This is a genomic window from Chitinolyticbacter meiyuanensis, assembly GCF_008033135.1.
In the GTDB taxonomy this organism is placed as follows: Bacteria; Pseudomonadota; Gammaproteobacteria; order Burkholderiales; family Chitinibacteraceae; genus Chitinolyticbacter; species Chitinolyticbacter meiyuanensis.
The window spans coordinates 3,890,266-4,004,433 of record NZ_CP041335.1; the positions used below are offsets into that span (position 1 = coordinate 3,890,266).

Genomic DNA, 114,168 nt, shown 5'->3' on the forward strand with positions numbered 1-114,168 from the left:
GCGTAGCCTGATGCTGTGCGGCAACAATCCGGCGCGCACCCGTACCCGCGCGCTCGCGCTGGTCGGCCTGGCCCATGTATGCAGTGCCTGCAACGACTGCCAGCGCTCGATCCGCTTCCTGCAGGCCGCCGACGCCCTGCTCGCCGACAGCGACGACATCTATTTGATCGCCAAGGTACGCATCACCTTGGGCTGGGATCTGCGCATGGTCGGTCGGCCCGCCGAAGCGATCGCGATGCTGGAAACCGCGCTGCAGCTATGCCGCGAACACGACTTCGGCCACTACCAGGCGGAACTGCTGTTGCGGCTTGCCGAGCTGCGACTGGAGGAAGGTGCGCTCGATACGGCCGAACAGATGCTGGAGGAAGCGCTGGAGCTGCTGGTGTTCACCCCGTCGCACTGGTGCGAGAGCAACGTACTCGCCACGCTATCGCAGGTACGCGAACGCCAGGGTGAGCCGGAACAGGCCGTGCAATTGCTGCAGCGGGCGATCGACATCGCCAACACCGATGGCATGCTGCACGTCGAGGCACGGTTGCGTCGGCAGTTCGCCGTGCTCGCGCTGGCACTGGATCGCCAGCCGCTGGCGGCAGACCAGCAACAGCGCGCCGCCGCACTGCAGGCGCAGATCGACGCGCAGTTGCCGGTCAACGGCGAAACCGACTGGGCGGTGATCGACGACGCGCTGGCCCGCTTCGCCAGCCCTGCCAACGCCGCTGCTGCCGATCAGCCACACGCTCATTGATGCACAAACAAAAAACCCCGCCGCAGCGGGGTTTTTGTCGAGTTGCCGGCTTACCAGACCTGCAGGTATTCCAGGATGCCCTCGGCGGCCTGACGGCCTTCGTACACCGCACGCACCACCAGATCGGCGCCACGCACCTGATCGCCACCGGCAAACACCTTGGGGTTGCTGGTCTGGTGCTTGTACTGCTGCTTGAACGGCGCAACGGTACGGTTCCAGTCGTCGGTCTTGATGTTGGCGGCGTCAAACCACGACAGTCGTTCGGCCTGGAAGCCGAAGGCGACGATCACATGGTCGCAATCGATGCCGCGCTCGGAACCGGCCACCACTTCGGGGCGACGACGACCCTTCTCGTCCGGCGCGCCCAAAGCGGTGGTAACGAGCTTGAGCTTGAGCGAGCCGTCGGCGTTCTGCTCGATGCCAACCGGTTGGCTGTTCCATTGAAACTCGACGCCTTCTTCCTTGGCGTTCTGCACTTCGCGCTTGGAGCCCGGCATGTTTTCTTCGTCGCGGCGATACGCGCAAATCACGCTCTTGGCACCCTGGCGGATCGAGGTGCGGTTGCAGTCCATGGCGGTATCGCCACCACCCAGCACCACCACGCGCTTGCCCTGCATAGCCTGGAACACCTCGCCCTCGGGCAGCGTGTTCATCGAGTTGCGCACGTTGTTGATCAGGAACGGCAGCGCTTCGAGCACGCCCGGCAGGGCCTCGCCCTCGAAGCCGCCCTTCATGTACTTGTATGCGCCCATGCCCATGAACACCGCATCGTATTCAGTGAGCAACTGCTCCAGGCTGATATCGCGGCCGATCTCGGTGTTGAGGCGGAACTCGACGCCCATCTCTTCCATGATCTTGCGGCGGGTTGCGATCACTTCCTTCTCGAGCTTGAACTCGGGAATGCCGAAAGTCAGCAGGCCACCGATCTCTTCATAACGATCGAATACCACGGGCTGCACGCCGTTGCGCACCAGGATGTCGGCACAACCGAGGCCAGCCGGGCCGGCACCGATCACCGCGACCTTCTTGTCGGTCTTCACCACCTGGCTCATGTCCGGACGCCAGCCCTGCTTGAAGGCCTCGTCAGTGATGTACTTTTCGACCGAACCGATCGACACGGCGCCGAAACCGCCCTGGTTCAGCGTGCAGGCGCCTTCGCACAGTCGATCCTGCGGACAGACGCGGCCGCAGATCTCGGGCAGCGAATTGGTCTTGTGCGAGAGTTCTGCCGCCTCGAACAGCTTGCCTTCCTTCACCAGCTGCAACCAGTTCGGGATGTAGTTGTGCACCGGGCACTCCCACTCGCAGTACGGGTTGCCGCAGGCGAGGCAACGGCTGGACTGCTCACCGGCCTCGGTCTTGGCGAGCGGTTCGTAGATCTCGCGGAACACGAACTTGCGCTTCTCCACCGGCACCTTCTCGCCGGGATTGCGCGCAACGTTCATAAACTGGAATACGTCGGACATTGATTTAACCTCAGTGAGGAGCGAGGAAGCGGGCACGCCCGGTTCAACCCTCGGCTCCTGAACACATACGCTGCGGTGCGAGGCGGCGCGGCGATCCGCGTCCTGCCCCGCACTTCACATCATCAATCTTTCAGCAGATCGTCGAGCTTGGCGGCCTTGGGCTTCACCAGCCAGAAGTAGTCGACCGCCTCGTCGAAGTTGGCCAGCAATTCGGCCGCCTTGGACGAGCCCGTCATCTCGAGGTGAGCCTTGAGCTTGTCGCGCAGGAAGGCCCGCACGGCGCCGAAGGCTTCACCGTTGATGGTGTTGATGTCGATCAGCTCGTTGTTGATGCGATAGGCAAACTTTTCCTTCGGGTCGTGCACCAGGGCGAAACCGCCGGTCATGCCCGCACCGAAGTTGTAGCCGGTCTCGCCCAGCACGATCACCGCGCCGCCGGTCATGTATTCGCAGCCATGGTCACCCACGCCTTCGACCACGGTCAGCGCGCCGGAATTGCGCACGGCGAAACGCTCGCCACCGCGGCCCGCGGCATACAGCTCGCCACCGGTTGCGCCGTAGAGGCAGGTGTTGCCGACGATCACGCCATCATCGGACTTGAACTCGCTGGCCTTGGGCGGGTAGATCACCAGGCGGCCTCCGGCCATGCCCTTGCCGACGTAGTCGTTGGCATCGCCTTCCAGCTCCAGCGTCAGGCCGTTGGCGTTCCACACACCGAACGACTGGCCGGCGGAACCGGTGAGCTTGATATGCAGGCAATCGGCCGGCAGGCCCTCGGCGCCATGCGCCTTGGCGATCTCGCCCGACAGGCGCGCGCCGATCGAACGGTTGATGTTGCGCACCTTGTATTCGAACTTCTGCGGCGTCTTGGCCTTGATGCCGGCCAGCGCGTCCTTGACCATGTCCTCGGCCAGCTCGCCCTTGTCGAACGAGGGGTTGGAATCCTCGATACAGAAGCGCGGCACGTCATTCGGAATCTCGCCCTGGCTCAGCAGCACGTCGAGACGCAACTTCTGCTGGCGCTCGGTGGCGCCGGCAGCCAGTGACAGCAGGTCGGTGCGGCCGATCAGGTCCTCGAAGCGGCGGATGCCCAGCTTGGCCATCAGCTCGCGGGTTTCCTGGGCGATGAAGGTGAAGTAGTTCACCACCATGTCCGGCAGGCCAGTGAAGTACTTGGAACGCAGCTTGATTTCCTGCGTCGCCACGCCGGTCGCGCAGTTGTTCAGGTGACAAATCCGCAGGTACTTGCAGCCCAGCGCCACCATCGGGCCGGTACCGAAGCCAAAGCTCTCGGCGCCCATGGCGGCGGCCTTGATCACATCAAGGCCTGTCTTGAGGCCACCGTCCGCCTGCACGCGCACCCGGCCGCGCAAGCCGTTGGCACGCAGCACCTGCTGCGCTTCGGTCAGGCCGAGCTCGAACGGCGAGCCAGCGTACTTGACCGATGCCAAGGGCGACGCACCAGTGCCACCGTCGTAACCCGAGATGGTGATCAGGTCGGCATAGGCCTTGGCGACGCCAGCGGCAATGGTGCCGACGCCCGGCTCGGCCACCAGCTTCACGGAGACCAGCGCCTGCGGGTTGACCTGCTTCAGATCGAAGATCAGCTGGGCCAAGTCTTCGATCGAGTAGATGTCATGGTGCGGCGGCGGCGAAATCAGGCTGATGCCCGGCTTGGAGCAGCGCAGCTTGGCGATCAGCGGTGACACCTTGTCGCCCGGCAGCTGGCCACCTTCGCCCGGCTTGGCGCCCTGCGCCACCTTGATCTGCAGCACTTCGGCGTTCACTAGGTAATGCGGGGTCACGCCGAAACGGCCCGACGCCACCTGCTTGATCTTGGACATCTTGAGCGTGCCGTAGCGCGCTGCATCCTCGCCACCTTCGCCCGAGTTCGAGCGACCACCGAGGCGGTTCATGCCCTCGGCCAGCGCCTCGTGCGCTTCCGGCGACAAAGCGCCCAGCGACATGCCGGCCGAATCGAAACGCTTGAGGATGGATTCGAGCGGCTCGACCTCGTCGATGGCAATCGCCTTGGCCGGATCGAAATCCAGCGTCATCAGGTCACGCAGCATGGCCACCGGGCGGTTGTTCACCAGGTCGGCGTACTTCTGGTATTCCTTGTAGTCGCCACCCTGCACCGCCTTCTGCAGCTGCATCACCACGTCCGGGTTGTAGGCGTGGTATTCCTCGCCGAACACGTACTTGAGCAAGCCGCCCTGTTGCAACGGGCGCATGGTGTTGAACGCAAGGCGGGTCAGCTTCTTCTGGTCTTCCTCGAAATCGGAGAAGGTCGCGCCGCCAATGCGGGACACCGTGCCTTCCAGGCACAGGTCGACCACTTCCTCGCCAATGCCCACGCCCTCGAACAGCTGCGAGCCACGGTAGGACGCAATGGTCGAAATCCCCATCTTGGAGAGGATCTTCATCAGGCCCTTGTTGATGCCCTTGCGGAAGTTGTTCGCCGCCTTCTCCAGCGGCAGCTCCACCTGGCCGAGTTCGATCAGCTCCATGATGGTCTGGTACGCAAGGTACGGGAACACGGCGGTGGCACCATAGCCGATCAGGCAGGCGAAGTGATGCGGATCGCGCGCGGTGGCAGTCTCGATGATGATGTTGGTGGTGCAACGCAGGCCGGCATCGACCAGCGCGTGGTTGACGGCACCGACGGCGAACAGCGCCGGGATCACCAAGAGTTCCTTGGCGATGCGCTTGTCGGACAGCACCACGATGACGGTCTTGTCGTCACGCACCGATGCCAGCACCGCAGCCTGCAGCGCTTCGATCGCAGCCTTCAGGTTGGTCTGCGCCGGATCGTAGGCGAGATCGAACCGGGCGGACTTGTAGTCCGGATCGTTCATGCTGGTCAGCGCATCGAACTTGTCGCTGGACAGCACCGGCGAACGCACTTCTAGGCGACGCGCGTTGATTTCGCTTTCGTTGAACAGGTTGCGCTCGGGGCCGAAGCAGGTGTTCAGCGACATCACGATCGCTTCGCGGATCGGGTCGATCGGCGGATTGGTCACCTGGGCGAACTGCTGGCGCAGGTAATCGAACGGCGAGCGCACCTTTTCCGACAGCACGGCCATCGGGGTGTCGTCACCCATCGAGCCGACCGCTTCCTGGCCGGCTTCGGCCAGCACGCGGATCACTTGGTCGCGCTCTTCGAACGTGAGCTGGAACTGCTTCTGGTAGGTGAGGCGCTCGACCTTGTCCATGGCCGGCAATACGCCCTTGTCCTCGGCGATCTCGAGGTGCTGGGCGTGAGTCTTGACCCACTCGCGGTAGGGCTTGGCCGACTTCAGGCGGTTGTCGATGGTCTCGGTATCGAGGAACTCGCCAGTGGTCAGGTCGACGGCAACGATCTGGCCCGGCTTGACGCGGCCCTTCTTCACCACGTCCTCGGGCTTGTAGTCCCAGGTGCCCACTTCGGAGGCGATGGTGATATGGCGATCCTTGGTGATCACATAACGCGCCGGGCGCAGGCCGTTGCGGTCCAGCGCACAGCCGGCGTAGCGGCCGTTGGTCCAGACGAGGCCGGCCGGGCCGTCCCACGGCTCCATGTGCATGGAGTTGTATTCGTAGAAGGCACGCAGGTCACGGTCGTTGGAATCGACGTTCTGCCAAGCCGGCGGCACCATCATGCGGAAGGCGCGGAAGATGTCGATGCCGCCCATCATCAGGCCTTCGAGCATGTTGTCGAGGCTCATCGAATCGGAGCCGTCGGTCTGCACGATGGGGCGGACGCTGTCCATGTCGAGCAGCGACGAATCCATGATGGCTTCGCGCGCCTTGGCCCACAGGCGGTTGCCGTGCAGCGTGTTGATCTCGCCGTTGTGCGCGACGAAGCGGAACGGCTGTGCCAGCTTCCACTGCGGCCAGGTGTTGGTCGAGAAGCGCTGGTGATACACGGCCAGCGACGACTCGAAACGCTCGTCCTTCAGGTCCAGGTAGAACACCGGCAGGTTGTCCGGCGTGACGAGGCCCTTGTACGACAGCACCTTGGGGTTGAGCGTCGGGATGTAGAACGAGGCGTCGCCCTTGTTGGCCTTCTCGGCCACGCGGCGCGCCTGGTAGAGCTTGCGCTCGAACTCGGCGTCGGACAGGCCGTCGGGCGCGTTGACGAATACCTGGCCGATGGTCGGCAGCGTGCGCAGCGCATATTCGCCACAGGCCTCGATATCGACCGGCACCATGCGCAGGCCGGCGTAGACGAGGCCCTGGCCTTCGACGGCGGCCTTGAGATTGGCGATGGATTCGGCAGCAATGCCCGCGTCGGTGCTATGGAACACCAAGCCCGCAGCGTAGTTGGCAGAGAGGCTGATGCCGGTCTCGGCGGCCACGGTGCGCAGGAAGCCGTCGGGCTTCCTGAACAACAGGCCACAGCCGTCACCCGACTTGCCGTCGGCCGCTACCGCACCACGGTGGGTGAGGCAGGCCAGCGATTTGATGGCAGTGGACACAAGCCAGTGCGAGGGCTTGTCGTCCATTTGCGCGATAAGGCCGAAGCCGCAGCTATCCTGCTCGAACTGCGGGCTGTACAGCGTGCCTTGCAACCAGCTCTGTCGATCCATTCCAAAACCTTTGCGGGTAAAGCCAAAATTTCAGCGAAAAGGTCTTGATTCTAGCGACAAAAACCGGCCCTCGGCAACCGAAAAGCTCGGCCGCCTTCAATCCGGGAAAACCCGAAAGCCTACACTGCGCACTACAGCATGACGTGTCAGTTTTTCACAAAGCCTGCGTCATCAGAGCGCAACATAGAGCGCAGCAGGGATGAACACCAGCGCCGCCAGCGTGCCGGCCACCACGATTGCGGCCACCAGATCGGGATGTTGCCGGTATTGCTCGGCGAACAGGTAGTTGAGCACGGCCGGCGGCAACGCCGCAAATACCAGCAGTACGCCGCGTTGACCGGCGTCGAGCCCGAACAGCAGTGCCAGCGGCCATGCCAGCAATAAACTGACGAGCGGACACAGCAGCGCGCCGACGGCCCCCACCCGCCAGCGCACGCCGGCGAAATCGGCCAGCCGCACACCGAGCGCGAACAGGCTGAGCGGGATCGCTGTCTCACCCAGCATCTTGGCCGGCAAAAGCAGGCTGGCCGGCGGATGCCAGCCCGACAGCTGCACCACCAGCGCCAGCAACAGCGCCCACACCATGGGCACGCGCAGCAGCATGGACAGCGACGCGCCGGGATTCAGTAACCGCACGCCCAGGGTGAAATGCAGCAACGTCACCAGCACGAAGATCGCCACCACGCCGGGGAAGGCCGCGGCACCGAAGGCCAGCAGCATCAGCGGCAAGCCGATGTTGCCGGTATTGGTGAACATCATCGCCGGCACGAAGGCGCGCCACGGATAACCGGCCAGCTGCGCCACGCCCCAGGCGATGGCACCGGTGCCCAGTACCACCAGCGTGGTCGCGGTCAGCAGCGGCGCATACGCAGCCAGCGAGACGTCACGCTCCAACCAGACCGCCAGCACCAGTAATGGCGACAATAACTCCACATTGAGTCGATTCAGATCGGTGAGATCGATCTTGCGATAGCGCCCATAGAGCCAGCCGACCAGCACGATCAGCAGGATGGGCGCGACGATGGAGAGAATGCGCAGGAACATGGATACCGGAATGAGATGACGGAGTAAGCCCAGGCGAGCCCGCAGGTGCAACCTACGAAAACATTCGTATGATAACGGCTTCGCTCCCCGCCTCCGGCACCCTCCGCATGGTTCGTCGCCTCACCATTCTGATTTGCCTATGCATGCTTGCCGGCTGTGCCGCGATTCCGCCGCAAGACACCACGGCGACCGAGCGGTTGCTGAAGACCCAGCTCGCAAGCTTGCCACCGCGAACGCCCCACACCGCCAATACCTACCTGATTGCACTGGCCGGGTTCGACACGCCCGCCGTCTTTGGCAACGAAGCCCGACTCGCCCGCGAGCGGCTGGACCGCACCTTCGCCACCGGAGGCAAGAGCATCCTGCTCAGCAATGCTGATGACGACATCGCGACAACGCCGCAAGCGACGCCCGACAGCTTGAGCGCGGCGATCACTGGGCTTTCCCGGCTCATGAACCACGAAGAAGACCTGCTGGTGCTGTATCTGGTCTCCCATGGCGGCAAGGATGGCAGTCTACAACTGCGTCGCGGTCGCAACCGACCCCTGTCGCTCGCGCCGTCTTGGCTGTCCGCACAACTGAGCACGGCCGGCATACGCTGGCGCGCGGTCTTCGTTTCGGCCTGTTACTCCGGCACTTTTCAGGAGGTGCTCCGCAACAGCAGCAGCCTGATCCTGACAGCAGCCGACGCTCATCACCCCTCTTTCGGCTGCGGCAGCGCTGATCGCTACACCTATTTTGGCGAGGCGCTGTTTGAGCAAGACCTGGACACGCCAGATTGGCGGCAAATCTACGGCAAGCTGGCCGAGGCCATACGCCGGCGAGAGGAAGCCATCGGCATACGCGAGCACTCCAATCCGCAGTTCTGGTTGGGGCCGCAGTTGGCCCGCAAGCTCGATCCGGCCTCCGACGCGCTCGACCATGCAAGCGAAGCGGTACTTGACGACAGCTACTGACCCGCTTGCCCCAGCCAGTCGCGTACCGGCAGGAAATCGCTCAGCAGTTGCGCTTCCGGGCTACCCTCGGGCGGCTGCCACTGGTAGCGCCACTGCGCGAGCGGCGGCATCGAACACAGGATGGACTCGGTTCTGCCGCCCGATTGCAGGCCGAACAGCGTGCCCCTGTCCCACACCAGGTTGAATTCGACGTAGCGGCCGCGGCGATAGCCTTGCCAGTCGCGCTCACGCTCGCCGTAGGCCAACTCGCGGCGGCGCTCGACGATGGGCACAAAGGCCGGCAGGAAGGCATCGCCCACCGCCCGCATCATGGCAAGGCCGCCTTCGAAGCCACCGTCGGTGAAATCGTCAAAGAAGATGCCACCGATGCCGCGCGCCTCGTTGCGATGCTTGAGGAAGAAGTAGCGGTCGCACCAGTCCTTGAAGCGCGGGTAGTACTCCGACCCTTGCGTCGCCAGCGCGTCGCGGCAGGTGGCGTGGAAATGGACCGCATCGTCGGCAAAGCCGTAGTACGGGGTCAGATCCATGCCGCCGCCAAACCAGCAGACGTCCTCCTGCCCCGGCGCGTGGGCACGGAACATGCGCACGTTGAGATGCACCGTCGGTACGTAGGGGTTGCGCGGGTGCAGCACCAGCGATACGCCCATCGCCTCCCAGGCGCGGCCGGCGAGCTCGGGCCGGTGCGCGGTGGCCGAAGCCGGCATCTGGCTGCCGGTCACGTGCGAGAACAGCACGCCACCGCGCTCCAGCAGCGCCGAATCCTCGATCACGCGGCTGATACCGCCGCCGCCTTCGGGCCGTTGCCAACTGTCGACGATGAAGCTACCGCCATCCAGATTCTCCAGCGTGGCGACGATGTTCTGCTGCAGCGTCAGCAGGTAGTCCTTGACCGCGGTGCTGTCCATGGCCTGGCCTAGTTGCCGTGCGCCGGCGCGGCAGCACCGAGCGCTTCGACCTTGACCTTGACCGGGACCTTGCCGGCCTTCTCGAACTGCAGCGTCACCGGGAACTGCTCGCCTTCCTTCAAGGGTGCCTTGAGGCCGAACAGCATGATGTGCAGGCCACCCGGGGCGAGCTTCTGGGTGCCTTTGGCCGGCACGTCGATGGCATCGACCTTGCGCATCTTCATCACGCCGTTGTCCATCTTCATCGTGTGCAGCTCCAGCCGCTCGGCCACGGCGGTCTCGCCACCGACCAGCCGATCCGCATCGCCAGCGCTGTTGTCGAGCGTGACGAACACGCCGGCCACCGGCGCGCCCGGCGCCGTGGCACGCGCCCATGGATGCACGATCAGGAGCTTGCCCGCCTCGAACTCGTGAGCGTGGCTGGTGGCGACTAGCAGGGTCAGGCAGAAGGCAGCGAACAGACGCGTCATGACAAGGTCCCGAGGGGGTGGAGGATGGCTGTCAGCCGGCCACCGACAGCAAAGCGCGATTATAGCCGCCAGCCGCCGCCGATGAGTTTGCTAAAGTAGCCTGACGCCAACCAACCGCCGACCATGCGCCCATTCGCGAAACTGATCGCCATGCTCAGCCTCTCCAGCCTGCTCGCTGCCTGTAGCAGCCTGCCCGCACGCACGCTGGAGGCGCCCGCCCCGGTGATCGATACCCACGACACCATGCTGGCCCGCACCGCGCGCAAGCTGTCGGATGCGCACGCCGAGCTCTCCGGCATCTACCCGCTGGAACACGGCCGCGATGCGCTGATCGCCCGACTGGCGCTGGCGATGACAGCGGAAAAGACGCTCGATCTGCAGTACTACATCTGGCACAACGACGTGACCGGACGCCTCGTTACCGCCAAGGTACTGGAAGCCGCCGACCGCGGCGTGAAGGTGCGGGTGCTGCTCGACGACGTGGGTAGCAAGCCGGACGACGACACGCTGCTGGCGCTGTCCGGCCATCCCAATATCGAGGTGCGGCTGTTCAACCCGGTGAGCCAGCGCTGGCTGCGCACGCTGGGCATGGTGCTGGAGTTCAGCCGGGTGAACCGGCGCATGCACAACAAGAGCTTCACTGCCGACGATCACGTCACCATCGTTGGCGGGCGCAATATCGGCGACGAATACTTCGAGGCCAACCCGGAAATCGATTTCTCCGACCTCGACGTGCTCGCCGTCGGCCCAGTGGTGGCGCAGGTCGAAACATCGTTTGATCTCTACTGGCGCCATCAGCGTGCCATTCCGATCAACGATTTCTATCCGCGCGCCGATACCGGCAGCAAGCTGCTCGACCTGCGCAAGACACTGGCCGCGCAGCAGCAGCTCGACCGCGCCACCGGTTACCTGCAACAGCTGGAAAAGGACGCGCTGGCCCTGCGCCTGCGCGACGCCAGCCTGCCGTTCTACTGGGGCAATGCCCAAGCGCTGTACGATCATCCGGACAAGCTGACCGAGCGGCCGGCGAGCACGCTGGTCGAGCGACTGGCGCCGGTGGCAGCGCAGACCGACCGCTCACTCGACATCGTTTCACCCTACTTCGTACCGGGCAAAGGCGGCACCGCCTGGCTGGTGCAGCGCGCGGCCCAGGGCACGCGGGTGCGGGTGCTGACCAACTCGCTCGCCGCCACCGATGTCGGCATGGTCCACGCCGGCTACGCACCTTATCGCAAGCCACTATTGAAGGGCGGCATCTCGCTCTACGAGCTCAAACCCGATCCGGCCAATCCACGCCCCAAGGGCGGCAGCGGCTGGACCGGCTCTTCCCGCGCCAGCCTGCATGCCAAGTCGTTCATCTTCGATCGTCGCTACGTCTTCATCGGCTCGCTGAACCTCGACCCGCGCTCGATCGAGCTCAATACCGAGATCGGCATCCTGCTCGATAGCCCCGCCCTGGCTGACCACATGGCCGACCAGTTCGACGAGCTGGTCGCCGACAAGGCCTACCGGTTGACGCTCGACGACGGCAACCTGCAATGGCACGAGCCGGACGGCGACGCCGTACACGGCCACGACCCGGAAACCTCGCTGCTGCGCCGCATCGGGGTGGACCTGCTGCGCCTGCTGCCGATCGAATCGCAGCTGTGACGCGCACCAACAAAAACACCGGGCCTGGACCCGGTGTTTTTGTTTCGGCCTGGCGTGCGAATCAATAGAGCTTGTACTGCACGTTGCTGTCGCGATTGAGCCAGATTGGCTGTGTCAGCGTCTTCAGTCCCATGCCGGCCAGCGTGCCCTGCGTGGCGGCATCCACCGCGATGCCCCACTGCGTGAAGAACGGCGTGAGGTTGTAGCCGGCAACACGGCTGGTCTCGATGATGAAGGTCTGTTTTTTCGCCGCGTCGGTGCCCGGCCGCTGCGCGGCTGGCAGGTTGCGGTAGTGGGTACCCAACCTGGCGTAGAAGTCACGACCGAACGCGAGATCCAGCTGCCAGAACAGGGTGGCCCGCACAAAGAGATCAGACTGCGTATCGAAGCTGCGGCTCGCCTGATTCAGGTAGGCGAAGGTCTTGGTCCAGGTACCCTGCGTCTCGTAGCGGCTCGGCTGGCCCAGCGCGCGCTGCACATAGGCCGAAGTCAGGTTGACGGTGACCTCGGTCTGGTCGGCCCAGGTAAAGCTGCTGATCTGGTATTGGTGGCCGAGCTCATGCCACGGGCCCCAGCCGTCGGTGCGCAGCGTGTCGCTGTTCAGCACCGGGCGGATGGCGCCATCGGCCGAGGCGCTGGCCATCCGGTATTGCCACGAGTACATCCAGCCGTCGTACGGCGGCAGCTCCACGTAGTGGAAGCGGTGCGGCGTGGCGGTGTGCGGCGCAGCGAGCCCCGGCTTCATGCCATATTGCTCGTCGGCCAGATCGACGATCTGGTCCCACAGCGTCATCAATTTGACCGGATCGTCGACGTGCAACTTGGCCTTGGCCATGGTCGCGGTCAGCATGATGCGCCGGCCGACCAGCTCGGCATACGGCGCGCCGCCGTAGTTGGCCAGCATTTGCTGCCACTGCGCGGCGGTGTGCTCACCCAGCTTGAAGCGCGGCATCGCGCGGCCGCCGGAGACGATCTCCACCTTCATCTCGCCACCGGTCGGGTCGTTGAACACCGACACGTAGACGGCGCCGGTCTTGGTCGCGGTGATGGTATTGCTGCCCACCACCAGCTTTACCTTCTGATCGCTGTCATAGCCCCAGGTATCGTCGTCGATCGAATGGATCCAGATTTCCGGCAAGCGGTTGGGCATGGCACCGGTGTGGTAATAGCTGACCACCAGCACATCGCCCGACTGCACCCAATAACCGGTGGACTGGAACGGCGTGTGGTTGAAGCTGCGCAGCTGTGCCGCGCGCAGCGTGCCGATATTGCCCGGCTGCTCCAGCATGATCTGGCGGCTCGGCACGATGCTGCCGGATGGCGTCGGCGTGACCACCGGGGTCGGTGCAGGCGTCGGGACTGCAGTCGGCCGCGGCGTAGGTGTTGCCACCGGCGTGGGCACGGCAGTCGGCTTCGGTGTCGGGGTGGCAACTGGGACCGGGGTGGCGGACGGCTTCGGCGTGGGGGTGGCGGTCGGTCTTGGCGTTGGCGTGGCCGGCACAGCGGTCGGCGTCGGCGCGGTCACACTGACCACGCGCCACACGCCCCACTGGCCCGATTGCGCCGGATTGTCGCCACGGGTCCACCACTGGTTCTCGTAGACCTTGCCTTCAAAGCTGACCCGGGTGCCAGCCACGTCGTAGGTCTTGCTCGCATCCCAGGCTGGATAGGCGCCAACCGGAGCCGGCGTGCTGGTCGGAACCGGTATGGCGGTAGGCCTGGGCGTCGGCGTGGCCGCCGGTTGCGGGGTCGGCGTGGTGGCAGGCACCGGTGTTGGCGTCGCGGCCGGTGTAGCGGCGATCTTTTCCCACGGACCCCATTGCTCGGCGCCCGGCGTGTTGCTGCGGTTCCACCACTTGGCGCGCCAGTCCTGGCCCTGATAGCTGGCGGTGTCGCCAGCTACGTAAACACTGTTGTTGTCCCAAGCCGGGGCGAGCGCCCACGCCGGTACGGCGAGCAACATGCTGCTCGCGACCACCCATTGTTTCAGTTTCATGCTTCCCATCCCTGTTCGTGGATCTGGCAATCCACACTCTCCGTGCCCGGCCCGGCCGCTCTGTTTGTGGCGTGCCTCACACTGCACCGTGGCGGCGCCATCGTAGCAGCCTCGGCAAAACAGCCTGTGGCCACCCGTCCCGCATCAGCGGCCACTCATACAGAAAACGCTGTTTTGGTGATGGAGCAGCCGCCAAAGCAAAAAGGCCGCACAGGGCGGCCTTTCGGGAACGGCGGGCGAACAGGTCAGGCGGTCTGGACCGGGATGCCGTTCTTGGTGCTGACGATGCGGTTGGCTTCGTCCACGTACACCAGCGACGGCTGGTGGTTGGCGAGTTCGGCCTCGGTGTAGTCGGCAAAGGTGGCGATGATCAAGAGATCGCCCACCTGCGCGCGGCGTGCGGCGGAACCGTTCACCGAAATGATGCCCGAGCCACGCGCGGCCTTGATGGCGTAGGTGGAGAAACGCTCGCCGTTGTTGATGTTCCAGATATGGATCTGCTCGTATTCGCGGATGTTGGCGGCCTCGAGCAGGTTCTCGTCGATCGCGCACGAGCCCTCGTAGTGCAGCTCGGCGTGGGTCGTCGAGACGCGGTGGATCTTGGATTTGAGCATCGAGCGTTGCATGGCGAGGGTCTCCGCCGGTAAAAAAGCTTGCGATTATAAGACGTTAGTGCAAAAAGCCAAGTGGCAGTTTCGCGAATTGGTGCAGCGCACAGGGCAATGCTGCATTCCGGTGCATCAGCCTTGATCAGGTGGGGATGACGGCGCGCGGAAACAAGCGCTCAGCGCGCGCCGCGATACAGCAGGCAGCCATCGAGCAGGAATTCGTCCTGCGTCGGCTGCGCCCCCGGCGCCACCCGCTCGAAGTCGAGACGCACACCGTCGACCTCCACCCAGGCGGGAATGGGCTTGCCCTGGTACTGGCCAAGCGCCTGATCGGCACGCACCACGTCCTGCTGGCGCGTGGGTGCTGGCACCGGGGCCGACTGCGCTTCGGTCACGGTGAGGTCGGCGTCGCGCAGGTCGTCCATCGCCACCGTGTGCAGCTGGCTCTGCTCGCCCTTCTGCGGCGGCAGGCTGCGCAGGTACCAGCCGAACAACGCGGCCGGCACCAGCACCCGGCGCACGCGTTTCTGCTCGTCCACGAGGCATGCCACACCGAAGCGCTCGCCACATTGCGGGCAGCGGGCGGCGGCGGCGATGGCAAGCTGGTTCTCGTCAACGAGGCGTGCCGCGCCCTGCATGTCGCGGGCGTTCAGCATGTGGCCGCAGCGCACGCAGGGCTTGGAAAACTGGCGGATCTGCTCGCCGTTGCGAAAGCGCACCGGCAGCAGCTGGTTCAGGGGTCTCTTGGGCAACATCGGTTCGGGCTTGCTCAGATCAGATCGTCGCCATCCGGCATTCGAGCGTCAATTCAAGGTAGTCGATCGCCAGCCGCTGCAGCTGGACCGTGGTGCCGGGCGGCAGCTCCGGCAGTCCCGGCACACGCTGCACCAGCGGCGTGCCGTCGATGCGCACCAGGTTCTCCTTGATCACCTGGGCACGCAGCTCGGTCAGGTTTTCCTGCTCCAGATAGCGCAGGCACCAGTAGCGTTCCATCTGGTCCTGGAAATCGTTGTATGCCGTGTAGGCGGTATCAAAGGCACTGATAGCGGCAAAGAGTTCCGCATCGTTGCGGTTGAAGCGCGGTTTCTCGCCGCGCAGCATGGCCAGCAGCTGCAGCTGGTTCACGTAATCGATGCCACGGCGCAGCGGCGAGCTGGCCCAGGCATAGCAATCGACGCCCAAGCTCAGGTGTGGCCCCGGCTGGGTGGTCAGCCGCACCCGGCCCGCGGCCTGCGAGCGGTAGACGGCGGCAATCTCGGCATTGGCCAGATCCTTGCCCCAGGTGCTGTTGACCAGGATGGCGAGCTCGGACACCAGTTTGTCCATCGGCGAGCCACGCTTCCTGGGCACGATGCGCACGCGCTTGGCGCCATCGTCCAGTCGGTCGATGTAGAAGCTGTAGTCGAGCCGCACCGGCGCATTCGGGTCGGCCTTGCCGCGGCGGCCTTCCAGCTCGCCGGCGAAGCGCCACAGGTAGTTGAGCTCGGTCTTGTATGGGTAATCGGGGCCTTCGTCCTCGTGGCCGGCTGTCGCCTCGTTGAAATGCGGCTCGATCGCGTCGTGGCGCAGGTTGGCAACGATGGGCACGAGCTCGATCCGGCTGTGGTGCGAGACGATGTCGAATCCGGGCGAGAGCTCCAGGTACAGGCTCATCGCCGGGCGGGCTCCGCCTTCTTCCAGCGTGTACACCCGAACCACCTCGTCCGGCAGCATGGTGATCTTGTCACCGGGGAAGTACACGGTGGAGAGCCGCTCCAGGATCTGCTTGTCCAGCGGCGAGCCGGCAGCAATGCCGAGCGTGGGCGCAGCGATATGGATGCCAACCTGCGTATTGCCGTTGGCCAGCGGCTTGATGCTGAACGCGTCGTCGATCTCGGTCGTGGTTGCATCATCGATCGAGAATGCGGCGACATCGGCCAGCGGCAGCGCGAGCGCTGCGGCAAATTCGCCCTCGACGCGCGCCTCGCGGCCATGCGGGAAGTATTCGAGCAGGAAGCCGTCGAGCAGATAGTCGGAAACATCGGCAATGGCGCCGACACGCTCCAACAGGCGCAGCGGCGAGGTCTGCGCCGCCTCGGCGGCAGCAGCCAGCGCCTTGTATTCGATGCCGTTCTTGTCCGGGCGATGCAGCAGCTTCTTCAGCTGGGGCAGGAAGGCCTCGGGCAACGTGCCACCGGCGAGCTCGGCCTGCCAGCCTGCCATCTGCTCGGCTTCGCGCTGCTTGCGCGCCATTGCGGCAATGGCGGCCTTCACGTTCTCTTCTGGCGCCGCCTTGTAGCGGCCTCGCCCTTTCTTGTAGAAGTACATCGGCGCCTGGGCGATGCGCAGCAGCACTGCGGCCTGCTGCGCCGAGCTCGGCGCCGCGCCGTAATACTCGGCCGCGATGTCCTCGAAGCCGAACTCCTCGGTGCCGCACACCTCCCACAGGAAGTCGACGTCGATCTCGGCCGCCAGCGCTTCGGCTTCGGCCAGCATGGCAGCGGGATCAGGCCGCTCGAACTTGAGCAGCACGTTGGCGGCCTTGATCTTGCTGCGCTTGCCGCGCACGTCCTCGACCTGCAGGCTGCCGGTCTGGCTTTCCTTGACCGTGGCCACCTTGAAGCCGTCGTCTTCGTACAAAACGTGCATGCCGCGCCCTAGCGAAAAAACGCCGGATTATATACCAGCGCCCGTGACGCCGTCAGGGCAAGTACTTGAAAAACAAGGGCGAGCCGGCAGCCGGGCCGAACGGTGCGCTCACGCGCGTCGCGGATCGACCAGACCGGCCCGCTGGCACAACCATGACCAACCAGCAAGCCACCCTCTACGAGCGCCGGCAGCATGCGACACCGGCGCGCGATGCAGCAGTACGCTGTCGTCAGCTGGCACCAGCGTGATCGTTTCGCCGGCAGTGGCAACGTAGGTTTCGCCCTGGCGCAGTTCGTATCGCATCTGCCACGACTGCCCGGCAAGGAGATCCAACTCGCCCAGCAGCTGCACCGCGCCGCGCTCGACTCGCAGCGTGGCACCGGATGCCAGCCACAACGCTTGCGCCTGACCGGCGCCCAGGGTGATCCGTTGTTCCATGATGCCGCTCCGCTTCGGTGACAACTGCAGCGTACGGCGCGCCCGCAGCTCGCGGCAGGCATAGAAACAAGCGATCTGTTCTGCAACACGGAGCCGTTTCCCACGCTGTTTCGGTTGGCAAAATCGTTGTCTGTATGTGTCGATCGCGACGGCCGTGGCCGACAATGGGGCATGGACGCCCTGCCCCTCTATCGCCAGCTGGCCGAGCACTACGCCCAGGCCATCGCACTCGGCACCCTGCCGGTGGGCGAGCGCATGCCATCGATCCGGGCGTTGATGGCGCGGCACCAGGTCAGCCTGTCGACGGCGCTGCAGCTGTGTCGCCACCTGGAGGAACGTGGGCTGCTGGAAGCCCGGCCGCGATCCGGCTACTTCGTGCTGGCGCGGCGGCGCCTCGCGCCAGTACAGGAACCCACACCGCGCCTGCCGGACCCTGCGCAGTTCGTCGGCATCAACGCGCGCGTCTCTGCCATCCTGGCGCGCGGCCAGCAGGCAGCGGTGAAGGTCAACCTCGCTGGCGCGGTGGGCGCACCCGAGCTCTACCCGAGCGAAGCGCTGCGCCAATCCGCAATGCGCGCGCTACGCGCCCGGCCCGACCTGTTCGGCTGTGCCGTTCCGATGCAGGGCGAGCCCGGCTTTCGCCAGGTGCTGGCACAGCGGGCGCTGGCGAACGGCATGCAGCTTGCCGCCGACGACATCGTGGTCACCCAGGGCTGCACCGAGGCGCTGAATCTGGCGTTGCGCGCCATCGCCCAGCCCGGCGACGTGATCGCCGTCGAATCCCCCACCTTCTATGGGCTGCTGCAGATCCTGGAAAGCTTGGGGCTGCGCGCGCTGGAAATCCCCACCAGTCCGCAGACCGGCATCTCGCTGGAAGCGCTCGAACTCGCGGCCGATACCTACGACAACATCCGCGGCATCGTGGTAGTGCCCAACCTGCAGAACCCGCTCGGCTGCACCATGCCGGACGAGCACAAGGCGCGGCTGGTGGCCTGGTGCGCAGCGCGTGGCATCGCGCTGATCGAGGACGACACCTATGCCGCGCTGTCCAACCGTGATGCGCCACTGTCGACGCTGAAGGGGCTCGACCACAGTGGCAACGTGATCCACTGTGCCTCGCTGCACAAGATGCTGGTGCCCGGCATGCGGCTGGGCTGGATCAGCGCTGGCCGCTGGCAGCAGCGCGTGGCCATGCTGAAGTTCGCCCAATCGCGGCCCAATGAGGCGCTGCCACAACTGGCCGTCGCCGATTTCATGGCCAGCCCCGCGTTCGAGCGCCACCTGCGGCGACTACGCGCCACCTTGCGCAACCAGCGCGAGCGCCTGGCAGAAGCCATCGCCCGCCAGTTCCGAGCCGGCACCTGCCTCACCGTGCCCGACGGCGGCCTTGGCCTGTGGATCGCCCTGCCCGAAGGCGGCGACGGCGAAGCGCTGTTCGACGCCGCACTCCGCGCCGGCATTCGCATCGCACCCGGCGTGATGTTCTCCAACTCGCAGCGCTTCACCGGCCACATCCGCCTCTCCTGCGGCCAGCCGTATACGCGGGAGCTAGATGAGGCGATCCGCTGGCTCGGGGCTTGGGTGGCGCAGCACTAGCTCTATCAGGCAATTGGCTCGCCGACGATTTATGACATCGGTTTTGCAACGCCGACGTCTTAGCCCTACGATCGCTCACTCCCCATCGTCGTTTCGTCGCCCCCCTGCCTGCTTCATGCTCGTTCGCCAAACCGCCGCTTCAGATGGTCCTCTGCTCGGCGCCATAGCCGCGCGCCATGCCACGTCGGACCAAGCGGCGCTGTCGGAGCTGCTGAGCTGCGCGCTGTCCGGGATCGCAACCCTGTTCGGTGTCGTGGCCTATCGCCGGCAACCGTGTCCCGGCTCGCCGCGCCTGCTGGCGGCGCTGGCCGTGTTGAGTGCACCCATCCTGGCGACACTGCTGGTGGCGTTACTGCTGGTTGCTGTCTGATCACGGCACTGTTACGGAAAACGTGCAATCTTTCGCACACATGCCAGAATCATGAAATTCACCCGTCATCGGGAACCTTCATGATGCGCCGTCCGCTTGCCTCCCTTCGCCTCGCCGCTCTGGCGCTCTGGCTGCTGCTGTCCGGCTGCGCCACCCAGTTGGCCCCTGCTTACGATCGCGCGGTGGTCGACGGTCTCAATGCCGCCGCCCTCGAAACAATGACGCTGCTCGCCGCCGTCTCCGCCGGCACCGAGCCGGCCTCGTTTGCCGTGCGCGAGCCGCGCTACAACGCGCTGATCGGCCGGCTGGATGCGTTGGCACTGCTGGCCGGCGCACGGCCGGTGCCGCGCAATGGCCTTACCGATGCCATCAACGCTGCGCTCGCCCAGCGCGGCGGACCGCCATTGGATGACGACAGCAGCACGGCGCCCAGCACGCACGCAATCAGGAAGATCGCCGAAACCGTAACCAAGCTGCGCGATACCGACCGCAAACGGGGCGTGACGGCGTTCGAAGCCATGGCATTCAAAGGCCAGATCGTGATCTACCTCGATCAGGCGATCACCTACGAAAACTATCTGCAACGCTAACGCCGGAGCGCCGCCATGCCCCTCGACATCAGCCAGCTCGTGCTCGACATGCAGGCCGCCGCCACCTCGGTGCTGAAGGCCGACGTCACCACCTTCCGCGGCTTCTCGGATCGCCAGCTCAAGGCCATCGCCCAGCAGGCGGAACTGGTTCGGCTCGGCATCACTTCCGGCCAGATCACCGACGAGACCCGTGAATTCTTCCTCGACGGGCTGGAAGACATGGCACTGAGCTTCGCCCGCACCCTGCGTGGCCTGCTGATCGCCACCGTGGAGAAGGTCTGGAACGCCCTCGTCGGCGTGCTGTGGAAGGCCATTTCGGCAGCCACCGGACTGATCCTGCCATTTCCCGTGCTCGGCGAATTGCAGTAGGCATGCCATGGCGGATTCGATTTCCATCCTGATCGGCATCCAGAAAGACCAGACCGCCTTGATCTACACGCTGTGGAACGTGTTCCAGGGCCTGTGCTTCGTACTGCTGGGCTACGTGTTCAGCCAGGAACACGTGCGCAAGAGCCCGCTGATCCTCACCGGCTTCAGCATCAGCGTGCTGCTGTACGCGATCGGCAATCACAACGCCATCATGCGGGCGCAGAAGCTGGTGATTGCCGCCACCGAAGCCTTGCACCAACACGCAGCCGCCGATGCGTCGCTCCGCGGTGTACTGACGGCATTCGAAGCGCCGACACTGAACCAGCTCGCGCTCGCCCATGGCGTGTTCACGCTGTTCGTAGCGAGCGGCATCTGGCTGCCCTACCTGTGGACGAAGCTGCTGCCACGCATCCAACCCGCGGCGCCCAGCTGACTCAATACCGGCGCGGCCCGCCACAGCACACGTCAATCCGTACACCCCGTCGTTGGAGACTGCAATGCAATACCCTGGACGCATCATCAAGCTGGGCGAGACCGACGCCAAGATCGTCGCCGCGCTGAAAAAACAATTGAACGCCGCGCTGGCCATTGCCAATCAACCGGACCTCAAGCTCGACCCGGCCAACCCCAGCTTCGGCCCCACCACCAAGCAGGCCGTGATGCTGTTCCAGTCCCGGCACGTGGACAACAACGGCAACCCGTTGAAGGCCGACGGCCAGGTCGGGGCGCTCACCTGGGAGGCGCTGTTCGGGCAGGATTCGATCAGCACATCGAACACTGCCGGTGACCACTTTCTCGCCCGCGTGCTGGCCGTGGCCGGCGGCGAAGCGGACAAGAAGGTGCGCGAGCAGCCGGTCAACTCCAACCGCGGCCCCGAAGTGGACGTATATCTCAAGACGGCCGGCGTGCCGACCGGTCTGGCCTGGTGTGTCGCCTTCGTCTACTACTGCTTCAACAAGGCGGCGCAAGATGCCGGCCGGCCCAATCCCATGGTGAAGACTGCCGGTGTGCTCGATCACTGGAACCGCTGCGCCAAGGAAAAAGGCGCAAGGCGGATCACCAAGGCCGAAGCCATGGCCAATCCTGGCCTGGTGCAACCCGGCATGGTGTTCGTGATGGACCACGGCGGCGGGCTCGGCCACTCCGGGCTGGTGGAGCGGGTGGCCGGCGGCATCATCCACACCATCGAGGGCAACACCGATGCCAGCAAGACCCGCGAAGGCGGTGGCGTCTATCGGCTGAGTCGCAAAATCGTCGACATCAACAAGGGCTTCGTCGACTACACCGGCCGCTGACGCAGTTGCGCAGCCGAGTCCCCCGGCTGCGCAGCTTCTCAGAACCCCGCCAGCACGATCTTGCCAATGGCGCGTCCCGCTTCCAGCGTGACATGCGCGCGCCGCAGGTTCGCCGCGTTGATCGCGCCGTAGTGCTCGCCCACCGTGGTGCGCAACGCGCCAGCATCGACCAGCCGTGCCACCTCGGTCAGCAACTGATGCTGCGCGATCATGTCCGGCGTCTGGAACATGGCGCGGGTGAACATGAACTCCTGCAGGAAGCCCGCGCTCTTGGGCTTGAGCGGTTCCAGCCTCAGCGGCTGCGCGTTCTCGACGATGGTGACGATATTGCCCTGCGGCACGATCAGCTCGGCCATCGCCGCCATATGGCCATCGGTATCGTTGAAGCACAGCACGTAATCCACGTACTTGAGCCCCAGCTGGCGCACCGCGGCCACCAGATCGCCACGGTGGTCGATCGCATGATCGGCGCCCAGCTTCAGCACCCAATCCCGGCTTTCTGGGCGCGAGGCGGTGGCGATCACGGTGAGGCCAGCCTGCTTGGCAAGCTGGATCGCGATGGAGCCGACGCCGCCGGCCCCACCGATGATCAACGCCGTCTTGCCCGCATCGGTGCCATGGCGATCCACCCGGAGGCGATCGAACAGCGATTCCCATGCGGTAATCGCCGTCAGCGGCAACGCGGCCGCCTCGGCGTAACCCAGCGTCCGCGGCTTGGCCGCAACGATGCGCTCGTCCACCAACTGGAATTCGGCATTGCTGCCTGGCCGGGTGATATCGCCGGCGTAGTACACGGCATCACCCGGACGGAACAGCGTCACCTCGGGGCCAACGGCCTCGACCACGCCGGCGGCATCCCAGCCCAGCACGCGCGGACTGGGTTCGACCTTGTCCTTGGGCGCGCGCACCTTGTAGTCCACCGGATTGACCGAGATCGCCTCGACGCGGACCAGCAGGTCGCGACCGCTGGCCACGGGCTTGGGCAGGGTCACGTCGAGCAGTGCATCAGGATCGGTGATCGGCAGGTATCGGGTGAGGGCGACGGCTTTCATGCGAGGGCTCCTTGGAAAGTCGGGTAACGGGTGTAGCCGGCGGCCGAGCCGCCGAACAGCGTGGTGGGGTCGAGCTCGGCGAGCGGCCAGTTGCGACGCAAGCGCTCGGGCAAATCCGGATTGGCCACGAAGGGCCGGCCGAAGGCGACGAGATCAGCCCAGCCGCGCGCCAGCACTGCGACGGCACGCTGGCGGTCGTAGCGACCGGCGACGATCAACGCGCCAGCGAAACTCGCGCGCAGCCGGTCGCGGAATGCATCCGGCACCTGGGGTGCGTCGTCCCAGTCAGCCTCGGAAAGATGCAGGTAGGCCACCTTGCCGCTCAGCCAGGCAGCGGCAAGCGCGATGGTGTCGATGATGTCGGGGTCGGCCATGTCCTTGGCGGTGATGTAGGGCGCGAGCCGCACGCCGACGCGTTCGCCGCCGATCTCGGCCGCCACGGCCGCCACCACCTCCTGCAGGAAGCGCAGCCGGTTTTGCGGCGAACCGCCGTATTCGTCGTCGCGCCGATTGCTGGTGCTGCGCAGGAACTGGTCGATCAGGTAGCCGTTGGCCGCGTGCAGCTCCACCCCATCGAACCCGGCATCGATCGCATTGCGCGCCGCCTGGCGGAAGTCGGCGACGATGCCGGCAATCTCCACGCGGGTCAGCGCCCGCGGCAGCGGGCAATCGAGCATGCGGCCCACGCCATCCGCATCGGCCACCCACACCTGCGTGCCACGGGGCTGGATCGCAGACGGTGCCACCGGCTGGCCGCCGGCGTGGAACACCGGATGCGACACCCGGCCCACGTGCCAGATCTGATTGAAGATGCGCCCGCCAGCGTGGTGCACGGCCGCGGTCACACCGCGCCAGCCGGCGATCTGCTCGGCGCTGTAAACCCCGGGGGTGAATGAGTAGCCCTGGGCCGAAGCGCTGATCTGCGTCGCCTCGGTGATGATGAGGCCAGCGCTGACGCGCTGGGCGTAGTACTCGGCCATCAGCGCGGTCGGCACATTGCCCGGCTGGGCGCTGCGGGCACGCGTCATCGGTGCCATCACGATGCGGTTGGGCAGGGTGAGCGGGCCCAGCGGCATGGGGGAAAACAGGTCGGTCGTCATAGCAGCGCACCGCCTTCCAGATCGAGCACCGCACCGGTCATTGCCGGCTGCGTCAGCGCCAGCAGGTAGAGTTCGGCAAGGTCGGCCGGATCGACCACCTGCCCTGCGGGCAGGCCGGCAGCGATCGATGCGAGTTTGTCGTCGCGTGCGACGCCCTGGCCCCAGCTCTCGGTGGCAGTCACGCCGGGCGATACCACGTTGACGCGGCGCGGTGCCAGCTCCTTGGCGAGGTTGCGGCCCAGCGCCTCGGTGGCGGCGTTCAGCGTGGCCTTGGTGATGCCGCCGACGCTGGCCTTGCGCGCCAGCACGCCGGAGGTCAGCACGATGGCGGCATCGGGCGCCAGCTGCGGCAGCAACGCCTGCAGCAGCGCAATGGTGCCAAAGAACTTCACCTCGAAGCCCAGCCGCCATTCGGCGAGGTCCGCCTCGGCAAAGCGCGGCGAGCCGATGCGGGCACCGGCGGTGAACACCACGCCATCCAGCAACGGCAGCGCTGCAAGCTGGGTGGCGAATTGCGCCGGCGCAACCAGGTCAAGCTGCACTGTCTGCGCCCCCGGCACCGTGGCCGCGCCGCGGCCGGCAGTCCAGGCCTCAGCGCCGGCAGCCAGCGCCGCCATGGCCACGGCCCGACCTATGCCCTGGGTGCCGCCGACCACCAGCAGCTTCCTGTTCAACAGACTGTTCATCAGTGCGCACTCCACGTGGGGATGTGCGCATGGTGCGCCTGCCGCTTCAGCGGAAAAAGCACATAATCAACAAAACATTATCAACAGGATTTTATGAATGAAGGCCGAGCTGCCGAACTGGGACTGGTTCCTGCGCATCGTCGAGCGTGGTTCGATTTCCGCCGCCGCGCGCGATCTCAACCAAAGCCCGGCCGCGCTGTCGATCGCGTTGAAGCGCCTGGAAACCCAGCTTGGCGTGCGGCTGTTCCAGCGCAGTACGCGCCAGCTCTCGCTCACCAATGAGGGCGATATCTGGTATCGCAGCGCCCGTGCCGCACAGACTGCGCTCGACCAGGGGCGGGAGGCGCTGCGCGAGGTGAAGGGGGAGCTTGCCGGACCGCTGCGGCTATCCGCGCCGTCCGATTTCGGTCGGCAATACGTGCTCGATTGGGTGGACGAGTTCGTCGCCCGCCATCCGGCGGTGGAGCCGGCGCTGACGCTGTCGGACGCCATCGACAACCTCGTCGCCGACTCGATCGACCTCGCCTTCCGCTACGGCCAGCCGCGCGATGCCGCCGTGGTCGCCACGGCGTTGGTGCCGGACAACCGCCGCATCGTCGTCGCCAGCCCCGGCTATTGGTCGCGCCGGCCACCGCCGCGCCATCCGGCCGAGCTTGCCGAGCACGACTGCCTGGCCTTCAGCATCCGCGATACGCCGCACACCGCCTGGCAGTTCGGCGATGACGACAGCAGGCTCCGGGTGCAGGTGCAGCCGCGCCGCCACAGCAACGATGGCGCGTTGGTCAGCGAATGGGCACGCCGTGGCTGGGGCGTGGCCTACAAGTCGCGACTGGATGTGGCGAGCGATCTCGCCGAGGGGAGGCTGGTCGCAGCACTGGAAGACTGGCAGACCGAGCCGACGCCGCTCTATCTGGTGCGGCATGGCGGCCGGCTGCTGCCAGCGCGACTGCGCGCGTTCTGGGATTTCTGCGTGGACAAGATGGCAGGTGGGCCAGAGCGAGCCTAGCCCACCATCCGCGCACTACCGCAAGATCTCGACGTGATCGATGTCGACGTCGGTGCTGAACAGGCCGCGATCGACCTCGCCGGTCAGCCGCAGCCGGGTGGTCGGGCCGATGTCCTGCGTCGGCAGATCCTTGGCATCGATCTCGACCTGGATGGTGCCGCTGTCGTCGCGGAACTCGTAGTGATCCTTGTCGAGCTTGCGCACCAGATGGCCTTCCAGCCGCACCGGGGTGTCGTCAGGCGCCTGCGCCGCCGCGGCGGCCGTGGTTGGTGCAGCCTCCTTGCCGGGGCCGACCCAGGCGGCAAAGACGGGCGAGGTGCCCAGTGCCACGGTGGCTGCCGCCGCCAACATCACTCGGATCGCAATCATGGTGTGCTCCCAAGAAAAGATGCCCGTTGGAAAACAGCTGCGGCCCGGCAGTTCCGCCGGTGGGAAAACCACCGAAACGACCACGGAAGCGCGTGGCTCCCGTGATGCGGATGCACAAGCGCTCAATACACCTCGAACATGCGCTGGATATCCTTGGTGTCGCGGGTCTTGGTCAGCGCCAGCATCAGCAGGATGCGCGCCTTCTGCGCATTGAGGTTGTCGGCGGCGACGAAATCGAGCTCGTCGTCGTTGGCTTCGCCGTTGCGCGCGGTGATGCCGCTGCCGGTGCGCGAGCTGCGCACGATCACCACGCCCTTGGCGCGTGCCTCCTTCAGCGCCTCCTTCACCGGGGTGGCGAGGCTGCCATTCCCGGTGCCGGCGTGCACCAGGCCCGCATCGCCACCGGCGACAAAGGCGTCGATCGGCGTACGCTTGGCGTTGGCATAGCCGTAGACAATGTCGACTTCGGGCAGCTTGACGAGCTTGCTGACGTCGAACTCGGTATCGACCGTATGCTTGCGCGCGGTGGCACGGTAGAACACCGGCTTGCCGCGCACCACGTAACCGAGGTTGCCCATGTCCGGCGCGCGAAAGGTGTTGGCCAGCATGGTGTTGCTCTTGGTCACTTCGCGCGCGCCCTGGATCTCGTCATTCAGCGCCACCAGCACGCCACGGCCCTGCGCATCCTTGCTGCCGGCAATGCCCACGGCGTTGTAGAGATTGATCGGGCCATCGGCGCTGATCGCGGTAGCCGGGCGCATTGCGCCGACGATCACCACCGGCTTCTTGCTCTTGACCACCAGGTTGAGGAAGTACGCTGTCTCCTCGATGGTGTCGGTCCCGTGGGTGATGACGATGCCGTCCACGTTCGACTGCTTGAGCAGCTCATTCACCCGCTTGGCGAGCTTGAGCCAGTGATCATTGGTCATGTTCTCGCTGGCGATCTGGAACACCTGCTCGCCGCTGACATTGGCGATGGTCTTCATTTCCGGCACGGCCTCGATCAGCTTGTCCACGCCGAGCTTGGCGGCGGTATAGCCGACCGTGGTGGTGCTGGTGGCGCCTGTGCCGGCGATGGTGCCGCCGGTGGCGAGGATGGTCACATTGGGCAGGCTGTCGGCATGGCTGAATGCGGCTGCGCCGAGGAAGGCCACGGCAGCGCCGTAGCGGGCAAGACGAGTTGCATACATGGGGTGTCATCTCCTGTCGGGGGCCGCCGGGCTCGTAGCCAGGCGGTCTGGATGCCGCCCGTGCGGCGGCGGGATGAGCATGCGCGCCGCCGACGCCGTCACGGAATTGCCATAAATCCCGATGGGGAAAGGCCTTACAACACATAAAGGATGCAGAAAGCTTCATCGCAGCACAGCAACGCGACATCGTGGTGCAGCGTAGGCAACGGGTCGACAGGGCTTGAGATTGCCGGCAACGGCCGCAACTAAGCAGGAATCGGGCGCCAAGCGCATGGAGTGAAGATGAACAAGGTCTTGATGTACAGCACTGGCATATGCCCCTACTGCGTGATGGCCGAGCGGCTGTTGACGCAGCGTGGCGTGGACGCCATCGAGAAGATCCGCGTCGATCTGGAACCCAACCGACGCGAAGAGATGATGCAGAAGACCGGCCGGCGCACGGTGCCGCAGATCTATATCGGCGACACCCACGTCGGTGGCTATGACGATCTGGCCGCGCTCGACCGCGCTGGTGGGCTCGTTCCGCTGCTTGAAAACCAGTGATCGGCGCGCGGCTGCGCGCTGGTTACTCGTCACGGAATCATGCGATGATTCCGGCCACGTGAGGGCGGCACCAGACTGCCCACCTCTACACACACACTGAATGAAGGGAATCGCGATGAGCGAACAGGAACAGCAAGAACAATCGCAACAACCGGTCTTTGCCATCCAGAAGCTGTACGTGAAGGACATCTCGCTGGAAGCACCGAACACCCCGCAAGCGTTCATGGAGCAGGAACAGCCGGAATTCAACATCCAGTTCCGCAACAACGCCAAGAGCTTCGACAACGGTTTCTATGAAGCCGCGCTCACCGTGACCGCCACTGCCAAGGCCGAAGACCGTACGCTGTTCCTGGTCGAGATCACCCAGGCTGGCCTCTTCAGCATCGAGAACATTCCGGAAGGCGAACTCGACCCGCTGCTCGGCATCGGTTGCCCCAGCATCCTGTTCCCCTACCTGCGTGAAGCCGTCAGCGATCTGACCACCCGCGCCGGCTTCCCGCCGCTGCTGCTGCAGCCGATCAACTTCGAAGCGATCTACCTGCAACAACGTCAGGCCCAGGCCGCGCAAGAAGCCAATGGCGAAGCGCAGACCACGCACTGAGGTGTGTTTGCTGCTGGCCTGCGCGCTGGTCGCGCAGGCAGCCCACGCCCTCGAATTCCGCAGCGCTGCCCGCCATGGCGTGGTGCTGTACCAGCAACCCGCCGATACCGCCGCCAAGCAGTTCGTGATCAGCCGCGGCTCGCCGCTGGAGATCCTCGCCACGCAGGATGGCTGGCTGCGCGTGCGTGATCGCGCCGGCGCTATCGCCTGGGTGAAAGCCACGGACGTCAGCCCGGTGCAGACGGTGGAAGTGCTCAAGGCCACCACCCTCTACAGCAAGCCCGACACCGCCGCGCCCGCTGCCTTCAAGGCCGCCGCCGGCCTTGTGCTCACCCTCGTCGAGAACAGCCGCAACGGCTGGCTGCGCGTGAAGCACCAGGGCGGCCAGGAAGGCTACGTCCGTATCGAACAAGTGTGGGGCGCATGAAGATCGCCGTACTTGGCGCGGGAGCCTGGGGCACCGCGCTTGCCATCCGCTTTGCCGATCGCCAGCCGGTCACCCTGTGGACCCGTGATGCCGAACAGGCTGCCAGCATGGCCGCCACGCGCGACAACGCGCGCTACCTGCCGGACGCGCCCTTCCCCGCCAACCTCGACGTTACTGCCGATCTGGCCAACGCCATTGCCGACGCCAGGACCATCCTGATCGTCACACCGATGGCTGGACTGCGCGGCACGCTCAAGGCGCTGACCGCACTTGGCAACCATGCCCCGGTGCTGTGGGCCTGCAAGGGGCTGGAAGCGGGCACCATGCTGTTCCCGCATCAGGTCGCCGAGGAAGAACTGCCGGCCGACGTGGCTCGCGGCATGCTGTCCGGCCCCAGTTTTGCGCAGGAAGTGGCAGCCGGCCGGCCGGCCGCCGTGACCATCGCTGCTGAAGACGCCGAATTCGCCCGCGCCACGGTCGAGGCGCTCAACACCCATGTGCTGCGGCTCTACGCCAGCGACGACCTGATCGGCGTAGAGATCGGCGCCGCGGTGAAGAACGTGATGGCGATCGCCGCTGGCGTGTGCGATGGCCTGAACTACGGCCTCAACGCCCGCGCCGCGCTGTTGACGCGTGGCCTCGCCGAGATGGCACGCTTTGGTGCCGCCGTCGGCGCCAAGCCGGAAACCTTCATGGGCCTCGCGGGCATCGGCGACCTGATGCTCACCGCCACCGGTGATCTGTCGCGCAACCGCCGCGTCGGTTTGCTGCTGGCGCAGGGCCTGAGCCTCGCCGACATCCTGAAGAACCTCGGCCATGTCGCCGAAGGCGTGCCGACCGCGCGCGAAGTGCTGCGTCAGGCCGAGGTACTCGGCGTCGACATGCCGCTCACCCGCGCCGTATGCCGGACCTTGTTCGACGAGGTGCCGGTTGCCGACATCGTCGACGAGCTGATGGGGCGAGCGCCAAAGATGGAATGCTGATCGATCAGCCCCCATGAAAAAGCCGGCACAGCGCCGGCTTTTTCATGGGGGCTCACCGGCCATCAGGCCTTGGGTTCGTTCACCTTGGGCTTGGCCAGCGAAACCGTATCGCCTTCCGGGATGCCCTCCTTGGCCCAGCGATCGAACTCCTTCATCACCGCATCGTACGTGTCCTCGCTGATCTGCGGCAGCGAGCCACCCAGCATCTCGCGTGCTTCGTCGAAGCCCTGCTGTACCGCTGCACGGATCTTCTCCATGTTTTCCGGATTGCCACCGATGGCGTACTTGGCAAAGGACAGGATGCGTTCGGCCGTCTTCTTCACCCCCCACTCGCCGTCTTCGGAGATCGCCTGCTTGGCGGCGTCGATCTCCTCGGCCGAAGCGCTGAGCTTCTGCTCGCCACTCGCCACCTTGGACCACTCCAGCCCCTGATCCTTCACCAGGCCGCGCAAATAGGTCATGAACTCGTCGACCTTGCGCTCCGATTCCTCGAGCAGCTTGTTGAGGTCCGGCCGCTCGGCGGCGAGCTGGGCGCGCGGGTTGGCATAGGTCAGCGCTTCGCCGTCACCCTTGCCGATGCTGACGTTTTCCTGCGGTACACCATCCTGACCTTCGTCCACGGTCTTGGTGGCGCGCTCGGTCGTCGGGGCTGCCTTGGTGTGGCCGACTTGCGTCGTCACACTGGAAATGTTGCTGGCCATGGTGCACTCCTGTCGTATCGGTCCACACCGTATCGACCATGCTGCGCCTAACTTGATTCCGTTCAGCGGGCAATTTTTGGCTTGGCTTGCCGTTCAGACGCCGGCGAGGAAGCGCCGCTGGCAGTCGACAAACTCGTCGAGATGGGAAATGAAGGGCGCATGCGCGGCGCCACGATGCACGATAAAAGTGGCGTTCGGTTGCTGTGCCGACAGCCAGATCGCGGCGCCAAGCGGCGTCAGCGTGTCCTTGTCACCGTACTGCAGCAGCATGGGCAGATCGAGCCGGGCGATCTCGCTACGCAGATCGGTGCTGCGCAGCAATTCCAGCGCCGCTGCCAGTGCCTCGGCCTGCGGCTCGCCGTGGGCAAACAGCTCGTCGGTCAGCCCGCGTGCCACCACGCGCGCACTGGCATCACCCATCGCCTGCAGCGAAATGAAGCGCTTGAGCGTGCCGCGCCAGTCGGTCTGCAAGCTGGCGGCGAACTGCGCCAGCGTGGCGAGCGGCATGGCGCTCGGCCAGTCGTCGCGCTGGGCAAAGCATGGCGAGCTCGCCACCAGCGTGAGCGAGCGGATTTTCTCCGGCTGCGCCAGCGTCCAGCGCGTGGCTACCGCGCCGCCGAGCGACCAGCCGACCACCTGCACCGGCAAGGGAAATGCGGCATCGAGCGCAGCCACCATCGCTTCGATGCTGTAGGGCTCGACCATGCCGCTGCCGCCATGGCCGGGCAGATCGACCAGATGGCAGCAGAAATCCTGCGCCAGCCGCTCGGCCACCGGCCGCCACACGGCACCGTTCATGGCCCAGCCATGCAGGAACACCACATCCGGACCGTGCCCTCGGGTTTCGACAAACAGCTCAGGACTCACGCGTGCTCCAGTTCGCGCAGCGCCGCGATCAGCGCGGCGACATCATCATCGGCATGGGCGGCGGAAAGACAAATACGCAGCCGCGGCGTCGGTACCGTCGGCGGGCGGATTGCCGCGACCAACAGCCCGCGCTCGCGCAAGCCGGCGGCCAGCCGCAGCGCGGAGGCGTTGTCGGCAACGACGATGGGCTGGATCGCCGTGGCACTGTCCATCAGCGCATAGCCGGTGCCGGTGAGGCCACTGCGCAGCGCGGCGATATGGCGTTGCAACGTGGCGCGGCGTTCCGACTCGTCGGCGATCAACCGCAACGACGCCTGCAGTGCCTCCATCAGCAGCGGCGGCGCGGCCGTGGTGTAGATGTAAGGCCGGGCCGCGTTGACGAGGTGCTCGATCAGCTCGGATTCCCCGGCTACTGCGGCGCCCGCCGCGCCGGCCGCCTTGCCCAGCGTCGCCATATAGATCAGCCGGGGCGACACAAGCCCGGCCGCACTGCCACGCCCATCGCCGAGCACGCCAAAGCCGTGCGCGTCGTCGACATAGAGCCAGGCGTCAAAGCGCTCGGCCAACGCGACAAGCTCGGAGAGCGGCGCCACGTCGCCATCCATGCTGAACACACCGTCGACCACGATCAATCGGCGCCGGGCCGGCGTGTCCGCCAGTAGCCGCTCCAGCGCGGCGAGATCGTTGTGGGCATAGCGCTTGAAAGCAGCGCGTGACAACAGGCAGGCGTCGTTGAGCGAGGCGTGGTTGAGCTTGTCGCCGAACACCGCGTCCTCGCGCCCCACCAGTGCCGAGACCACCGCGAGGTTGGCCATGTAGCCGGTGGAGAAACTCAGCGCCGCGGGCTTGCCGACGAAGGCAGCGAAGGCGTCTTCAAAAGCCTGGTGCGCGGCACTGTGCCCTGCCACGAGGTGCGAAGCACCGGAACCGACGCCCCAGCGCGCCGCACCCTGCTGCGCCGCCGCGATCAGCGCCGGATGGTTGGCAAGGCCCAGGTAATCGTTGCTGCAGAAGTTGACCAGCGTCCGGCCAGCCACCGTCACCCGAGCGCCTTGTGGGCTGGCTATCACCAGCCGTTCGCGATACAGGTCGCGTGCGCGGCGCTCGGCGAGCTCGGCTTTCAGGGCAGCGAAGGGCATGGGATGGGCTTGGGCGCAAAAGCGCGATTCTACCGCGCACGTAGAACCCGCTCATGGCCTTTTCACGCCAGCGCTGCACCGTAAAATGGTCAGGCACAAGGCGCGTGGCACAGCCAATACGCGGTTATTTGCAAGGCATGCAACGCGTTGAATGACGTTTTACGACTCAGCCCTACGGGTTTGCGATATTGCCGAACGCGCGGCGTTACGAGTCGCTGATGGTACCCGTACCACGGCGCGTCTCGTGCCGTGCTCGCGATCGGCACTACCGCAAACGCTGGCGCGAAAAGGCCATGAGCAGGTTCTTACACCAGCCAGCGCCACGCCCCGTACACCAGCATGCCGCCGGCAATGCCGGCGAGCAGCTTGTTCCAGCGCCAGACGATGACCCCGGTCACCAGCGCCCCGGCCAGCTGCGGATTGTTCCAGCCGGTATTGATCGCGCCTTCCTGCACGAACACCGCCGGTACCACGATGGCGGTCAGTACGGCGATCGGCACGTAGTTGAGCGCGCGGCGCACGCTGTCGGGAAAAGCGTGGCCGCTGCCCAGCCACAACACCACACGCACGCCGTAGGTGACGACGAACATGCCCGCGAGGGTCCAGACCATGTTCATGCGCGCTCCTTTTCCAGCCAGACGCCGACGGCAATACCGGCCACGGCGCCCAGCATCAATCCCAGCTTGTACGGCAGCGCATGCGCCGCCAGCGCCACAATGCCAGCGGCCAGTGCGGCGCCGACCTGGGGCCGGCCCTTGAGCAGCGGCACCACGATGCCGACGAAGGTTGCGGCCATTGCGAATTCCAGCCCCCAGTGCTCGATGCCGGGCACCGCGCGACCGAGCACGATGCCGATCAGGGTGAAGGCGCACCAGTTCACGTACATCGCGAACCCGGCGCCAAAGTAATAGCGTGGCATGTCCACCGGCTCGCCTGAATTGGCCTTGTGGTAGACGATGGCGAAGCACTCGTCGGTCAGCACGAAGGCGCCGAGTGCGCGGCGCCAGCGCGGCCAGTGCATCACCTGCTGCCATAGCGAGGCGGCGTAAAGCGCGTGCCGCAGGTTGACGATGAAGGTGGTGGCAATGATCAGCCATGGCGCGGCGCTGGCAGCGACCAGCGTCACCGCGATGAACTGGCTGGCACCTGCAAACACCACCAGCGACATGGCGATCGCCGCCCAGGCCGGCATGCCGGCGGTGACCGACAGCGTGCCGAAGATCAGGCCAAAGGGCGCGGCACCGATCAGCATCGGCGCCATATCGCGCATGCCGGACCAGAAGCCGGCACGAGGAATGGAGGAAGCAGGCATCGGGCGATGATAGCGGCCACACCGGCCGCCCACCATTGACAGCAAACCCTGATACCGGGGATGCAGTTGGGATTTGCGCCTCGCCGCAGTACGGACAGCCCGGGGTGTATCTCATCGGCGATCGGTTCATAATGCGCGCTTGCCGTTAGCCCACGCCTCCATGCCGCATCAGCACCGCTGGCACCATCCGCTCTGCCTCGCCCCCCGCCCGCTGCGCCCCTGGCTCACCGAATCCGGCTCGCTTACCGCCCGGCTGATTGCCCATCACCCGGCGTTTTCGGTGCGCGTGCTGCGGCAACGCGCCACGACCGCGCACCGCGACGAACTGGCTCCCCTCGGCCAGGCACGGCGCCGGCGCACCCCAATGCGCGAGGTACTGCTGCTCTCCGGCCAGCAGCCGCTGGTGTTTGCCCACAGCGTGACCACGCCGCAGGCGGTGCGGCGCGGCTTTCGCAAGTTCGTCCATGTGGGCGGGCGTTCGCTCGGCTCCATGCTGTTCGCCTCGCCCACCATCGCCCGCAGCCGGCTGGCCTGGTGCCGTGTCGATGCGCGCCATCCGCTGTGGCGCAAGGCCGTGACCGCGGTCGGGCCGCTGCCGCCGCGGCTGTGGGCGCGCCGCTCGCTGTTCTATGCCGGCGGTGACCGCTTGCTGGTCACCGAAGTCTTCCTGCCTCCTGCCTTCGCCACGCCATGACCTTCGCCACCAAACTCGACCAGTACCTGCGCCTGACGCGCCTGAACAAGCCGATCGGCATCCTACTGCTGCTGTGGCCCACGCTGTGGGGATTGTGGTTCGCCGGCCAGGGCCAGCCGCTGTGGAGCGTGGTGGCGATCTTCGTCGCCGGCACGGTGCTGATGCGCTCGGCCGGCTGCGCGATCAACGACTACGCCGATCGTGATTTCGATGGCCAGGTGGCGCGTACCAAGGCGCGGCCGTTGGCGACGCGCGAAGTAAGTACGCGCGAGGCGCTGTGGCTGGCCACCAGCCTCGCGGTGATCGCGTTCCTGCTGATCCTGCCGCTCAATGCGCTGACCAAGTGGCTGTCGGTACCGGCCGTGCTGCTGGCGGCGAGCTATCCATTCACCAAGCGCTTCTTCGCGATTCCGCAGGCCTACCTGGGAATCGCGTTCGGTTTCGGCATCCCCATGGCGTTTGCCGCGCTCACCGGCGATGTGCCTGCTGCAGCGTGGACGATGCTGCTCGCCAATGTGTTCTGGAGCGTGGCCTACGATACCGCCTACGCCATGTGCGACCGCGAGGACGATCTCAAGATCGGCATCAAGACCGCCGCGATCACCTTTGGGCGCTTTGATGTGGCCGCCATCCTGCTGTGCCAGGCGATTTTTCTCGGGCTGATGGCCTGGGTGGGCGTGCAATTTGGCCGTGGCGCCTTCTATTACACCGGGCTCGTCAGCGCGGCGCTGTTGGTGCTGCTCGACCAATATCCACGGATCAGGGATCGCGATCCGCAACGCTGCTTCGCGGCGTTTCTTGCCAACAACCGCATCGGCGGCGTGATCTTCGCCGGGCTGGTGCTCGATTACCTGATCGGTGGCTGATACCGCCGCCCGCTGTATTAGCGCGCGCTATTCGGTAACCGGCGTGACGGTTTCATCGACCGGGCTCGCCACCACCACCTGATTGCGACCACCCTGCTTCGCCGCATAGAGCGCCTGGTCGATACGGGCGAACAGCGCTTCCACGCTCTCCGCACCGTGCCAGTCACCCAGCCCGGCGCTGAAGGTCAGGCGCAGTTGTGTGCCGTTCCAGATCACCGGGCGCTGGGCAATATCGCTGCGCAGCCGCTCCAGCAAGGCCAGCGCCTGATCGGGATCGGTTTCCGGCAGCAGCAGCGCGAACTCCTCGCCGCCTACCCGACCCAGCAGATCGCTGCCACGCACCCGCGCCTGCAGGCTGATCACGAACTGGCGCAGTACCTCGTCGCCCGCCAAGTGGCCGTGCTCGTCGTTGATGCGCTTGAAATGATCGAGATCGATCAGCGCGAGGCACAGCGTGCGCCGGTAGCGGCGGTGCCGCAGCATCTCGGTCTGTAGCACCTGCTCGAACTTGCGTCGCATCGCCGCGCCGGTCAGGAAATCGGTCTCGGCCTGGCGCTGCAGCTCGGCATTGGCATCCATCAGCTGCAGCCGCAGCGAACGGGTGCGGCTGATGAACACCAGCAACGCGGAGATGAAGGCAATCAGCAAGATGCCTGCGGTCTCGATCAGTGCGAACACCAGCCAGCGCCGGCCGTCCAGATGCACATAGCTACGCACCGGCGTGACCGTATGCACGTGCATGCCCTTGATATCGGGGATACCCGTGCTCAACAGAATCACCGGCGCCGGTTCGCCCTCCAACGCGTACAGCCCGCTGAAGAGCTCGGTATCGCGCCGCACGATCGGCATCGGCATGAAATTCTGCTGGCGGTAGCGCTGCACCCGCTCGTTGGCCGACAGCGTGTAGACGGCGGCCGCATCGGTCAGCGTGCGGCCGCGCAATACCGGCCGGTCCGCCAGCACGATGACGCCGTTGTGATCGCTGACGAACAGCCCCGGCGTCATCATCTCGGTAGCCACCCGCTCGACATTGACCTTGACCACCACCACGCCGACCACGCGACCAGCGGCGCGAACCGGGCCGGCGAAGTAGAAGCCCGGCTCGCCGGTACGCACGCCGCGCGCGTACTGCATGGCATTGCGCCCAGCCATCGCCTCGCGGAAGTAGTTGCGGAAATCGTAGCGATCGCCGATCAGGTTGAGCTCGCTGCGGTAGTTGCTGCTGGCAAGCACCCGGCCGGTGGCATCCATCACCCACGCCAAGTCCATCGACAGCTTGCCCGGCAGCTCGGCCAGCCACAGGTTGGCCGCGTCGACGCGTGCGGCATCGTCCGGATGGGCCAGCAGCTCGCGGATCTGCCCCACCTTGCCCAGCCACGCCGGCGCCTGTTGCATGGCATTCAGCGACTGTCCGAGCGCCCCGGCTGCGCCTTGCAGCTCCTGGCTGCGCGATTCCTGCGCCGAATGCACGACGCGGGTGAAGTCGGCGCGCACCAGCGAGGTGGCGGCGAACCAAGCCAGGACCGAACCGAGAATGGCAAAGAAAAGGACGACGAGCGCGACCGTACGGACCGGGTTGGTCAGCGCCTGTTGCTGGAAACGGCGTTTTGGCATGGATAGCCCAAGGAATTCGGGACCAAGGTTAAGCAAACCCTTGGCGACATTGTCAGTTAAATACTTACATATCGGGATTCAACATTCCATACTGTAAAGCCGTAGGCAGACAGCCGGCACCAAGTACCGCCTCAAACGCGAAAACGGGCGACGTTGTCACGCAACGCACGCGCCAATGCATCCAGATCAGTACTGGCATTGCGTATAGCGCTGACCTCGTCCTGGCTTTGCGCCACCAGTGCGGCAATGTCGCGCACGCCTTCTGCCGTGCCGGCGATCACTGCCGATTGCTGTCTTGAAACTGACGAAATTGCAGTGGCCGTATCGAGCACAGCATCGGTGCTGCCGACGATGCGCTGCTGTGCCGCGCCGGCCTCGCCCAGACGAGCGGCACTGCCCTGCACCTCCGCGCTGACGGTACGCATCGCCTTCACGGTATGCTCGGTGCATTGCTGGATCTCGTCGGTGATACGGGCGATCTCGGTGGTCGACTGCGCCGTGCGCTCGGCCAGCTTGCGCACTTCGTCCGCCACCACGGCGAACCCCCGCCCCGCCTCACCCGCGCGCGCCGCCTCGATCGCGGCATTGAGCGCCAGGAGGTTGGTCTGGTCGGCGATCTCGCGGATCACCCGCGCCACCTCCTCGATGCGATCGGCGGAGGACGCCAGCGCATCGATGCGCTCGGTGGACTGCAGCGTGGCGGCCTGCAACCGCTGGTTGCCTTCCACCACGCCGGCGACCGCCTGGGCCGAGCTGCGAGCCAGCGCTGCGGCATCGGAGGCGGCGTGGGCAGTCTCGGCGATACGCTGCACCACTTCGTCGGTGGTTGCGGCAAGGCCAGCCGCATCGTCCGCCAGCGTGCCGGCCCGGCGCCCGACTTCGCTCATCCGCGTCTGCGTCGCCCCGGTCTGGCCCGCCAGCCGCTCTGCAGTGCCGGCCACCTGCTCGGCCGAGCGCTGCACCACGCCGATCAGCCCGGACAGATCCGCCAGCAGCTGGTTGACCGACTGCGCGATATCGCCGACCTCGTCGGTACCGACCTGGCAGCGATTGCCAAGATTGCCGCCCAGCGTGAGCATGAAGTGACGGATGCGCTGCAACGGCTGCAGGATGCTGCGCGTCAGCGCCCAGGCCACGCCGGCGATCAGCAAGGCACCGCTGATCATGGTCGCCCAGGCCCAGGTCAGCGCGCGCCGGCTGGCCGTATCCAGCGTGGCCCTGCCGCCCTGCGCCCGTTGTTCGATCAGCTCCGAGAACTTGCCCATGCTGTCTTCCAGCCGGGAGAAGCTGGCTGCGAACGCGCCGTATGCCTGCGCATCATCCTGGCCACCGCGATAGCGCTGCAGCAGCCCGCGCGCTTGGTTCACGTAGCCAGCGAGATCGGGCTTGAGCGCCGCCAGCGCTGCGCGCTCCTGCGTCGACAGCGGCAGCGCTTCGTTGGCCGCCACCCGCTGCTGCAGCGTGGCAACGTGGTCGGCGAACTCCTTCTCCACCTCGTCAAACGCCGCGGCGTCGGCACCGGCATGCATCTGGTGCGCCATGGCCAGCACGTCGGCGCGGATCGCGTCGTGCATCATGTCGGCCTCGCCCTGGTTGCGTACCGCGCTCATGCTCACCCCGCCGTCAGTGATGCCGGCGGACAGGTTGCGAACGGCCAGCAGCCCGATCAGACCAGCAGCGAAAACCAGGATGGTGGCCAGCAGGCCGAAAGCGATCAGGCGGGAACGGATGGTCAGGGTCATGGCGGGCACCGAGTATGGTTTTCTCCGGTTATAGTCGAGCTCCCGTTTTGCCACCGCTTTGCCATGCCTTTACCGTCCCGCCCGTTCGACGTCGGGGAAACCGCCGCGCTGCAGCGCGTACTGTCCGATCTGGAAGCAGGCACCACGCGCCAGTGGTATTGGCTGGAACTGTCGCAGCAGCATCCGGCTGCACTCAGCCGGCGCGTGCGCACGCTGGCGTGGTTGCTGCGGCGCGGCGGGCCAGCGCTGGCCTGGCCCTGGCTGCGCGGGCGCTTGGCCGGCACTGCGCTCTACGCCACACCGGGCGAAACACTGTGGCGCCGGCTGGCGCAGGTGCGTCAGGACGCCTTGCTGGCCGTGCTGTGCAGCGGCGCCTTGCTGGCCGGCTTCGAGCGGCTGGCAGCAACGCAGGCGTTCGCCGCCTGGTGCATCGCCGGGATCGGCGCGCTGTGGCAGGCCTGGCGCGTGCCTGCCGTACCACCGCCACCCGAATTGGATGACGACAGCGAAATCCTGCCCGGGCCGGAATCCAGCCTGGGCCTGGCCGGCATGTTGATGGGCCGCGGCCTGTCACCCCAGGCTGCAATGACCTTGGTGGCCAGCCTGCGCCAACGGCAGGACGCCGCCGTGCCCGCACTGCTCGCGGCCATGCCCGAACTTGCGCCGCCCCCGCCCACCGCCGCATTGCAACGCTGGCTCCGCGCCGGGCAGTGGCTGTTCGCCACCCTGCCGGTCGCGCTGGTTGCAGGCGTGTTGCCTTCGCCGTGGGGCATGGCGCTCGGCGCCGCCTGGGGAACGCTGCTCGCAGCACGCAACGGGCGCAGCACTGCGCTGCTGGTCGCGCTCGCCGCGCTCATCGCTTATGCACTGGGACGATTGGGCCACGCACTTTGATCTGGCTGCGTGGGCGCCACAGGCGGCTGTGATAAAATCCCGCCCCTCACTTTGTCACCGAATCAGCAGGAAACCATCATGGCCGGCCATAGCAAATGGGCGAACATCCAACACCGTAAGGGCCGTCAGGACGCCAAGCGCGGCCAGATCTTCACGCGCCTGATCAAGGAAATCACCGTCGCGGCCAAGAATGGCGGCGGCGATCCGGGTATGAACCCGCGTCTGCGGCTGGCCATCGACCGCGCCAAGGCCGAATCGATGCCCAAGGACAATATCGAGAACGCCATCAAGCGCGGCACCGGCCAGCTCGAAGGCGTCGATTACGTCGAGACCCGTTACGAAGGCTACGGCATCGGTGGCGCCGCGGTGATGGTCGACTGCCTGACCGACAACAAGACCCGCACCGTGGCCGATGTGCGCCATGCGTTCAGCAAATACGGTGGCAACATGGGTACCGACGGCTGCGTGAGCTTCCAGTTCAAGCACTGCGGCTATCTGGTGTTCGCGCCAGGCACCGACGAGGACGCGCTGATGGAAGCCGCGCTTGAAGCCGGAGCCGAGGACGTGGTCAGCAATGACGACGGCTCGATCGAAGTGATCACGCCGCCCTACGAATTCGTCGGCATCAAGGAAACGCTGGAAAACACCGGCTTCAAGGCCGAGATGGGCGAAGTGACGATGAAGCCGCAGGGCGACACCGAGCTCGCTGGCGACGATGCCCTCAAGATGCAGAAGCTGCTCGATGCGCTCGAATCGCTCGACGACGTGCAAGAGGTGTACACCACCGCGGTGCTGGACGAAGCCTGAGCGTCGTTTTCAGCCGAAAGAACGGGGCGCACGGCGCCCCGTTTGCCGTATGGATGCCCCATCTTGAAGCACCGGGCGAATCGGCGTAGCCTCGGCAAGGCTTATCCGACGCACCCGCGCATGAAAACGGCCGAACTCGCCGAGATCGCCCACCTCGTCAGCGAGAGCGAGCGACTCACCTACCTCGATCCGGACGCTTCGCTGAAACTGGCCGAAGACGCCAGCAGGCTGGCCAGCTCCTGTCCCGATCCCACGCTCGCCCTGCTGGCCTGGAAGCGCTACGGCTGCATGCTGTTCGCCTTCGGCGACATTCCCCAAGGCCAGATCTGCCACCTCAAGGCGCTGACCATCGCCGAGACCGAAGAGCTGCCCGAGCTGCGCGGCGAAATCCTGCAGGAACTCGCCGGGGCCTACTACACGCAGGGCGAATTCGACGAGGCCATCGACTATTGGGGCGACTGCCTGATCGACGAGGGCGCGGGCTTCAGCGACGACACCCGCATCTATGCCCACATCGGCCTGGGCCAGGTCTATTTCGCCCACGAACAGTTCGCGATGGCGCTGCACCAGCACCTGCACGCGCAATCGCTGACCAACGACGCCATGAGCAACGAGTTGCGCGCCCGCGTGTTGATCAACGTGGCCGCCGATCATCTGGCGCTGGAACAGTACGACGAGGCCGAGCGGGTGCTCGACCTCGCCTGGCCCATGGCGCTCACCGACGGCCACAAGGAATACCAGGGCGAAGTCCTCATCTACCAGGCCAATGTGGCGCTCGGTCGTGGCCATACCCGCCTCGCCCGCGATTTCATCGCGCAGGCACAAACGCTGCGCCGCGTCTGGCACTGGGGCGAAACCTCCGAGATGATGCTGATGGGCCGCATCCTGATTGCCGAGAACCGGCTGGACGACGCGCTCGATGCCATCCACCGCGCCTTGCAGCGCGCCGACGAGATCGGCACCGGCCACAAGGTGTTCAAGGCCCATCACCTGCTGGCGCAGGTCTACCGCGCGCTGGGCCGCCAGACCGAATCCGAGCACCACTACCGCCAGTACCAGGAAGCGTACAAGCGCATCGTCGGCACCAGCACCTACGCCAAGCTCAAGGCCCTGGAACAGCGCCTCGACCGCTGAGCCGCCGCCACCCTGCAAAATCCCGCGAGCAACACCATGGACAATTTCAGCTTCCACAACCCCACGCGCCTTCATTTCGGTCGCGGCCAGGCAGCGCAGATCACGCAGGAGATTCCCGTCGGCGCCCGCGTGCTGCTTACCTATGGCGGCGGCAGCATCCGAAAGAACGGTGCCTACGACCAGGTGATGGCCGCACTGACCGGCCGCCACGTGGTCGAGTTCGGCGGCATCGAGCCCAATCCCGAATACGAGACGCTGTTGCGCGCGGTCGCGCTGGGCCGCAGCGAGCAGGTGGACTGGGTGCTGGCCGTGGGTGGCGGCTCGGTGTTCGACGGCAGCAAGTTCATCGCTGCCGCGATCGTTCTCGATCCGGCGATCGATCCGTGGCAGATCATCGGCAACCGCACGCCGCTGGCGTCGGCCTTGCCGCTCGGCGGCGTGCTCACGCTGCCTGCAACCGGATCGGAGAGCAATTTCGCCGCCGTGGTCACCCGGCGTGCCACGCAGGACAAGCTCTCGTTCAAGAATCCGCTGGTGTTCCCGCGCTTTTCGGTGCTTGATCCGGCGATGACGATGACGCTGCCGCCACGCCAGATCGGCAACGGCGTGGTCGACGCCTTCGTCCACACCGTCGAGCAGTACCTCACCGTGCCGAACGAGGCACGGGTACAGGACCGCTTGGCCGAGGGCATCCTGCAGACCCTGCTGGAAATCGGTCCACGCACGCTGGCGCAGCCCGACGACTACGAGGCACGCGCCAACATGATGTGGGCCGCCAACCAGGCGCTATTCGGCCTTGTCGCGCTCGGCCAGGTGCAGGACTGGGCCACCCATGCCATCGGCCACGAGCTCACCGCGCTGTACGGCCTCGACCATGCCCAGACACTGGCAGTGACACTGCCGTGGCTGCTCACCTACCGCAAGACGGACAAACTCGCCAAGCTCGCGCAATATGGCCGCAGGCTGTGGCAACTACCCGGGGATGACGCCGCCGTAGCCGCTGTCGCGATTGATCGCACCATCGCCTTCTTCGAAACAATGGGCGTGCCAACCCGCCTGTCGGCATACGGCATCGACGCATTGGCTGCCGCCGAGGCGGTGGCCGGGCAGCTGCGCCGCCATGGTCGCAACCGGCTGGGCGAAGGCGGCAGGCTCACGCCCGAGGACTGCGCGGCAATCGTCCGCATGGCGCTGTAAGCCTCGGTTTGCATGCGCTTGCACGCGTGCTACGCTGGCGGCCTGCATTTCCACCCTGCCGATGATGACTGAACTCAACCAGTTGCTGGAGCGCGCCCGCAAGATCGTCCGCTCGCAAAGCGCCGAGGCCATGGCGCTGGCCACCCAGGCCGGCGAGCTGGCCCGGGCCGCCAGCGATGCCCAGGGCGAATCGCTGGCGCTCACCATCTATGCACACGGCTACTTCATGTTCGGCCGCTCGCAGGAAGCGAAGGACACGCTGCTGCAGGCGCTGGTCATCGGTGAGGGCCGCGACATCGGCACCGCCCGCGGCGAAGCGCTGCAGCTGATAGCCCGTGTTGCCTACACGCTGGGCGAATACGAGCGCGCCGCCGATTGCTGGTGTGCCTGCACCGAGCTCGATCGCAGCCAGGTCCGTATGGCCGAACGCATCCAGGCCCACATCGGCCTTGGTCAGCTCTGTTATGCACATGATCATTACGAACTCGCCCTCGCCCATCATCGCCGCGCTGCCGAGCTGGCCGAAGCCGACGACGACCCGCACCTGACCAGCACCAGCCTGCTGAACATCGCCGCCGATCTCATCGGCCTGCAGCGTTGCGGCGAGGCAGCCGACGCGCTCAAGCAGGCCCTGCCGCTGGTGCGCGCCGACCAGAACTACCAGTTCGAGGCCGAGATCTTCAGCCTGTTCGGGCAGATCCGCCTTATCGCTGGCGAGATCGAAGCGGCGCGGATGAGCCTGATGGTGGCGCTCAAGATCAACCGGCTGCACATCAACACCTGGGGCGAGAGCTCCGTGCTGCTGCGGCTGGCGCAATGCAGCCTCGCCGCAGAGGAAGTGGAAATGGCCACGGAGCAACTGGCCCGCGCCCGCGCACTGGCCGAAGCCATGGGCTCCACCCCGCTGCTCGCGGACATCCACGCTGCGCTGTCGCGCCTCGCGGAACTGCAGCAGGAACCGGCCGTGGCCAACGAGCACCGCGAACAGGCCGCCGCGCTACGGCAGCAATTGCGTGCCAGCGCCGATTCACCGCGCTACGCCACGCTGGAACTGCGCCTCGCTCCCGACTGAAGGCAAGTCCACCGTTTGCGGGCTTCGGGCTTTTTTCCTATGGTGGGAGATAGCCTGCAGCTGGGACCTGCCATGCCCGATTCCACCACCATCACGCCCGACACCGTCGACGCCTTGAACGTCGAAGCACGCAAGCTGTACCAGGCGCGCAATCACGAGGCGCGAGTGGTCGCGGAACAGGCGTGTAGGCAGGCGGTGACGATCGACTACCCGAACGGCTACGTCCATGGCCTGTTGACCGTGGCCACCAGTATCGCGCTGCAGGGCAGCTACCACGAGGCCATCGCGATGATGCGCCACAGCCTGTTCCTCGGCGAGATCTACGGGCTGAAGCTGCATGTGGCCGAGTGCCTACAGGAAATCGCCCGTGCTTACTACACGCTGGGCGACTACGACCGCGCGCTGCACTACTGGGCGCAATGCCTCGACATCTCGATCTCCTCCGAATCCTCGGCGCAGGAAAGCCACATCCGCGCACTGATCGGCATCGGCCAGATCTACTTCGCCCACGAAGACTTCGACGCCGCACTGCGCCACCACCAAAAGGCACGCGAGTACCTTGCACCGGGCATCGACGACAACCTGCACGCTGCCGTGCCGATCAACATCGGCATGGATCTCTACCAGCTATCGCGCTTCGACGAGGCGCTGTACCACCTGGAAGGCGGACTGGATCGCGCGCTGCACGCACGTAACTGCGAATACGAGGCCGACGCCCACCATGCGATCGGTCTGATCCGGCTGGCGCAACAGCAGTTGGATGTGGCCGAGCGCCATTTCTGCATCGCCATCGATGTCTGCCAGCGCTACGGCAAGCTGTGGGGCGAAGCGAACAGCCGGGTAGCGCTGTCCCGGGTGGAACTCGCGCGCCAGCACCCGGTCGGCGCGATCACCCACCTGCAGACCGCGCAGGAACTGGTCGAACGCATGGGCGCCCAGCACCTGCTGATGCAGATCGAGCATCACTACGCCGAGGCCTGCGAGCAACAAGGCGAGCACGGCCGTGCGCTGCAGCACTTCAAGCGCTATCACACGCGGCTGCTGGAAGTGATGCGCCAGACCTCGCCCTACAAGATGCAGGCGATGGAGATGCGGCTGGAAGTCGAGAAGGCGCGGCTGGAAAACGACGGCCTCAAGCGGCTGCACGCCGACCAGCGTCGCGAACTGCGCCGCGCCGAGCGGCAGGCCAGCCAGGACGCGCTCACCGGCATTCTCAACCGCCGCGGCATCGAGCAACTGGGCCTGGCCGTATTCACCCGCGCTTGCGAGCACAGCGCCCCGCTGTCGCTGCTGCTGCTCGATCTCGACCATTTCAAGCAGATCAACGACCTGCACGGCCACGCGGTTGGCGACAAGGTGCTGCGCCAAGTGGCTGCACTGTTGAAATCCGGCTGCCGCCAGGACGATCTGGTCGCCCGCTACGGCGGTGAGGAATTCGTCGTACTGCTGCCTGGCCGGGATGGCCCCGGCGCGATCGACGTGGCCGAGCGCCTGCGCAAACTGGTGGCGAGCTGGCCGTGGTCGCGCATCGCCGACGACCTGGCGGTGACGCTGTCGATCGGCGTTTCCGGCCGGCAATGCGAGCTGACGCTGGCCGAGCTGATCGAAACCGCCGACCGCCAGCTCTACCAGGCCAAGCACGCCGGCCGCAACCGGGTTTCGGCCTGAACGGGCATTGCAGCACCGGCGGCGCAAAACCCCAATAAAAATGCGCCTTTAGCTCGGGCATTTTCCGATAAAATCGGGGGTCTCCCCGCCATTGCCCCACCGAGCGCTGCCCCCTATGGCCGATCTGACCGCCGCCACCCTTGCGACCACGCAGGACCGTCTTCGCGAAATCCCGTACAACTACACCTCGTTCTCCGACCGCGAGATCGTGATCCGGTTGTTGGGCGACGACGGTTGGCGCGTGCTCGAAGAGCTGCGCCAGGAACGCGTCACCGGCCGCTCGGCCCGCATGCTGTTCGAGGTGCTGGGCGACATCTGGGTGGTGAAGCGCAACCCCTATCTTCAGGACGACCTGCTCGACAACGCCAAGCGGCTCAAGCTGCTGGTCGAGGCGATGAACCACCGTCTGACCGAGATCGAGAAACGGCGCGACGGTAACGACAAGGTCGGCGTGCTGGTCGCGCGCGCGCGCCAGGCGGTCGATGCCTTCGGCCGCGAGTTCCGCGATAGCGCCAGCCTGCGCAAGAAGGTGCTGCGCCGCATGAGCGCGCACACCCGCCGCGACAACATCTGCTTCGACGGCCTCGCCCGCGTCAGCCATGTCACCGACGCCACCGACTGGCGCGTCGAATATCCGTTCGTGGTGCTCTCGCCCGATACCGAGGACGAGATGGCGCCGCTGGTCGCCGCCTGTATCGAGCTGGGCCTCACCGTGATCCCACGTGGTGGCGGCACCGGTTACACCGGCGGTGCCGTGCCGCTGACACCGCTGTCGGCGGTGATCAACACCGAGAAGCTCGATCGCCACAACGGCGTCGAGCGCATGCGCATCCCCGGCGTCGAACACGAGGTCGCCACCATCCAGTGTGGCGCCGGCGTGGTCACGCGCCGCGTGATGGAAGCCGCGGAAAGCGCAGGTTTGGTATTTGCGGTCGATCCCACCTCGGCCGACGCCTCGTGCATCGGCGGCAACGTCGCCATGAATGCCGGCGGCAAGAAGGCCGTGCTGTGGGGCACCGCGCTCGACAACCTAGTGTCGTGGAAGATGGTCGATCCAGACGGCAACTGGAAATTCATCGAGCGGCTCGATCACAACCTCGGCAAGATCCACGACGCCGAGCATGCTACTTTCCGTGTCACCACCTACAAGCCTGATGGCAAGACCCGGCTGGGTGAAGACACGCTGGTCATTCCCGGCCAGCAGTTCCGCAAGGTCGGCCTCGGCAAGGACGTCACCGACAAATTCCTTGCCGGCCTGCCCGGCGTGCAGAAGGAAGGCACCGACGGCCTGATCACCAGCGCCCGCTTCATCCTGCATCGCCTGCCGGCGCACACGCGCACCGTCTGCCTCGAATTCTTCGGCGAAGTCAGCCGCGCCGTGCCGGCCATCGTCGAGATCACCGACCTGTTCAAACCAGGCGGCGCCGGCCTGGCCGCCGGCGTGCAGCTGGCTGGCCTCGAGCACCTCGACTGGCGCTATGTGCGCGCGGTCGGCTACGCCACCAAGGCCAAGAGCCGCGGTCGACCCAAGATGGTGCTGATCGCCGATCTGGTGTCGGACGACGAAACCGCCGTCGGCGAGCTGGCCTCGCAGGTGGTACGCCTTGCGAACGCGCGCGCCGGCGAAGGCTTCATCGCGGTATCCGGCGAGATGCGCAAGAAATTCTGGCTGGATCGCGCCCGTACCGCGGCCATCGCCAAGCACACCAATGCCTTCAAGATCAACGAGGACGTGGTCATCCCGCTGCCGCGCCTGGGCGAGTATTCGGACGAGATCGAGCGCATCAACATCGAGTTGTCGATCGACAACAAGATCGAGCTGCTCGACACGCTGTCCGCCTACTTCGCCGAAGCCCAACTGCCGGTGGACCTCGCCGACGCACCGGTCAGCCGCGAGGCGCTGATCGGTGAGCGCCGCGAGGCAGCATTGACGCTGATCGCGCCGGTCCGCGAGCGCTGGCAATGGCTGCGTGACAACCTGGACGGCGCATTCGAGAGCTATACCGCCGCCTGGCCGGATGCCCCGCTCGAGGCAGAGATCGGTGCCGACAATGCGCCACAGTCGGTGTACCACGCGTTGCGCGATTTCCTGCTGCGCGTTTCGTTCAAGCGCGAGGTGCTGGCGCTCCTGGAAGCGCAGTTCGCCGATCGCGCCAGCAAACCGCTGCTCGATGCCATCCACGCGCTGCATCAGAAAGTACTCAAGGGCCGGACCTGGGTGGCGCTGCATATGCACGCTGGCGACGGCAACGTACACACCAACCTGCCGGTGAACTCGGACGACTACGAGATGCTGCAGCGCGCCCACCATGCGGTCGCGCGCATCATGGAGGTGGCACGCCGCCTGAACGGGGTGATCTCGGGCGAGCACGGCATCGGCATCACCAAGTACGAGTTCCTCACCGCCGAGGAGCTCGCGCCGTTCCAGTCCTACAAGCAGCGCGTCGATCCCAACGGCCACTTCAACAAGGGCAAGCTGCTGCCGGGCGCCGACCTCACCAATGCCTACACGCCGTCGTTCTCGCTCTTGGGCGCCGAATCGCTGATCCTCGAGCAATCGGATATCGGCGGCATCTCTGACATGGTCAAGGACTGCCTGCGCTGCGGCAAGTGCAAGCCGGTGTGCACCACGCACGTACCGCGCGCCAACCTGCTCTACTCGCCGCGCAACAAGATCCTGGCGACAGGCCTGTTGACCGAAGCCTTCCTCTACGAGGAACAGACTCGCCGTGGCGTATCGTTCCGTCATTTCGAGGAACTGGCCGACGTGGCCGACCACTGCACGGTCTGCCACCGTTGCGTGAATCCCTGTCCGGTGAAGATCGATTTCGGCGATGTCTCGGTCGCCATGCGCAACTTCCTGCGAAAGGAAGGCAAGAAGCCGTTCAACCCCGGCACCGCGCTCGGCATGGCTTTCCTGACAATGAAGGACCCGGCGACCATCAAGTTGCTGCGCACCGGCATGATCGAAATCGGCTACAAGGCGCAGCGGCTCGGCCATACGCTGGCCAAGCGCTTCGGCCTGACCAAGCCTTTGACCAAGCAGCCGCCGGCCACGCTCGGCAAGGCGCCGATCAAGGCCCAGGTGATCCACTTCATCAACAAGCCGCTGCCCGCCAAGGTGCCGGCCAAGACCGCGCGCGGCCTGCTCGATGTCGAAGACAGCAGCATCGTGCCGGTGATCCGCAATCCGGGCGTGCCGCAGGATGAATCGGAAGCAGTGTTCTACTTCCCCGGCTGCGGCTCGGAGCGGCTGTTCAGCCAGGTCGGCCTCGCCACGCAAGCCATGCTGTGGCACGTCGGCGCCACCACCGTGCTGCCGCCAGGCTACCTGTGCTGCGGCTATCCGCAGACCTCCAGCGGCTTTGCGGACAAGGGCGAGAAGATCACCACCGAGAACCGCGTGCTGTTCCACCGGCTCGCGACCACGCTCAACTATCTCGATATCAAGACGGTGATCGTGTCGTGCGGCACCTGCATGGATCAGCTGCAGAAGTACCAGTTCGAGCAGATCTTCCCCGGCTGCCGCCTGTTGGACATCCACGAATACCTGCTGGAAAAGGGTGTGAAGCTGGAGGGCGTGACTGGCACGCAGTACATGTACCATGAGCCATGCCACACCCCGATGAAGCAATACAAGGGCATCGACGTGGCCAACCAGCTGATGGGCACGCGCGTGGACCTGAACGACCGCTGCTGCGGCGAATCGGGCACCTTCGCCGTGGCGCGGCCGGACATCGCCACCCAGGTGCGCTTCCGCAAGCAGGAAGAGATGCAGAAGGGCGCCGACACGCTGCGCAGCGATGCCGGCGACGCCAATGCACCGGTGAAGATCCTCACCTCGTGCCCGTCGTGCCTGCAGGGCTTGTCGCGCTACAACGACGATGCCATCACCCAGGCCGACTACATCGTGGTCGAGATCGCCAAGCATGTGCTCGGCGGCGAATGGCAGAAGCAATACGTGGAAAAAGCACGCAACGGCGGCATCGAACGCGTACTGCTTTAGCACAACGGCGGCCAAACCGCGCTGACGTCAACCAAGGGGTGAAACGTTAGTCGTAGACAATCGGGGCAGGCGATCATGGCCTGCCCTGATTGTTTCTGCGTCTTGCTTGTTTATAATCCCTGAAAAATCAGGAAAGGATGATGCAACTCGTCTGCGAGCTATGTACCTCTCTGGGCGGGGAACTGGTGTGGCAGGATGAAACCTGTCGCGTGGTCCTCGTAGACGAAGCAGCCTACCCCGGTTTTTGCCGGGTGATCCTCAGGGACCATGTCGCCGAAATGAGCGATCTGGACCGGGACACCCGTCAGCACCTGATGAATGTGGTCCATGCCGTGGAGTGCGCAGTGCGTGAAGCCTTGCAACCCGACAAGATCAACCTTGCCAGTCTGGGCAACGTCGTGCCGCATCTGCACTGGCACGTGATCCCCCGTTGGCGAGAGGACCGACATTTCCCCAGCCCGATCTGGGCAGAACCCCGCCGCCCGCACGCAGTGCCCGCCATCCCACCGGATGCGCTGGCCAGACTGCGCCAGCGGCTTAGCCAGCTCGAGCCATAATGGATCTGGAACGCCTGCCTTCCCATCGCGGCCACGCCGCCCCGCCCTTCACCGATGCCCGCTCCGCCAAGAGCTGGCTGCAGCTGCTGCCCCTGATCAACGCGCCGGTCGCACACGGCGAACTGACCGAGGCGCTCACGCTGCTCAACAACAGCGCCGTACCGCCATACGAATCGCTGAAGATCCTCGAACTGTTCCGCGAGCCGGTGCACATGGTGCAGACCGCGCTGACCGAGCGCTTCCTCGGCCGTGCCGTTCCCTTCGGCACCGACGAGCAGACCGCCTGGCAGCAGGTGCTGGGCCTGTGGCGCATCGTGCGCGATGCCTATGCGCGCATCTGGCGCGCCGCGCTCGAAGGCGAGGCCGAGGTCGCCGACCACAACGCGCTCGCCGCCGAACGCACACTGCGCTACCAATGCCTGGTGCTGCGCGAGCACCTGCTGGCCTACCGGCCGATCCCCGCCGAAACCTGGCAGGCGCTCTACGGCTACTACACGCTGGCCGATGAAGCCGGCGTCGCCGAGAAGCCGGCCAAGGACAGCCTGCTCAAGGTTGCCGGCGTCGCCTCGGCCGAGAATATCTTCGTACACACGCTGCTACTCGCCGGCGCCAGCCCCTATCACTTCACCGCGCGCCAGATCCTGTGGCTGGACGAGCGCCTGCCGGCGTTTGCCCAGCGCGCACCGATCGGCCGCGAGGCACGCGCGCTGCCGGGGCGGGGCAGCCTGCAGGTGGATTTCGCCAATCCCTCCGCGCCACGCCGCACCGAGCCACGGCTGGAGGGCGACACCGTGCGTGAGATCGACACCTACCAGCTGGCGCAAGCGCTGTCGCGCCGCATCAAGCTGCTGCGCAACGGCGAAGCACCGGAAAAGCTGGGCTTGGGCGAGCAGTTCCCAGCCAGTGCCATCGAAACGCTGCTCACCGAGCTCTATCGCACCTGGTGCGAACAACCGACCGAGCGTATCCACAGCCGTGCCGATGGCAACCGCGAAATCGACGTGATCTTCGGTTTGCAGAAGCAGCACGTCGCCATCAGCGCCGGCCGCTTCGCGCTGCCGACCGATGGCCCGGGCGAGCTCGCCGGTGACGACCTGGTGCGCATGCAGCTGTTCGGCCGCACCCAGACGCTACAGGCGGCGCCGTCCGCCGAACTCGCTCCATCCGAGACCTGGTGGCTGCGCAACGAAAGCCCGCAAGGCATGCAGTTGTCGCGCCTGGCTGAAGGCGGTCACCGCGTGGCGCTGCAGCAGTTGCTGTCGGTGCAGATCGGCGGTCGCTACTACAGCGGCTCGGTACGCTGGCTGCAGCAGGATGGCGACCAGATCGTGATCGGCGTGCGGCTGTTGCCTGGCCAGCCGTTCTCGGCCGCGGTGCGCCCGGTCGACCTGGTGCATGCCGGCCGTCGCGGCTGGACCGAGGGCCTCGCGCTGCCGGCCACGCCGACCTTGCGCTCGCCTGCCTCGCTGATCCTGCCGGTAGGCTGGTTCCGCCCGGGGCGGCTGGTCGAATGGTGGGATGGCGAGAGCACCCGCAAGCTGCGGCTGGAATCGGCGCTGGAACGCGGCGTCGACTACGAGCGCGTGCACTACGTGCTCGCCGGCCAGAACCGTTAACCCATCCTCGCTTCGGCATCCACGAGCCGGCCCTGGGCCGGCTTGTGCATTTTCAGGCCTCAGCCGTGGCCGCGCGCGATGGCGACCAGTGCCTCGACATCGACCGCGTCGATCTGCTCGGCCGGCAGGAACTGCGTCGCGTATTCGGCCCACACCCGCTCGCGCACGAACACCTCGAACAAGTCGACATCGACATGCTGATCGCGGGCCATGCGCGCGAGGATGCCGAGTGACTGCGACAGCTTCATCCCCGGCTTGTACGGCCGATCGCGCGCCGTCAGCGCCTCGAACACGTCGGCGATGCCCATCACCCGCGCCTGCACGCTCATCTGCTCGCGGGTCAGGCCACGCGGGTAACCGCGGCCATCCATGCGCTCGTGGTGGCCACCGGCGTACTCCGGCACATTGCGCAGATGCTTGGGCCATGGCAGCGCCTCCAGCATCTGGATCGTCACTTCGATGTGGTGATTGATGATCTGGCGCTCGGCAGCGGTCAGCGTGCCGCGGCGCACGGTAAGGTTCTCCACCTCATCGTCCGACAGCAGCGGCGCCAGCCCGCGTGGTCCCTGCCATGCGGCACTGGCGATCCGCCACACCCGCTCGACGTCGGCATCGTGCATCGCCTCGCCCCCCAGGTTCACCGCGCGCAGGAAGGCGAGGTCATCGGCCTGCGCCGCCAGCCGCGCAGTGGCTTCGGCGTCGCCGATCTCGCCGCGCAGCCTTGCAATCTCGATATCGCGCCGCAGCACCTCATAGCGGGTCTCGATCAGCGCGATACGATCGAAGATGGTCTGCAGCTTGGTCGCCTTGTCGACCACGTGCACCGGCGTGGTCACCTTGCCGCAATCGTGCAGCAGACCGGCGATCTTGAGCTCGTACCGATCCTTGTCACTCATCCCGAACTCGGCGAGTGGCCCGGTGCGGGTACGGCTTGCCGCCTCGGCCAGCATCATCGTCAGCTCGGGCACGCGCTGGCAGTGGCCGCTGGTGTAGGGGGACTTGTCGTCGATAGCGAGGTTGATCAGGCCGATGAAGGATTCGAACAGCTCTTCCAGCGAGGCGATCAGTTGGCGATTGGTCAACGCAATCGCCGCCTGCGAGGCCAGCGATTCGACCAGCTTGCGATCGTCGTCGTCGAAGGCGCGCACCGCGCCGTCGTCATCCAGCGCATTGATCAGCTGCAGCGCGCCGATCAGCTCGCCTTCGTGGTTGCGCATCGGCACACACAGGAAGGAGGTCGAGCGGTAGCCGTTGGCCGCGTCGAAGCGGCGCGTGCCGGAGAAATCGTAGCCCAGCGCGGTATAGGCATCGTCGATGACAATGGTGCCACCCTGGTTCACCGCGCAGGCGATTACGTTGTGCAGGTTGGGCGCACCATCGGCGCCGCGCAGTGGCACCGGCGGCAGCGAGATGTCGCGGCCGCTGCTGCCGCCCATGGCAAGGCCCAGGCTGTCGGTCAGGACGATCTCGAAGTGCAGCGCGCCATCGCGGATCCGGTACAGCGTGCCGGCATCGGCACGCACCAGGTGCTTGGCGGCCAGCAGGATGCTTTCGGTCAGGCGCGCGGTGTCGGTCTCGCCCGAGAGGGCAATGCCGATCGCATTCAGTCGTTCCAGCCTTTCGCGCAGCGCCATCTGGCTGAGCATGCCTCTCTCCTGCCGGCGTTGTCCGGGCGTATCCGCCCTTGATGAGCGCACCAAATCGCCGGATGACCGGCGCGCATGGCTGCCATGATGCCATCATTGCCGAGCATAGACCGCATCGCCGGGCACGGTGCTGTGGCATGGCCGCTGCAATGGTCGGGCGGTTAAGATCGGGTTTTTCCCATCCGTCATTGCGCCATGCACCTGATCTGCCTCGTTGGCCACGTTTCGTCCGACCTTGTCTCGCCGTTGTTCGACCGCGGCTTCGGCGTCACCCATGTCACGCTGCTCTACGATTCGGCGCTGTCCGAGGCGATCCAGCATGTCGCCGCCGTCTGCCGCCAAGCCGGTGTGGCCACCACTGCACTGCCGCTGCGTCCCCGCTACGACCCGGCCACCATCCGCGAGCGGCTGGAGGCGGTGATCGTCGGCAGCCGGCAGCCCTGCCTGCTCAACCTGGCGGGTGCCACTGCGGTGCAGGCCGCCATCGGCATGCAGGTGGCCGAAGCGCAACGGTTGCCGGCCTTCGCCATCGAGCCCGAGGCCGATACGCTGGTGTGGCTGTCGCGGCCGGAAGGCGCGCCACTGGCCAACGGCTACAACATCGCCGACACGATGCGACTGGAAGACTATTTCCGCCTGTATGGCGCAGCCGTGGTCTCGAGCGAGAGCCGGCTCGACAAGCGCAACCCGGCGCTGGAAGCATGGGCCGGCGAAATGGCACGGCTCGCCGTACGCCAGCCGCGCACCATCCTCGCGCTCAATGCGCTGGCCTCCGAAGTCGATGCGCAACGCGTCACGCTGGGCCGGCTGCACCAGCGCCAGCCGCAGCTGGAGGCGCTGCTCGCCGACAGCGGCCTCGCACGGGTATTGCCAGACCGACGCATCGCCTTTGCCGACGTTTCAGCCCACCGCTTCCTGCACGGCGCCTGGCTGGAACGCTGGATCTTCGCCCAGGCCTCGGCGCTGATGGGCGAGCTGCCGATCCAGGATCTGGCGAGCGGCATCCGCATCCGCGTCGACGGCCTCGTCGACAACGAGTACGACGTTGCCATCCTGTGCAACAACCAGCTCTACCTGATCGAGTGCAAGACGGTGTTCGGCCGTGGCGTGGACCGCGATACGCTGTTCAAGCTCGACAGCGTCACCCATATCGCCGGGCTGTCGGCCGAGGCCATGCTGGCCAGCCTGTCGCTACCGACCGAGCACGAGATCGATCGCGCCGGCGCGCACGATATCGCGCTGTTGTCCGGCAGTGCGCTGCTGCAGGCCACCACGGTGCTGCGGCGCTGGCTCAGCGGCCAGCCGGCCGAGGCCAGCCGCAGCAGCGCCTAATCGAGCGGCGCGTCCGAGAGCGCCTGCAACAGTGCAGCGGTATCGGCGAGCCGGGCCCCGCGCGCGGCCACCAGCGCCTGCCGCGCGGCGCGATCACTGCGCTCGGCATCGAGCAGCGCCAGCGCGCTGACACCACCAGCGCCGTAGCGCGCGGCAGTGATCTCGCGCCTTGCCGCACTGTCGGTGGCAACACCGGCTCGGGCATCGACCGCAGCCGCATCGTGCTCGAGGGCCCGCAGCGCGTCCGCCACCTGGCGGATCGCTTCCAGCACCGTCTGCCGATACGCGGCCTCGGCCGCCCGCCACGCCGCCTCGGCCCCACGCCGTTGCGCGCGCAGTGCGCCACCGTGGAACAGCGGCTGGGCCAGACCCGCGCCGAGCTGCCAGACATTGAAGGTTTCCAGCAACCGGCTGCCCGAGAGCTGGTCCGAGCCGATGGAACCCGTCAACGTCAGCTTGGGGTAGAGCGCCGCCGTGGCCACGCCGACATCGGCGCTGGCCGCCGCCAGCGTCGCCTCCGCCATGCGCACGTCCGGCCGCACCCGCACCAGTTCGGCGGGCGGGCGCAGCGGCAATTCAACCGGCAAGGTCAGCGCTGTGAGCGGCGGCAGCGCCAGCTCGGCCTCAACCGGCGTGGTGCCGAGATAGACGGCCAGCTGGTGGACCAACGCATCGCGCTGCTGCGCCAGCGGCGGCAGCTGTGCCGCTGTTTCGCCGACCAGCGCCCGCTGGGCCAGTACGTCCGCCCGGGCGATGCCGCCGGCGGCCAGCCGTTGTTCGGCGATGGCGAGCTGGCGTTGCTGCACCGCCAGCAGTTGCTGCAATTCATCACGCTGTGCCTGCAGAGCCGCAGCCCGGATCGCGGTGGTGACCACGTTGCCCGCCAGCATGGCGCGTGCCGCCGCCAAGCTGTGGCCGCGTGCATCCGCCCGCGCCGCCAGTGCTTCGAGCGCACGGGTGTTGCCGCCGAACAGGTCGAGGCTGTAGCTGATGTCGATGCTGGCGTGATACAGCGTGAACGGCCCGAAATCCTGCAGTGGCGGGTCGCCCGGCGCCGGCGTGGCGATCTTCTCGCGCCGCGCCGACACATTGGCGTCAAGCTGCGGCCAGCGGGTCTCGCCCACCCGCGCGGCATAGGCCTCGCGCGCCTGATCGAGCCGGGCAGTGGCTTCATCCAGCGTCGGCGACGATGCCAGCGCACGCGCCACCAGCGCATCGAGCTCGGCCGAGCCGAAGCGCCGCCACCAGTCCGGCTCGACCGCACCCGCGATGCGGCGTTGTGTCACGCCATCGGCGGTTACTTCAGCCGGTGGATCGATCACGTACCCGGTCGCCGTCGGCGGCGCGGGGCGCTGGAAATCGGGGCCGACGGCGCAGCCGGCCAGCGCCAGCGCACTTGAGATGAGCAAAATCCGTGTCTGCATGCCAGCCTCGTCAATCCAGCGTGCGGCGGTAGAACTTCACTGCGATCGCCATCACCACAGCGGTGAACAACAGCAGCGGCCAGATGCTGGGCCACAGATCCCACCAGCCGTTGCCCTTGAGCAGGATGCCGCGGATCAGCCGGTTGAAATGGGTCAGCGGCAGCACATTGCCGATGTATTGCGCCCATTGCGGCATGCCGCGGAACGGGAACATGAAGCCCGACAGCAGGATGTTGGGCAGGAAATAGAACATGGTCAGCTGCATGGCCTGCAGCTGGTTCTGCGCCAGTGACGACAAGGTGATGCCGACGGTGAGCGTGGCGGCGATGAACAGCAGCGCGGCGCAGTAGACGGCGATAAGGCTGCCGGCGAACGGCACGTGGAATACCCAGCGCGCGGCCAGGAGGATGATGGTGGCCTGAATCAAGCCGATGGCGATGTAGGGCACGATCTTGCCAGTCATCACCTCGATTGGCCGCACGGGGGTCGCCAGCAGGTTTTCCATGGTGCCGCGCTCGCGTTCGCGCGTCATCGCCAGGCCCGTCATCATCACCATGGTCATGGTCAGGATCACCCCCATCAGGCCGGGCACGGTGTTGTACTGCGAGTTGCCCTCGGGGTTGTAGAGCCGGTGCACCCGCACCTCGAACGGAGCCGGCTGGCCGGCGAGCCGGGCATCGGGGCCTCGAATGTCGTGCCGCACCACGCTCTGCGCGATCTCGCCTACCGCAGCCAGCGCCATGCCAGTGGCGGCAGGATCGGTGGCGTCGGCCTCGATCAACAGCGCAGGGCGCTCGCCGCGCAGCAGATCGCGGGTGAACCCCGCCGGCACCGTCAGCACGAACTGCACCTCTGCTTGCGCCAGCGCCGCGCGGGCAGCCTCCTCGCTAGTCAGCGTGCCAGCGATGTCGAAATAATCCGAATGCCGCATCGCGGTGACGAAGCTGCGGGTGAATTCACTGTGATCGTGCAGCACCACGGCGGTTGGCATATGGCGCGGGTCGGCATTGATGGCGAAGCCGAACAGCGCCAGCTGCACGATGGGCAGGCCGATGATCATGCCGAAGGTGATTCGGTCGCGCCGCAGCTGCAGGAACTCCTTGAGCACGATGCCCCACCAGCGCGCCAGCGAGAACAGCTTCATGGCCGCACTCCAGGGCCGAAGTTGTCGGCCGAGCGGTTCATCATGTAGATGAACACATCCTCCAGTCCGGTCTGGGCCGGCTCCAACCGGCGCTGTTGCTGCCGCGCCAGCTCGCGCAGCGTGGCTTCGAGCGCAGCGGCATCACGGCCGCTCACGTGCAGTGCGTTGCCGAAGGCCACTGTCTGCTCCACGCCCGGCGCATCGCGCAGCGTTTGCGCGAGATCGACCAGGCCTTCGCCGTACAGCGTCCAGGTCGCGAGACCCTGCCCGGCGATGATCTCGTCGGCCGTGCCCTGAGCCAGCAGCCGGCCGTAGGCGATGTACGCCAGCTTGTGGCAGCGCTCGGCTTCGTCCATGTAGTGGGTGGACACCAGCACCGAGATGCCGCGCGCCGCCAGCCGGTGCAGCTCCTCCCAGAAATCACGCCGCGCCGTGGGATCGACCCCGGCGGTCGGCTCGTCAAGCAGCAACAGCTGCGGCTCGTGCAGCAGACAGGCCGCCAGCGCCAGCCGCTGTTTCCAGCCACCGGACAGCGAGCCGGTCAACTGATCGGCGCGGCCGGTCAGGCCCAGTTCATCCAGCGTGCGTTCGACGCGTGCGCGCCGGTCCGGCATCTGGTAGATGCGGGCAACGAAATCCAGGTTCTCGCGCAGCGTCAGGTCCTCCCAGTAGGAGAACTTCTGCGTCATGTAGCCAACGCGCCGCTTGATCTCGTCAGCCTGGCTGCGGATGTCGTAACCCAGGCACTGGCCACTGCCGGCATCGGGCGTCAACAGCCCGCACATCATGCGGATCGACGTGGTCTTGCCACTGCCGTTGGGGCCGAGGAAGCCGAAGATCTCGCCACGCCGCACCTGCAGCGACACGCCGTCCACCACCCGCTTGTCGCCGAACTGCTTCGACAACCCCTGCACGTCGATCGCGTAGTCGCTCATCGCGCGTTCACCGTCACCGGCAGGCCCGGCTGCAGCGTCGCCGCGGCGGCGGCGTCCGGCCGCGCCTCGACCATGAACACCAGCTTGTCGCGGGTATCGTTGCTGTAGATCACCGGTGGCGTGTACTCGGCCTGCGGCGCCACGTAGTCGATGCGGGCAGCAAGTCCTTCGCCGCAAGCAGCGCACGCCAGCGTGACGCTGCTGCCCGGCTGCAGCTGGCCCAGCGCCGCCTGCGGCACGAAGAAGCGCACCTTCACGTTGCCCGGTGGCAGCAGGCGCAGCACAGGGCTGCCGGCCGGCACCCACTCGCCAACGCGATACAGCGTATCGGCAACCAGGGCCGCCTTTGGCGCGCGCTGTGCCTTCTGGCCCAGCGCCCAGTCCGCCTGCGCCAGTGCACCACGCGCGGCGTCGATCTGCGCCTTGAGCGCTGCCGATTGCGCCTCGCGCCCCGGCAATTGCGCCACGGTGAGCTCGGCGCGCAGCCGCTGCAGTTCGGCCGTGGCGGCCAGTGCCGTGGTCCGGCTCTGTTCCAGCTGAGCCTCGGCGATGCCACCGGCCCGCAGTTGCGCTTCGTCGCGCACCCGTTGCTGCTCGGCGCGCCGCGCCTCGGCCTCGGCGGAGGCCAGCTGCGCCCTGAGCACCGCCAGCTCCTGCGGGCGCTTGCCGCTTTGCAGATCGCGCCATTGCGCCTCGCTGGTCGCCAGTTGTGCCGCGCGTTGCGCACGCAATGCCGTTTCGTAATCGGCTTCCAGCGCGAACAGCGGCGCACCCTGCACCACCTGCTGGCCACGCACGGCATTCAGCGTGGAGAGCCTTCCGGCCTCCCCTGCCGCGACCGCGACATACTCGCCCTCGACATAACCCTGGTAGCCGGACGGTGCCTCGCTGGAACAGGCCGCGAGCAAGGCCGCAGCAACCAGCGATGGAAACAGCAGGATGCGCATCAGGAATCCTCCCTGGGCGTGGAAAGGCCATGCAGCAGCAGCGCAGTGGCATGACGGGCGATGAGATCGGGATCGGGCGTGGGAAAGCCGGGCACTGTCGCCAGCAGCCGCAGCACAACAAAGGGCAGCATCACCAGGCCCAGCACCGATACCGGCATCAATCGTGGCGCGATGTCCGGGTGCAGCTCACCACGCACCTGCGCCGCGGTGAGCGCGGCAGCGAGCTTCTGTAGCTGCGAGAGCGGCAGCCGCGCCAGCATCCGTTCGCGCAGTAGGCCGCTGTCGTTGAGCACCTCGCCGATCCACAGCGTGGGCAACCACGGCAGCTCGGCCACGCGCGCAGTGAGGCGGGCAATCACCTCGCGCAACTGCGCACGCGCATCGTCGGGGGCATCGTCGATCGCCGCCCATACCTGGGCGATGTTTGGGGCCAGGCGCTCGTCGACCAGCGCATCGAGCAGCCGGTCGCGATTGCTGAAGTAGTAGTGAACCATTGCCGGGGTGACGCCGGCCGCCTTGGCCACCTGCGCCATGCTGGTGGCGGCAATGCCTTGGCGGGCATAGAGGGCGATAGCAGCATCGAGCAGGCCGGCGCGCACGTCCTGCTCGGCATTGGCAGTGGGGCGGCCGCGACTGCGGCTGGGTGGTGGGCTGGTCATGCAGCCACCATAATTAAATACACATTTAATTTCAACCCAGCTCGGGCCGGCCCGATGATCGGTTGGCTGGCTCGATCCCGCTCAGCGCAGCCGCGCGCTCAGCCGATAGCCCACCTTCATGGGTACGCCGGCCTGCAGCGCCAAGCCGTGCCGCCCCGCCAGCGGATGCTGCTGCGGCGGCGTGGCAACGCGCGCCAGATCGAACACGCTGTTCGCCGGCTCGATGCCCAGCGCGAAATGGCGTCCGTGCCATGGCGCGTGACGACGGCCACCGTTGCTGAACCACAGCAGCGCATCCGGCAACTGGCTGGCATCCCAATCGAGCGCCACATCGGCCTGCGGATAGCGCAACACGAAAGGTGGCCGGCAATCGGCCAGTTGCACCAGCTCCTCGGTGGGATACGGCAGCGGCAGGCGGCGATGATCGACCGGGCCTTCCGCCGTCGGCAGAGCCGCCAGCGATGCCGTGGTGCAGTCCGCCGTGATGCGCGAGATGCCGGGCTCTTGCGGCACCGGGTAGGTATGCACCGCTGCGTAACCACCGCCGACCAGCTCCAGCCCGTCAGCCGGCACCGTGAAGGTGGGATGCAGCGCGAACGGCAGCATGGCATCGCGTCGTGCATGAATGGTCAGCGTCACCGTCAGTGCCGGGGCATCCGGATCGGCCCGCACCGTGCGTTCCAGCCGTGCCACCGGGCTGGCTGCCGGATAGTCGATGGCAATGGTCAGCGCATCCGCTTCAACGGTGTCGACCCGCTGCCACTCGTGGTTGGCGCAGTAGCCGTGATCCCAGCCATCGTCAGCCTCCCGCAGTTGCCAGCCCGCCGGCAGATCGGTGCGGGACTGGCTCATGCCGAAGGGCAGGCAAGGCCATTCGCCACGCAGCCCGCGCAGCACGCCGGGCAGCGCCGGATCAGGCTGCCAAGGCGCCACCTGCAGGGGAGAAATCTCGGCGCCATTCGCCAGCCAGAAGCGCACCGGCGCCAGCATGCCGCCGAGCGCCTGCACGGTGAATTCGCCGTGCGCCCAGCCCAGGGTCCAGTGCGTGCTCATTGCGCGCGCTTGCCGCCGAAGAACTTGTCGACGGTGACGGCAACGATGATCAGCGCCCCCATCACGATCTGCTGGTAGTACGACTGCACGTTCATGATGTTGAGGATGTTGTTGATCACGCCGATGATCAGCCCGCCCACCACCACGCCGGGGATGCGGCCACGGCCGCCGAAGAAGCTGGTGCCGCCGATGATGGCCGATGCGATGGCGAAGGTCTCGAAACCGACACCGGCATTGGGCTCCGCCGCGGCGGTACGCGCCACGGTGATCACCCCGGCGATGCCGGCGCACAGGCCGGAGATCATGAACACCACCAGCGTGTGGCGCTTGATATCGATGCCAGAGAACCATGCAGCCTGCGCATTGCCGCCCAACGCATAGATGTTGCGGCCGAGCTTGGTGTGCTTGGTGATGAACCACAGCACCGCCGCCACCACCAGCGCAATCAGCACCGGCACCGGAAGGCCCAGCAGCCGGCCGGCGATCACGTCGGAGAAGCCCGGATCGAAGCCGAATACCGAGCGCGCATCCGAGATGATCAGCGTGAGCCCGCGATAGATCGCCACCGTGCCCAGCGTGATGATGAAGGGGTGCAACCCGGTGAGGTTGACCAACAGGCCGTTCACCGCGCCAAGCAGCGCGCCCAGCAGCACGCCGCCGAGCAGGATGGCGAGCGGGTACGGCACGCCGGCCATCATCAGCTGGGCCGTCACCATGCCGGTCAGTGCCAGCATGGAGCCGACCGACAGGTCGATGCCGGCGATCAGGATGGTGAAGAACACGCCGCAGGCGAGCAGCACCATCACCGAGCTTTGCAGCAGCACCTGCAGCAGGTTGTCGCTGGTGAGGAAGTATTGCGGCGACAGCGCGCCGGAAATGGCGAACAGGATGACCAGCACGCCGAAGGTGCCGTACTCCTGCCACAGCGTGGCGAAATCGCGGGATTTGGGCTGGCTCATGGCGGGGGCCGTCGAAGTGGGGTTCATGATGGATTCCTTGCCCGCAACCGGGCCGTCGGGATGCGGGTCAGGCCGTGGCCACCTGCATGATGTTTTCCTCGGTCGCCTCGGCATTGTCGTACACCGTGGCGATCTGGCCGTGGCGGTAGACCGCGATGCGGTCGCACACCGCCAGCAGCTCGGGCAGCTCGGACGAGACCACGATGATGCCGCGCCCGGCGTCGGCCAGTTCGCGCAGGATCTGGTAGATCTCGGCCTTGGCCCCGACATCGATGCCGCGGGTGGGCTCGTCGAAGATGAAGAGATCGCTGCCGGCCGCCAGCCACTTGGCGATGATGGCCTTCTGCTGGTTGCCGCCGGAAAGCTCGGTGATGTTCTGCTCGGGCGAGGCGCAGCGGATGCGCAGCCGCTCGCGGTATTGCCGCCCCAGCTGGGCCTCGCGGGCGAAATCGAGTCGGGACAGCGACAGCGCGCGCGGCGCCTCCTTCACGAACGGCAGGATGGAGATGTTCTGCGCGATGCTGAAGTTATGGAAGAAGCCGGTGCGACGCCTGTCCTCGGTCACCAGCGCCAGGCCCGCGCGGATCGCCTCGGCAGGGCTGTCCGGGTTGATGGTGCGCCCGTTCAGGACCACGTCGCCCGACAACCGTGCCCGTGCGCCGAAGATGGTTTCCATCAGCTCGCTGCGGCCCGAGCCGATCAGGCCGGCAAAGCCGAGGATCTCGCCGCGGTGCAATTCGAACGACACGCCGTTCACCGTGTGGTCGTGCGAGGCGAGCTTCTTCACCGCGAACACGGTCTGCGCGCGGTCGATGGCGTGGCCTTCCGGCCGCGCATGGGTGAGTTCGCGCCCGACCATGCAGGCCACCAGCTTGTCGGTGGACGTGGTCTTGGCATCGAAGGTGCCGACGTAGCGACCATCCTTCAGCACCGAGACCCGGTCGCCGACGATAGGGATTTCCTTGAGCTTGTGCGAGATGTAGACAATGCCGAGCCCCTCGGCGCGCAGCTCGGCGATCACGCGGAACAGGTGCGCCACCTCCTCGTCGGTCAGCGACGAGGTCGGCTCGTCCATGATGATCACCCGTGCCTCGCTTACCAGCGCCTTGGCGATCTCGACCTGCTGCTTTTCCGAGATCGACAACTCGCCCACCAGCGTGGCCGGATGATGGCGCAGGCCCACCCGCGCCATCGCGGCACCGGCCTTCGCGCGCATCAGCGCCCGGTCCACCACCGGCAGGCCCCAGCGCTTGCGGGTGGGGATGCTGCCGACGAACAGGTTCTCCTCGATCGACAGGTAGTCGATCACCGAGAGCTCCTGATAGATCAGCCGGATGCCGTAGTCCTTGGACTGCGCCGGCGTCAGCGCTTCGTAGCGCGCCTCGCCGAGCTGGATCTCGCCCGAGGTCGGCGCGTAGATGCCGGAGAGGATCTTCATCAGCGTCGACTTGCCGGCGCCGTTCTCGCCCAGCAGCACGTGGACTTCGCCGGCGCGGATGTCGAGATTGACGTCCTGCAGCGCCACCGTGCCCGGGAACTGCTTGACGATGTTGCGTACCGCAACCAGTGTCGTCATGGTGCACACCTCACTGCGTGGCCGGCAGCCGCGAGCGGCCGCCGGCGCCGGGATCAGTCGACGCGGCCGCGCTTGGCCATGATGTAGGCATCGACCGGCACGAACTTCGGTTCGGTCGTGGCGCTCATCGCTGGCTTCTTGGCCACGGCATCGAGCAGCATGTCGAGGCAGGCCGCGCCGATTGCACCCGGGTTCTGCGCCACGGTGGCGGACAACTCGCCGCGCTTCACCGAATCGAGCGCCTCGGGCACGCCGTCGGTGCCGACCACGATCACCTTGCCCAGCTTGCCGGCGTTCTTCACCGCCTGCACCGCGCCCAGCGCCATGGTGTCGTTGGCGGCGTAGATGGCCTTGAGGTCCGGATTGCGCTGCAGGATGTTGGTCACCACGTCGAGCGCGCGGGAGCGATCCCAGTCGGCCGGCTGGCTGGCGACGATGGGCACGCCCTTGGCCGCCTTGAATGCCTTGGTCACGCCGTTCTTGCGCGCCTCGCCCGACACATTGCCGGCCTTGCCTTCGATCACGGCGACCTTGCCGCCGGCCGGGCCCATCAACTTGGCGATGTAACGGCCGGCCTTCTCGCCCAGCGCCACGTTGTCGGTACTGGCAAAGCCAACCACGCTGCCCCCGGCGGCGCGCAGCTGGTTCACGTCGACCTTCTCGTCGATGTTCACCACGTACACGCCCTTCTTGTTGGCCTTGGCAATGGCCTGCACCAGGTTCACCGGCGAGATCGGCGCCACGCCGATGCCCTTGTAGTTCTTGTTCACCACGTCCTCGACCAGCCGCTGCTGGCCCTGCAGGTCGTCCTCGCTGGCCGGGGCCAGGATGTCGACCTTCACGCCGCGCTGCTTGGCGCGTGCCTCGATGCCTTCCTTCATCGCCACCCAGTAAGGGCCGGACAGCGTCTTCAGCACCATGGCCACATCGGCCGCCTGCGCGGCACCGGCGAACATCGTCATCGCGGCCACGGCCGCTGTCATCATCTTCCAGTTCATGGTCTTGCTCCTCGTTCCTGTAGGGGGTCGTCGCGTCCGGCCTCAGTCGGGCCAGCGGAAAACCAGATCGGCGCGCGGGCGGGTGGTGGCGATCAGCTGGGCATTGGGCTCATCGGTATGCGCCACCCAGTCGATCGCCGCCGCCTCGCTGCGGCCGTAATGCATGTGCCTTGCCACCAGCCGGCGGCGGCGCAGTTCGTCGTCCACATCCACGTACCAGGCCGCATCCAGCAGCGGCCGCACCCGGGCCCAGTGCCCACGTTCCAGGAACAGGTAGTTGCCTTCGGTGATCACCAGCTGCGTCTGCGGCAGCACCGGAATGGCACCGGCGATCGGCTCCTCGATCTCGCGGCGGAAAGCGGGGGCGTAGACGATCTCGTCGGCCGGCTGCTCGCGCAATCGCGCCAGCAGTGCCACATAGCCGGCGGCATCGAAGGTGTCTTCCGCGCCCTTGCGCTCGCCGCGCCCCAGCCGCGCCAGCTCCACGTTGGCGAAGTGGTAGCCATCCATCGGCACCACCACCGCCCGCTCACCCAGATGGGCCAGTAGCGCCTCGGCCAGCGTGGACTTGCCCGAGCCAGGCGCGCCGGCCAAGCCGAGCAGCTTGCGGCGGCCATCGGCCAGCAGGGCGTCGACGCGTTCGAGGCAGGAAGGGGGCAAGACGTGGGTCATGGTCGATCCATTGATGTGGGTTCAGCGCGCGCCGAGGCCGGCGCCCTTGGCCTGGGCCAGCATGAAGCTGCGCGCATGGGTGGCAAGGTCCATGCCGTCGTCCCACAGGTTGCGCCAGACCGCGAGGTCGTTGGACAGCCCCTGCGCCACCACCGCCGACGAGAAGCTCTCGAAGGTGATGGGGCCGGCGTAGCGGATCATCGCCAGCGCGTGGAAGAAGGCAGTGAAATCGATGGTGCCCGAACCGAGGTAGCCGCGGTGGCTTTCGCCGATGTGCACGTAGCCCAGGCGCTCCCCGCACTCGAGCACCGGCTGCACGAAGTCCGCCTCCTCGATATTCATGTGATAGGTGTCCAGGTGCACCACGAGGTTGGGCGCGCCCACCTCGTCGATCAACGCCAGCGCCTGGCGGGCAGTGTTGATCACATTGCTCTCGTAGCGGTTCACCACCTCGATGCCGATGGTCACGCCACGGTTGCCGGCGAAATCGGCCAAGCGCTTCAGCGATTGCACCACATTGCGCCGCCCGGCCGCGCTAACGGGATGCCCGTACTTGCCGAGCGCGCTGTAGGGCACGCCACCGAAATAGCTGCCGCCCAGGTCGTGCGTGAGCTGCACCGCCTGTTCCAGCAGCGCCACGCCACGCGCCACCACGGCCGCATCCTCGCTCGAGACATCGGCATCGAACGCCAGACCGCGCGAGCAGGCCACCTTGAGATCGTGTTGGCGCAACAGATCGCGGATCAGGCCCACGTCCATGCTGGCCGGCTCGTGCAGCGACAATTCCACCACATCGTAACCGGCCGCCTTGCTCTGGCCGATCACCTTGCGCGCCGCTTCCGGAGCGAGATTGCCCGCCCACACCAGCGCATGTATGCCCAAAGGATTCATTGCGTTCTCCGTCCGCACCACACTAAATCGTGCACAGCTCGCACCAAGATGGCCACATATGCACAAACCTTGAACAAATAATGCTTAGTCATTACGCAAAAGTCAACAAGTCACAACGCAAATCATCCTGGATTCGTTACAATCGCTGCATCGAAGCAAACCGAACGCGCAACGTCATGAGCGCCAACAACGAAACGAAATCCCTGCCCGGCATGGGCGCCGGCGCCGTACTGGCGCTGATCCGCAGCGGCGCAGCCACCACCCGCACACAGATCATGCAGGTCAGCGGGCTCTCCCGATCGACGGTGGCGCAGCGTCTGGAAGGCCTTATCGCCGCCGACTACATCGCCCCCGCCGCCTTCGAGCATTCCACCGGCGGCCGCCCGCCCGGCTCGTTCCAGCTCAAGCGCGATGCCGGCACCATGCTGCTCGCCGCCATCGGCGCCGGCGCCATGCAGGTGGCGGTGGCCGATCTGCAGCGCGACATCCTCGCGCGCGAATCATTGCCGATCCAGATCGCCGACGGCCCCGATGCGGTGCTGGGCCTCGTCGCCAAGCGCTTTGCCGCCCTGCTCGCGCAAACCGGCGAAACCGCGGCGCGGGTGCGCGGCATCGGCATTGGCGTGCCGGGCCCGGTGGAGTTCGCCCAAGGCCGCGTGGTGCGCCCGCCAATCATGACCGGCTGGGATGGCTACCGGGTGCCGGATTTCTTCGCCGACCGCTATGCCTGCCCGGTGATCGTCGACAAGGACGTCAACCTGATGTCGCTCGGCGAGCATCGCGAGGTGCTGCCGTCCGAGCAGCACCTGCTGTTCGTCAAGCTCAGCACCGGCATCGGCGCCAGCCTGATCATGGACGGCATGCTGCAGCGCGGTGCCCAGGGCGGCGCCGGTGATCTTGGCCACCTTTACGTCGGCAACCTGCAGCCGGGCGAGGCGCTACTGTGCCGCTGCGGCAACCAGGGTTGCCTCGAAGCCTATGCCGCCGGCTGGGCGATCTGCCGCACATTGAGCGCCGCCGGTTTTCCAGCACAGAACGTGCGCGACATCACCCGGCTGGCGCAGCAGAACGAACCGCAGGCTGTCCAGGCGCTACAGCACGCCGGCCGGCTGATCGGCGAAACCATCGCCATGGCGGTGAGCCTGACCAACCCATCGCGCGTGGTGCTCGGCGGCGAGCTCGCGCTGCAGCAGGGCTATCTGCTCGCCGCGGTGCGCGAGACGGTTTACAAGCGCTCGCTGCCGCTGGCCACGCGCAACCTGCAGATCGTGCACAGCCAGCTTGGGGCCGACGCGGGCCTGTTGGGCGCCGCCCATCTGGTCAGCGACGCGCTGTTCGCACCCGCCGTGGTCGATGCCGCCGTCGAGGCGGCCACGGCCGCTCTTGAATGATGACGGCATCGACCCCATCTACTCAGCCCGACTTCCAATCCCATCCCGGTGCCCCGTGTGGCACCTGTCAGACCGCAGAGGAAACCATGAGCCGCATCGCCGCCATCAAACCCCTGGGCCAACGCATTTGGCTCGACAACCTGTCCCGTGGCCTCATCCAGGCCGGCACCCTGCAACAACTCCTGACCGACGACGCCATCGCCGGCGTCACCTCCAATCCCGCCATCTTCTACAAGGCCATCTCGTCCGATCCGCTCTACGCCGATGACCTCGCCAAGCTCAAGGCCGATGCCAGCCTCACCGCCGAGCAACGCTACGAAGCCCTGGTGGTGCCGGATGTGCAGGCCACTTGCGACCTGAACCTGCCGCAGTACCAATCCAGCGAAGGCCTCGATGGCTATGTGTCGCTGGAAGTGTCGCCGTTCCTGGCCAACGACTACGCCGGCACTGTGGCTGCTGCGCATCGCCTGTGGGCTGCGGTGAACCGCCCGAACGCGATGATCAAGGTGCCCGCTACGCAAGCCGGTATCCTGGCGTTCGAACAGCTGATCGCCGATGGCATCAACGTGAACATCACGCTGATGTTCAGCCTGAAGCACACCGATGATGTGCTGACCGCCTACATCCGCGGCCTGGAAGCGCGCAAGGCTGCTGGCCTGCCGCTGGATCATGTCCGCGCCGTGGCGTCGGTATTCCTGTCGCGCGTCGATGTGCTGCTGGACAAGAAGCTGGAAGAGATCGGTTCGCCGGAAGCGCTGGCACTGCGTGGCAAGAGCGCGATCGCCTTCGTCAAGGTGGCCTACGAGCACTACAAGAAGCTGTTCTACGGCACCCGTTTCGCCGAGCTGAAGGCGGCTGGCGCCCATCCGCAGCGCCTGCTGTGGGCCTCGACCGGCACCAAGAACCCGGCCTACCGCGACACCATGTACGTGGAAGAGCTGATCGGTGCCGACACCGTGAACACCGTGCCCGATGCCACCCTCGATGCATTCCGTGACCATGGCGAGGCTGCTGCCCGCCTGGAAACCGGTACTGCCGATGCCGTCGCCACCCTGGTGACGCTGCGCAAGCTGGGCTTCGACTTCAACATCGTTGGCGAGCAGCTGCAGAGCGAAGGCCTCAAGCTGTTCGATGAGGCGTTCGAGAAGCTGCTGCAGCTGACGGCCTAAGCGGGTTGCAGGCCGGCACGCCGGCCATGCGAAACGGCGCCCATCCAGGCGCCGTTTTGTTTGGGTGAATGCAGCTCAGGCCGCTGCTGCGAAAAGCTTGCAGACCGGCGCCTGGGGCGCCGATCACCGCGCCGCACACCGCCGTCATGCTATAACGGCGGCTATCCCGACCCGGCCCACGCCCATGTCCACCCGCCGTCGCTACCTTGCCCTGCTGCTCGTCCTGTTCGTCCTGATCGTGATCGATTACGGCTGGCTCAATGTCACCCGGCCACTGGACGATCGCGGCGGCGATCTGCTGCTGCGCCAGCATGCGGCCTCACGTCCGGCCAGCAGCGACATCGTCATCGTCGACATCGACCAGAAAAGCCTGGAAGCGATGAACGAGGTGGCCGGCAGCTGGCCTTGGCCACGCGCCGTGCACGCCGAACTCGTCGACATCATCGCCGCACAGCGGCCGCGCGCCATCGTGTTCGACATCCTGTTCAACGAAGCCGATACCTTCCGTCCGGACAGCGACGCACTGCTGCGCGACACCGCGCTGCAGCACCGCAACCTGTATTTCCCCTATGTACTGCTTGCCGATGGTGTCGGCAGCCCGCTGGCATCGCTGCCGGCCGCGCTCGGCATCCGTGGCAACAGCACGGCCGACCCGGCCGCCAATCCACCGCTGCTGCTGCCCACCGTGCTGCCACCCGAGGCCTGGCGTGGCGGGCTGATCAATTTCGATGCCGATGCAGACGGCATTGGCCGCCACTACCTGACCACGCGCCGCATCGATGGCTGGTCCATCCCATCGATGCCCGCCCGCGTCGCGCGCGATGCCGGCTGGGTGGTGCCCGCCGGCGAGCGCGCGCGGATCAACTGGACGCAGCGCCACGCCCATGTGTCGTTCTCCGATGTCTACCTCGATGCCAACAGCGTGGCGCCCAAGCGATCACAGCGCGAGTTTGCCGGCAAGGTGGTGGTGATCGGCACCGCCGCCCCCGGCCTGCAGGATCTGCGCCCCACCCCACTGTCGCAGACCTTCCCCGGCGTGGAGATCCTCGCCACCGCCATCGACAACCTGCAACGTGGCGACTGGCTGAGCGGCCCGCCCCGCGCCGCCTTCGCCCTGCTGGCCGTGCTGCTGGCCGCGTCGCTATGGCTGGGCTTTGCCCGCGGTCTGAACACGCTGTGGCTGGGCCTCGCACTCGCCGCCGCCAGCGCTGTGGCGCTTGCCGCGATGTGGCTGGGCCTGAAGGGGCATCACTACTGGCCGCTGATCGGCGCGCTGGCCTGGGGCTGGATCTACTTCTGGCTGGCCGCCCTGATCGCCTATCTGGCCGAAAAGGCGCGGCGGGAACAGACCGTGCAGTTGTTCGGTCGATTCCTTGATCACCGCGTGGTGCAGGATCTGGTCGAACAGGGTGCACTCGATGCCGAGCGCAGCGCCGAGAGCCGGCAGGTGACAGTGTTGTTCTCCGATATCCGCGGCTTTACCACGCTGTCGGAGACCCGGCCGCCCGAGGAGATCGTGGCGCTGTTGAACCGTTATTTTTCACGACAGGTCGCCGTGATCTTCCGTCACGGCGGCACGCTGGATAAATTCATCGGCGATGCCATCATGGCATTCTGGGGTGCGCCGGTGAACGACGCGAAACACGCCGAGCATGCCGTGGCCGCCGCACTGGACATGGCGCGGGAGCTCGAAGCGTTCAAGCAGGAACTCGCCGAGCTGGGCACCAGCTTCGACATCGGCATCGGCATCCACACCGGGCCGGCAGTGGTCGGTTTCATCGGCTCGGATGCACGGCTCGACTACACGGCGATCGGCGATACGGTGAACCTCGCCAGCCGGATCGAGGGTGAAACCAAGGGCGTGGCCCGGGTGCTGGTGTCGCAGGCCACACGCGAGGCCTGCGGCGAGGCGTTCGAATTCATCGACCGTGGCCTGCATCACGTCAAGGGACGCGGGCAGCCGGTACAGTTGCTGGAACCGCGCGAGCGCGGGCAAGAGGACACATCACAATGAAACACTGGACAACATGGGCACTGGCCGGGCTGATCGTCGCCGGCGCCAGCTGGGCCGACAGCGGCACGCTGATCCGCGCCACGCCGCTCAAGCAAAAGCCGTTTCTCGACGCCACCACGGTGAGCGAGCTGCCGGCCAACAGCCGGCTCGACATCGTCACGCGCAAGGGCGCTTGGATGCAGGTGAAGACCGCCAGCGGCCAGAGTGGCTGGGTGAAGCTGTTGAACGTGCGCACCGGCAGCGGCAGCAGCAGTGGCGGCGGGGGGCTTGGCACGCTGGGCAAGGTGATTACCACCGGTTCTTCCGGCACCACGGTGACCACCGGGGTGAAGGGGCTGTCGGCCGAACAGATCGAGAACGCCAAACCCAACTTCGCCGAGCTCGACAAGCTCAAGCAGTACCAGGTGAGCAGTGGCAGCGCCAGCAGCAGCGCCCGCCAGGCCGGGCTCGATGCGCAGAGCGTGCCCTATGTCGCCTACAGCCGTGGCGCCAGCAGCAACAGCGCCACCGATGCGACCTCGCCCCTGAACCGCCGCCCGTGAGGCCCGCCATGAAACATCACCTGATCTCCCTCGCCGTGGCGGCCGTCCTGGTCACGCCACTGGTCCACGCGTTCGACCTTGGCAAGCTGGTGGACAAGCTCAACGAGAATCCGGACCTGCTCAACGCCGTATCCGGCGCGGTGCAGAACACCATCGACGCCAACCGCACCATCGGCCCCAAGGAAGAAGCAGCCATCGGCGACGGCCTGGCCGCCAACCTGCTGGGCGCCGCGCCGCTGGTGAACGATGCCGCGCTGCAGCGCTACGTGAACCAGGTCGGCGAATGGGTCGCCAGCCGCTCCGAGGAGCCCAATCTCAACTGGCGCTTCGGCGTGATCGACAGCCCCAACGTCAACGGTTTCGCTACGCCGGGTGGCACCATCCTGATCACCCGCGGCCTCTACCAGAAACTGAACGGCGAGGCCGAGCTCGCCGGCGTGCTGGCCCACGAAATCAGCCACGTGCTGCTGCACCACCATATCCGTGCCATCCAGGCCGGCAAGGGCCGCGAGGCCATGGGCAATGCGCTGCAGGGCTTTGCCAGCTACAAGCAGGGCGACACCGCGCGCCAGATCGGCGCCAATGCGCTGTCGGGCATGTCCGAGGTGTTCGTGCGCGGCCTCGACAAGGACGACGAATACGAGGCCGACATCCGCGGCATGGTGCTGGCCGCCCGCGCCGGCTACAACCCGTATGCACTGGTCTCGGTGCTGCAGACGCTGTCCGCGATCAACCCGGCCGACAGCACGGTGCAGCTGATGTTCAGCACCCACCCGGCGCCGAATGATCGCCTGAACAAGATCGATCAGGTGGTGGGTGACAAATTGGAGCGCTACGCGAACGGGGCCGAGGAAACACAGCGCTTCCATCGCCTGCGCTGATCGCCAACCTTACGGCTGCCGCCGAGGCCAGGGCCTGTTCTCGGTTGTTTCGCGGCGGTGCAAGGCCGAGAAATGACTAGACAAGGCGCGCGGCACAGGGAATAGCCGGGCTATTCCCAAGGTGCGCAACGCAGTGGATAGCCATTTCCCGGCCTTGCCCTCCGGGTTCGGGGTCGTTTGGACTCCACGTATCGTTGCTGGCAGCCGCATGATTCATGCCGGGTAGTCTCTCCCTGCGTTGGAGCTGCTTTCCAAACGGCCTCGAACACCGTCGTGAAACAGCTGAGAACAGGCCCGAGGCAGCCGTATAATCAGGGCAGACCACCCTGGAAAGCCCGCATGCCTGCCGCATCGCCGATCGCCCCGTTCCAATCCCGCCGCGCCCGCCTCGCCAGCGAACTCGCCCCCGGCATCGTCATCGTGCCGACCGCACCCGAGCTCGCGCGCAACGCCGACACCCAGTTCCCCTACCGTTTCGACTCCAGCTTCTACTACCTGACCGGCTTCACCGAGCCGGAAGCCGTGCTGGTGCTGCTGGTGAAGGCCGGTGGCGAGTTCGAATCGGTGCTGTTCTGCCGCAGCAAGAATCTGGAACGCGAGATCTGGGACGGCTATCGCCACGGCCCCGAGGCCGCGCGCGAGGCGTTCGGCTTCGATCGTGCCTACAGCTGGGACGAGCTCGATACCGAGCTGGTGCAGTTGATCGCCGACCAGCCACGCATCCATACACCGTTCGGCGTCGACGCCGCTTGGGATGCGCGTGTTGCCGGCTGGCTGAACGCGGTGCGCGCCCAGGCCCGTGCCGGCGTGGCCGCGCCGCGCGAGATCGTCGACGTGCGCGACGCCATCTTCGAGCTGCGCCTGATCAAGGATGCCAGCGAGCTCGACGTGATGCGCCGCGCAGGCAGCATCAACGCCGCCGCCCACGTGCGCGCGATGCGCGCAACACGCCCGGGAATGATGGAATACGCGGTCGAGGCCGAGCTCTTGCACGACTACTATCGCCAGGGCAGCCGCTTCCCGGCCTACACCAGCATCGTCGCCTCCGGGCCCAATGCCTGCGTGCTGCACTACGTGGAAAACAACCGGCAGATGCAGGATGGCGATCTGCTTTTGATCGACGCCGGTTGCGAACTCGACGGCTACGCCAGCGACATCACCCGCACCTTTCCGGTGAACGGCCGCTTCTCCGGTGCGCAGAAGGCGGTGTACGAGCTGGTGCTGGCTGCGCACAGCGCGGCCATGCAGCACGCCTTGCCCGGCCAGCCGTGGAACGCGATGCACGATGCGGCCGTCAAGGTGCTGGCCCAGGGCCTGATCGATTTGAAGCTCTTGACCGGTTCGCTCGATGAAGTGCTGGAAAGCGAAAGCTATCGCCAGTTCTACATGCACCGCACCGGCCACTGGCTGGGGCTGGACGTGCACGATGCCGGCGCCTACAAGCAGAACGGCGAGTGGCGTGCGCTGGAGCCCGGCATGGTGTTCACCGTCGAGCCCGGCCTCTATATCCGCCCGGCCGACAACGTACCGGCCGAGTTCGAGCATATCGGCGTGCGCATCGAGGACGACGTCGTCATTACCAGCAGCGGCAACGAGGTGCTCACCGACGGCTGCCCGCGTGATGTCGCCGGGATCGAAGCGCTGATGCAGGACCACCGCGCATGACGCTGCCCGCCCATGTCGACATCGCCATCGTCGGCGGTGGCCCGGTCGGCGCGCTGGTTGCGCTGCGACTGGCCGAGGCCGGTCATGACGTGCTGGTACTGGAGGCGCGACGCGACGTCGGCCACGACGCGCGCGCGCTGGCGCTGTCGCACGCCAGCCGCGAGGCACTCAGCCGCGTCGGGCTATGGAACGAGGCCCGGCTGGCACCCACCGCCATCGAAAAGGTCCATGTCTCGCAGGCCGGCACGCTGGGCCGTGCCGAGCTGTCAGCCGCCGAGATCGGCCTGCCGGCGCTCGGCTACGTAATCGGCTACGCGGCGCTCGCGGGATTGGCACTGGAACGGCTGCAGGCCGGATCGGCAAGCGTGTCGCTCGGCACCCCGGTCACCGGCATCCGCCAGCTGGCCCGCTATACCGAGCTGAATGTGGACACCGAGGCCGGGCCGCGGCAGCTGACCTGCCGCCTCGCCATCCTCGCCGACGGCGGCAAGCTGGTCGATACGCTGCCCGGCATCACGCAGACGGTCAAACCCTACGACCAGCACGCCATCATCGCGACGCTGACCCCGGCCGCACCGCATCGCCAGATCGCCTACGAGCGCTTCGCCGACGACGGCCCGCTGGCCTTGTTGCCGCGTGGCGACAATTTCACGCTGGTGTGGACGCAAAGCCCGGCCGATGCCGCGGCACGGCTGGCGCTGTCCGGTCACGACTTCATCGCCGAGGTCGGCCAGCGCTTCGCCGGCCGCGTGGCGGGATTCACTCAGGTCGGGCCGCGCGTCAGCTTTCCCTTGGCGCTGAAGACGGTGAATAGTGTGGCCGACCGCCGCGTGGTGCTGATCGGCAACGCCGCGCAGACGCTGCACCCTGTCGCCGGGCAAGGCCTCAACCTGGGCCTGCGCGATGCCACGGTGCTCGCCGATGTGCTCGCCGGCACGCCGCGGCACGAGATAGGCGAAGCGGCCACGCTGGCGCGCTACGGCCGGCTACGCCGCCGTGACGCTGGTCTCGTCACCGCCTTTACCGACAGCTTGATCACGCTGTTCGAGAAGCCCGGCCCGCTGTTCAAGCACGGCCGCAGCCTGGGACTGCTGACGCTGGATCAGGCGGCGCCGCTGCGCCGCGGCTTCGCCGAGCACATGGTCTACGGCGCGCGTTGAGCGATTCGCCTGCCGGCAACGCCAGCCAGGATGGAGAGCATGCTCAAAGCATTGATCACCCTGATGCTGCTGCCGCTCCTCGCTCGCGCCGAGCCGCTGCTCGTCACCTACCCGGACAAACCGCCCTACTACCATGACGGCGGCGCACACCAGGGCACCGGTTTCCTGGTCGATTACACGCGGCAGGTCATGGCCAAGGCTGGCATCGCCGCGCGCTTCGAGTTCCGGCCGGCCAAACGCGCGTTGATGGAAATCGAGGCCAACCGGCAGCCCGTCTGCTCGATTGGCTGGTTCCATACGCCGCAGCGCGCGGCGTATGGCCACTACAGCAAGGACATCTATCGCGACCTGCCGCTGGTGGTGGTCACCCGCACGGCGCTGGCGCCGCAGCTGCGCCGCCACCACACAGCGGCGGTACTGCTCAGGCAATCCGAGCTGGTGCCGGGACTGATCGCCGGTTTCTCCTATGGCGACGCGGTGGACCAGCTGCTGGCTGCCCGCCGCTCCGCAACCGATCGCAGCGCCCAAAGCCCGGAGCAGAACCTTGCCATGGTGCTGCGCGGCCACGTGAGCTACACACTGCTGAACCCGGTGGAATTCCAGTACTGGCAGCAAGCCCGCGGCTTCAGTGCCGCCGGCCTCGTCACCATCGCCTACCCGGATCTCCCGGCCGGCAGCACCCGCTACCTGCTATGCAGCCATCGGGTCGACGATGCGCTGCTGGCGCGCATCAACCGGGCCATCGACGCACTGCCGAGGCCTTCCTACCTTCCCTGATCCGCCGGCGTCGGCATCGCCTCCAGCTCCTGCGCCACCAGCCGGGCCAGGTCGGTCAGCATGTCGATCTCGGCACGGGTCACCTGTCGTGGTGCCCGATCGATCACGCACAGCGTGCCCACTTGCTGGCCGTTGGCCATGCGCAGCGGCGCGCCCGCGTAGAAGCGGATGTGCGGATCGTCGATCACCAGCGGATTGTCGGCAAACCGTGTGTCGTCCAGCGCGTCCTCGACCACCAGCACGTCCTCGCGCAGGATGGCATGCGCGCAGAACGACACATCGCGCGATGTTTCCCGCGCTGCGAGGCCGAAGCTCGACTTGAACCATTGCCGCTCCACATCGACCAGGCTCACCAGCGCCACCGGCACCCGGAAGAAACTTGCAGCAACACGGGTCAGGTTGTCGAAACGTGCCTCGGGCAGCGTATCGAGGATCAATAGCTGACGCAGCGTAGCGATACGCTCGGCTTCGTCCGTGGGAAATGAGGCTGGCTGCATCGGCACGCTCCGGTCAAGACTTCACTGTAGCGCCCTCGCCACGGACGCGAAATCCGTCGCCGCGAGGGCAATTTCCACATCACACAGTCAGATTGGCGCTTTATCATTCGCGGTAATCATCGCTTCGTGCCGCATCATGCTCAAATACAGCTTCAGATCGATCCTCACCACCTGGCTTGCCGGCCTGATCGCGCTCCTGCCGCTCGCCCTCACCGTCACATTGATCGGCTGGGTGATCAGCCTGCTCAACCAGTTCATCGGGCCAGGCAGCCTGGTGGGCAAGCTGTTCGGCTTTCTCGGTACCCCGTTCGCCAGCAATCCCTATCTCGCCTATTTCTTCGGCACGCTGCTGCTGATCGCCGCGATCTACCCACTGGGCCTTGCCGTGCAATCGGGCCTGAAGAAACCGCTGGCCCGGCTGGTGGACAAGACGCTGCGCCGCATCCCGCTGATCGGCAACCTCTACAACCTGGCCGACCGGTTCGTCGCGCTGCTCGACCAGAAACAGGAAGCCGACATCGGCGCCATGGCACCAGTCTGGTGCTTTTTTGGCGGCGACGGCGTGGCGGTATTGGCCCTGATGCCCAACCCGGAACCAGTGGACCTCGATGGCCGCCTGTACCAGGCCGTACTGGTGCCCACCGCGCCGGTGCCGATCGGCGGCGGCCTGCTCTACGTGCCGTGCGACTGGATCCGCCCAGCACAGATCGGCGTGGACAAGCTGACCAGCATTTATGTCTCGATGGGCATCACGCCACCGCCCGCGCTCAAGAGCGGCAAGGCGCCATTGCCGCAAGGCCCCGCAGCCATCCTGCATTGAGGATGGTGCAGGCACGGCTCCTTGCACGGACCCGAAACGAACAAGGGAGGCGCATTGCCCCCTTGATTGCATCAATGTCGCTTGGCGTTACGACGGCGTGCCACCAGCGCCAGCAAGCCGATCCCCATCAGCGCATAGGTTTCCGGTTCCGGCACAGGAGGAGCAACGTAGGGGGCATAAAAAGAAACATTCAACGACCCGGGGGATACCTCCCAGCCGCTATCGTCGAGTATCAATTGCTGGGTAAAGTCAAAAGTGAGCTCCCGGAAGCTTCCGGCATGCCGGTTCGAGACGTAATATTCCACATCCCCTAATTGGTAAGTGCGCAAGCCCTGCCAGTCATATCGATACCCCTGCGAGCCACTCAACTGCAACGTGCGTACCCGCTCCGCAAAAGACACGGTGGCCTCTCCACTCACCGTGGAATCTCCGTCGTACGGGCGCCCGGCCGGAATGGATGCCTTAGACGCACCGAATGAGACATGACTCAAAAATGAATCGCTGGTCAACCGCAGGTCTAAGGCTGCTTGATAGCTCAGCGTCTGCCAACCACCGCTATTGCCTACATTAACCGGCGTCAGTTGAAGGCTTGCCGAATAAATCTGATAGTGCGTGACCTTTCCGTTTACACCTTCCCAAACATCGCCTCCGGCAACAAAATTAAACGGCTGCCCACCAGATACATTAAGGCTTTCAATGTGATCCATAGCATCAGCATGGGCGAGTACTGCACTGGAAAGCATCACAGTAATCACAAGGACTTTCACTGCAGTTCCCCCTTACCTTGCGATATGTTTTGTGAGCGACGCCTTCTGGCACGACGCGCCAGCCCGCCCGCCAATAGCCCCATACCAAGCAATGCATACGTCTCGGGTTCCGGAACCGGCTGCACAAATGCTGGGTCTACCACGAACGAGAGCTGCAATTGCGGCATACTGTATTCCAAATTTGTATAGCTATCGGGCTGAAAGGTATACACCGAAGAATACACCCAGTACATTTCCCTGGGAAATTGCCCTTCAAATGTATTATTCAACTGCATAGGATAAAATTCAACAAACCTTTCTAAATATCCCTCCTGCACCCACCCCTCAGTTAGGCTAGGCTGCTCTGTATATATCGTGTGATACGAAGGATCCAAATGTTGGACCTGAGAATTCATTCTAAGATAGGCAGGACCGAAGGTGGCATTTGCATCGATTTTGGATACAACATTGAATGCGCTCAGGTGCAAATCAGTCAGAAAGGTGTGCTCACGAAGAGCGGCGTAAAGAGTGAATCCCACAAAAGGATCACCCGACCAGGTGGCAGGCGTGATTGTGAGATCAAACCGTTCAAAACGCTGTCCATCCAGCACGAAAAACTGGCTACTCCCCGTCACCCCGGACTGTCCGACGTTGACCCACTGCCGGTAATCGGCGAATGCTGCATGTGCATTTCCCGCTGCAATGAGCAGAAAAAGCGACAGAAACAACCTACGCATATCAACCCCCTTCAGCATGCAGCACCCTTGCTGCATTCCCGTTCTGGCATAAATTGATGAGCGGTTCAATGAATGAAATAAATAATATTAAAGTATACGAATATCAATTATTCCCAAATTGCGTTAAATACACCTAGATGGCATTTCAGAAGTGCATACAGGAATCGCATTGACCGGGTCTGCACCGGCTTCTATCGCGGGGATGCCCTCTTTATCGGCGCAAGCGAATAGCGGGGGCGATAGCGCCCCCGCCTCACACCTAGCGTTGCTTGGCGTTACGACGGCGTGCCACCAGCGCCAGCAAGCCGGCGCCCATCAGCGCATAGGTTTCCGGCTCCGGCACCGGGGTCACCGGCGCGAGGAAACTGAGCGTGGCATAACCTTGGTGCCACTCCCAGCCGGCCTGATCCAGCTGCAGTTGTTGCTGGTAGTCGAGTGTGTAAGGTTGCCACGGCGCCTGGGTATCGTAGGACTGCTCAAGCCGATAGGCTTCGCCACCCATCGAGTACGTCGTCCACTGCTGCCCATCCTTCCAAATTCCTACATCACTAACATTCGCATTGGACAAATTTACAGTTCGTTTCCGGGTTCCACGTTCCGACACGATTTTGCCGTCGCCATGTGCAGCACCAAGGTAGGTCCAGGCTATGTCATCGTCGTAGGGCGTGTACACCGAGGCCACAGCACTGCCGACATGGACGTGCTGCAGGAAGGCCTGATCCGAAAGCTTCAGGTTCAGGCCAAACGTCAGCTGTCGCCCGATGTCGTTTTGCTCGTCCACCAATGGCGCCACGGAAAACACCAGACTAAAGCGCTCGAAATCCTGCGTGCCGAGCTGCACCCGCTGGCTGCTGCCGCTGACCGACGCGCCAGCCGAGACAGTCAGGAAGCGCTGGTAATCGGAGAACTGCGCATGCGCTTGGGCAGCGACCAGCAGGCCCAATGCCGCGATCATCGATTTCATCATGCTTGCACCTCATTACGTGGAGACTGCCCGCACAGTTTGCGCCGGCGCACCAGCCAGCCAGCCAGCAAACCGGTCCCCATCAGCGCATAGGTTTCTGGCTCCGGCACTGGGTTCACCACAAAGGAAAGCTGGATTTTCGGTACGGTGTACGAGTTGCAGCAGCCCATCTCCAGCAGGCTGCTACGGAAGGAATGCTCCGGTCCACCGAAGCTGCCCTCGAAGGTCTGCGCGTACAGGTAGGGCCGCGTTTCGGTCGTGGATTCTAAGCTGGATTGGTAGTAGATCGTTTCCACCGATGTCCCAGGCTGGTACTTCTGGCTACCCACCTGGTGAAAATAATCGAAAGACATATAGGAATCATCGTACCGACCGCGCGACACATAGGTCGTCAGCTCACCCAAACGCAGCTGAGTCAAAAATGCCTGGTTCGACAGGCTGCCATCGAGGAAAAAGCCGCCCCCCCATTCCGATGGCTCGGTCGGCACGATGGTGAGATCGAAACGCTCGTACTGGCGACCATTCAAAGTGAACAGCTCGCTGGTACCCGTTACATTGCTTTGTTCGACTTCCCACGACTCAGTCAAGGTCAGCCAACGACTGTAATCACTGAACGCCGCATGCGCCGAGCTCGTGACCGCGAGCAGCGCTACGGCAGACCAGATTTGCTTCATTGCCATGCTCCTCAAATGCAGCCCCCTGTGGCTGCTGAAGCATTGTTGCATGGCAATATTGTCTTGTTAAGAAAGAAACAAGACAGAAAATGAGCGAATTATGATGTGCTGTATCGTTTTTACCCCGGCTTGTGTGCGTAGCCGCGCCGGAATCGATCAATTTTGTGCCACCAGGCTGTAAGGCCACGATGGAAAACTACTGATCGCCGTACTTCGTCGCCTCTGCCACGGGCAGCGCCAGAAACGCCGCCAGCGCTGCCTGCCGCGACGGGTAGAAATGGACGCCAGTGCTGGCCGGCGCGATGTGGCTGCTGGCCAGCCATTCCATCAATTGGGCGGTGCGGCCGGCGATCACGAGCTCAATGCCGGCCTCGCTGAACTGGCGCTGCAAGGTACGGATCGCCAGTGCGCCAGTGAGGTCGACTTCGGCGATCGATACCGCGTCGATGATCACCCAGCGCGGCGACTGCTCGGCGACCAGCGCGGTGAGTCGCTGACGGAAGTAGTCGGCGTTGAAGAAGGTGAGCGGCGATTCGAAGCGATAGATCAGCACGCCGGGCACCGAATGGGCATCCGGATAGTGGGCAAGCTCGAACAGGCCGGGATGGCTGTCGATCACGCCGAAGAGCTGCTCCGACGGCCGCGCCATCTGCATCAGGAAACGCAGCAAGGCGAGGGTGACCGCCAGCAGGATGCCGGACATCACGCCGAACAGCACCACGCCGATCACGGTGGCAACCGCAATCTTGAACTCGGCCCGGCTGTAGCGGCGCAGGCCCAAGAGGCCATCCATGTCGATCAGGCTGGTCGAGAGTGCGATCAGGATGGCACCGAGCGCGGCGCTGGGCAGGGCCGCCAGCACGTCGGTCAACAGCAGCAGTGCCGCCAGCAGCGCCGCAGCGGCCACCAGCGGCACCATGCGGGTCTGGCCGCCGGTCATGTCCGCCACCAATGTGCGCGAGCTCGATCCGGCGACGGCGAAGCCCTGGCTCAGCGTGCTGGCGATATCGGCAGCGCCCAGCGCCATGAACTCGCGATCACCATCGATCTCATAGCCGTTCTTGGCGGCAAAGCTGCGCGCGGTAAGCATGCCGCTGCTGAACGACACCAGTGCCAGCGCCGCAGCCGAAGGAACCAGCGTGCCCAGCAGATCGTGCGGCAGGCTGGGCCATACCCACGACGGCAGGCCGGATGGCAACTGACCGAGCACGGCAACGCCGAAGCGCTGCAAATCAAAGGCGAGGCTGGCCGCCATCACCGCAGCCAAGGCCACCAGCGCCGCTGGGCCACGCGGCCAGCGCCACTTGATCGGCATGTAGATCGCCAGCGTGGCCAGTGCCACGGCGGCAGTCGGCCAGTGGATGCTGGCGAGCTGCTGCGCCAGCGAAACCAGCTTGCTGATCACGTCCTCGCCCGCCAGCGACAGCCCGGTCACCTTGCCCAGCTGGCCGATCACGATGGTGATCGCCACGCCGTTGAGCAGACCCGCCAGGATGGGCCGGGACAGGAAATCAGCGAGAAAACCGAGGCGGAAGCGGCTGGCCAGCAGGCAGAAGCCCGCGCACAGCAGCGATAGCGAGATCGCCAGTGACTCGTATTCGGCCGTGCCCGGCGCGGCCAAGGGCGCCATGGTGGCGGCGATCATCGCGCAAGTGGCCGCATCAGGGCCCACGATCAGTTGGCGCGACGACCCCAGCAGCGCATACACCACCATGGGGATGATGGTGCTGTAGAGCCCGGCGATCGGGCTCAGCCCAGCAAGCTGCGCATAGGCAATCCCCACCGGCAGCGCCACCGCCGCCACCGAGATGCCCGATTGCAGATCAGCGCGCCAGTGCTGGCGCGGGTAATGAACCAGCTCGGCGAGGCCGGGCATCCAGCGGGTAAGGAGTGCGGGGAGCATGACGAGCCACGAGATCAAAACCCGCCAACCATAACCGAACTCGCCAGCACAGTCTCGCGCGGCTCAGGCGATCAGGTATGGCGCCATCACCTCGGCGAGCCAGGCCATGAACGCCTGCACCCGCCGCGGCAGATGGCGGCGATTGGCGTAGAGCAGCGATACCGGCATCGGCTCGGCCCGCCAGTCCGGCAACAGCGCCACCAACTCGCCGCTGGTCAGCCCATCCGCCACGCCCACCCGCGGCACCTGGATGATGCCAAGGCCTGCGCGGCAAGCCGCCTGGTAGGCATCGGAATTGTTCACCGTGATCACCCCGGCCATCGGCAGGAAGACGACGCCATCGGCAGTCAGGTACTCGAAGCCAGCCGCCCTGGCCCCCAGCGTGGCGGTGTAATGCACCAGCCGATGCCGGCCCAGATCGGCCAGCGTAGCGGGCAGGCCGTGGCGCGCCACGTAATCGCGACTCGCGCAGTTCACCATCTCGAAACGCCCAAGCCGCCGCGCGATCAGGCTGGAATCACCGAGCACCCCGACTCGCATCACGCAATCGAAGCCCTCGCGCACCAGATCCACCCGGCGGTCGGTGCTGGAGAGTTCCAGCTCGATGCGCGGATGGGCCGCCAGGAATTCCGGCAAACGTGGCAACACGTACATGCGCGCGCTGGAGGCCGGCAGGTCCACCCGCAGCCGGCCGGTCAACTCGCCCTCGCCCGCCTGGAACATGGCCTGCAGCTCGTCCATGTCCGACAAGAGATCGCGGCAGCGTTCGTAGTAAGCCTGGCCATCCTGCGTCATCTGCACCCGGCGCGTGGTCCGGTGCAAGAGCCGCGTGCCCAGCTGGTTTTCCAGCTGCTGCACCGCCGCCGAGATGCTGGCCTTGGGCAAGCCCAGCCGCTCGGCAGCCTGGGTAAAGCTGGCGAGCTCCGCCACCCGCAGGTAGACACGCATCGCGGCCAATTGCTCCATATCCGCCTCATTGTTCGTTCAGCACGAACAGTTTAGCCAGATCGGTGCAATTTATCGCCAACCGTCACAACAATACACTGCATCGCAAGCCGGACCTCCGGCGCTACTGGCACAGGAGCTCACCATGACCAAGATCGCCCTCATCACCGGCGGCAGCCGCGGCCTCGGCCGCAATGCCGCGCTCAAGCTCGCCGCACGCGGCACCGACATCATCCTCACCTACCGCAGCCAGGCCGATGAAGCGGCACAGGTGGTCGCCGAGATCGAGGCCTTGGGCCGCCGCGCCGTAGCGCTGCAGCTCGATGTGGCTAACAGCGGCAGCTTCACTGCCTTCGCCGCAGCCGTGGGCGAACAGCTGCAAACCCGCTGGGGCAGTGCCCGCTTCGACTACCTGCTGAACAACGCCGGCATCGGCATCCACGCGGCCTTCGCCGACACCACCGAGGACCAGTTCGATACGCTGATGAAGATCCACCTGAAGGCGCCGTTCTTCCTCACCCAGGCACTGCTGCCGCTGCTGAACGACGGCGGCCGCATCCTCAATGTGTCCACCGGCCTCGCCCGCTTCGCCCTGCCCGGCTACGCCGCCTACGCAACGATGAAGGGCGGCATCGAGGTGCTGACGCGCTATCTCGCCAAGGAGCTGGGCGGTCGCGGCATCGCCGTCAACGTAATTGCCCCCGGCGCCATCGAGACTGATTTCGGCGGCGGCGTGGTGCGCGACAACAGCGAGGTGAACGCCCAGATCGCCGCGCAGACCGCCCTGGGCCGCGTCGGCCTGCCGGATGACATCGGCAACGCCATCGCGCTGCTGCTGTCCCATGAGGCCAGCTGGATCAACGCCCAGCGGGTTGAAGCCTCGGGCGGCATGTTTCTCTGAGGCCACAAAGAAAAGAGGCGCCAAGGCGCCTCTTTTCCATTGCTTCGCACGATCATGCCGCGCCAACGTCGGCATCCATGCGATGCTGCTGCAAGCGGGTGCGGAAAGTATCCCGTGCGCGCTTGCGCTCGGCATCGCTGAGCACGCCGTTGTGATCGCGATCCGCATGGTCGAACACCTTGCCGGCCAGGGTATCCGCCTTGGTGAAGTACTCCTCACGGCTGATATCGCCGTGCAGGCGCGGCGGATTCATCTCGCTATCCTTCACCACTTGCTTGCGCTTGGCATCGCGCTCCGCCTGGGTCAGCACGCCGTCCTTGTTGGCATCGAGCTTGTCGAACAGCGTCGCGGCATGTTCATGCGCTTCCTTCAAGAACTCGTCACGACTGACATCCGCAGCGTTGCTGAAGCTGGCAAACAAGCCCAGGCCCGCTGCGATCCACCATAAACGTAAGTTCATTGTCGACTCCTGTGAAACCGGTTCAGCACCGGTCCCACTACCTTAGGCGACGCAACGAACCGTGCGGGCATTAATCCCATTCCGGCGCGAAATCCGGATTGGCGAGGCGCTCGCCGCGATCCAGCGCGGCGATTTCCGACGTCTCCTCGGCCGATAGATGCAGCCGTTGCGCGGCGAGATTGCTTTCCAGGTTGGCTCGCTTGGTCGACGACGGAATCACCGCATGCCCCTGTTGCAGCAACCAGGCCAGCGCCACTTGGGCGGGCGTTGCACCATGATTGGCGGCGATGCGCTGCAGCAGCGTGTCTTCCATCACCTTGCCGTAGGCGAGCGGCATGTAGGCGGTGAGATGGATACCATGCTCGTGTGCGAACTGCGCGAGCTTGCGGTTCTGTAGGAAGGGGTGGACTTCCACCTGGTTGGTCGCGATCTCGGCGGCGCCGACTGCAGCGATTGCCTGCTGCAGATGGGCAATGGTGAAGTTGGAAACCCCGATCTGCCGCGTCAGCCCCTGGCGCTTGGCCTCGAGCAGCAGCGGCAGGTAGTCGGCCACGGCAATTTGGTCATTCGGTGATGGCCAGTGGATCAGCGTGAGATCAACCGCGTCGGTACGCAGCTTGGCAAGGCTCTCCTTCAGGCTGGGCAGCAGCGTGTCCGGCGTGAGGTTGCTGGTCCAGATCTTGGTGGTGATGAAAAGCTCGCTGCGTGGCACGCCGGATTCGGCGATGGCCTGGCCGACCTCGGCCTCGTTGCCGTAGATCTGGGCGGTATCGATATGGCGGTAACCGGCGGCGAGGCCGTGCTTCACCGAATCGATCACTTGCTGGTCCTTGAGGCGGAAAGTGCCGAGACCAAAAGCGGGAATGGACATGCTGTACTCCTTGGGAAACATCGATTGAATTCAGTGCCCGGCAGCAAACGCCGGCTTGCCGGGGCAAAAAGCCGGGTTGGCCTGGTCCAGCCGGCCGCTCCAGGCAGTGAGCAACCAGGCGCCGACCACGATCAGTGCGCCGATCCACGGCGTATGCAGCAGGCCCAGGTGCTGTACGACCAGCCCGCCGCCCCAGGCCCCGCCGGCGATGCCCAGGTTGAAGGCGGCAATGTTCAGGCCCGATGCCACGTCGACCGCATGCGGCGCATGGTGTTCCGCCTGCTGCACCACATACACCTGCAGGCCCGGCACATTGCCGAAGGCGAACGCTCCCCACGCCAGCACGGTGGCCAATGCCAGCCACGGATGGGGCGCGGTGAAGGTCAGCACCAGCAGCACCACGGCCAGTCCGGCAAAGATCAGCTTGAGCGCGCCGATGGCGCCGCGCCGGTCGGCCAGACGGCCGCCCCAGAGATTCCCCACCGCTACCGATACACCGTAGACCAGCAACACCAGGCTCACCGCCCCCGCGCTGAAGCCCGACACCTGCTGCAGGATGGGTGCGAGGAAGTTGAAGGCGACGAAGGTGCCGCCGTAGCCCACCGCCGTCATCGCGTACACCAGCAACAGACGCGGCTGTTGCAGCACCTTGAGCTGTTGCATCACCGGACTCGGCCGGCTGCCCGCGATATGCCGCGGCACGAACACGGCGCTGGCGACGAACGCGATCACGCCCAGCAGCGATACGGCAAGGAAGGTTTCGCGCCAGCCGAAATGCTGGCCGATGAAGGTGCCGAGCGGCACGCCAGTGACCAGCGCCACGGTAAGGCCGGAGAACATGGTCGCGATCGCGCTGGCCGCCTTCTCGCGCGGCACGAGGCCAGTGGCGATGGTGGAGCCGATCGAAAAGAACACGCCGTGCGCCAAGCCGGTGAGCACACGCGCCACCACCAATGCCCCGTAACCCGGTGCCTGCCAGGCCACCAGGTTGCCAACGGTGAACAGCGCCATCAGCGCCAGCAGCAAAGCCTTGCGCGGCACCCGCCCGGTCAGGGCGGTCAGCAGCGGTGCACCGATGGCCACGCCCAGCGCATACAGGCTGACCAGCAGCCCGGCCGAAGGCACGGAAACGCCGAGATCGGCGGCAACGGTAGGGATCAGGCCAACGATGACGAACTCCGTCGTCCCGATGGCGAAGGCGCTGATGGTCAGCGCCAACAAGGCAAGTGGCATGGCAAGGCTCCAGTGAACGAAGCCCGCAGTGTCCACGCTTGATCCTTACCCAAAAAGCCGTTAAACCTCAAAACATCTTCAATAAAAAATCAACAATGAAAACCACGCTGGACGAACTCGCCACCCTGATCGCCGTGGTGGACGGTGGCAGCATCACCGCCGCCGCCGAGCGGCTCGATCAGACCGTCTCCGCCGTGAGCCGCACGCTGGCGCGGCTGGAGGCCAAGCTCGGCACCACGCTGCTCCAGCGCACCACCCGCCGGCTGGAACTCACCGAGGAAGGCCGGCTGTTCCTGGAGCAGGCACGGCGCATCGTCGCCAGCGTAGAGGACGCCGAGGAATTGATGGCGCTGCGCCAGGGCCAGCCCGCTGGCCGGCTGCGCGTGAACGCGGCCTCGCCGTTCATGCTGCATGTGCTCGCCCCGCTGGTGCCCGGCTTCTGCGCCGCCTACCCGCAGATCGAGCTGGAGCTCAATACCAGCGACCGCATCATCGATCTGATCGAGGAGCGCACCGACATCGCCATCCGCATCGGCACGCTGGCCGATTCCACGCTGCATGCCCGCTCGCTCGGCCACAACCGCCTGCGCGTACTGGCCAGCCCCGCCTATCTGGCCGAGTACGGCACACCGCAGCAGGTAGCGGACCTCACCCGGCATCGACTGCTGGGCTTCACCCAGCCGGACAGCCTCAACGCCTGGCCCTTGCGCCATACGCTGGGCGAGCACTACGCCATCCAGCCAGCGCTACGTGCCTCCAGCGGAGAAACGCTGCGCCAGCTCGCCCTCTCCGGCGCCGGCCTCGTCTGCCTGGCCGACTTCATGACCCGTTCCGACCGCGCCAGCGGCACGCTGATCCAGGTGCTGGTGGAGCACACGGCGGACGTGCGCCAGCCGGTGCACGCGGTGTACTACCGCAACACGGCCTTAGCACCACGGATTGCGTGTTTTCTGGACTACGTGGCGAAGCGGATGAATGGTGAATGAAGGAGCGGCGCGTTACCCTGAGCAACAGCGCGTGCAGGCTGACCATGGCCTTCGCGCCTGCATCAGCGCGATAAGCCGTTCCACCCAATCCCAACTGCCGAGAAGATATGCCTGCGATCCGGTTCGAAAAAATCGCCCCCATTTTCACCGTCGACAACGTCGCGCAGGCGATCGATTTCTATCGAAAAGCGCTGGAATTCGACTTGGCGTGGTCCTGGGGCACGCCGCCCGAGGTCGCTGCGATATGCCGTGATGAGGTGGAAATCACGCTGACCCAGCGGGCAGATGCCAAACCCGCAGGGGCATCGCATATCTACCTCACGGTTTCCGGCATCGACGCACTTTATGCGCGGCTGGCGCAATCGGGCATTTGCATCGTTGTTCCCCTTGCGGATCGCGATTACGGCATGCGGGATTTCCGGATCGCCGATGCAAGCGGCAATGAAATCAGTATTGGACAAGCCATCGACCAGGCTTGACGCGCCACTCACCGGCAGCTTCAAGCACCATAACAGCTCATATCCCGGCATGCTCGGCGCCTGTTTGCGCCGTTGCGACGTGATTTGGTGTGCCCCAGCAATGGATGGCCCCAGAACCTCAGGACGAAATGAATGAAACGCATAACACTTCTGTTGTCGCTGGTACTGCTCCAGCCCGCAGCATATGCCGCTGTCTACAAATGCACAGTCGATGGAAAAGTGGCATTCCAGGCCACGCCCTGCACCAGCGGCCAAGGCAGCGCATTGGATATCAAGCCAATGTCTTCGAGCAACGCCGCCACGCGACAATGCCAGGGCAAGGAAATCCGCATCCACTTTTCCGATATGCCGCTGCAAACCACGTTGAAGGTACTTGCCGACTATTCCGGCAATCGCCTTGAACTGGCCCCCACCATCGGCGGCAACGGTGCGTTCCATTACGATTGCGTGCCGTGGGATACGGTATTGAAGGACATTGCGGACAAGTACCGGCTGCAGGTCACCGTGGGGAATGGCACCATCCGCGCCATGCCCCGTTGAAGATGACACGGCACAACGTCATCACGCCAGGCGGTGCCGCAGACGCAGATCCAAACGATTGATCTTGAACACCTGTGTAGGCCCTCGCGGTGCACGACAGCACCTCCATTCAGGAAAACCCCATGCCCCACCCGCTCATCCTGCCGATGGCAGCCCATGTGGCACTGGCCGCAACGCTGTATGTGTTGCTCACCGTGGCAAGGGCGCCCGCGATCTGGGGCATCGGTCGCCGCGCCGATGGCAGCAACCCCTGGGCCAAGGTGGAGCCGCGCATCAGCGCGAATCTCTCGAACCAGTTCGAATGGCCACTGCTGTTTTACGTGGCTTGTCTGCTGCAGCCCAATCCTGGTTCTGCCGCATTCGCCTTGGCGTGGATCTTCGTGCTCGGCCGTCTTGCACACAGCGCGGTGCAGATTTTGACCACCAATGTCCGGCTTCGCGGCGCCGTGTTCACGGTCAATTTCCTCGCCGTACTGGGGTTGTGGGTGATCACCCTCTGGCCGATGTGCCAGCGATAGACATCTCGATTTCCACTCAGCACCAACTCTGCCACTCGCACCGATGAAAAATTTCGCTATTTCCTCGCTGCTGCTTGTTTGCAGCACCGCAGCCATTGCCGCCGATGACCCCTCGACCTTGCTTGCGAAGGCTGGCGTGTCTGGCAGGATCGAAACCCGTTGCAGCGCCCGGTTCTTTGCCGCTGAAGCCAGCGCGACTGCCATGGCTGTGCGAAGCTCGGATGGAAAGAAGGCCTACTATGTACTCGCCAACGGCAAGGCCACGTTGCTCGGGGCGTATGCCGCCGAGGCGGAGCTACAGTGCCTGTCACCCAAGCAAGCAACTGCGCGCAACCGCGACATCGCCCAGAGCGAGGGCATCGAGGGGCAGATCGTGCCGAATGGCCAGCTGGATGTGGTCTGCGGCTTCATCGACGACACCGAGGCCACCTGTTGGGGCTTCGATCCCAAGCGCAAAGCCGTGGTGCGGCGAGGCGGTTGGGCCACTTGAGGCCCATGTGACCGCCTTTCAGCCGAACACACCCGTGATGCACCCGTGGTCGGCGGCACAAGCACCCGCCTTCCACCAAACGACGACGCCCCTCCTCCGAGGGGCATCGTGATTGGTTTACGGAGCAGCGCTTACCAGCCGCTGTTCCCCGAGACGCGGTTGAAGAAGCTGGCCGGCACACCCTCCGCGGCGAGCGGCGCGATGGCGGGGCTATCGACCACCACGCTCTCGAAGTTCACCGTGCCACGTCCGCCACCATCCAGCACCTGGATGCCATAGGTACCGGGACGGGTGATGGTGACATTGCGCAGCGTCACGTTGCGGAACTGCGCGTTGTCGGCCGCCTGCAGGATTTCCGGCGAGAAGCGCTCGCCCGGCGGGGCGTACGCGGTGCCGAAGCCGCGGAACTCGATACCGGCGTAGGTCGGCTCGATGATGTCCACGTTCTCCACCAGGATGTCGTTCACGTCGCCCTCACGGCTGTAGAACTTCAGCGCGCCATGCTTCCACGGGTTGGCGGTGCCTTCCATGAACATCGGGCCACCGGCGCGGATCAGCGAGATGTTGCGGAAGGTGGTGAGCCCCGGGCCGAACGGATAGGACGAGAACTCGTTGTCCACCAGAATGCCGGGGTAGGTCAGCACATCCTCGCACACGCTGTCTTCCCACACGTTGTCATACCCGCCGTAGCTGGCAAAGCAGTTGGCACGCCATGGCATCTGCACCGTGATCTTGCGGAAGCGGTTGCCATGCCCCACGCCCTGGTCGGGCGCATTGCGCGCCTCGGGGTTGATGAAGTTGGGGCCCAGTGCGTAGGTCTTGTCGCGCACCCAGTGGGTCCAGCGGATCGACCAGACCACGGCCGCGTCGTCGCCGGTATTGCGGATATGGCAGTTCTCCACCAGTGAATTGGACGTGCCGTTGTCGAAGTTGATGCCGTCGGCGTAGGTATTGCGAATGCGGCAGTTGCGGATGGTGAGGTTGTCGGTCGGCTGGGTCTGGTAAGGCGGATCGTTGCCCACCCAGATCGCGCCCACCACGTGCTCGATCCACACGTTCTCGATCACCGAATCCTTGCCCATCGGCCCGGCGAAGGCCTTCTGCACGCCCTGCGTTTCCTCGGCCCGCGCATACGATTCGCCGTAGATCGAGAAATCACGGAACACGCACTTCGCGGTGGCGCCGTAGCAGAAGAACATCGCCTTGGGGCCGCGCAACGTGGTGTGCCACATGCCGGCACCACGGATCTCGACCCCTGGGTTGTCGAGGCCGACATTGCCGCCGCTGATCTTCTGCAGCAGGTATTCGCCCGGCGGGAACCACAGCTTCTGGGTGGAGCGCATCGCGCGCAGCACGTCATCCGCGTGATCCTTGCCGTCGTTCGGCTGAATGCCGAACTCGGTCACCGAGGTGAAGCCGGGCGGCATGGTCAAGGGCGGCGCCACATCCTCGAAATCGATCAGGTCGATCACGTAGAAGGCCGCGCTGTCCTGCGCATCCCGCTGCAGCTTCACTTCCGCGCCGACCGGTATCGGCTGATCCAGCAGTACGCGCACTTCGTCGAAGAAGGTATGCGGCTGCTCGGCTGGCTTGTCGACGATGGCATCGCCGATCAGCCCACCCTTGTACGACCAGGCGTAGCGCGACGTCAGCGGCAGCGATTTCACCCGCTGGCCGTTCACGTAGAGCCCCAGCGTGGCATCGATGCCGCCGCCGGCCGGTGCATCCGGAATGGCATAGCGGACCACCACGGAGTTGGCTGCCGCCGTGGTGTTCCACGACACGTAGTCGCCGCTACGGTCGAGCTGTACCGCGCTGCGGCCGATCGCCTCGGCCTGGATATAGGCGGCATCCCATTTGTTGCGGCTGGGCGCGAGGATGCGACCATTGGTACGGCCGTGCTCGGCCTGCAGTTCCACCCACGGGGCTTCCACGCCACGACCGGTGCTCGGCGTCGGGGTCACCGGCGTGGGGGACACGGGTGTCGGCGTGACGGGGGTCGGCACGACCGGCGTCGGCGTCGCGGTCAGCGGGGTCGGGGTGGGTTGCGCCGTCGGGGTCGGAGTAGGCGGCCGGGGCGTGGGCGTGACCGGCGTGGCGGTCGGCACGGGGGTGGCGACGGGCGTGGGCGTCGGCACGCTGCCCACTGGCTCCAGCTTCCATTGCGCGCTTTGCCATACCGGGTAGATCCCGCCGCTCTGCGCCTGGCCGAGCTGGTTTTCGATATGGATGTATTCCCAAGTGTGCCAACGGTTGCGAATGCGCACAAAGCCATCGCCGGTCGGCTCCAGTGCCCACTGCGCGCTTTCCCAGGCAGGCTCGCGCGGGCCGGCCTGTACCAGACCGTTGCTGCTCTCGATATGCAGGTATTCGCCGGTACCCAGGTTGCGGATCGCGACAAAACCGTTGCCGAGTTCTTCCACCACCCACTGATAGCCAGCGCCATCACCGGTGCCGTAGCCCGCATTCACGCCACCATCAACGAGGCCACTGCCCTGCCAGCGATTGACGATGCGATAGCCCGGCGTTGCAGCCACCACTGGCGCCGTGCAGCTCCCGGCATCGGCCCAGACGCCCCATTGGCCGGACTGCTGCGGGTTGTCGCCCTGCGTCCACCACTTGGCGCGATAATTGTGGCCGCCTTGCGATACCGTCTCGCCCCCCACGTAGGCCCGGGCGGATTGCCAGGCGTCGGCGCAGGCATCCGCCAGCGCCAGCGGCACGCATGCAGCACACATCAAGGCTGCGCCCATGCGCAGCCGTACAGACTGATCCAATTTCACGTTCACCTCTCCATAGCGTATGTGATTCGGCGATTTGCCATGCGACCGATGTGCACAGGACTGCGCCGGTGCCTCGGTTCGTTATGTACTCGGTACCACTACATACGGCCGGGGCAGGATATAAGCCTGGAGAAAGCAGATGGATAAATGGATTTACCTATTATCTTCAAATACTTATATTTAAAATCGCTGATGATTTTCCGCCGTATTTACTTTCTCCATGGTTTCTTTTTGGTTACGAAAAAACACCACCACACGATGACCGATATTTGAACGAACGCGTGCTGTATCCATTCAGCACGCATCGCCCGCCTGCGCAGAAGCCTGAGGCGGTCATACCAGTTCCGGCTGCAATTGGTCCGCCGCCGGGACGACAGGCCCTCCAGCCAAGTCGAGCCAGGGTTGAGACCGGCAGTGGCACTCGGACTGGCGGCTGCATTTTCAGTATGAGTGGCCGGGTGCTGCAACACGCTGGCAGATCCCGCCACCGGGCCGACCGCTGCCGATGAAACGCCTTGCCCTGTAAAATGCGCCGTTTGTCCCTAGCGGGCAGGAGTCAGCGTGCAGATCCCCATCCAGACCGTCGCCCCGGCGTTGATCAGCGAGGCCGAAGCCCTCGCCATCCGTGGCGTGCGCGTGCTGTCGCTGATCCCGCCGATGACGCAGCTCAATACGCCCTACCCATCCACCGCCTACCTCACCGGCTTTCTGCGCAAGCAGGGCGTGCCCGCCTTCCAGGCGGACCTGGCGTTGGAACTGGTGCTGGCGCTGTTGTCACGCACTGGCCTTGCCCGATTGCTCGACCAGTGCGCCGGACTGCCGAAGCGCCAGCGCTCGCCGGCGGTGAAGGCCTTTCTCGCCCAGTACGAGCGCTATGCGGCAACCATCACGCCCACCATCGCCTTCCTGCAGGGGCGTGATCCGACCATGGCGCATCGCATCGCATCGCGCAGCTTCCTGCCCGAGGGGCCGCGCTTTGCCTCGCTCGATGCCTATGTCGATCCGGACGATCCGTATGGCGGCGATCCTTTGGCCTGGGCCTTTGGCGCACTGGGGCTGCAGGACCGCGCCCGGCATCTCGCCACGCTGTACTTGAACGACCTGGCCGACGTGCTGCGCGATGCGGTCGACCCGCGCTTTGAATTCGTGCGCTACGCTGAATCGCTGGCGCAGAGCCAGCCCACCTTCGAGCCGCTGGCCGAAGCGCTGGCCGCGCCGGCCAACCTGGTCGACACCACCCTGGCCGAGCTGGCGCTCACCGCCGTCGCCACCCACCAGCCAGACCTGGTGCTGCTGTCCGCACCGTTCCCCGGCAATGTCTACGCGGCATTCCGCATCGCCCAGACCATCAAGGCCGCGCAGCCGCAGATCCGCATTGCGCTGGGCGGCGGCTTCGTCAATACCGAGCTGCGCGAGCTCAAAGAGCCGCGCGTGTTCGATTACTTCGACTTCGTCACGCTCGATTCGGGCGAGCGCCCCTTGCTGGCGCTGCTGGCCAATCTGGCCGGGTCACGGCCGGTGGACCAACTGGTGCGCTGCTACATGCGCAGCGACGATGGCGCGGTGCGCTACCTCAACCACCCCGAGCCCGATGTGCCGTTCGAGGATTGGGGGGCGCCCACCTGGGATGGCCTGCCGCAGGATCGCTACCTGTCGCTGCTCGACATGCTCAACCCGATGCACCGGCTATGGAGCGACGGCCGCTGGAACAAGCTGACCATCGCCCACGGCTGCTACTGGAAGAAATGCAGCTTCTGCGATGTGAGCCTCGACTACATCGCGCGCTACGAAACCGCCTCGGCCAAGGTGCTGGTCGACCGCATCGAAGCGGTCATCGCTGAAACCGGCCAGACCGGCTTTCACTTCGTCGACGAGGCTGCGCCGCCGAAGATGCTGCGTGCGCTGGCCGAGGAATTGCTAGCGCGCGGCGTGGCGATCTCGTGGTGGGGCAATATCCGCTTCGAGAAATCGTTCACGCCCGAGCTGTGCCAGCTCTTGGCCGACAGTGGCTGCATCGCCGTCTCCGGCGGGCTGGAGGTTGCCTCGGACCGGCTGCTCAAGCTGATGAAAAAGGGCGTGTCGGTCGATCAGGTGGCGCGGGTAACGCACGGCTTCACCCAGGCCGGCATCCTGGTCCATGCCTATTTGATGTATGGCTTCCCGACCCAGACGGTGCAGGACACGGTGGATGCGCTCGAATACGTGCGCCAGCTGTTCGCTGCCGGCTGCATCCAATCCGGCTTCTTCCATCGCTTCGCCTGTACCGTGCACTCGCCGGTCGGCCTCAACCCCGAGGAATACGGCGTGACACTGGAACCGCTGCCAGCAATCAGCTTCGCCACCAATGATGTCGGCTTTCACGACCCGACCGACGCCGACCACGACGCGCTGGGCCGGGCGCTGAACAAGGCGCTGTACAACTACATGCACGGCATTGCGCTGGACGACGACGTGCGTGGCTGGTTCGAAGGCCGTGTGCCACGCAGCACGGTACGGGCCGATTTCATCGACAACGCCCTCTCCGGGCAGTGAGGTCAAGCCGATGCAGACGCCTGATTCGATCAACCGTTATGTCTGGATTGCCGCCGCCGGCTATTTCGTGATCTCCATTGCGCTGAGCGGGGCGCTCACGCTGCTGGGCCTGCGCAGCAATGTGAGCCTGCACGCCGCGACCAGCCTTGCCGCCAGCATGCTGGCGGCCTGGCGCTTTGTGGTGGAGCGACAGCGCCTGCCGGAAAAGCCGGAAAAGCACCAGTTTGCGCTGCGCACCGCCACATTGATCGCTGTGGTTTCGCTGATCCTCATCGCCGTCATTGCCCTGGCTTTCGATATCCCGGGCCTTACCGATACCGGCATGTTCCTGATCATCATGCTGGGCGTCGTCGCCGTGCTGAGCTTCATCACCTACTGGATCCTGCGTTGGTCATTCGGCTGGTTTGCCAGCCAGCAGCGCAACGCGCGTCGACGCTGACGCCAGCCAAGCGCGCAGATCAGGCAGCACGACGTCGCCACTATTCACCAGCGCCCGACGCTGGCGGTGGCCATTTGCGAACAACAAAACAACGCCTCGCTACGCCCTCACGCCGCAACCGGCTAGCGCCATCCATCCGATCAGCCCACTCTGGAATGCGGTTTTTCGTGCCGGGCTGATCTGGATCAAGCGCATTTTCGCGCTACCGCCCCCAAGCAAAATATTTGCCCAAATTAAATGAGCGTTTTCGCGGCATTCCGGCGAAATCGCTTTCAGATCACGCTATGCGACTTGGGTAAATTTTCCGGCTTTTTATCGCCGCAGACCCGGTCGTAGGCTGTGTTCATTCGCCCATTCCCATCCCAGGAGCCCGCAATGAACACCCGCCTCCCCTCCACCCGGCCCATCGTGCTGGCCTTTGCCCTGTCGCTCTTCGGGCTGGCGCCATTGCAGGCGGTGGCCTCCACCGCCAGCGACCTGCGCTACCTCGTCAACCGCCCCAGCGCCGACGCGGCACGCGAGCTGCAGCAGCGCGGCTATCAAGATGTCTATGTCGAACAAAGCAGCGAGCGGAACTGGCACAACTGGTGGAACGCCGATGCGCAGGATTGCCTGGTTGCCTCGGAACAGAACGGCCGCTATGTGGCGTTCCAGCCCACGCTGGCAGGCGATTGCACCAGCCACCTGGAGAGCGCCAGCAGCAGCAAGGCTGGCCTGGTGGTCGCGGCCGGTGCAGCGGCCTTGATCGGCGCCATCGCGATCGCCAACCACAACAAACACAAGCAGCAAAAGGAGGAGCACCAGCGCGACGAGCAATACCAGCGCGGTTACGACGATGGGCTGGCTGGTCGCTACGGTCACAACGACGATCACACGGACGAATACCGTAACGGTTTCAACGACGGCCTGCGCGAACGCAACGACAGCGGCTATGCACGCCGCGATGGTCATGGCAGCCACCGGGGCCATTTCGTCGATGTGTCCGACCTTGCGGGCGCCCGCGCCGCTTCGGGCGAATCGGCGCTGCAGGATCGCGGCTTCTACAACATCGATGGCCAGAAGGGCTGGCATCGCAGCTACACCAGCTGGTGGAATCCATCGGCACGGGAGTGCGTGCAGGTGGTCACCCGCAACGGCCGCTACGACCAGGTGAACGTGGTCTCGCCAGGCGCCTGCGGCTGAGCCGCGCCCAATCCACCAGGAGCAGATCATCATGAAACAGCCCGTTGTTCTCGTCGGCATCGTCTTGCTGGCAAGCAGCCTGAACAGCTTTGCCCTTTCCGGCAGCTTGCCTGCAGAGCGCAGCACGACCGAGCCTGTCCATTTCGCGAAGGGCGCGACCTCCACAGTGCTGAAAGGCAAGATCACCGGCTCGGCGATCCAGGATTACCGGGTCGGCGCCCGTGCCGGACAACAGCTCACCGTGGCACTCTCGGCCAACGCCTCGGTCAATTTCAACATCCTGCCTCCCGGCAGCGACGGCTCCGCGCTCTACAACAGCGCGCTAAGCGGCGAATCGCGCCACACGCTGGTCCTGCCGCAAGACGGCGACTACCTCATCCGGGTCTACCAGCTCGGCAATCGCAAGCACAGCGGCCAGATCAGCCCGTTCCGGCTCACGCTCGCCCTTCCCGCCCAGCAGGCTGGCGACGCGCCACTACCCAGCCGCTACAGCGCGTCCGGCCGGCTCGAATGCGCGGTCCGGCCCACACCGCTCGATGAGCGCTGCGATTTCCGGGTCGTGCGCGGTGAACGGCAAGCCGAGCTGTGGGTGGCAAAACCCGGTGGGGTCGACCCGGCGCGCTACCGGGAACTGACCTTTGCCCGCGACCGTGTCACCACGCCGGATGGCAGCGCGGTCCAGGCCCAGCGCATCAGCGACAACTGGAAGGTCAGCGTGGGCGAGCGCGAACACTACTTCATCCCCGACGCCACGCTGTTCGGTGGCTGAGCATGGTGCTCCGGCCACGGCAGCGGCTTCGTGCCATGCCAGCGCCGTGCAGTGCCGAGCCGGTATAGTGGCTTTACCACGCCCGCCTCGACCGTTTCGCCATGTCCACCGCCCGCCAGCCCCAGCTCGATCTGATCCGCGCCCTCGCCACCTTCGCCGTGATCTGGCTGCATGTGTCCGCCAATGTGGTGATCTACCGGCCAGATGCCGCCAGCAGCGCGTGGTGGACCGCCAATGCGGCCGATGCACTGGTGCGCTGGTGCGTGCCACTGTTCGTGATGCTGAGCGGTGCGCTACTCCTGCCCGGCGCCGCGCAGATGATGGCCGCCGACTTCTACCGCAAGCGCCTGCCGCGGCTGCTGTGGCCGTTGCTGGGCTGGACGGCGTTCTACCTGGCGTTGCGCGCCGGCACCGAGCCGCGCTTCACTTGGGCTCAGGGCTGGCGCGACGTGGTCAAGGGCATGCCCTATTACCACCTGTGGTACCTCTACATGACGCTGGGGCTGTACCTCGCGGCACCGTTCATTGCGCGGGTGACGGCACCGGCCGAGCTGCGCCTCTTGATGGTATTGGGGCTCGCGATTGCAGCGATCGAATCGCTGATCGGTAGCGGCCAAGCCAGTGTCCTGACCCGCTTCGTGCCCTATATCGGCTACTTCGTCGCCGGCCACTATCTGGCGACATGCACCTGGCGGCCAGCATCTGGCCGGCTGCTGTTGCTGGCACTGGCGTGCGGTGCGCTGATCGCGCTGACCACCGGCCTGCTGCTGCCCACGCTGGGGCCGCGTGCCTGGCAACTGATGTATGCGTACCCGGGCCCGCTGGTCATCGCGATGTCGCTGGCGCTGTGGCTGGCACTGCTGCAATGCAGCCCCGATGGCTGGGCCGCCAGCCGCCCGGTCCAGGCCATTGCGCGCTGGTCGCTCGGCATCTATGCGATCCACCCGTTGTGGCTGCTGATCCTGGGCCGGTTCGGCCTGCATGGCTTGAGCTACCACCCGGCCCTGGCAATTACGCTGACCACTGTCGCGGCCTTCGCCCTCTCCGCCGCTTCGGCCGCGCTGCTGGCACGGTTGCCGCTGCTGCGGCGGCTGGTGGCGTAGCGCTCCCATGCTGGCGCGAGCGCTGTTCGCCTTTCTCGCCCTGCCCGGCATGGTGGCCTTTGCCGTGCCGCTGTTCTGGCTAGCGCGGGGCGGCCATACCGTACTGCTTCATCCGCTCGGACTCATGCCGCTGCTCGTTGGTAGCATCGGGTTGCTGTGGTGCGTGCGCGATTTCTACGTTGCCGGGCGTGGCACGCTGGCGCCCTGGTCGCCCCCACGGCAGCTGGTAGTGATCGGCCTCTATCGCTACAGCCGCAACCCCATGTACCTGTCGGTACTGCTGATCGTGCTGGGCTGGAGTGCCTTGAGCGGCGTAGCCGCACTTGCACTCTATGCCGCGGCACTGGCGGTGTCCTTCCAATTGCGGGTGGTTTACGGCGAGGAACCATGGCTGGCACGCGCACACGGCCAAGCCTGGCGGGACTACAGCAGTCGGGTACGGCGTTGGCGCTAGGCAATTTCACACTCCCGCCAACGACGCGGAATTTCAGAAAATAATTTTCTTGATCGCCGTTACCCGGTCGGCCTATCATCGTTTTCTTACAGAAACGACGTGCAGCACAGTCCTGATGGAAAACCATTTTCAGCAACATCGCATCGATGCCAACGGCAAGGGACTGGGCCGATTCCCGGCGGACGCGACGCTAGGCGAGGTAGCCAGCCTGCGCTGGAACGTGCTGGCCGAGGAGGTGAGCCTGCCGACGGCGGTGCTGCGTGAAAGCCGCATCGAGCACAACCTGCGCTGGATGCGCGATTTCATCACCCGCTACGGCGTGAAGCTGGCGCCGCACGGCAAGACGACGATGAGCCCGGCGCTGTTCCATCGCCAGCTGGAACACGGCGCCTGGGGCATCACGCTGGCAACGGCACCGCAAGTGCAGGCCGCATACCGCCACGGCATCCGCCGGGTGCTGCTGGCCAACCAGCTGGTGGGCCGCGCCAATATGACCATCATCGACACGCTGCAGCGCGATCCCGGTTTCGCGTTCTGGTGCTGCGTCGATTCGGTCGCCAATATCGCCGCGCTCGGTGCGCATTTCGCCGCAGCCGGGCAACGGCTCAACGTGCTGCTGGAGCTGGGCGTGGCCGGTGGCCGCACCGGTGCCCGCGACGAGGCGGCCGAAGCGGCGCTGATCGCCGAGATCGCCCGCTGGCCAGCGCTACGGCTCTGCGGCATCGAGCTCTACGAAGGCGTGCTGAAGGACGAGGCCGCGATCCGCGCACTGCTGCGCCGCGCCGCCACCCGACTGCAGGCGTTGAGCGCCGCCGGTGCGCTGCAGACGGAACGCGTGGTGCTCACCGGCGCCGGCTCCGCCTGGTTCGACGTGGTCGCCGAGGAATGGAGCGGCCTCACGCTGGCACAACCGCTCGACATCGTGCTGCGCCCTGGTTGCTACCTGACCCACGACGTCGGCATCTACCAAGCGGCGCAACAACGCATCGAGGCCAACAACCCGGTGGCACAGGCAATGAACGCCAGCCTGCTGCCGGCGCTGCAGCTGTGGGCCTACGTGCAATCGCTGCCGGAGCCGGGCGTGGCCATCATCGGCCTCGGCAAGCGCGATGCGGCGTTCGATGCCGGGCTACCGCAGCCGGCGCTGCACCATCGCCCGGGCGAATCCGCACCGCGCGCCGCGCCGGCCGGCTGGGCGCTGACCCGCATGATGGACCAGCACGCCTTCATGCAGGTGGCGCCGAACAGCGATGTGGCAGTCGGCGATCTCGTCGCCTTCGAGATCTCCCACCCCTGCCTCACCTTCGACAAATGGCGACAGCTGGCCCTCGTCGATGAGCACTACACGGTGACCGGCCTCGTCGAAACCTTTTTCTGACCGCGTGATGCGCCCATGAGCACCGACATCGTCTATCACATCCGCGCCAGCCGCGAACGCCTGTCCGTCACCGAGCAGAAGGTGGCCGACGCGGTCCTGGCCGACATCGATTTCGCCGCGCAGGCCAATATCAACGAGCTGGCCGAGCGCGCCGGCGTCAGCATCGCCACCATCTCGCGCTTCGCCCGCTCGGTCGATTGCAGCGACATCCGCGAGCTCAAGCACAAGCTCACCCGTGCCTGCGCCGTCGGCGAGCGCTTCCTTGCACCGCGGCTCGAGGAGAGCGCGTTCTACGGCCGCATCGTCGCCGATGTCGAGGCCACGCTGCACGACCATCTCAGCCGCTTTGCCGAAGCCGATTTCCAGGCCGCCGCCGCGATGATCGCCAGTGCGCGCATGGTCTACGTGCTCGGTATGGGCGGCGCCTCGACCATGCTGGCAGACGAGTTGCAGTTCCGCCTTGCCCGACTCGGCCAACCGGTGGCGAGCTATCACGACGCCGTGTTCGGCCGGATGGTTGCTGCCACGCTGACCCCGGAACACACGCTGATGATGCTCTCCACCACCGGCGTCACCCCCGAGCTCTTGGCCGCAGCCGAGATCGCGCAAGGCTACGGCGCGCGCATCGTCGCACTGACCCGCGCCGAATCGCCGCTGGCACGGCTCGCCAGCGTGGTGATCCCGCTGTCGCTGGAGGAGACCGATTTCATCTTCAAGCCGTCCGCCTCGCGCTACGCCATGCTGCTGGCGATCGACATCCTCGCCACCGAGCTCGCGCTGGCGCGCAAGCCGGAAAGCCAGGAGCTGCTGCGCCGGGTGAAGCTGGCACTCGATCACTATCGCGGTGGCGACCGGCTGCCGCTGGGCGATTGAGCATGGCACCGCATTACGATTGGCTGATCCGCCACGCCACGCTGCACGACGGCAGCGGCGCGGCGCCGGTGATCGCAACGCTGGCCGTCGCCGACGGCCACATCGCCGCCATCGCTCGCGACGACGAGCTCGATGCCGCCACCGTAGTTCATGAGATCGATGCCACCGGCCTGGTGCTCGCGCCCGGCTTCATCGACGTGCACACGCACGACGACACCAACGTGATCCGCCAGCCGGAGATGCTGCCCAAGCTATCGCAGGGCATCACCACCGTCATCGTCGGCAACTGCGGCATCAGCGCAAGCCCGGTGCGGCTCAAGGGCGAGCCGCCCGATCCGATGAATTTGCTCGGCAATGCCGGGCATTTCATCTACCCGCGCTTTGCCGACTACCGTGCCGCCGTCGATGCCGCACAGCCCGCCGTCAACGTGGCGGCGCTGGTGGGCCACACCGCGCTGCGGCAAAACCAGATGGACAGGCTGGATCGGGTCGCCACTGCCAGCGAGATCGCTGCGATGCGCGCCGAGCTTGCCGATGCACTCGAACATGGCGCGCTGGGGCTGTCGACCGGCCTTGCCTATGCCTCGGCGATCGGCGCCAGTACCGAAGAAGTGAAGCAGCTCGCTGCCGAGCTCGATGCCCACGGCGCGCTCTACACCACCCACCTGCGCACCGAGTTCGACGGCATCGTCGATGCGATCACCGAGGCAATCGACATCGGCACCCATGCGCGCGCGCCGGTCATCGTGTCGCACCTGAAATGTGCCGGCGCCGGCAACTGGGGCCGCAGCACCGAGGTACTAGGCACGCTGGACGCCGCCGCCGCGCATCATCCGGTGGGCTGCGATTGCTACCCCTATGCCGCCAGCTCGTCGACGCTGGATCTCAAGCAGGTCACCGCCGATTTTGCGATCACCATCACCTGGAGCACGCCGCATCCGGAGATGGCCGGACGCGATCTGGCCGACATCGCCGCCGACTGGGGCATGCCGCTGCCAGAGACGGCGGCGCGGCTGCAGCCGGCCGGCGCGGTCTATCACGGCATGGATGAAACCGATGTGCGCCGCATCCTGGCACACCCGCTGACCATGGTCGGCTCCGATGGACTGCCCAACGATCCATTGCCGCATCCACGACTGTGGGGCGCCTTCCCCCGCGTGCTCGGCCACTACAGCCGCGATGCCGGGCTGCTTCCGCTCGCCACTGCCATCCACAAGATGACCGGGCTGTCGGCACGGCGCTTCGGCCTCGCCGGCCGCGGGCTGCTGCGGGTCGGCCATTGGGCCGACCTCACGCTGTTCGATCCGGCCACCGTGCGTGACAACGCCAGTTTTACCGCCCCCGTCGCTGCAGCGTCGGGCATCCTCGGCGTGTGGGTGAACGGTGCACTCGCCTACCATCAAGGTAAGCCGACCGACACACGCAGCGGCCGCTTCCTGCCGCGCGAAACCGACCTGCGCGCCACGTTCAACCTTCAACCCCAGGAAGACCATCATGAGTGACATCACCCGCATCGGCGTCGAGGGGGGCAAAGGCACCGGCGGCCAGCACCTGCCATTCGCCCGTGCTGCCGGCGCTGCCGGCTGGCTGTTCGTTTCCGGCCAGGTGCCGATGGTGAACGGCGAGGTGATCGAGGGCGGCATCGTTGCCCAGACGCATCAGGCCATCCAGAACCTGCTCGCCATCCTCGCCGAGGCCGGTTACGGCCCGGAGCATGTGGTGCGCTGCGGGGTGTGGCTGGACGACCCGCGCGATTTCATGTCGTTCAACAAGGTGTTCATGCACTATTTCGGCGAGCACCCGCCGGCCCGCGCCTGCGTCGTCTCCAGCATGGTGGTCGACTGCAAGGTCGAGATCGACTGCGTCGCTTACAAACAGCCCTGAGCGGACACCCACGATGAACATCGCAGCCCTGGGCGAAGGCATGATCGAACTCTCCGGCATGCCGCTCGCGCGGCGCTGGGGGGGCGATACGCTGAATACCGCCGTCTATCTGGCGCGCCAGCTGGCGGGCGGCCACCGCGTGCGCTACCTGAGCGCCCTTGGCGACGACAGCCTCTCAAACGAGCTGATCACCGCCTGGCGCGACGAGAAACTGCTGACCGATCGCATTGCCCGCCTGCCCGGCCGCAACCCGGGGCTCTACCTGGTCGAGACCGACACGGTGGGCGAGCGGCGCTTCCACTACTGGCGCAGCGATAGCGCGGCGCGCCACTGGTTCGCCAGCAGCCTCGATTTTGCCAAGCTGTTCGACGGGCTGGATGCGCTCTACCTCTCCGGCATCACGCTGGCGCTGTTCCCTCCCAAGGAACGCGCGCGGCTGATCGCGGCACTGATCGAGTTCAAGGCGCATGGCGGCCATGTCTGGTTCGACAACAACTATCGGCTGCCGCTGTGGAGCCGCGAGGAAGCGCGCGAGGCCTATACCCAGCTCTACGCCATTGCCGATATCGCCCTCGTCACCGAGGACGACGAAACGCTGGTGTTCGGCGACGGCGGCAACGTACTGGTCGAGCGCATCCGTGCCGCCGGTTGTGCCGAACTCGTCGTCAAGCGCGGCGCCGCGCCGTGCCTGGTCGTGGCCGGCAAGTTGCGCTGCGAGGTAGCGCCAAGCCCGGTGAGCCACGTCGTCGATACCTGTGCCGCCGGCGACGCGTTTGCCGCCGGCTATCTCGCGGCCCGGCTGGCCGAGGCCAATCCGGTCGCCGCCGCACATGCCGGCCACGCGCTCGCTGGCGTGGTGATCCAGCACCCTGGCGCCATCATTCCCGCAGCGGCCATGCCGCACGCCCCTGCCCCCTCTTCCGCCTTCAGGAGGTCCGCATGACCACCCGCTCGCTCTACACCTATTCCTGGGATGTGGCCGGCCGCAAGATGTCCGGCTTCGTCGACGAAGTGCTCGCGCTCGGTGTCAACGGTGTCAAGCTCGCCGCCAGCTACCACGCCGGCAAGTTCATCCGCCCACCGCGAGCGGGCCAAGTCGGCGGCCGCGTGGTATTCCCCGAGGACGGGGCGCTCTACTACGAGCCGAGCCGCAGCCACTACGGTAGCCTGCCGGCCCACCCGCACTCCGATCCGGCACAGCGCCGCGTCGCCTACGATCTGGCCGAAGACGGTCGATTGGCACTGTCGGCCTGGACCATCCTGTTCCACAACTCGCGCCTGGGTGCCGAGCATCCCGAGCTCGTCACCCGCAACGCCTGGGGCGATGGTTATCTCTACGCGCTGTGCCCGATGCAGCAACACGTGTTCGACTATGGCGTGGCATTGGCGATCGATGTGGCCCAGGCGTTGCCGTGGCAAAGCCTGACGCTGGAATCACCGGGCTGGGCGCCTTACGACCATGGCTACCACCACGAATTCGCCCAGGTACGCCGTAATGTCTGGCTCGAAACCATGCTGGGCCTGTGCTTCTGCGATGCCTGTCGCGTTGCGGCCCGGGCCCGCGGCATTGATGCCGACGCACTGGCCGCACGCGTGCGCAACCGGGTCGATGGCTATCTCGCCGCCCATGTCGACGCCGCGCCAGACCAGGCCGGCGCCTGGCTCGCCGCCGACCTGTTCGAGGACCTGGAGCTCGCAGCGCTGGTCCGGCTGCGCCAGGAACGGGTGACCGAACTGGTCCACACCATCCGCCAGGCCATCCCGGCCGAGGTGGCGCTCTACGTGATCCCGACGGTACAGCGCCCCACGGCACAGACCTGGCTCGAAGGCAGCGATCTTGCCGCACTCGCCAAGGTGTGCGACGGCGTCGAGGTGCCGTTCTACGAGCCAAGCGCCGAGCGGGTGATTGCCGATGGCGTCGACACCGTACGCCGCATCGGCGACGCCACCAAGGTGCGCGCCATCCTGCGTCCAGGCGTACCGGACCTCGGCGACGGCGCCCAGCTGCAACCGGCCTACGAGGGCCTGAAGGCACTCGGCATCAAGGCCTTCTCCTTCTACAACTACGGCATGTTGCGCCCGACAGCGCTGGCGGTGCTGCGCGGTCTCAACTGAAGTCATGGTCGACCACTCTGGTCGGCCATGACTTACAGCAGAAAGCGCTTTCTCCACAATTGAAAGCGCAATCATTACAACCATTCAGCCTATCGTTTCCTTCCGCTCATCGCCTGATGCCTTGTGTGCGATGCCTCTTGCATGCGATGTATCGACCCACAAAGCCACCGGCCACGACGCCGGGGCAACGTCGTCGGAGAGTTGGAAATGGATAGTGTGACCGGGCCCGCCAGGGCACGGCGCAAACCCGTTCTCGTCTCCGGCGTTCCACACAGAAGAAGGAAGGCCTGCGGGCCCGCGGAGAGAGAAGAAATGAAACCGTCCAAGCTGGCGTTGTGGCTGGTTGCCACTGCCGTTTCCACCTTTGCCCTTCATGCCAACGCCGCCTGCCGCGGCGCCTGGGCCGAAGGCAACACCTACCAGAGCGGCGATACCGTCACCTACAGCGGCGCCACCTATACCGCCCTGGTCACCCATACCGCCTACGTCGGCACCAACTGGAACCCGGCTGCCACCGCCACGCTGTGGCAATCGGGCGGCAGCTGCGGCACTGCGCCGACGCCGGCCCCGACGCCCTCCCCGCAAGCCACACCAACGCCGCGCCCCACCACTGCGCCGCAGCCAACCCCAACGCCTTCCACCCCGTCCACCTGCACCTCGGCACCGGCCTGGACCGCCAGCGGCGTCTACAACGGCGGCGCACGGGTAAGCCACCAAGGCACCGTGTACGAAGCCAAGTGGTGGACCCAGGGTGACAATCCGGCCCAATCGGGTGAATGGGGCGTGTGGAAGGTGGTCGGCACCTGCTCCGGCAGCTCGCCCACGCCGACCAAGGCACCGGTTCCGACTCCGACCAAGGCCCCGACACCGCAACCAACCGCGGCACCGACCCCGAACCCGGGCGTACCGGTTCCGTCGGGCTGGCGCTTGGTATGGAACGACGAATTCAACGGCAGCAGCATCGACGGCAGCAAGTGGGGCTTCGAAGTGAACGCCCAGGGCGGCGGCAACAACGAGCTGCAGTACTACACCAGCCGTGCCGAAAACGCGCGCATCGAGAACGGCAAGCTGGTGATCGAAGCACGCCGCGAGAACTACACCGGCAGTGAAGGCACGCGCCAGTACACGTCCGCCCGCCTGCGCACGCTGGGCAAGGGTGACTGGACCTACGGCCGCTTCGAGGCACGGATGAAGCTGCCGTATGGTCAGGGCCTGTGGCCCGCATTCTGGATGCTGCCGACCGACTGGGTCTACGGCGGCTGGGCCGCCAGCGGCGAGATCGACATCATGGAAGCCGTCAACCTCAAGGCAGCCGGTGGCAATAACGTCTACGGCACCATCCACTACGGTGGCGCCTGGCCGGCCAACACCTACAAGACCATCAGCACGGTGCCGAACAGCAGCGCGGCCGACAACTTCCACGACTACGCGGTCGAGTGGGAGCCGGGCGTGATCCGCTGGTACGTGGATGGCCAGTTCTACGGCCAGCAGACCGACTGGTACAGCACGGCAGGCGCCTACCCTGCCCCGTTCAACCAGCGCTTCCACCTGATCCTGAACGTGGCCGTCGGCGGCAACTGGCCGGGCAACCCGGACGCGTCGTCGCCGCTGCCGCAGAAGATGGAAGTGGACTGGGTCCGCGTGTTCCAGCGCTAAGCATCAGCCCCCAACAAAACAGCCCCGCGATGCGGGGCTGTTTTGTTTCACACGGTGCGGATCGCCCGCCCGGTCAGTCGCCGAGCTGGGCCAGCAGTTCGGCCTGGTGCTCGTTAATCAGCGACTGAGTCAGTTCCTCCAGATCGCCGTCCATGATCGCATCGAGCTTGTACAGCGTGAGGTTGATGCGGTGGTCGGTCATCCGCCCCTGCGGGAAGTTGTAGGTGCGGATGCGCTCGGAGCGATCGCCCGAGCCGATCAGGCTCTTGCGGGTGGCCGCTTCCTTGGCCTGCTGCTCGGCAAGCTGCTTGTCGTTGATGCGCGCGGCCAGCACCTGCATGGCACGGGCCTTGTTCTGGTGCTGGCTGCGGCCATCCTGGCACTCGACGACGATGCCGGTCGGAAAGTGGGTAATGCGCACCGCCGAATCGGTCTTGTTGATGTGCTGGCCGCCGGCGCCGCTGGCCCGGAAGGTATCGATGCGGATGTCGGCCGGATTGATGTTCACTTCCTCAAGCTCGTCGGCTTCCGGCATCACCGCCACCGTGCAGGCACTGGTGTGGATGCGGCCCTGGGTCTCGGTGGCCGGCACGCGCTGCACGCGGTGGCCTCCCGATTCGAACTTGAGCCTGGAATACGCGCCGAAGCCGGCGATGCGGGCAATCACTTCCTTGTAGCCACCCAGGTCCGATTCGTTGGCCGAGACGATCTCCACCTGCCAGCGATTGCGCTCGGCAAAGCGCGTGTACATGCGGAACAGGTCGGCGGCGAACAGCGCCGATTCGTCGCCGCCAGTACCGGCACGGATTTCCAGGAAGATGTTGCGCTCGTCGTTCGGATCCTTGGGCAGCAATGCTTTCTGCAGCTCGACACCCAGCGATTCGATCGCCGCATCGGCATTGCGGATTTCCTCTTCGGCCATCTCGCGCATGTCCGGGTCGGCCAGCAACTCCTCGGCGGTGGCGCGATCAGCCTCGGTCTGCCCGAAGCGCTGATACAGCTCGACCACCGGCGTGAGCTCGGCGTGCTCACGGGTCAGCTTGCGGTATTGGTCCATGTCGCGCGTGGCTTCCTCGGAGGCGAGCAGCGCGTTCACTTCCTCGAGCCGGTCGGCAAGCTGGGCGAGTTTCTGGACGATCGATGGTTTCATGCGTATGGGTTCCACTTCCCGCGTTGGGAAGGAAGGCTAGTCGTGGAGCCGGAAGATCCGCCGGGTGGCGGCAACCAGCTGTTCCTGTTCTTCGGGCTGGGCCGCATTCAGCGACGCCAGCGGTGCGTGCAGGAGTTTGGCCGAGACGGCGGCGGCCAGCTGCTCCAGCACTTCGTCGGCATCGTCGCCAGCGGCGATGCGCTTCCTGGCGCGCGCCAGTTCATTGCGGGCGATACGGTCGGCGTGGTCCTTCAATTCGCGGATGGTGGGCACCAGCGCGCGTGCCGCCAGCCACTGGCGGAATTCCAGCACGCCGCCTTCGACGATACCCTCGGCCGCCTGCGCTTCGCCTTGACGCAGCGCTACGCCCTCCTTCACCACCTCGGCCAGATCGTCGACGGTGTAGAGATAGGCATCGGGCAGCTCACCCACCTCGGGCTCGACATCGCGCGGCACCGCCAGGTCGACGATGAACATGGGCTTATGCTTGCGGCGCTTGAGCGCCCGCTCGACCATGCCCTTGCCGATGATGGCGAGCGGTGCGGCGGTACAGGACACGACGATGTCGAATTCGGCCAGGCGCTCCCCCAGATCGGTCAGCAGCATGGCGCTGCCGCCGTACTGCTCGGACAGTTTCTGGCCGCGCTCCAGCGTGCGGTTGGCCACCACCACGGCGCGCGGTATGCGGGCACAGAAATGCGCGGCACACAGCTCGATCATCTCGCCAGCGCCAACGAACAGTACCTTGCATTCGGCCACGCTGGGATAGAGCCGCTCAGCGAGCTTCACCGCCGCTGCAGCCATCGATACGGAGGCTGCGCCGATGCGCGTTTCGCTGCGCACTTCCTTGGCCACCTGGAACGCGCGCTGGAACAGGCCGTTCAGCAATACGCCCAGGCTACCCGCATCACGGGCGACACGTTCGGCCTCGCGCATCTGGCCGAGGATCTGCGTTTCACCCAGCACCATGGAATCGAGCCCGGCCGCGACGCGGAATGCATGGCGCGACGCGTCGTCATCCGCCAGGCAATACAGGTGCGGCGCCAGCTCGTCGACCTGCCGACCGCGGCTGGCAGCGAACCAGGCCAGCACCTCGTCCGGCCCTCTGGCGTTCACGTAGAGCTCGGTGCGATTGCAGGTGGAGACGATAGCCGCCTCCTGCACCCCACCCGCGGTCGTCAACGCCGACAGCGCAGCTGCAAGCTCGGTCGGCGCGAACGCAAGGCGCTCGCGCACCGCCAGCGGTGCAGTCTGGTGATTGACGCCGAGGACGAGCAGGCTCATCGCGATCAGGGAAACGAAAACCTGCGATTGTACCGCGAAATGGCCAGCCCCTTGCCGTTTTGCCCGGCAGATCAGGGACCTGCGGTCCAGCCGGCATGAAAAAACCCCTCCCGATGGGAGGGGTTGCGGCATGGTCCGTTAGTGTAGAGAGAGGGGACCTTCGAGCCCGCCGGCGGTGCCGGCAGGCTCGGGAACGGGGAACGAACCCCGCCCCCTGCCTGGGCACAAGCGCCTCAGGGCTTAGCGGCCGTTGCCCAGCACCTTGGCAAGTTCGCCGTTGGAGTCGCCATCGAGCGACCAGCTGAACACGCCACCCAGGCCTTGCGACTTCACGTAGTCGATCTTGGTTTGGATCACGGCCGGCGTATCGTACGACCACCAGTTGGTGCCATCGTACTTGTACGACTGCTTGGTCACCGGGTGGACATACACGGTACCGGCGGCGTTCTTCAGTACCTTGTAGTCCTCGATGCCGGCTTCGTACGTGCCACGGGCCGGGCCAGTCGCAGCCTGGTACAGACCGTTATTGCCACCTGCGGCGACACCGGTCCAGCCACGGCCGTAGAACGGCACGCCCACCACCAGCTTCTTGGCCGGTGTACCGGCGGCGATCATGTTCTTGATCGCATCGTCGACGTTGTAGGTCCGCGCGGTGCCTTGCGACGGATCGGCCGGATCCGGGTACAGGTGCGACTGGAAGTTGGTCGGACCAGTCGCTTCCCAACCACCGTGGAAGTCGTAGGTCATCACGTTGATCCAGTCGAGGTACTGGCTGTACTTGGCCGGCTCGGTCTGGTCGATCTTGTCCTTGCCCGAGCCGATGGCCACGGTCAGGAGCTTGTGGCCGTCGTTCAGCGCGTCGAGCTGGCGGCGGAACTCGGCCAGCAGCAGCGTGAAGTTCTGCTTGTCGGCAGCGTCGATGGTGTTGTACGGCTGGCCGATCACGCCCGGGTATTCCCAGTCGATGTCGATGCCGTCGAACACGCCCTTGGCCGAACCAGGACCACCGCGACCGCTGTAGCTCGGCAGGTTGCCCTTGATGAACACGTCCACGCACGAGCTCACCAACTGCTTCCTCAGTGCGTCGGTCTTGCTGGCTGCCGAGAACCACTTCGACCAAGTCCAGCCGCCCAGCGAGATCAGCACCTTGAGCTGAGGATACTTGGCCTTCAGGTTCTTCAGCTCGCCGAAGTTACCGGCCAGCGGCGATTCCCAGGTGTAGGGCTTGCTCGGATCGACCAGGCGGCCCGGTGTGCGGCCGTAGTCGGCCCAGGCGTCACCACCGGTGCCGGCGGACGGATCGCTCGGGTTGGTCGCGCCCGATTCCAGCTTGTCGATGCCGGCCGCGCACTCGTAGCCGCCATTCTTCTGGTAGATATTGCCGAAGGCGTAGTTGATGAAGGTGAGCTGCGACGCGCTGCCGCTGCTGACCACATCGGCCACTTCGTAGCCACGGCCGTACACGCCCCACTGGGTGAAGTAGGAGCCGACGACGCGATCACCGGCCGGGACCGGGGTGACCGGAGCGGGCGTCACGGGAGCCGGGGTGACCGGAACCGGGGTGACAGGGGCCGGAGTGACCGGCGCAGGCGTTACGGGAGCGGGTGTCACCGGCGCCGGGGTGACCGGGCTCGGCGAGCCGCTGCAGGCGCCAATGTCCTTCCACAGCGTCGGGCTCGCGGCAGGGTTCCAGCCAGTACCGGCGTAGGCGGTGTGCGCCACCAGCGCCTGGTAATTGCGGTTGTTGTAGGTGACCTGGGTGCCGGCGGCGTAGGTCTTGCCTTCAGCCCAGGCCGCATAGCAGCCGGACGGCGCCGGGGTGACCGGAACGGGCGTCACAGGGGCCGGAGTCACCGGGGCCGGAGTCACCGGGGCAGGTGTGACCGGAGCCGGGGTGACCGGAGCGGGTGTCACGGGAGCCGGGGTCACCGGGGACGGCGCGCCGCCAACCTTCTTCCATACGCCCCATTCGCCGGATTGGCCCGGGTTGTCGCCCTGGGTCCACCACTTGGCTTCGTACACGGCACCTTGATAGGTCACGCGCTGGCCACCGGTGTAGACGCCGCTCGCGCTCCATTCCGGATACTGGCCGGCCACCGGGGTCGGCGTCACAGGCGCTGGGGTCACCGGTACCGGGGTGACCGGGGTAGGGGTCACCGGCGACGGCGTCGGCGAGCTGCCCGGCGTGCCGGCAGCCTTGAAGATGTTGTAGAAGTCGAAGTTGGCCTTATTGACTTGGCTGTATTCGCCGTAGCTGCCCGTACCAGTGCGGTCGCGCTGGAACGACCACCAGGCGATCAGGCCAAGGCCCTTCTGCTTGGCGAAGTCGGTCAGCGTCTGCGCATCGGCCAGGGTGAAGACTTCACCCTGCACGTCGTTCTGGCCAATCATCGGCGTCACGCCGACCATGGACCACAATTCGGCATCGGTCTTGGTCGGGAAGATCGGCTTGATCTGGTTGAACAGCGATTGCGCGGCCTGGACAGCGAGGTCGCCCATCTTCTTGCCGCTGGAGATGCTGGAGCCGTAATCCATCGCCATCACGTTGACGAGGTCAACGCGCACGCCAGCTTGCGCAGCGGAACGCACCACGGCCACGCCCGGGCTGGTCAGGCCGCTCGGCAGCACCGGCAGCGTGAACGACACATACAGATCCGGATACTTGGCCTGCAGTGCCTTCAGTGCGGCATTGCGGGTGTTGTTGAGCTGGGTGTTGGAAAGCTGGCCGCCCTCGACGTCGAAGTCCAGCGCGCGGATGCCGTGGTTGAGGATCATGCCCTCGATCAGGCTGACCATCTGGTCGACCGAACACACCGCCTCGATATAGGTACCAGCGGCGCCGCCGAACGACATGATCACGCGACCACCGGCTTGGCGGAAGCTGGCGATATCGCCCTTCATCGCGCCATTCAGCAGATCGTTGCCACCGCCGTCATTGGAGATCTTGCACTGGCCATTGCTGGCGATGGTGAACGCCAGTGTCACGCTCTTGAGGCCGAGCTGCTGCTGGGCCGAAGCGAGGGTGGGGGCGGGATAGCCGCTCGCGCCGCCGTACCACATCTCGAAGTACGGGGCGATCTCGGTGGCGCTGGCAACGCTCGATGCCAGCAGCAGGGCCGCGCTCAGCGTTTTCAGCGCAAAAGCCGGCTTGGCGCCGTAAGGCGCCCGGGTTTGCTTCAACATGGTCTTCCATCCTGTGACTATGGTGTTGTTTGGTATGCGTACAGCCCGGAGAACCCGTACGTTGCGGCACGGCGCGGCCTTTAGGCGGGACTTCATGGCATGCGGCGAGACATGCCGGCCCGCGGCCTTTGCGCGTGTACCGGAACGAGGCGGAGCCTCCTTCCATCGCACCCGCCCCCACGCCTGACAGGCTGGGGGCCGCAGCGATTACAACAATCGCGCACCCGCCCGTAAAATAAGCAAACCCACTCGATCGATAACGAAACGGAATGGAAATCCGCCTACTGCGCAGCTTTACCGTGCTGGCCCGCTACCTCAGCTACCGCGAGGCAGCCGAGGCGCTGGGCCTGTCGCAACCCGCATTGAGCAAGCACATCCAGGCGCTGGAAGCGGACCTGGGCGGCCCGCTGTTCCACCGCGGGCGGCACGGCGCCGAGCTCACCCCGCTGGGACGCTTCCTGCATGCCCAGGCCCAGCAACTGGTGGCCGACGCCGACCAACTGCAGGAGAGCGGCAGACGGATGGCGGCAGGGCGCATCGGCCGGTTGGCGCTGGGTTTCGGCCTGTCGACACAGGAGGTCGCCCCCAGGCTGCTATCGCTGTTCCGCGAGCGCTATCCGGACGTGGAACTCACGCTGGAGGACATGCCGACCTCGGTGCAGCTCAACCTGCTGCGCAGTGGCGAGCTCGACATCGGTTTCGTGCGGCTGCCGGTGGGCCACGAGTTCGAACACCTGGAGGTGATCGACGACCAATTGGCACTGGCGCTACCGGTGGACGCCAGCTGGGCACGCGGCAAGGCAGGGCTCACCGCGTTGCACGATGCCCCCTTTGTCCAGCTGGCCCATCATCGCGGTGCCGGCCTTGTCGACCAGATCACCCGCTATTGCACGGCACGCGAGTTCACGCCGCAGATCATCCAGCGCGCCGGCGACATCCAGACCGTGCTGTCGCTGGTCGCCGCCGGCATCGGTGCCGCCATCGTGCCCGCCACCGCTCACCGCATCGCCGGCCCGGGCGTGCGGCTGATTCCGCTCTCCGGCCGCAGCGCCCACTGGCAAGTCGGCGCCGCGTGGCTCGCCGGGAACGACAGCCCGCTGGTGCGCAATTTCGTGGCACTGGCCCAGGCATTCACTGCTCCCGCAACCGAATCAACGCTGTGATCAACCCACCCGCTCGCCATCGCGCCACACGGCACGCACCAGCGGGGTGTGGGCGGTCGGGCGCACCCGCACCAGGTCGGCCTTGAGGCCGACAGCGATCTCGCCGCGGTCGGTGAGCCCGGCCATCTGGGCCGGGTTGCGGCTGACCGTGGCAATGGCACGCGGCAGGGACCAGCCAGCATCATCGACCAGCAAAAAGGCCGCGTGCAGCAGGCTGGCCGGTACGTAATCGGACGAGAACACGTCGAGCAGCTCGGCACGCGCGAGATCCAGCGCGGCGACGTTGCCGGAGTGCGAGCCCCCACGCACGGCATTGGGCGCGCCCATCACGATACCCTGCCCCGCCGCGCGCGCGGCGCGGGCGGCGGCGAGCGTGGTCGGGAATTCGGAGATGGTCACACCATCCGCCTGTGCCTCGGCCACGTGCTCCACCGTGGTGTCGTCATGGCTGGCGAGCGCCAGACCGCGTTCACGGGCGAGGTTCACCACGGCATGGCGATTGCGCGCCGAGTGGGCCTGTTGCAGCGCGCTGCGCTTGGTCACTTCGTCGGCGAGGCGAGTTTCGTCCCAATGATCGTGCTTCTGCGCGTAGACGCGATACTTTTCCAGGTCCGACCACTGGCGCTGACCCGGGGTGTGGTCCATCACCGACAGCAGTTTCAGCAGTGGTTCGTCCAGGTATTCGGTGAGCAGGTCGAGCACATCGGTGCTCGCCACCTCGCAGCGTAGGTGCAGCCAGTGTTCGGCACGGGTGGAGCCGGCAGCTACCGCCTCGCGTAGCGCGGCGATCGACGGCCTGAGCGTGCGCGCCCGAAAACCGGTGGGGTCGAGATCGCCGATGCACAGCGCATCGAACACCGTGGTGATGCCAGCGGCGGCAATCTGCGCATCGTGGATGGCCAGCGCCGAATGCACCGGCCATTCCACGCCGGGCCGTGGCCCCAGGTGCTTTTCCAGATTGTCGGTATGCAACTCGACCAGGCCAGGCAGCAGGTAGTCGCCGCCGCAATCCTCCGCCGGCGTGACGGTGCCCCCGCGCGCCACATCCGCAATGCGGCCAGCCTCGATGCGCACAGTGCCG

104 protein-coding genes (2 of these 104 cut by a window edge) are annotated in these 114,168 nt (G+C 65.8%); 55 read left to right on the forward strand and 49 right to left on the reverse strand.

All coding sequences use genetic code 11. From position 1 onward, the window contains the following. Positions 1-745, forward strand: the 3' portion of a protein-coding gene (locus tag FLM21_RS18515) for a tetratricopeptide repeat protein (protein WP_187359989.1). It extends 332 nt beyond the left edge of the window; the window shows 745 of its 1,077 coding nt (coding positions 333-1,077); the start codon falls outside the window, past its left edge; the stop codon is at positions 743-745. A 50-nt stretch (positions 746-795) separates the two neighbouring features. On the opposite strand, the gene FLM21_RS18520 is transcribed toward FLM21_RS18515, so the two are convergent. The 3 genes from FLM21_RS18520 to FLM21_RS18530 form a co-directional block, all read right to left on the reverse strand. Then, positions 796-2,211 (reverse strand): glutamate synthase small subunit GltD family protein, encoded by a 1,416-nt coding sequence (locus FLM21_RS18520; protein ID WP_148716987.1) that lies wholly within the window; start codon positions 2,209-2,211, stop codon positions 796-798. Between the two features lie 122 nt (positions 2,212-2,333). Further along, complete coding sequence (gene gltB, locus FLM21_RS18525; RefSeq protein ID WP_148716988.1) at positions 2,334-6,782, reverse strand: glutamate synthase large subunit; 4,449 nt, start codon at positions 6,780-6,782, stop codon at positions 2,334-2,336. A 171-nt stretch (positions 6,783-6,953) separates the two neighbouring features. After that, positions 6,954-7,826, reverse strand: a complete 873-nt coding sequence (locus tag FLM21_RS18530) for an AEC family transporter (protein WP_148716989.1) — start codon at positions 7,824-7,826, stop codon at positions 6,954-6,956. 107 nt (positions 7,827-7,933) lie between these two features. Between FLM21_RS18530 and FLM21_RS18535 the strand changes: the two genes are divergently transcribed. Then, positions 7,934-8,782: a C13 family peptidase gene (locus FLM21_RS18535; protein WP_187359990.1), complete on the forward strand. Its 849-nt coding sequence runs from the start codon at positions 7,934-7,936 to the stop codon at positions 8,780-8,782. Here the strand turns inward: FLM21_RS18535 and hemF are convergent. Together hemF and FLM21_RS18545 are read right to left on the reverse strand one after the other, a co-directional pair. Continuing rightward, the gene (gene hemF, locus FLM21_RS18540) at positions 8,776-9,687 is read right to left on the reverse strand and encodes an oxygen-dependent coproporphyrinogen oxidase (protein WP_148716991.1); all 912 of its coding nucleotides are present in this window, start codon (positions 9,685-9,687) and stop codon (positions 8,776-8,778) included. The two genes, FLM21_RS18535 and hemF, sit on opposite strands and share 7 nt — an antisense overlap. An 8-nt stretch (positions 9,688-9,695) precedes the next feature. Further along, on the reverse strand, positions 9,696-10,157 hold the full coding sequence (locus tag FLM21_RS18545) for a copper chaperone PCu(A)C (RefSeq protein WP_148716992.1): 462 nt from the start codon (positions 10,155-10,157) through the stop codon (positions 9,696-9,698). Between the two features lie 123 nt (positions 10,158-10,280). Between FLM21_RS18545 and FLM21_RS18550 the strand changes: the two genes are divergently transcribed. Continuing rightward, a complete protein-coding gene (locus FLM21_RS18550; RefSeq protein ID WP_148716993.1) occupies positions 10,281-11,807 on the forward strand; it encodes a phospholipase D family protein in 1,527 nt (508 codons plus the stop codon). A gap of 61 nt (positions 11,808-11,868) precedes the next feature. Here FLM21_RS18550 and FLM21_RS18555 read toward each other — a convergent pair whose 3' ends face one another. The 5 genes from FLM21_RS18555 to FLM21_RS18575 form a co-directional block, all read right to left on the reverse strand. Beyond that, on the reverse strand, positions 11,869-13,803 hold the full coding sequence (locus FLM21_RS18555) for a M60 family metallopeptidase (RefSeq protein ID WP_187359991.1): 1,935 nt from the start codon (positions 13,801-13,803) through the stop codon (positions 11,869-11,871). 245 nt (positions 13,804-14,048) lie between these two features. Beyond that, the gene (panD, locus tag FLM21_RS18560; RefSeq protein ID WP_148716995.1) at positions 14,049-14,429 is read right to left on the reverse strand and encodes an aspartate 1-decarboxylase; all 381 of its coding nucleotides are present in this window, start codon (positions 14,427-14,429) and stop codon (positions 14,049-14,051) included. 158 nt (positions 14,430-14,587) lie between these two features. After that, positions 14,588-15,166, reverse strand: a complete 579-nt coding sequence (locus tag FLM21_RS18565) for a hypothetical protein (RefSeq protein ID WP_148716996.1) — start codon at positions 15,164-15,166, stop codon at positions 14,588-14,590. A 19-nt stretch (positions 15,167-15,185) separates the two neighbouring features. After that, positions 15,186-17,039, reverse strand: coding sequence for a ribonuclease catalytic domain-containing protein (locus FLM21_RS18570; RefSeq protein WP_148716997.1), 1,854 nt, complete (start codon positions 17,037-17,039; stop codon positions 15,186-15,188). 108 nt (positions 17,040-17,147) lie between these two features. Further along, a complete protein-coding gene (locus FLM21_RS18575; protein ID WP_148716998.1) occupies positions 17,148-17,477 on the reverse strand; it encodes a hypothetical protein in 330 nt (109 codons plus the stop codon). A 171-nt stretch (positions 17,478-17,648) separates the two neighbouring features. Here FLM21_RS18575 and FLM21_RS18580 point away from each other — a divergent pair, with 171 nt between their 5' ends. The 6 genes from FLM21_RS18580 to FLM21_RS18605 all read left to right on the forward strand — a co-directional run bounded on the left by FLM21_RS18580 (position 17,649) and on the right by FLM21_RS18605 (position 21,697). Next, entirely contained in the window at positions 17,649-19,073 is a 1,425-nt protein-coding gene (locus FLM21_RS18580; protein WP_148716999.1) for an aminotransferase-like domain-containing protein, read from the forward strand. Positions 19,074-19,188: 115 nt separating this feature from the next. Beyond that, a complete protein-coding gene (locus FLM21_RS18585) occupies positions 19,189-19,443 on the forward strand; it encodes a hypothetical protein (RefSeq protein WP_148717000.1) in 255 nt (84 codons plus the stop codon). A gap of 80 nt (positions 19,444-19,523) precedes the next feature. Further along, positions 19,524-20,033 (forward strand): hypothetical protein, encoded by a 510-nt coding sequence (locus tag FLM21_RS18590; RefSeq protein ID WP_148717001.1) that lies wholly within the window; start codon positions 19,524-19,526, stop codon positions 20,031-20,033. Between the two features lie 15 nt (positions 20,034-20,048). After that, complete coding sequence (locus FLM21_RS18595) at positions 20,049-20,402, forward strand: hypothetical protein (protein ID WP_148717002.1); 354 nt, start codon at positions 20,049-20,051, stop codon at positions 20,400-20,402. 7 nt (positions 20,403-20,409) lie between these two features. Then, positions 20,410-20,835: a hypothetical protein gene (locus FLM21_RS18600; protein ID WP_148717003.1), complete on the forward strand. Its 426-nt coding sequence runs from the start codon at positions 20,410-20,412 to the stop codon at positions 20,833-20,835. 64 nt (positions 20,836-20,899) lie between these two features. After that, complete coding sequence (locus tag FLM21_RS18605) at positions 20,900-21,697, forward strand: peptidoglycan-binding domain-containing protein (protein WP_148717004.1); 798 nt, start codon at positions 20,900-20,902, stop codon at positions 21,695-21,697. Positions 21,698-21,735: 38 nt separating this feature from the next. Here FLM21_RS18605 and FLM21_RS18610 read toward each other — a convergent pair whose 3' ends face one another. From FLM21_RS18610 to FLM21_RS18620, 3 genes are read right to left on the reverse strand one after another with little or no spacing between them, the layout of a single operon-like run. Further along, positions 21,736-22,749: a zinc-binding alcohol dehydrogenase family protein gene (locus tag FLM21_RS18610; protein WP_148717005.1), complete on the reverse strand. Its 1,014-nt coding sequence runs from the start codon at positions 22,747-22,749 to the stop codon at positions 21,736-21,738. Next, positions 22,746-23,849, reverse strand: coding sequence for an alkene reductase (locus FLM21_RS18615; RefSeq protein ID WP_148717006.1), 1,104 nt, complete (start codon positions 23,847-23,849; stop codon positions 22,746-22,748). The genes FLM21_RS18610 and FLM21_RS18615 overlap by 4 nt, the downstream gene beginning before the upstream one ends. Next, the gene (locus tag FLM21_RS18620) at positions 23,846-24,535 is read right to left on the reverse strand and encodes an SDR family oxidoreductase (protein WP_148717007.1); all 690 of its coding nucleotides are present in this window, start codon (positions 24,533-24,535) and stop codon (positions 23,846-23,848) included. The genes FLM21_RS18615 and FLM21_RS18620 overlap by 4 nt, the downstream gene beginning before the upstream one ends. A 97-nt stretch (positions 24,536-24,632) precedes the next feature. Between FLM21_RS18620 and FLM21_RS18625 the strand changes: the two genes are divergently transcribed. After that, the gene (locus tag FLM21_RS18625; RefSeq protein ID WP_148717008.1) at positions 24,633-25,541 is read left to right on the forward strand and encodes a LysR family transcriptional regulator; all 909 of its coding nucleotides are present in this window, start codon (positions 24,633-24,635) and stop codon (positions 25,539-25,541) included. Positions 25,542-25,556: 15 nt separating this feature from the next. Here FLM21_RS18625 and FLM21_RS18630 read toward each other — a convergent pair whose 3' ends face one another. Beyond that, positions 25,557-25,910, reverse strand: coding sequence for a NirD/YgiW/YdeI family stress tolerance protein (locus FLM21_RS18630; RefSeq protein ID WP_246120757.1), 354 nt, complete (start codon positions 25,908-25,910; stop codon positions 25,557-25,559). Between the two features lie 122 nt (positions 25,911-26,032). Further along, a complete protein-coding gene (locus FLM21_RS18635) occupies positions 26,033-27,100 on the reverse strand; it encodes a type II asparaginase (RefSeq protein WP_148717009.1) in 1,068 nt (355 codons plus the stop codon). Between the two features lie 282 nt (positions 27,101-27,382). Here FLM21_RS18635 and grxC point away from each other — a divergent pair, with 282 nt between their 5' ends. The 4 genes from grxC (at position 27,383) to FLM21_RS18655 (ending at position 29,654) form a co-directional block, all read left to right on the forward strand. After that, positions 27,383-27,643, forward strand: a complete 261-nt coding sequence (grxC, locus tag FLM21_RS18640) for a glutaredoxin 3 (RefSeq protein ID WP_148717010.1) — start codon at positions 27,383-27,385, stop codon at positions 27,641-27,643. A 115-nt stretch (positions 27,644-27,758) separates the two neighbouring features. Next, positions 27,759-28,244 carry a protein-export chaperone SecB gene (gene secB / locus FLM21_RS18645; RefSeq protein ID WP_148717011.1) on the forward strand — a complete coding sequence of 162 codons (486 nt, stop codon included), beginning with the start codon at positions 27,759-27,761 and terminating at the stop codon, positions 28,242-28,244. A 1-nt stretch (position 28,245) separates the two neighbouring features. Further along, positions 28,246-28,671 (forward strand): SH3 domain-containing protein, encoded by a 426-nt coding sequence (locus FLM21_RS18650; protein WP_187359992.1) that lies wholly within the window; start codon positions 28,246-28,248, stop codon positions 28,669-28,671. After that, positions 28,668-29,654: an NAD(P)H-dependent glycerol-3-phosphate dehydrogenase gene (locus FLM21_RS18655; RefSeq protein ID WP_148717013.1), complete on the forward strand. Its 987-nt coding sequence runs from the start codon at positions 28,668-28,670 to the stop codon at positions 29,652-29,654. Before FLM21_RS18650 ends, FLM21_RS18655 begins: the two co-directional genes overlap by 4 nt. Before the next feature lie 62 nt (positions 29,655-29,716). On the opposite strand, the gene FLM21_RS18660 is transcribed toward FLM21_RS18655, so the two are convergent. From FLM21_RS18660 to FLM21_RS18680, 5 genes are all read right to left on the reverse strand, one after another. Continuing rightward, on the reverse strand, positions 29,717-30,355 hold the full coding sequence (locus tag FLM21_RS18660; protein WP_148717014.1) for a DUF5610 domain-containing protein: 639 nt from the start codon (positions 30,353-30,355) through the stop codon (positions 29,717-29,719). A gap of 93 nt (positions 30,356-30,448) precedes the next feature. Further along, positions 30,449-31,222 carry a pimeloyl-ACP methyl ester esterase BioH gene (bioH, locus tag FLM21_RS18665; RefSeq protein WP_148717015.1) on the reverse strand — a complete coding sequence of 258 codons (774 nt, stop codon included), beginning with the start codon at positions 31,220-31,222 and terminating at the stop codon, positions 30,449-30,451. Beyond that, positions 31,219-32,361, reverse strand: coding sequence for an 8-amino-7-oxononanoate synthase (gene bioF / locus FLM21_RS18670; protein ID WP_148717016.1), 1,143 nt, complete (start codon positions 32,359-32,361; stop codon positions 31,219-31,221). Before bioF ends, bioH begins: the two co-directional genes overlap by 4 nt. A gap of 305 nt (positions 32,362-32,666) precedes the next feature. Continuing rightward, positions 32,667-32,978, reverse strand: a complete 312-nt coding sequence (locus tag FLM21_RS18675) for an AzlD domain-containing protein (RefSeq protein WP_148717017.1) — start codon at positions 32,976-32,978, stop codon at positions 32,667-32,669. Continuing rightward, entirely contained in the window at positions 32,975-33,673 is a 699-nt protein-coding gene (locus FLM21_RS18680) for an AzlC family ABC transporter permease (protein ID WP_246120758.1), read from the reverse strand. The genes FLM21_RS18675 and FLM21_RS18680 overlap by 4 nt, the downstream gene beginning before the upstream one ends. A 160-nt stretch (positions 33,674-33,833) precedes the next feature. Between FLM21_RS18680 and FLM21_RS18685 the strand changes: the two genes are divergently transcribed. Both FLM21_RS18685 and ubiA read left to right on the forward strand, forming a co-directional pair. Then, positions 33,834-34,367: a chorismate--pyruvate lyase family protein gene (locus FLM21_RS18685; protein WP_148717018.1), complete on the forward strand. Its 534-nt coding sequence runs from the start codon at positions 33,834-33,836 to the stop codon at positions 34,365-34,367. Then, a complete protein-coding gene (ubiA, locus tag FLM21_RS18690; protein WP_148717019.1) occupies positions 34,364-35,233 on the forward strand; it encodes a 4-hydroxybenzoate octaprenyltransferase in 870 nt (289 codons plus the stop codon). The genes FLM21_RS18685 and ubiA overlap by 4 nt, the downstream gene beginning before the upstream one ends. 27 nt (positions 35,234-35,260) lie before the next feature. On the opposite strand, the gene FLM21_RS18695 is transcribed toward ubiA, so the two are convergent. Both FLM21_RS18695 and FLM21_RS18700 read right to left on the reverse strand, forming a co-directional pair. Beyond that, the gene (locus FLM21_RS18695; RefSeq protein WP_148717020.1) at positions 35,261-36,847 is read right to left on the reverse strand and encodes a sensor domain-containing diguanylate cyclase; all 1,587 of its coding nucleotides are present in this window, start codon (positions 36,845-36,847) and stop codon (positions 35,261-35,263) included. Between the two features lie 131 nt (positions 36,848-36,978). Further along, positions 36,979-38,589 carry a methyl-accepting chemotaxis protein gene (locus tag FLM21_RS18700; protein ID WP_148717021.1) on the reverse strand — a complete coding sequence of 537 codons (1,611 nt, stop codon included), beginning with the start codon at positions 38,587-38,589 and terminating at the stop codon, positions 36,979-36,981. Between the two features lie 63 nt (positions 38,590-38,652). Between FLM21_RS18700 and FLM21_RS18705 the strand changes: the two genes are divergently transcribed. The 9 genes from FLM21_RS18705 (at position 38,653) to FLM21_RS18745 (ending at position 51,540) form a co-directional block, all read left to right on the forward strand. Beyond that, positions 38,653-39,483 carry a hypothetical protein gene (locus FLM21_RS18705; RefSeq protein WP_148717022.1) on the forward strand — a complete coding sequence of 277 codons (831 nt, stop codon included), beginning with the start codon at positions 38,653-38,655 and terminating at the stop codon, positions 39,481-39,483. 78 nt (positions 39,484-39,561) lie between these two features. Further along, positions 39,562-40,290, forward strand: coding sequence for a YebC/PmpR family DNA-binding transcriptional regulator (locus FLM21_RS18710; protein ID WP_148717023.1), 729 nt, complete (start codon positions 39,562-39,564; stop codon positions 40,288-40,290). Between the two features lie 120 nt (positions 40,291-40,410). Then, positions 40,411-41,424, forward strand: a complete 1,014-nt coding sequence (locus FLM21_RS18715; protein WP_148717024.1) for a tetratricopeptide repeat protein — start codon at positions 40,411-40,413, stop codon at positions 41,422-41,424. Positions 41,425-41,460: 36 nt separating this feature from the next. Beyond that, the gene (locus tag FLM21_RS18720) at positions 41,461-42,621 is read left to right on the forward strand and encodes an iron-containing alcohol dehydrogenase (protein ID WP_148717025.1); all 1,161 of its coding nucleotides are present in this window, start codon (positions 41,461-41,463) and stop codon (positions 42,619-42,621) included. A 61-nt stretch (positions 42,622-42,682) separates the two neighbouring features. Beyond that, positions 42,683-43,693, forward strand: coding sequence for a tetratricopeptide repeat protein (locus tag FLM21_RS18725; protein ID WP_148717026.1), 1,011 nt, complete (start codon positions 42,683-42,685; stop codon positions 43,691-43,693). Positions 43,694-43,765: 72 nt separating this feature from the next. Next, entirely contained in the window at positions 43,766-45,361 is a 1,596-nt protein-coding gene (locus tag FLM21_RS18730; protein ID WP_187359993.1) for a diguanylate cyclase, read from the forward strand. Positions 45,362-45,476: 115 nt separating this feature from the next. Continuing rightward, positions 45,477-49,367: a DUF3683 domain-containing protein gene (locus FLM21_RS18735; protein ID WP_148717028.1), complete on the forward strand. Its 3,891-nt coding sequence runs from the start codon at positions 45,477-45,479 to the stop codon at positions 49,365-49,367. A gap of 137 nt (positions 49,368-49,504) precedes the next feature. Beyond that, positions 49,505-49,924: an HIT family protein gene (locus FLM21_RS18740; protein WP_222846723.1), complete on the forward strand. Its 420-nt coding sequence runs from the start codon at positions 49,505-49,507 to the stop codon at positions 49,922-49,924. After that, a complete protein-coding gene (locus FLM21_RS18745; RefSeq protein ID WP_148717029.1) occupies positions 49,924-51,540 on the forward strand; it encodes a cyclic-di-GMP receptor FimW-related protein in 1,617 nt (538 codons plus the stop codon). The genes FLM21_RS18740 and FLM21_RS18745 overlap by 1 nt, the downstream gene beginning before the upstream one ends. A gap of 59 nt (positions 51,541-51,599) precedes the next feature. Here FLM21_RS18745 and FLM21_RS18750 read toward each other — a convergent pair whose 3' ends face one another. Beyond that, positions 51,600-53,186: an HD family phosphohydrolase gene (locus FLM21_RS18750; protein WP_148717030.1), complete on the reverse strand. Its 1,587-nt coding sequence runs from the start codon at positions 53,184-53,186 to the stop codon at positions 51,600-51,602. Between the two features lie 195 nt (positions 53,187-53,381). Here FLM21_RS18750 and FLM21_RS18755 point away from each other — a divergent pair, with 195 nt between their 5' ends. Further along, a complete protein-coding gene (locus tag FLM21_RS18755; protein WP_148717031.1) occupies positions 53,382-54,518 on the forward strand; it encodes a Card1-like endonuclease domain-containing protein in 1,137 nt (378 codons plus the stop codon). Here the strand turns inward: FLM21_RS18755 and FLM21_RS18760 are convergent. The 11 genes from FLM21_RS18760 to FLM21_RS18810 all read right to left on the reverse strand — a co-directional run bounded on the left by FLM21_RS18760 (position 54,515) and on the right by FLM21_RS18810 (position 65,776). Next, a complete protein-coding gene (locus FLM21_RS18760) occupies positions 54,515-55,942 on the reverse strand; it encodes an efflux transporter outer membrane subunit (protein WP_148717032.1) in 1,428 nt (475 codons plus the stop codon). The genes FLM21_RS18755 and FLM21_RS18760 overlap by 4 nt on opposite strands. A 10-nt stretch (positions 55,943-55,952) precedes the next feature. Beyond that, positions 55,953-57,086, reverse strand: a complete 1,134-nt coding sequence (locus FLM21_RS18765) for an ABC transporter permease (protein WP_148717033.1) — start codon at positions 57,084-57,086, stop codon at positions 55,953-55,955. Then, positions 57,083-58,021, reverse strand: a complete 939-nt coding sequence (locus FLM21_RS18770) for an ABC transporter ATP-binding protein (protein WP_148717034.1) — start codon at positions 58,019-58,021, stop codon at positions 57,083-57,085. Before FLM21_RS18770 ends, FLM21_RS18765 begins: the two co-directional genes overlap by 4 nt. Next, positions 58,018-58,968, reverse strand: a complete 951-nt coding sequence (locus FLM21_RS18775) for an HlyD family secretion protein (protein WP_148717035.1) — start codon at positions 58,966-58,968, stop codon at positions 58,018-58,020. Before FLM21_RS18775 ends, FLM21_RS18770 begins: the two co-directional genes overlap by 4 nt. After that, positions 58,968-59,627, reverse strand: a complete 660-nt coding sequence (locus FLM21_RS18780) for a TetR/AcrR family transcriptional regulator (RefSeq protein ID WP_148717036.1) — start codon at positions 59,625-59,627, stop codon at positions 58,968-58,970. Before FLM21_RS18780 ends, FLM21_RS18775 begins: the two co-directional genes overlap by 1 nt. Positions 59,628-59,708: 81 nt before the next feature. Next, on the reverse strand, positions 59,709-60,680 hold the full coding sequence (locus FLM21_RS18785) for an aldose epimerase family protein (protein ID WP_148717037.1): 972 nt from the start codon (positions 60,678-60,680) through the stop codon (positions 59,709-59,711). Next, positions 60,677-61,666 (reverse strand): D-allose ABC transporter permease, encoded by a 990-nt coding sequence (gene alsC, locus FLM21_RS18790; RefSeq protein WP_148717038.1) that lies wholly within the window; start codon positions 61,664-61,666, stop codon positions 60,677-60,679. The genes FLM21_RS18785 and alsC overlap by 4 nt, the downstream gene beginning before the upstream one ends. 40 nt (positions 61,667-61,706) lie before the next feature. After that, positions 61,707-63,215 (reverse strand): sugar ABC transporter ATP-binding protein, encoded by a 1,509-nt coding sequence (locus tag FLM21_RS18795; RefSeq protein ID WP_148717039.1) that lies wholly within the window; start codon positions 63,213-63,215, stop codon positions 61,707-61,709. A gap of 53 nt (positions 63,216-63,268) precedes the next feature. Then, positions 63,269-64,213, reverse strand: coding sequence for a D-allose transporter substrate-binding protein (gene alsB / locus FLM21_RS18800; RefSeq protein ID WP_148717040.1), 945 nt, complete (start codon positions 64,211-64,213; stop codon positions 63,269-63,271). Between the two features lie 42 nt (positions 64,214-64,255). Further along, positions 64,256-64,885: a nucleoside/nucleotide kinase family protein gene (locus tag FLM21_RS18805; RefSeq protein ID WP_148717041.1), complete on the reverse strand. Its 630-nt coding sequence runs from the start codon at positions 64,883-64,885 to the stop codon at positions 64,256-64,258. Between the two features lie 21 nt (positions 64,886-64,906). Beyond that, positions 64,907-65,776, reverse strand: coding sequence for a sugar phosphate isomerase/epimerase family protein (locus tag FLM21_RS18810; protein WP_148717042.1), 870 nt, complete (start codon positions 65,774-65,776; stop codon positions 64,907-64,909). 176 nt (positions 65,777-65,952) lie between these two features. Here FLM21_RS18810 and FLM21_RS18815 point away from each other — a divergent pair, with 176 nt between their 5' ends. From FLM21_RS18815 to FLM21_RS18845, 8 genes are all read left to right on the forward strand, one after another. Further along, positions 65,953-67,167: an ROK family transcriptional regulator gene (locus tag FLM21_RS18815; protein WP_187359994.1), complete on the forward strand. Its 1,215-nt coding sequence runs from the start codon at positions 65,953-65,955 to the stop codon at positions 67,165-67,167. Positions 67,168-67,253: 86 nt separating this feature from the next. Further along, positions 67,254-68,336 (forward strand): transaldolase, encoded by a 1,083-nt coding sequence (gene tal, locus FLM21_RS18820; protein ID WP_148716971.1) that lies wholly within the window; start codon positions 67,254-67,256, stop codon positions 68,334-68,336. 184 nt (positions 68,337-68,520) lie between these two features. Then, a complete protein-coding gene (locus tag FLM21_RS18825; protein ID WP_148717044.1) occupies positions 68,521-70,350 on the forward strand; it encodes an adenylate/guanylate cyclase domain-containing protein in 1,830 nt (609 codons plus the stop codon). Beyond that, a complete protein-coding gene (locus tag FLM21_RS20980) occupies positions 70,347-70,892 on the forward strand; it encodes an SH3 domain-containing protein (protein WP_187359995.1) in 546 nt (181 codons plus the stop codon). The genes FLM21_RS18825 and FLM21_RS20980 overlap by 4 nt, the downstream gene beginning before the upstream one ends. An 8-nt stretch (positions 70,893-70,900) precedes the next feature. Next, complete coding sequence (locus FLM21_RS20985) at positions 70,901-71,773, forward strand: M48 family metalloprotease (protein WP_187359996.1); 873 nt, start codon at positions 70,901-70,903, stop codon at positions 71,771-71,773. A gap of 339 nt (positions 71,774-72,112) precedes the next feature. After that, positions 72,113-73,438: a Xaa-Pro aminopeptidase gene (gene pepP / locus FLM21_RS18835; RefSeq protein WP_148717046.1), complete on the forward strand. Its 1,326-nt coding sequence runs from the start codon at positions 72,113-72,115 to the stop codon at positions 73,436-73,438. Beyond that, complete coding sequence (locus FLM21_RS18840; RefSeq protein WP_148717047.1) at positions 73,435-74,598, forward strand: FAD-dependent oxidoreductase; 1,164 nt, start codon at positions 73,435-73,437, stop codon at positions 74,596-74,598. Before pepP ends, FLM21_RS18840 begins: the two co-directional genes overlap by 4 nt. A 39-nt stretch (positions 74,599-74,637) precedes the next feature. Continuing rightward, on the forward strand, positions 74,638-75,375 hold the full coding sequence (locus FLM21_RS18845; protein ID WP_187359997.1) for a transporter substrate-binding domain-containing protein: 738 nt from the start codon (positions 74,638-74,640) through the stop codon (positions 75,373-75,375). Here FLM21_RS18845 and FLM21_RS18850 read toward each other — a convergent pair. Beyond that, positions 75,363-75,872, reverse strand: a complete 510-nt coding sequence (locus tag FLM21_RS18850) for a GAF domain-containing protein (RefSeq protein WP_148717049.1) — start codon at positions 75,870-75,872, stop codon at positions 75,363-75,365. The two genes, FLM21_RS18845 and FLM21_RS18850, sit on opposite strands and share 13 nt — an antisense overlap. A 136-nt stretch (positions 75,873-76,008) precedes the next feature. On the opposite strand from FLM21_RS18850, the gene FLM21_RS18855 reads away from it, so the two are divergent. Beyond that, positions 76,009-76,692 carry a DUF502 domain-containing protein gene (locus tag FLM21_RS18855; protein WP_148717050.1) on the forward strand — a complete coding sequence of 228 codons (684 nt, stop codon included), beginning with the start codon at positions 76,009-76,011 and terminating at the stop codon, positions 76,690-76,692. A 71-nt stretch (positions 76,693-76,763) separates the two neighbouring features. Here the strand turns inward: FLM21_RS18855 and FLM21_RS18860 are convergent, their stop codons facing one another. The 6 genes from FLM21_RS18860 to FLM21_RS18885 all read right to left on the reverse strand — a co-directional run bounded on the left by FLM21_RS18860 (position 76,764) and on the right by FLM21_RS18885 (position 82,682). After that, on the reverse strand, positions 76,764-77,459 hold the full coding sequence (locus FLM21_RS18860; protein WP_222846724.1) for a PEP-CTERM sorting domain-containing protein: 696 nt from the start codon (positions 77,457-77,459) through the stop codon (positions 76,764-76,766). Beyond that, the gene (locus FLM21_RS18865) at positions 77,456-78,193 is read right to left on the reverse strand and encodes a PEP-CTERM sorting domain-containing protein (protein ID WP_148717051.1); all 738 of its coding nucleotides are present in this window, start codon (positions 78,191-78,193) and stop codon (positions 77,456-77,458) included. The genes FLM21_RS18860 and FLM21_RS18865 overlap by 4 nt, the downstream gene beginning before the upstream one ends. Positions 78,194-78,434: 241 nt before the next feature. Next, on the reverse strand, positions 78,435-79,142 hold the full coding sequence (locus FLM21_RS21145; protein ID WP_222846725.1) for a PEP-CTERM sorting domain-containing protein: 708 nt from the start codon (positions 79,140-79,142) through the stop codon (positions 78,435-78,437). Beyond that, a complete protein-coding gene (locus tag FLM21_RS18875; protein ID WP_187359998.1) occupies positions 79,139-79,813 on the reverse strand; it encodes a PEP-CTERM sorting domain-containing protein in 675 nt (224 codons plus the stop codon). Before FLM21_RS18875 ends, FLM21_RS21145 begins: the two co-directional genes overlap by 4 nt. A 196-nt stretch (positions 79,814-80,009) precedes the next feature. Further along, positions 80,010-81,716: a SulP family inorganic anion transporter gene (locus FLM21_RS18880; RefSeq protein WP_148717053.1), complete on the reverse strand. Its 1,707-nt coding sequence runs from the start codon at positions 81,714-81,716 to the stop codon at positions 80,010-80,012. 63 nt (positions 81,717-81,779) lie between these two features. Continuing rightward, entirely contained in the window at positions 81,780-82,682 is a 903-nt protein-coding gene (locus tag FLM21_RS18885) for a LysR family transcriptional regulator (protein WP_148717054.1), read from the reverse strand. A gap of 124 nt (positions 82,683-82,806) precedes the next feature. Here FLM21_RS18885 and FLM21_RS18890 point away from each other — a divergent pair, with 124 nt between their 5' ends. Further along, positions 82,807-83,562 carry an SDR family NAD(P)-dependent oxidoreductase gene (locus FLM21_RS18890; RefSeq protein ID WP_148717055.1) on the forward strand — a complete coding sequence of 252 codons (756 nt, stop codon included), beginning with the start codon at positions 82,807-82,809 and terminating at the stop codon, positions 83,560-83,562. Positions 83,563-83,614: 52 nt separating this feature from the next. Here the strand turns inward: FLM21_RS18890 and FLM21_RS18895 are convergent, their stop codons facing one another. From FLM21_RS18895 to FLM21_RS18905, 3 genes are all read right to left on the reverse strand, one after another. Then, positions 83,615-84,022: an EF-hand domain-containing protein gene (locus tag FLM21_RS18895; RefSeq protein ID WP_148717056.1), complete on the reverse strand. Its 408-nt coding sequence runs from the start codon at positions 84,020-84,022 to the stop codon at positions 83,615-83,617. A gap of 70 nt (positions 84,023-84,092) precedes the next feature. Further along, positions 84,093-84,893, reverse strand: coding sequence for a 2,5-didehydrogluconate reductase DkgB (gene dkgB, locus FLM21_RS18900; protein ID WP_148717057.1), 801 nt, complete (start codon positions 84,891-84,893; stop codon positions 84,093-84,095). 30 nt (positions 84,894-84,923) lie between these two features. Continuing rightward, positions 84,924-86,126: an MFS transporter gene (locus FLM21_RS18905; RefSeq protein WP_148717058.1), complete on the reverse strand. Its 1,203-nt coding sequence runs from the start codon at positions 86,124-86,126 to the stop codon at positions 84,924-84,926. 95 nt (positions 86,127-86,221) lie between these two features. Here FLM21_RS18905 and FLM21_RS18910 point away from each other — a divergent pair, with 95 nt between their 5' ends. From FLM21_RS18910 to FLM21_RS18930, 5 genes are all read left to right on the forward strand, one after another. Continuing rightward, positions 86,222-87,112, forward strand: coding sequence for a LysR family transcriptional regulator (locus FLM21_RS18910; RefSeq protein ID WP_148717059.1), 891 nt, complete (start codon positions 86,222-86,224; stop codon positions 87,110-87,112). Positions 87,113-87,219: 107 nt separating this feature from the next. Next, complete coding sequence (locus tag FLM21_RS18915) at positions 87,220-87,591, forward strand: VOC family protein (protein ID WP_148717060.1); 372 nt, start codon at positions 87,220-87,222, stop codon at positions 87,589-87,591. Positions 87,592-87,723: 132 nt separating this feature from the next. Further along, positions 87,724-88,131 (forward strand): DUF4124 domain-containing protein, encoded by a 408-nt coding sequence (locus FLM21_RS18920; RefSeq protein WP_148717061.1) that lies wholly within the window; start codon positions 87,724-87,726, stop codon positions 88,129-88,131. A 122-nt stretch (positions 88,132-88,253) separates the two neighbouring features. After that, positions 88,254-88,649 carry an MAPEG family protein gene (locus tag FLM21_RS18925; protein WP_148717062.1) on the forward strand — a complete coding sequence of 132 codons (396 nt, stop codon included), beginning with the start codon at positions 88,254-88,256 and terminating at the stop codon, positions 88,647-88,649. 202 nt (positions 88,650-88,851) lie between these two features. Next, complete coding sequence (locus tag FLM21_RS18930) at positions 88,852-89,139, forward strand: hypothetical protein (protein ID WP_148717063.1); 288 nt, start codon at positions 88,852-88,854, stop codon at positions 89,137-89,139. A 131-nt stretch (positions 89,140-89,270) separates the two neighbouring features. Here FLM21_RS18930 and FLM21_RS21575 read toward each other — a convergent pair whose 3' ends face one another. Then, positions 89,271-91,922 carry a right-handed parallel beta-helix repeat-containing protein gene (locus FLM21_RS21575; RefSeq protein WP_148717064.1) on the reverse strand — a complete coding sequence of 884 codons (2,652 nt, stop codon included), beginning with the start codon at positions 91,920-91,922 and terminating at the stop codon, positions 89,271-89,273. Positions 91,923-92,483: 561 nt separating this feature from the next. Between FLM21_RS21575 and FLM21_RS18940 the strand changes: the two genes are divergently transcribed. From FLM21_RS18940 to FLM21_RS19000, 13 genes are all read left to right on the forward strand, one after another. Beyond that, entirely contained in the window at positions 92,484-94,454 is a 1,971-nt protein-coding gene (locus FLM21_RS18940) for a B12-binding domain-containing radical SAM protein (protein ID WP_246120759.1), read from the forward strand. A gap of 10 nt (positions 94,455-94,464) precedes the next feature. Further along, on the forward strand, positions 94,465-94,893 hold the full coding sequence (locus FLM21_RS18945; RefSeq protein WP_148717065.1) for an ABZJ_00895 family protein: 429 nt from the start codon (positions 94,465-94,467) through the stop codon (positions 94,891-94,893). 375 nt (positions 94,894-95,268) lie between these two features. Then, a complete protein-coding gene (locus tag FLM21_RS18950; protein WP_148717066.1) occupies positions 95,269-96,075 on the forward strand; it encodes a hypothetical protein in 807 nt (268 codons plus the stop codon). 31 nt (positions 96,076-96,106) lie between these two features. Further along, positions 96,107-96,844 carry a hypothetical protein gene (locus FLM21_RS18955; RefSeq protein WP_148717067.1) on the forward strand — a complete coding sequence of 246 codons (738 nt, stop codon included), beginning with the start codon at positions 96,107-96,109 and terminating at the stop codon, positions 96,842-96,844. Positions 96,845-96,945: 101 nt separating this feature from the next. Further along, positions 96,946-97,947 (forward strand): acyltransferase, encoded by a 1,002-nt coding sequence (locus FLM21_RS18960; protein WP_148717068.1) that lies wholly within the window; start codon positions 96,946-96,948, stop codon positions 97,945-97,947. A 7-nt stretch (positions 97,948-97,954) separates the two neighbouring features. Beyond that, positions 97,955-98,401, forward strand: a complete 447-nt coding sequence (locus tag FLM21_RS18965) for a methyltransferase family protein (protein ID WP_148717069.1) — start codon at positions 97,955-97,957, stop codon at positions 98,399-98,401. Positions 98,402-98,516: 115 nt separating this feature from the next. Beyond that, a complete protein-coding gene (locus FLM21_RS18970; RefSeq protein ID WP_148717070.1) occupies positions 98,517-99,779 on the forward strand; it encodes an amino acid deaminase in 1,263 nt (420 codons plus the stop codon). Between the two features lie 15 nt (positions 99,780-99,794). Beyond that, positions 99,795-100,652, forward strand: coding sequence for a MurR/RpiR family transcriptional regulator (locus tag FLM21_RS18975; RefSeq protein ID WP_148717071.1), 858 nt, complete (start codon positions 99,795-99,797; stop codon positions 100,650-100,652). Positions 100,653-100,654: 2 nt separating this feature from the next. Further along, the gene (locus FLM21_RS18980; RefSeq protein WP_148717072.1) at positions 100,655-102,154 is read left to right on the forward strand and encodes an N-acyl-D-amino-acid deacylase family protein; all 1,500 of its coding nucleotides are present in this window, start codon (positions 100,655-100,657) and stop codon (positions 102,152-102,154) included. Then, positions 102,147-102,536, forward strand: a complete 390-nt coding sequence (locus FLM21_RS18985) for a RidA family protein (RefSeq protein WP_148717073.1) — start codon at positions 102,147-102,149, stop codon at positions 102,534-102,536. The genes FLM21_RS18980 and FLM21_RS18985 overlap by 8 nt, the downstream gene beginning before the upstream one ends. Positions 102,537-102,549: 13 nt before the next feature. Then, positions 102,550-103,479, forward strand: coding sequence for a sugar kinase (locus FLM21_RS18990; RefSeq protein ID WP_148717074.1), 930 nt, complete (start codon positions 102,550-102,552; stop codon positions 103,477-103,479). Then, on the forward strand, positions 103,476-104,651 hold the full coding sequence (locus FLM21_RS18995) for a hypothetical protein (RefSeq protein WP_148717075.1): 1,176 nt from the start codon (positions 103,476-103,478) through the stop codon (positions 104,649-104,651). Before FLM21_RS18990 ends, FLM21_RS18995 begins: the two co-directional genes overlap by 4 nt. A gap of 312 nt (positions 104,652-104,963) precedes the next feature. Then, positions 104,964-106,307, forward strand: coding sequence for a carbohydrate-binding protein (locus tag FLM21_RS19000; RefSeq protein WP_148717076.1), 1,344 nt, complete (start codon positions 104,964-104,966; stop codon positions 106,305-106,307). 73 nt (positions 106,308-106,380) lie between these two features. Here the strand turns inward: FLM21_RS19000 and prfA are convergent, their stop codons facing one another. From prfA to FLM21_RS19015, 3 genes are all read right to left on the reverse strand, one after another. Beyond that, the gene (prfA, locus tag FLM21_RS19005; protein ID WP_148717077.1) at positions 106,381-107,457 is read right to left on the reverse strand and encodes a peptide chain release factor 1; all 1,077 of its coding nucleotides are present in this window, start codon (positions 107,455-107,457) and stop codon (positions 106,381-106,383) included. Positions 107,458-107,493: 36 nt separating this feature from the next. Further along, positions 107,494-108,741, reverse strand: coding sequence for a glutamyl-tRNA reductase (gene hemA, locus FLM21_RS19010; protein ID WP_148717078.1), 1,248 nt, complete (start codon positions 108,739-108,741; stop codon positions 107,494-107,496). Between the two features lie 240 nt (positions 108,742-108,981). Further along, a complete protein-coding gene (locus tag FLM21_RS19015) occupies positions 108,982-111,924 on the reverse strand; it encodes a glycosyl hydrolase family 18 protein (RefSeq protein ID WP_187359999.1) in 2,943 nt (980 codons plus the stop codon). 269 nt (positions 111,925-112,193) lie between these two features. Between FLM21_RS19015 and FLM21_RS19020 the strand changes: the two genes are divergently transcribed. Continuing rightward, a complete protein-coding gene (locus FLM21_RS19020) occupies positions 112,194-113,087 on the forward strand; it encodes a LysR family transcriptional regulator (RefSeq protein ID WP_148717080.1) in 894 nt (297 codons plus the stop codon). Here the strand turns inward: FLM21_RS19020 and FLM21_RS19025 are convergent, their stop codons facing one another. Continuing rightward, positions 113,088-114,168 carry the 3' portion of an alpha-D-ribose 1-methylphosphonate 5-triphosphate diphosphatase gene (locus FLM21_RS19025; protein WP_187360000.1) on the reverse strand. It continues 56 nt past the right edge of the window, so only the last 1,081 of its 1,137 coding nucleotides appear in the window; its start codon lies beyond the right edge, outside the window — the gene reads right to left on this strand; it ends in the stop codon at positions 113,088-113,090. It lies immediately after the preceding gene.

Bases quoted from the DNA above. Each gene is read 5' to 3' on its own strand.
- FLM21_RS18520 (WP_148716987.1), bottom strand. From the start codon at position 2,211: ATGTCCGACGTATTCCAGTTTATGAACGTTGCGCGCAATCCCGGCGAG.
- gltB (WP_148716988.1), bottom strand. From the start codon at position 6,782: ATGGATCGACAGAGCTGGTTGCAAGGCACGCTGTACAGCCCGCAGTTC.
- FLM21_RS18530 (WP_148716989.1), bottom strand. From the start codon at position 7,826: ATGTTCCTGCGCATTCTCTCCATCGTCGCGCCCATCCTGCTGATCGTG.
- FLM21_RS18535 (WP_187359990.1), top strand. From the start codon at position 7,934: ATGGTTCGTCGCCTCACCATTCTGATTTGCCTATGCATGCTTGCCGGC.
- hemF (WP_148716991.1), bottom strand. From the start codon at position 9,687: ATGGACAGCACCGCGGTCAAGGACTACCTGCTGACGCTGCAGCAGAAC.
- FLM21_RS18545 (WP_148716992.1), bottom strand. From the start codon at position 10,157: ATGACGCGTCTGTTCGCTGCCTTCTGCCTGACCCTGCTAGTCGCCACC.
- FLM21_RS18550 (WP_148716993.1), top strand. From the start codon at position 10,281: ATGCGCCCATTCGCGAAACTGATCGCCATGCTCAGCCTCTCCAGCCTG.
- FLM21_RS18555 (WP_187359991.1), bottom strand. From the start codon at position 13,803: ATGAAACTGAAACAATGGGTGGTCGCGAGCAGCATGTTGCTCGCCGTA.
- panD (WP_148716995.1), bottom strand. From the start codon at position 14,429: ATGCAACGCTCGATGCTCAAATCCAAGATCCACCGCGTCTCGACGACC.
- FLM21_RS18565 (WP_148716996.1), bottom strand. From the start codon at position 15,166: ATGTTGCCCAAGAGACCCCTGAACCAGCTGCTGCCGGTGCGCTTTCGC.
- FLM21_RS18570 (WP_148716997.1), bottom strand. From the start codon at position 17,039: ATGCACGTTTTGTACGAAGACGACGGCTTCAAGGTGGCCACGGTCAAG.
- FLM21_RS18575 (WP_148716998.1), bottom strand. From the start codon at position 17,477: ATGGAACAACGGATCACCCTGGGCGCCGGTCAGGCGCAAGCGTTGTGG.
- FLM21_RS18580 (WP_148716999.1), top strand. From the start codon at position 17,649: ATGGACGCCCTGCCCCTCTATCGCCAGCTGGCCGAGCACTACGCCCAG.
- FLM21_RS18585 (WP_148717000.1), top strand. From the start codon at position 19,189: ATGCTCGTTCGCCAAACCGCCGCTTCAGATGGTCCTCTGCTCGGCGCC.
- FLM21_RS18590 (WP_148717001.1), top strand. From the start codon at position 19,524: ATGATGCGCCGTCCGCTTGCCTCCCTTCGCCTCGCCGCTCTGGCGCTC.
- FLM21_RS18595 (WP_148717002.1), top strand. From the start codon at position 20,049: ATGCCCCTCGACATCAGCCAGCTCGTGCTCGACATGCAGGCCGCCGCC.
- FLM21_RS18600 (WP_148717003.1), top strand. From the start codon at position 20,410: ATGGCGGATTCGATTTCCATCCTGATCGGCATCCAGAAAGACCAGACC.
- FLM21_RS18605 (WP_148717004.1), top strand. From the start codon at position 20,900: ATGCAATACCCTGGACGCATCATCAAGCTGGGCGAGACCGACGCCAAG.
- FLM21_RS18610 (WP_148717005.1), bottom strand. From the start codon at position 22,749: ATGAAAGCCGTCGCCCTCACCCGATACCTGCCGATCACCGATCCTGAT.
- FLM21_RS18615 (WP_148717006.1), bottom strand. From the start codon at position 23,849: ATGACGACCGACCTGTTTTCCCCCATGCCGCTGGGCCCGCTCACCCTG.
- FLM21_RS18620 (WP_148717007.1), bottom strand. From the start codon at position 24,535: ATGAACAGTCTGTTGAACAGGAAGCTGCTGGTGGTCGGCGGCACCCAG.
- FLM21_RS18625 (WP_148717008.1), top strand. From the start codon at position 24,633: ATGAAGGCCGAGCTGCCGAACTGGGACTGGTTCCTGCGCATCGTCGAG.
- FLM21_RS18630 (WP_246120757.1), bottom strand. From the start codon at position 25,910: ATGATTGCGATCCGAGTGATGTTGGCGGCGGCAGCCACCGTGGCACTG.
- FLM21_RS18635 (WP_148717009.1), bottom strand. From the start codon at position 27,100: ATGTATGCAACTCGTCTTGCCCGCTACGGCGCTGCCGTGGCCTTCCTC.
- grxC (WP_148717010.1), top strand. From the start codon at position 27,383: ATGAACAAGGTCTTGATGTACAGCACTGGCATATGCCCCTACTGCGTG.
- secB (WP_148717011.1), top strand. From the start codon at position 27,759: ATGAGCGAACAGGAACAGCAAGAACAATCGCAACAACCGGTCTTTGCC.
- FLM21_RS18655 (WP_148717013.1), top strand. From the start codon at position 28,668: ATGAAGATCGCCGTACTTGGCGCGGGAGCCTGGGGCACCGCGCTTGCC.
- FLM21_RS18660 (WP_148717014.1), bottom strand. From the start codon at position 30,355: ATGGCCAGCAACATTTCCAGTGTGACGACGCAAGTCGGCCACACCAAG.
- bioF (WP_148717016.1), bottom strand. From the start codon at position 32,361: ATGCCCTTCGCTGCCCTGAAAGCCGAGCTCGCCGAGCGCCGCGCACGC.
- FLM21_RS18675 (WP_148717017.1), bottom strand. From the start codon at position 32,978: ATGAACATGGTCTGGACCCTCGCGGGCATGTTCGTCGTCACCTACGGC.
- FLM21_RS18680 (WP_246120758.1), bottom strand. From the start codon at position 33,673: ATGCCTGCTTCCTCCATTCCTCGTGCCGGCTTCTGGTCCGGCATGCGC.
- FLM21_RS18685 (WP_148717018.1), top strand. From the start codon at position 33,834: ATGCCGCATCAGCACCGCTGGCACCATCCGCTCTGCCTCGCCCCCCGC.
- ubiA (WP_148717019.1), top strand. From the start codon at position 34,364: ATGACCTTCGCCACCAAACTCGACCAGTACCTGCGCCTGACGCGCCTG.
- FLM21_RS18695 (WP_148717020.1), bottom strand. From the start codon at position 36,847: ATGCCAAAACGCCGTTTCCAGCAACAGGCGCTGACCAACCCGGTCCGT.
- FLM21_RS18700 (WP_148717021.1), bottom strand. From the start codon at position 38,589: ATGACCCTGACCATCCGTTCCCGCCTGATCGCTTTCGGCCTGCTGGCC.
- FLM21_RS18705 (WP_148717022.1), top strand. From the start codon at position 38,653: ATGCCTTTACCGTCCCGCCCGTTCGACGTCGGGGAAACCGCCGCGCTG.
- FLM21_RS18710 (WP_148717023.1), top strand. From the start codon at position 39,562: ATGGCCGGCCATAGCAAATGGGCGAACATCCAACACCGTAAGGGCCGT.
- FLM21_RS18715 (WP_148717024.1), top strand. From the start codon at position 40,411: ATGAAAACGGCCGAACTCGCCGAGATCGCCCACCTCGTCAGCGAGAGC.
- FLM21_RS18720 (WP_148717025.1), top strand. From the start codon at position 41,461: ATGGACAATTTCAGCTTCCACAACCCCACGCGCCTTCATTTCGGTCGC.
- FLM21_RS18725 (WP_148717026.1), top strand. From the start codon at position 42,683: ATGATGACTGAACTCAACCAGTTGCTGGAGCGCGCCCGCAAGATCGTC.
- FLM21_RS18730 (WP_187359993.1), top strand. From the start codon at position 43,766: ATGCCCGATTCCACCACCATCACGCCCGACACCGTCGACGCCTTGAAC.
- FLM21_RS18735 (WP_148717028.1), top strand. From the start codon at position 45,477: ATGGCCGATCTGACCGCCGCCACCCTTGCGACCACGCAGGACCGTCTT.
- FLM21_RS18740 (WP_222846723.1), top strand. From the start codon at position 49,505: ATGATGCAACTCGTCTGCGAGCTATGTACCTCTCTGGGCGGGGAACTG.
- FLM21_RS18745 (WP_148717029.1), top strand. From the start codon at position 49,924: ATGGATCTGGAACGCCTGCCTTCCCATCGCGGCCACGCCGCCCCGCCC.
- FLM21_RS18750 (WP_148717030.1), bottom strand. From the start codon at position 53,186: ATGCTCAGCCAGATGGCGCTGCGCGAAAGGCTGGAACGACTGAATGCG.
- FLM21_RS18755 (WP_148717031.1), top strand. From the start codon at position 53,382: ATGCACCTGATCTGCCTCGTTGGCCACGTTTCGTCCGACCTTGTCTCG.
- FLM21_RS18760 (WP_148717032.1), bottom strand. From the start codon at position 55,942: ATGCAGACACGGATTTTGCTCATCTCAAGTGCGCTGGCGCTGGCCGGC.
- FLM21_RS18765 (WP_148717033.1), bottom strand. From the start codon at position 57,086: ATGAAGCTGTTCTCGCTGGCGCGCTGGTGGGGCATCGTGCTCAAGGAG.
- FLM21_RS18770 (WP_148717034.1), bottom strand. From the start codon at position 58,021: ATGAGCGACTACGCGATCGACGTGCAGGGGTTGTCGAAGCAGTTCGGC.
- FLM21_RS18775 (WP_148717035.1), bottom strand. From the start codon at position 58,968: ATGCGCATCCTGCTGTTTCCATCGCTGGTTGCTGCGGCCTTGCTCGCG.
- FLM21_RS18780 (WP_148717036.1), bottom strand. From the start codon at position 59,627: ATGACCAGCCCACCACCCAGCCGCAGTCGCGGCCGCCCCACTGCCAAT.
- FLM21_RS18785 (WP_148717037.1), bottom strand. From the start codon at position 60,680: ATGAGCACGCACTGGACCCTGGGCTGGGCGCACGGCGAATTCACCGTG.
- alsC (WP_148717038.1), bottom strand. From the start codon at position 61,666: ATGAACCCCACTTCGACGGCCCCCGCCATGAGCCAGCCCAAATCCCGC.
- FLM21_RS18795 (WP_148717039.1), bottom strand. From the start codon at position 63,215: ATGACGACACTGGTTGCGGTACGCAACATCGTCAAGCAGTTCCCGGGC.
- alsB (WP_148717040.1), bottom strand. From the start codon at position 64,213: ATGAACTGGAAGATGATGACAGCGGCCGTGGCCGCGATGACGATGTTC.
- FLM21_RS18805 (WP_148717041.1), bottom strand. From the start codon at position 64,885: ATGACCCACGTCTTGCCCCCTTCCTGCCTCGAACGCGTCGACGCCCTG.
- FLM21_RS18810 (WP_148717042.1), bottom strand. From the start codon at position 65,776: ATGAATCCTTTGGGCATACATGCGCTGGTGTGGGCGGGCAATCTCGCT.
- FLM21_RS18815 (WP_187359994.1), top strand. From the start codon at position 65,953: ATGAGCGCCAACAACGAAACGAAATCCCTGCCCGGCATGGGCGCCGGC.
- tal (WP_148716971.1), top strand. From the start codon at position 67,254: ATGAGCCGCATCGCCGCCATCAAACCCCTGGGCCAACGCATTTGGCTC.
- FLM21_RS18825 (WP_148717044.1), top strand. From the start codon at position 68,521: ATGTCCACCCGCCGTCGCTACCTTGCCCTGCTGCTCGTCCTGTTCGTC.
- FLM21_RS20980 (WP_187359995.1), top strand. From the start codon at position 70,347: ATGAAACACTGGACAACATGGGCACTGGCCGGGCTGATCGTCGCCGGC.
- FLM21_RS20985 (WP_187359996.1), top strand. From the start codon at position 70,901: ATGAAACATCACCTGATCTCCCTCGCCGTGGCGGCCGTCCTGGTCACG.
- pepP (WP_148717046.1), top strand. From the start codon at position 72,113: ATGCCTGCCGCATCGCCGATCGCCCCGTTCCAATCCCGCCGCGCCCGC.
- FLM21_RS18840 (WP_148717047.1), top strand. From the start codon at position 73,435: ATGACGCTGCCCGCCCATGTCGACATCGCCATCGTCGGCGGTGGCCCG.
- FLM21_RS18845 (WP_187359997.1), top strand. From the start codon at position 74,638: ATGCTCAAAGCATTGATCACCCTGATGCTGCTGCCGCTCCTCGCTCGC.
- FLM21_RS18850 (WP_148717049.1), bottom strand. From the start codon at position 75,872: ATGCAGCCAGCCTCATTTCCCACGGACGAAGCCGAGCGTATCGCTACG.
- FLM21_RS18855 (WP_148717050.1), top strand. From the start codon at position 76,009: ATGCTCAAATACAGCTTCAGATCGATCCTCACCACCTGGCTTGCCGGC.
- FLM21_RS18865 (WP_148717051.1), bottom strand. From the start codon at position 78,193: ATGCTGAAGGGGGTTGATATGCGTAGGTTGTTTCTGTCGCTTTTTCTG.
- FLM21_RS21145 (WP_222846725.1), bottom strand. From the start codon at position 79,142: ATGATGAAATCGATGATCGCGGCATTGGGCCTGCTGGTCGCTGCCCAA.
- FLM21_RS18875 (WP_187359998.1), bottom strand. From the start codon at position 79,813: ATGAAGCAAATCTGGTCTGCCGTAGCGCTGCTCGCGGTCACGAGCTCG.
- FLM21_RS18880 (WP_148717053.1), bottom strand. From the start codon at position 81,716: ATGCTCCCCGCACTCCTTACCCGCTGGATGCCCGGCCTCGCCGAGCTG.
- FLM21_RS18885 (WP_148717054.1), bottom strand. From the start codon at position 82,682: ATGGAGCAATTGGCCGCGATGCGTGTCTACCTGCGGGTGGCGGAGCTC.
- FLM21_RS18890 (WP_148717055.1), top strand. From the start codon at position 82,807: ATGACCAAGATCGCCCTCATCACCGGCGGCAGCCGCGGCCTCGGCCGC.
- FLM21_RS18895 (WP_148717056.1), bottom strand. From the start codon at position 84,022: ATGAACTTACGTTTATGGTGGATCGCAGCGGGCCTGGGCTTGTTTGCC.
- dkgB (WP_148717057.1), bottom strand. From the start codon at position 84,893: ATGTCCATTCCCGCTTTTGGTCTCGGCACTTTCCGCCTCAAGGACCAG.
- FLM21_RS18905 (WP_148717058.1), bottom strand. From the start codon at position 86,126: ATGCCACTTGCCTTGTTGGCGCTGACCATCAGCGCCTTCGCCATCGGG.
- FLM21_RS18910 (WP_148717059.1), top strand. From the start codon at position 86,222: ATGAAAACCACGCTGGACGAACTCGCCACCCTGATCGCCGTGGTGGAC.
- FLM21_RS18915 (WP_148717060.1), top strand. From the start codon at position 87,220: ATGCCTGCGATCCGGTTCGAAAAAATCGCCCCCATTTTCACCGTCGAC.
- FLM21_RS18920 (WP_148717061.1), top strand. From the start codon at position 87,724: ATGAAACGCATAACACTTCTGTTGTCGCTGGTACTGCTCCAGCCCGCA.
- FLM21_RS18925 (WP_148717062.1), top strand. From the start codon at position 88,254: ATGCCCCACCCGCTCATCCTGCCGATGGCAGCCCATGTGGCACTGGCC.
- FLM21_RS18930 (WP_148717063.1), top strand. From the start codon at position 88,852: ATGGCTGTGCGAAGCTCGGATGGAAAGAAGGCCTACTATGTACTCGCC.
- FLM21_RS18945 (WP_148717065.1), top strand. From the start codon at position 94,465: ATGCAGACGCCTGATTCGATCAACCGTTATGTCTGGATTGCCGCCGCC.
- FLM21_RS18950 (WP_148717066.1), top strand. From the start codon at position 95,269: ATGAACACCCGCCTCCCCTCCACCCGGCCCATCGTGCTGGCCTTTGCC.
- FLM21_RS18955 (WP_148717067.1), top strand. From the start codon at position 96,107: ATGAAACAGCCCGTTGTTCTCGTCGGCATCGTCTTGCTGGCAAGCAGC.
- FLM21_RS18960 (WP_148717068.1), top strand. From the start codon at position 96,946: ATGTCCACCGCCCGCCAGCCCCAGCTCGATCTGATCCGCGCCCTCGCC.
- FLM21_RS18965 (WP_148717069.1), top strand. From the start codon at position 97,955: ATGCTGGCGCGAGCGCTGTTCGCCTTTCTCGCCCTGCCCGGCATGGTG.
- FLM21_RS18970 (WP_148717070.1), top strand. From the start codon at position 98,517: ATGGAAAACCATTTTCAGCAACATCGCATCGATGCCAACGGCAAGGGA.
- FLM21_RS18975 (WP_148717071.1), top strand. From the start codon at position 99,795: ATGAGCACCGACATCGTCTATCACATCCGCGCCAGCCGCGAACGCCTG.
- FLM21_RS18980 (WP_148717072.1), top strand. From the start codon at position 100,655: ATGGCACCGCATTACGATTGGCTGATCCGCCACGCCACGCTGCACGAC.
- FLM21_RS18985 (WP_148717073.1), top strand. From the start codon at position 102,147: ATGAGTGACATCACCCGCATCGGCGTCGAGGGGGGCAAAGGCACCGGC.
- FLM21_RS18990 (WP_148717074.1), top strand. From the start codon at position 102,550: ATGAACATCGCAGCCCTGGGCGAAGGCATGATCGAACTCTCCGGCATG.
- FLM21_RS18995 (WP_148717075.1), top strand. From the start codon at position 103,476: ATGACCACCCGCTCGCTCTACACCTATTCCTGGGATGTGGCCGGCCGC.
- FLM21_RS19000 (WP_148717076.1), top strand. From the start codon at position 104,964: ATGAAACCGTCCAAGCTGGCGTTGTGGCTGGTTGCCACTGCCGTTTCC.
- prfA (WP_148717077.1), bottom strand. From the start codon at position 107,457: ATGAAACCATCGATCGTCCAGAAACTCGCCCAGCTTGCCGACCGGCTC.
- hemA (WP_148717078.1), bottom strand. From the start codon at position 108,741: ATGAGCCTGCTCGTCCTCGGCGTCAATCACCAGACTGCACCGCTGGCG.
- FLM21_RS19015 (WP_187359999.1), bottom strand. From the start codon at position 111,924: ATGTTGAAGCAAACCCGGGCGCCTTACGGCGCCAAGCCGGCTTTTGCG.
- FLM21_RS19020 (WP_148717080.1), top strand. From the start codon at position 112,194: ATGGAAATCCGCCTACTGCGCAGCTTTACCGTGCTGGCCCGCTACCTC.